This window comes from Salinibacter ruber DSM 13855, assembly GCF_000013045.1.
Taxonomy (GTDB): Bacteria; Bacteroidota; Rhodothermia; order Rhodothermales; family Salinibacteraceae; genus Salinibacter; species Salinibacter ruber.
In genome coordinates this window covers 2468053-2583395 of the sequence record NC_007677.1, presented here as the reverse complement: position 1 = coordinate 2583395, position 115343 = coordinate 2468053, and the positions used below count along the sequence as shown (strand labels likewise).

Annotated in this window: 95 protein-coding genes and 2 tRNA genes (2 of these 97 only partly in view); 61 read left to right on the top strand and 36 right to left on the bottom strand. The window is 66.7% G+C overall.

Annotation, left to right across the window (positions count from 1 at the left end):
* Positions 1-1350, bottom strand: the 5' portion of a protein-coding gene (locus SRU_RS11000; protein ID WP_011404815.1) for an LptF/LptG family permease. 72 nt of this gene lie to the left of the window's left edge; 1350 of the gene's 1422 nt are visible here — the first part of the coding sequence; it begins with the start codon at positions 1348-1350; the stop codon falls past the left edge of the window.
* A gap of 173 nt (positions 1351-1523) precedes the next feature.
* Between SRU_RS11000 and SRU_RS10995 the strand changes: the two genes are divergently transcribed.
* The gene (locus SRU_RS10995; RefSeq protein WP_011404814.1) at positions 1524-2174 is read left to right on the top strand and encodes an MBL fold metallo-hydrolase; all 651 of its coding nucleotides are present in this window, start codon (positions 1524-1526) and stop codon (positions 2172-2174) included.
* A gap of 10 nt (positions 2175-2184) precedes the next feature.
* Here SRU_RS10995 and bshA read toward each other — a convergent pair whose 3' ends face one another.
* Positions 2185-3333, bottom strand: coding sequence for an N-acetyl-alpha-D-glucosaminyl L-malate synthase BshA (gene bshA / locus SRU_RS10990; protein ID WP_011404813.1), 1149 nt, complete (start codon positions 3331-3333; stop codon positions 2185-2187).
* 369 nt (positions 3334-3702) lie between these two features.
* Here bshA and SRU_RS10985 point away from each other — a divergent pair, with 369 nt between their 5' ends.
* Complete coding sequence (locus tag SRU_RS10985; RefSeq protein WP_011404812.1) at positions 3703-4344, top strand: outer membrane beta-barrel protein; 642 nt, start codon at positions 3703-3705, stop codon at positions 4342-4344.
* A 92-nt stretch (positions 4345-4436) separates the two neighbouring features.
* Here the strand turns inward: SRU_RS10985 and SRU_RS10980 are convergent, their stop codons facing one another.
* Positions 4437-5168 carry a cell wall hydrolase gene (locus tag SRU_RS10980; RefSeq protein WP_011404811.1) on the bottom strand — a complete coding sequence of 244 codons (732 nt, stop codon included), beginning with the start codon at positions 5166-5168 and terminating at the stop codon, positions 4437-4439.
* Between the two features lie 346 nt (positions 5169-5514).
* On the opposite strand from SRU_RS10980, the gene SRU_RS10975 reads away from it, so the two are divergent.
* Positions 5515-6693, top strand: a complete 1179-nt coding sequence (locus SRU_RS10975) for a 4-phosphoerythronate dehydrogenase (protein WP_011404810.1) — start codon at positions 5515-5517, stop codon at positions 6691-6693.
* Between the two features lie 12 nt (positions 6694-6705).
* Here SRU_RS10975 and era read toward each other — a convergent pair whose 3' ends face one another.
* Both era and SRU_RS10965 read right to left on the bottom strand, forming a co-directional pair.
* Positions 6706-7620, bottom strand: a complete 915-nt coding sequence (gene era / locus SRU_RS10970; RefSeq protein WP_011404809.1) for a GTPase Era — start codon at positions 7618-7620, stop codon at positions 6706-6708.
* Between the two features lie 37 nt (positions 7621-7657).
* Complete coding sequence (locus tag SRU_RS10965) at positions 7658-8389, bottom strand: pyridoxine 5'-phosphate synthase (protein ID WP_011404808.1); 732 nt, start codon at positions 8387-8389, stop codon at positions 7658-7660.
* A 219-nt stretch (positions 8390-8608) separates the two neighbouring features.
* On the opposite strand from SRU_RS10965, the gene SRU_RS10960 reads away from it, so the two are divergent.
* The 14 genes from SRU_RS10960 to prmC all read left to right on the top strand — a co-directional run bounded on the left by SRU_RS10960 (position 8609) and on the right by prmC (position 20477).
* Positions 8609-9070, top strand: a complete 462-nt coding sequence (locus SRU_RS10960) for a hypothetical protein (protein WP_043552491.1) — start codon at positions 8609-8611, stop codon at positions 9068-9070.
* A gap of 72 nt (positions 9071-9142) precedes the next feature.
* Positions 9143-10081: a hypothetical protein gene (locus tag SRU_RS10955; RefSeq protein WP_013062429.1), complete on the top strand. Its 939-nt coding sequence runs from the start codon at positions 9143-9145 to the stop codon at positions 10079-10081.
* A gap of 148 nt (positions 10082-10229) precedes the next feature.
* Positions 10230-10844, top strand: coding sequence for an RsmD family RNA methyltransferase (locus tag SRU_RS10950; RefSeq protein WP_011404806.1), 615 nt, complete (start codon positions 10230-10232; stop codon positions 10842-10844).
* A 34-nt stretch (positions 10845-10878) separates the two neighbouring features.
* A complete protein-coding gene (gene coaD, locus SRU_RS10945) occupies positions 10879-11373 on the top strand; it encodes a pantetheine-phosphate adenylyltransferase (protein WP_011404805.1) in 495 nt (164 codons plus the stop codon).
* A 160-nt stretch (positions 11374-11533) separates the two neighbouring features.
* Positions 11534-11908, top strand: coding sequence for a glycine cleavage system protein GcvH (gene gcvH, locus SRU_RS10940; RefSeq protein WP_011404804.1), 375 nt, complete (start codon positions 11534-11536; stop codon positions 11906-11908).
* A 117-nt stretch (positions 11909-12025) separates the two neighbouring features.
* Positions 12026-13606 carry a glutamine-hydrolyzing GMP synthase gene (gene guaA / locus SRU_RS10935; protein WP_011404803.1) on the top strand — a complete coding sequence of 527 codons (1581 nt, stop codon included), beginning with the start codon at positions 12026-12028 and terminating at the stop codon, positions 13604-13606.
* A gap of 80 nt (positions 13607-13686) precedes the next feature.
* Positions 13687-15381 (top strand): ABC transporter substrate-binding protein, encoded by a 1695-nt coding sequence (locus SRU_RS10930; protein ID WP_011404802.1) that lies wholly within the window; start codon positions 13687-13689, stop codon positions 15379-15381.
* 167 nt (positions 15382-15548) lie between these two features.
* Entirely contained in the window at positions 15549-16403 is an 855-nt protein-coding gene (locus SRU_RS10925) for an outer membrane protein assembly factor BamD (protein WP_011404801.1), read from the top strand.
* Positions 16404-16432: 29 nt separating this feature from the next.
* Positions 16433-17020 (top strand): nicotinate (nicotinamide) nucleotide adenylyltransferase, encoded by a 588-nt coding sequence (nadD, locus tag SRU_RS10920; protein ID WP_011404800.1) that lies wholly within the window; start codon positions 16433-16435, stop codon positions 17018-17020.
* Positions 17021-17163: 143 nt separating this feature from the next.
* Complete coding sequence (locus tag SRU_RS10915) at positions 17164-17763, top strand: thioredoxin family protein (RefSeq protein ID WP_011404799.1); 600 nt, start codon at positions 17164-17166, stop codon at positions 17761-17763.
* Positions 17764-17842: 79 nt separating this feature from the next.
* Positions 17843-18055, top strand: coding sequence for an ABC transporter permease (locus SRU_RS10910; RefSeq protein ID WP_011404798.1), 213 nt, complete (start codon positions 17843-17845; stop codon positions 18053-18055).
* Between the two features lie 183 nt (positions 18056-18238).
* Positions 18239-19075, top strand: a complete 837-nt coding sequence (locus SRU_RS10905; RefSeq protein WP_011404797.1) for a phenylalanine 4-monooxygenase — start codon at positions 18239-18241, stop codon at positions 19073-19075.
* Positions 19076-19239: 164 nt separating this feature from the next.
* A complete protein-coding gene (locus tag SRU_RS10900) occupies positions 19240-19527 on the top strand; it encodes an acylphosphatase (protein ID WP_011404796.1) in 288 nt (95 codons plus the stop codon).
* A gap of 38 nt (positions 19528-19565) precedes the next feature.
* On the top strand, positions 19566-20477 hold the full coding sequence (gene prmC, locus SRU_RS10895; RefSeq protein ID WP_011404795.1) for a peptide chain release factor N(5)-glutamine methyltransferase: 912 nt from the start codon (positions 19566-19568) through the stop codon (positions 20475-20477).
* Here the strand turns inward: prmC and SRU_RS10890 are convergent.
* A complete protein-coding gene (locus SRU_RS10890; RefSeq protein WP_011404794.1) occupies positions 20470-21393 on the bottom strand; it encodes a histone deacetylase family protein in 924 nt (307 codons plus the stop codon). The two genes, prmC and SRU_RS10890, sit on opposite strands and share 8 nt — an antisense overlap.
* A 356-nt stretch (positions 21394-21749) precedes the next feature.
* Positions 21750-21974 (bottom strand): hypothetical protein, encoded by a 225-nt coding sequence (locus tag SRU_RS10885; protein WP_119842240.1) that lies wholly within the window; start codon positions 21972-21974, stop codon positions 21750-21752.
* 1948 nt (positions 21975-23922) lie between these two features.
* On the opposite strand from SRU_RS10885, the gene SRU_RS15525 reads away from it, so the two are divergent.
* From SRU_RS15525 to SRU_RS10820, 13 genes are all read left to right on the top strand, one after another.
* The gene (locus tag SRU_RS15525; protein ID WP_231847119.1) at positions 23923-25308 is read left to right on the top strand and encodes an ATP-binding protein; all 1386 of its coding nucleotides are present in this window, start codon (positions 23923-23925) and stop codon (positions 25306-25308) included.
* 212 nt (positions 25309-25520) lie between these two features.
* On the top strand, positions 25521-27065 hold the full coding sequence (locus SRU_RS10875; protein ID WP_011404792.1) for a trypsin-like peptidase domain-containing protein: 1545 nt from the start codon (positions 25521-25523) through the stop codon (positions 27063-27065).
* Positions 27066-27145: 80 nt separating this feature from the next.
* Positions 27146-28360, top strand: coding sequence for a chorismate synthase (gene aroC / locus SRU_RS10870; RefSeq protein ID WP_011404791.1), 1215 nt, complete (start codon positions 27146-27148; stop codon positions 28358-28360).
* A gap of 108 nt (positions 28361-28468) precedes the next feature.
* Positions 28469-31294: a hybrid sensor histidine kinase/response regulator gene (locus tag SRU_RS10865; RefSeq protein WP_013062423.1), complete on the top strand. Its 2826-nt coding sequence runs from the start codon at positions 28469-28471 to the stop codon at positions 31292-31294.
* Positions 31295-31523: 229 nt separating this feature from the next.
* Positions 31524-32327, top strand: a complete 804-nt coding sequence (locus SRU_RS10860; protein WP_011404789.1) for a T9SS type A sorting domain-containing protein — start codon at positions 31524-31526, stop codon at positions 32325-32327.
* 138 nt (positions 32328-32465) lie between these two features.
* A complete protein-coding gene (locus tag SRU_RS10855; protein ID WP_011404788.1) occupies positions 32466-34076 on the top strand; it encodes a phytoene desaturase in 1611 nt (536 codons plus the stop codon).
* Positions 34077-34085: 9 nt separating this feature from the next.
* Positions 34086-34856: a J domain-containing protein gene (locus tag SRU_RS10850; RefSeq protein ID WP_011404787.1), complete on the top strand. Its 771-nt coding sequence runs from the start codon at positions 34086-34088 to the stop codon at positions 34854-34856.
* Between the two features lie 110 nt (positions 34857-34966).
* Complete coding sequence (locus tag SRU_RS10845; protein WP_043552488.1) at positions 34967-35359, top strand: DUF2294 domain-containing protein; 393 nt, start codon at positions 34967-34969, stop codon at positions 35357-35359.
* Positions 35360-35659: 300 nt separating this feature from the next.
* Positions 35660-37099 (top strand): NADH dehydrogenase, encoded by a 1440-nt coding sequence (locus SRU_RS10840; RefSeq protein WP_011404786.1) that lies wholly within the window; start codon positions 35660-35662, stop codon positions 37097-37099.
* A complete protein-coding gene (locus SRU_RS10835) occupies positions 37089-39542 on the top strand; it encodes a DUF2309 domain-containing protein (RefSeq protein ID WP_011404785.1) in 2454 nt (817 codons plus the stop codon). The genes SRU_RS10840 and SRU_RS10835 overlap by 11 nt, the downstream gene beginning before the upstream one ends.
* A gap of 51 nt (positions 39543-39593) precedes the next feature.
* Positions 39594-39950: a P-II family nitrogen regulator gene (locus tag SRU_RS10830; protein WP_011404784.1), complete on the top strand. Its 357-nt coding sequence runs from the start codon at positions 39594-39596 to the stop codon at positions 39948-39950.
* A gap of 183 nt (positions 39951-40133) precedes the next feature.
* Entirely contained in the window at positions 40134-40691 is a 558-nt protein-coding gene (locus tag SRU_RS10825) for an iron transporter (protein ID WP_231847118.1), read from the top strand.
* A gap of 86 nt (positions 40692-40777) precedes the next feature.
* The gene (locus SRU_RS10820; RefSeq protein ID WP_011404782.1) at positions 40778-41587 is read left to right on the top strand and encodes a VOC family protein; all 810 of its coding nucleotides are present in this window, start codon (positions 40778-40780) and stop codon (positions 41585-41587) included.
* A 92-nt stretch (positions 41588-41679) separates the two neighbouring features.
* Here SRU_RS10820 and SRU_RS10815 read toward each other — a convergent pair whose 3' ends face one another.
* Complete coding sequence (locus tag SRU_RS10815; RefSeq protein WP_011404781.1) at positions 41680-42300, bottom strand: YceI family protein; 621 nt, start codon at positions 42298-42300, stop codon at positions 41680-41682.
* Between the two features lie 492 nt (positions 42301-42792).
* Here SRU_RS10815 and SRU_RS10810 point away from each other — a divergent pair, with 492 nt between their 5' ends.
* The 7 genes from SRU_RS10810 to SRU_RS10780 all read left to right on the top strand — a co-directional run bounded on the left by SRU_RS10810 (position 42793) and on the right by SRU_RS10780 (position 50005).
* Positions 42793-43017: a hypothetical protein gene (locus tag SRU_RS10810; protein ID WP_043552485.1), complete on the top strand. Its 225-nt coding sequence runs from the start codon at positions 42793-42795 to the stop codon at positions 43015-43017.
* Between the two features lie 81 nt (positions 43018-43098).
* Positions 43099-44382: an AAA family ATPase gene (locus SRU_RS10805; RefSeq protein ID WP_011404780.1), complete on the top strand. Its 1284-nt coding sequence runs from the start codon at positions 43099-43101 to the stop codon at positions 44380-44382.
* 55 nt (positions 44383-44437) lie between these two features.
* Entirely contained in the window at positions 44438-44890 is a 453-nt protein-coding gene (locus tag SRU_RS10800; RefSeq protein WP_231847117.1) for a hypothetical protein, read from the top strand.
* Between the two features lie 149 nt (positions 44891-45039).
* Positions 45040-45243 (top strand): hypothetical protein, encoded by a 204-nt coding sequence (locus tag SRU_RS10795; RefSeq protein WP_011404778.1) that lies wholly within the window; start codon positions 45040-45042, stop codon positions 45241-45243.
* A gap of 190 nt (positions 45244-45433) precedes the next feature.
* Complete coding sequence (locus tag SRU_RS10790; protein ID WP_013062419.1) at positions 45434-46267, top strand: hypothetical protein; 834 nt, start codon at positions 45434-45436, stop codon at positions 46265-46267.
* A 453-nt stretch (positions 46268-46720) separates the two neighbouring features.
* Positions 46721-49549 carry a PAS domain S-box protein gene (locus tag SRU_RS10785; protein WP_011404776.1) on the top strand — a complete coding sequence of 943 codons (2829 nt, stop codon included), beginning with the start codon at positions 46721-46723 and terminating at the stop codon, positions 49547-49549.
* A gap of 138 nt (positions 49550-49687) precedes the next feature.
* Complete coding sequence (locus tag SRU_RS10780) at positions 49688-50005, top strand: DUF971 domain-containing protein (RefSeq protein WP_112904395.1); 318 nt, start codon at positions 49688-49690, stop codon at positions 50003-50005.
* Positions 50006-50017: 12 nt separating this feature from the next.
* On the opposite strand, the gene SRU_RS10775 is transcribed toward SRU_RS10780, so the two are convergent.
* On the bottom strand, positions 50018-51385 hold the full coding sequence (locus tag SRU_RS10775; protein ID WP_043552481.1) for a putative manganese transporter: 1368 nt from the start codon (positions 51383-51385) through the stop codon (positions 50018-50020).
* Positions 51386-51556: 171 nt separating this feature from the next.
* Complete coding sequence (locus SRU_RS10770) at positions 51557-52210, bottom strand: metal-dependent transcriptional regulator (RefSeq protein ID WP_011404773.1); 654 nt, start codon at positions 52208-52210, stop codon at positions 51557-51559.
* A 281-nt stretch (positions 52211-52491) separates the two neighbouring features.
* On the opposite strand from SRU_RS10770, the gene SRU_RS10765 reads away from it, so the two are divergent.
* Both SRU_RS10765 and SRU_RS10760 read left to right on the top strand, forming a co-directional pair.
* Positions 52492-55185 (top strand): valine--tRNA ligase, encoded by a 2694-nt coding sequence (locus tag SRU_RS10765; protein ID WP_231847116.1) that lies wholly within the window; start codon positions 52492-52494, stop codon positions 55183-55185.
* Between the two features lie 559 nt (positions 55186-55744).
* Positions 55745-56116: an FxLYD domain-containing protein gene (locus SRU_RS10760; RefSeq protein WP_231847115.1), complete on the top strand. Its 372-nt coding sequence runs from the start codon at positions 55745-55747 to the stop codon at positions 56114-56116.
* A 125-nt stretch (positions 56117-56241) separates the two neighbouring features.
* On the opposite strand, the gene moeB is transcribed toward SRU_RS10760, so the two are convergent.
* From moeB to SRU_RS10715, 9 genes are all read right to left on the bottom strand, one after another.
* Positions 56242-57459 carry a molybdopterin-synthase adenylyltransferase MoeB gene (gene moeB, locus SRU_RS10755; protein WP_011404770.1) on the bottom strand — a complete coding sequence of 406 codons (1218 nt, stop codon included), beginning with the start codon at positions 57457-57459 and terminating at the stop codon, positions 56242-56244.
* A 180-nt stretch (positions 57460-57639) separates the two neighbouring features.
* Positions 57640-57933, bottom strand: coding sequence for a ubiquitin-like small modifier protein 1 (locus SRU_RS10750; protein WP_011404769.1), 294 nt, complete (start codon positions 57931-57933; stop codon positions 57640-57642).
* 59 nt (positions 57934-57992) lie between these two features.
* Entirely contained in the window at positions 57993-58430 is a 438-nt protein-coding gene (locus SRU_RS10745; protein ID WP_011404768.1) for a Mov34/MPN/PAD-1 family protein, read from the bottom strand.
* Positions 58431-58575: 145 nt separating this feature from the next.
* Positions 58576-59529, bottom strand: a complete 954-nt coding sequence (locus SRU_RS10740; RefSeq protein WP_011404767.1) for a PLP-dependent cysteine synthase family protein — start codon at positions 59527-59529, stop codon at positions 58576-58578.
* A gap of 379 nt (positions 59530-59908) precedes the next feature.
* On the bottom strand, positions 59909-61453 hold the full coding sequence (locus SRU_RS10735; RefSeq protein WP_011404766.1) for a cryptochrome/photolyase family protein: 1545 nt from the start codon (positions 61451-61453) through the stop codon (positions 59909-59911).
* Between the two features lie 110 nt (positions 61454-61563).
* Positions 61564-62322, bottom strand: coding sequence for an SDR family NAD(P)-dependent oxidoreductase (locus tag SRU_RS10730; protein ID WP_011404765.1), 759 nt, complete (start codon positions 62320-62322; stop codon positions 61564-61566).
* Between the two features lie 117 nt (positions 62323-62439).
* A complete protein-coding gene (locus tag SRU_RS10725) occupies positions 62440-63027 on the bottom strand; it encodes a fasciclin domain-containing protein (protein WP_011404764.1) in 588 nt (195 codons plus the stop codon).
* A 269-nt stretch (positions 63028-63296) separates the two neighbouring features.
* A tRNA-Asn gene (locus SRU_RS10720) sits at positions 63297-63368 on the bottom strand.
* Between the two features lie 204 nt (positions 63369-63572).
* Positions 63573-65645, bottom strand: coding sequence for an alpha/beta hydrolase family protein (locus SRU_RS10715; RefSeq protein WP_011404763.1), 2073 nt, complete (start codon positions 65643-65645; stop codon positions 63573-63575).
* Positions 65646-65803: 158 nt separating this feature from the next.
* On the opposite strand from SRU_RS10715, the gene SRU_RS10710 reads away from it, so the two are divergent.
* Positions 65804-65888, top strand: a tRNA-Leu gene (locus SRU_RS10710).
* 374 nt (positions 65889-66262) lie between these two features.
* On the opposite strand, the gene SRU_RS10705 is transcribed toward SRU_RS10710, so the two are convergent.
* The 4 genes from SRU_RS10705 to SRU_RS10690 all read right to left on the bottom strand — a co-directional run bounded on the left by SRU_RS10705 (position 66263) and on the right by SRU_RS10690 (position 69396).
* Positions 66263-66724: a hypothetical protein gene (locus SRU_RS10705; protein WP_013062415.1), complete on the bottom strand. Its 462-nt coding sequence runs from the start codon at positions 66722-66724 to the stop codon at positions 66263-66265.
* 498 nt (positions 66725-67222) lie between these two features.
* A complete protein-coding gene (locus SRU_RS10700) occupies positions 67223-68038 on the bottom strand; it encodes a hypothetical protein (protein WP_013062414.1) in 816 nt (271 codons plus the stop codon).
* Positions 68039-68146: 108 nt separating this feature from the next.
* Positions 68147-68572, bottom strand: a complete 426-nt coding sequence (locus SRU_RS10695; RefSeq protein ID WP_011404760.1) for a DoxX family protein — start codon at positions 68570-68572, stop codon at positions 68147-68149.
* Positions 68573-68730: 158 nt separating this feature from the next.
* Positions 68731-69396: a hypothetical protein gene (locus SRU_RS10690; RefSeq protein WP_158442702.1), complete on the bottom strand. Its 666-nt coding sequence runs from the start codon at positions 69394-69396 to the stop codon at positions 68731-68733.
* Positions 69397-69820: 424 nt separating this feature from the next.
* Between SRU_RS10690 and SRU_RS10685 the strand changes: the two genes are divergently transcribed.
* Together SRU_RS10685 and SRU_RS10680 are read left to right on the top strand one after the other, a co-directional pair.
* Positions 69821-70153 (top strand): hypothetical protein, encoded by a 333-nt coding sequence (locus SRU_RS10685; RefSeq protein WP_043552475.1) that lies wholly within the window; start codon positions 69821-69823, stop codon positions 70151-70153.
* 294 nt (positions 70154-70447) lie between these two features.
* Positions 70448-71482: a sodium:calcium antiporter gene (locus SRU_RS10680; protein ID WP_011404758.1), complete on the top strand. Its 1035-nt coding sequence runs from the start codon at positions 70448-70450 to the stop codon at positions 71480-71482.
* Positions 71483-71662: 180 nt separating this feature from the next.
* On the opposite strand, the gene SRU_RS10675 is transcribed toward SRU_RS10680, so the two are convergent.
* The 4 genes from SRU_RS10675 to SRU_RS10660 all read right to left on the bottom strand — a co-directional run bounded on the left by SRU_RS10675 (position 71663) and on the right by SRU_RS10660 (position 79279).
* Positions 71663-73435, bottom strand: a complete 1773-nt coding sequence (locus SRU_RS10675; protein ID WP_011404757.1) for a sialidase family protein — start codon at positions 73433-73435, stop codon at positions 71663-71665.
* 141 nt (positions 73436-73576) lie between these two features.
* Positions 73577-75355, bottom strand: a complete 1779-nt coding sequence (locus SRU_RS10670) for a fibronectin type III domain-containing protein (protein WP_011404756.1) — start codon at positions 75353-75355, stop codon at positions 73577-73579.
* A gap of 109 nt (positions 75356-75464) precedes the next feature.
* Positions 75465-78449, bottom strand: a complete 2985-nt coding sequence (locus SRU_RS10665) for a TonB-dependent receptor (protein WP_011404755.1) — start codon at positions 78447-78449, stop codon at positions 75465-75467.
* 111 nt (positions 78450-78560) lie between these two features.
* Positions 78561-79279, bottom strand: a protein-coding gene (locus tag SRU_RS10660) for an IS1-like element ISSru3 family transposase (RefSeq protein WP_076611408.1) whose coding sequence is annotated in 2 segments (ribosomal slippage) — positions 78561-79028 and positions 79031-79279 — 717 coding nt in all. Because the reading frame shifts where the segments join, the coding sequence is not laid out codon by codon here.
* Positions 79280-80162: 883 nt separating this feature from the next.
* On the opposite strand from SRU_RS10660, the gene SRU_RS10655 reads away from it, so the two are divergent.
* From SRU_RS10655 to SRU_RS10630, 7 genes are all read left to right on the top strand, one after another.
* A complete protein-coding gene (locus tag SRU_RS10655) occupies positions 80163-80903 on the top strand; it encodes an inorganic diphosphatase (RefSeq protein ID WP_013062410.1) in 741 nt (246 codons plus the stop codon).
* Positions 80904-81132: 229 nt separating this feature from the next.
* A complete protein-coding gene (locus SRU_RS15200; protein ID WP_011404753.1) occupies positions 81133-81303 on the top strand; it encodes a hypothetical protein in 171 nt (56 codons plus the stop codon).
* Between the two features lie 517 nt (positions 81304-81820).
* Positions 81821-82267: a PH domain-containing protein gene (locus SRU_RS10650; protein WP_013062409.1), complete on the top strand. Its 447-nt coding sequence runs from the start codon at positions 81821-81823 to the stop codon at positions 82265-82267.
* A 623-nt stretch (positions 82268-82890) separates the two neighbouring features.
* Positions 82891-83949, top strand: coding sequence for a tagatose 1,6-diphosphate aldolase (locus tag SRU_RS10645; protein WP_011404751.1), 1059 nt, complete (start codon positions 82891-82893; stop codon positions 83947-83949).
* A gap of 136 nt (positions 83950-84085) precedes the next feature.
* Positions 84086-84949, top strand: a complete 864-nt coding sequence (locus tag SRU_RS10640) for an SIS domain-containing protein (protein ID WP_011404750.1) — start codon at positions 84086-84088, stop codon at positions 84947-84949.
* 39 nt (positions 84950-84988) lie between these two features.
* Complete coding sequence (locus tag SRU_RS10635; protein WP_013062407.1) at positions 84989-86290, top strand: class II D-tagatose-bisphosphate aldolase non-catalytic subunit; 1302 nt, start codon at positions 84989-84991, stop codon at positions 86288-86290.
* A 3-nt stretch (positions 86291-86293) separates the two neighbouring features.
* Positions 86294-86662 carry a sodium:solute symporter family transporter gene (locus SRU_RS10630; RefSeq protein ID WP_011404748.1) on the top strand — a complete coding sequence of 123 codons (369 nt, stop codon included), beginning with the start codon at positions 86294-86296 and terminating at the stop codon, positions 86660-86662.
* 159 nt (positions 86663-86821) lie between these two features.
* On the opposite strand, the gene SRU_RS10625 is transcribed toward SRU_RS10630, so the two are convergent.
* The 3 genes from SRU_RS10625 to SRU_RS10615 all read right to left on the bottom strand — a co-directional run bounded on the left by SRU_RS10625 (position 86822) and on the right by SRU_RS10615 (position 91560).
* Positions 86822-87304, bottom strand: coding sequence for a hypothetical protein (locus SRU_RS10625; RefSeq protein ID WP_013062406.1), 483 nt, complete (start codon positions 87302-87304; stop codon positions 86822-86824).
* Between the two features lie 36 nt (positions 87305-87340).
* A complete protein-coding gene (locus SRU_RS10620) occupies positions 87341-90379 on the bottom strand; it encodes a hypothetical protein (RefSeq protein WP_112904383.1) in 3039 nt (1012 codons plus the stop codon).
* A gap of 462 nt (positions 90380-90841) precedes the next feature.
* Positions 90842-91560, bottom strand: a protein-coding gene (locus SRU_RS10615; protein ID WP_118841017.1) for an IS1-like element ISSru2 family transposase whose coding sequence is annotated in 2 segments (ribosomal slippage) — positions 90842-91311 and positions 91311-91560 — 720 coding nt in all. Because the reading frame shifts where the segments join, the coding sequence is not laid out codon by codon here.
* A gap of 384 nt (positions 91561-91944) precedes the next feature.
* On the opposite strand from SRU_RS10615, the gene SRU_RS10610 reads away from it, so the two are divergent.
* The 4 genes from SRU_RS10610 to SRU_RS10595 are packed head-to-tail and all read left to right on the top strand — an operon-like array spanning position 91945 to position 94612.
* Positions 91945-93081 carry a PKD domain-containing protein gene (locus tag SRU_RS10610; protein ID WP_011404746.1) on the top strand — a complete coding sequence of 379 codons (1137 nt, stop codon included), beginning with the start codon at positions 91945-91947 and terminating at the stop codon, positions 93079-93081.
* Positions 93082-93128: 47 nt separating this feature from the next.
* Positions 93129-93599: a helix-turn-helix domain-containing protein gene (locus tag SRU_RS10605; RefSeq protein ID WP_011404745.1), complete on the top strand. Its 471-nt coding sequence runs from the start codon at positions 93129-93131 to the stop codon at positions 93597-93599.
* The gene (locus SRU_RS10600; protein ID WP_112902779.1) at positions 93596-94180 is read left to right on the top strand and encodes an IS630 family transposase; all 585 of its coding nucleotides are present in this window, start codon (positions 93596-93598) and stop codon (positions 94178-94180) included. Before SRU_RS10605 ends, SRU_RS10600 begins: the two co-directional genes overlap by 4 nt.
* 30 nt (positions 94181-94210) lie before the next feature.
* Complete coding sequence (locus tag SRU_RS10595) at positions 94211-94612, top strand: hypothetical protein (RefSeq protein ID WP_013062402.1); 402 nt, start codon at positions 94211-94213, stop codon at positions 94610-94612.
* A 228-nt stretch (positions 94613-94840) separates the two neighbouring features.
* Here the strand turns inward: SRU_RS10595 and SRU_RS10590 are convergent, their stop codons facing one another.
* The gene (locus SRU_RS10590; protein WP_112904381.1) at positions 94841-98605 is read right to left on the bottom strand and encodes a PAS domain S-box protein; all 3765 of its coding nucleotides are present in this window, start codon (positions 98603-98605) and stop codon (positions 94841-94843) included.
* Positions 98606-99314: 709 nt separating this feature from the next.
* Here SRU_RS10590 and SRU_RS10585 point away from each other — a divergent pair.
* The 8 genes from SRU_RS10585 to SRU_RS10550 all read left to right on the top strand — a co-directional run bounded on the left by SRU_RS10585 (position 99315) and on the right by SRU_RS10550 (position 110113).
* The gene (locus SRU_RS10585; protein WP_011404741.1) at positions 99315-100622 is read left to right on the top strand and encodes a metallophosphoesterase family protein; all 1308 of its coding nucleotides are present in this window, start codon (positions 99315-99317) and stop codon (positions 100620-100622) included.
* Complete coding sequence (locus SRU_RS15640) at positions 100619-104191, top strand: ATP-binding protein (RefSeq protein WP_011404740.1); 3573 nt, start codon at positions 100619-100621, stop codon at positions 104189-104191. The genes SRU_RS10585 and SRU_RS15640 overlap by 4 nt, the downstream gene beginning before the upstream one ends.
* Positions 104192-104236: 45 nt before the next feature.
* Positions 104237-105349: an alpha/beta hydrolase gene (locus SRU_RS10575; protein WP_011404739.1), complete on the top strand. Its 1113-nt coding sequence runs from the start codon at positions 104237-104239 to the stop codon at positions 105347-105349.
* Positions 105350-105565: 216 nt separating this feature from the next.
* On the top strand, positions 105566-106366 hold the full coding sequence (locus SRU_RS10570) for a type I restriction enzyme HsdR N-terminal domain-containing protein (RefSeq protein ID WP_011404738.1): 801 nt from the start codon (positions 105566-105568) through the stop codon (positions 106364-106366).
* A 135-nt stretch (positions 106367-106501) separates the two neighbouring features.
* Complete coding sequence (locus tag SRU_RS10565) at positions 106502-107353, top strand: SDR family oxidoreductase (RefSeq protein ID WP_011404737.1); 852 nt, start codon at positions 106502-106504, stop codon at positions 107351-107353.
* Positions 107354-107525: 172 nt separating this feature from the next.
* The gene (egtD, locus tag SRU_RS10560; RefSeq protein ID WP_011404736.1) at positions 107526-108512 is read left to right on the top strand and encodes an L-histidine N(alpha)-methyltransferase; all 987 of its coding nucleotides are present in this window, start codon (positions 107526-107528) and stop codon (positions 108510-108512) included.
* Positions 108513-108626: 114 nt separating this feature from the next.
* The gene (locus tag SRU_RS10555) at positions 108627-109295 is read left to right on the top strand and encodes a hypothetical protein (RefSeq protein WP_011404735.1); all 669 of its coding nucleotides are present in this window, start codon (positions 108627-108629) and stop codon (positions 109293-109295) included.
* Positions 109296-109567: 272 nt separating this feature from the next.
* Complete coding sequence (locus SRU_RS10550; RefSeq protein WP_011404734.1) at positions 109568-110113, top strand: inorganic diphosphatase; 546 nt, start codon at positions 109568-109570, stop codon at positions 110111-110113.
* 122 nt (positions 110114-110235) lie between these two features.
* Here SRU_RS10550 and SRU_RS10545 read toward each other — a convergent pair whose 3' ends face one another.
* The 5 genes from SRU_RS10545 to SRU_RS10525 form a co-directional block, all read right to left on the bottom strand.
* The gene (locus SRU_RS10545; RefSeq protein ID WP_164923614.1) at positions 110236-111240 is read right to left on the bottom strand and encodes a DUF6588 family protein; all 1005 of its coding nucleotides are present in this window, start codon (positions 111238-111240) and stop codon (positions 110236-110238) included.
* Positions 111241-111316: 76 nt separating this feature from the next.
* The gene (locus SRU_RS10540) at positions 111317-112819 is read right to left on the bottom strand and encodes a sodium:solute symporter family protein (protein ID WP_011404732.1); all 1503 of its coding nucleotides are present in this window, start codon (positions 112817-112819) and stop codon (positions 111317-111319) included.
* 43 nt (positions 112820-112862) lie between these two features.
* Entirely contained in the window at positions 112863-113138 is a 276-nt protein-coding gene (locus tag SRU_RS10535; protein ID WP_112904379.1) for a hypothetical protein, read from the bottom strand.
* Positions 113139-113211: 73 nt separating this feature from the next.
* The gene (locus SRU_RS10530) at positions 113212-113403 is read right to left on the bottom strand and encodes a hypothetical protein (protein WP_011404731.1); all 192 of its coding nucleotides are present in this window, start codon (positions 113401-113403) and stop codon (positions 113212-113214) included.
* Between the two features lie 206 nt (positions 113404-113609).
* On the bottom strand, positions 113610-115343 hold the 3' portion of the coding sequence (locus SRU_RS10525) for a DUF4139 domain-containing protein (RefSeq protein WP_011404730.1). Its footprint extends 297 nt past the window's final position; the window shows 1734 of its 2031 coding nt (coding positions 298-2031); its start codon lies off the right edge, out of view — the gene reads right to left on this strand; its stop codon occupies positions 113610-113612.

Sequence of the window (115343 nt, the reverse complement as noted above, 5' to 3'; positions counted from 1 at the left end):
GACGTACAGGATCAGCCAGAGGCCCGCGCCGGACATGAGGAGGTTGGCGATCCACATGCCCAGCCACGGCGGGAAGAAGCCCCGTTCCGACAGCTTCTCCCCCTGCACGAGCGTAATCCAGTACAACATGAAGATGCCAAGCGCGACGGCCCCGATCGTGGCGAGCCCGCCCCGGCGCAGTGCAAGGCCCAGCGGCGCCCCCACAACCATAAAGATGAGACAGGCGAGCGCGATCGAGAACTTTTTGTAGAACTCGACCTGGTAGCTCCGAATGCGCCGGGTCTGCCACTCCGTGTCCCGCCGGATGTTTTGAATGGCGGACTGTGCCGACCGTGCGCGTTGAACCGCCGGCGACACCACCGACCGGCGCGCGTCGGCGTCAAGATCAGCGAGGGCCAGGTAGGACGACGGGTGCGCCGGGGCGACGGGGGCCGGGGCCGACGTGTCCGCGGCGACCGACGGAGACAGTTCGTCCTGCGTCCGCTCGTAGAGGGTCTGGTACCGCGCGTCTCGCTCCGTCTTCAGGGAATCGAGCGTGTCGAGCAGCCGCGGGGTGCGCATGGTGCGGGTGGAACGGGCAGTCTCTTCCGACTCCGAGCGCCGGAAGACGACGTTCGAGAGGGTAAACCGAATGCGGTGGCGGTCGAACGTAAGCCGCTCGTACCGCTCCGACTGGTTGTTCGCATCCGGGGGCAGGGGCCGATGCATCTCTCCGTTCCGGAGGGTGAGGGTGAGGCGGGCCCCCCCTGCACTCGACTCAATGACGCCGCGCTCGGCCTTGATGACGGCCTGCCGGTCCCGCCCCTGGGTATAGTCGTAGATGGTCACGTCGATCAGTTTGTTGGTTCCCGGCGGACGGTCCTGCACCAGAATGCTGTAGTCCTCCATGTCCTCGTAGAAGATGCCCGGCCGGAGCTCAAAGCCGGGCCGCTTGCCCCGAATGTCGCTCCAGAGCTGGCGGGCCCGGTGGTTCGCCTCCGGAAGCATGACGTTGTTGAAGTAGAGCATGCCCCCCATGAGGAGGGCGGCCACCACGAGCGCCGGCCACACGATCTGGCCGAAGGAGATGCCGGTGCTCTTGATAACGGTATAGTACTGCGACTCGGCCAGCTCCCCGAACGCCATCAGGGCGGCCAGCAGCACCGACATCGGCACCGCCAGCACCACCATATACGCCAGGTTGTAGGCGATTAGCTCGACGATTACGGAAACGGGAATCCCTTTTCCCGCAATCTCGGGCAGCCACCGAATCAAAAACTGCATCAGCAGCAGAAACATGAGTGTGCCCAGCCACCCGAAAAAGGGCCCCGGGAGCCGACGCAGTACGATCCAGTGGAGGCGGCGCAGCATGCAGGCGTGTCGTCGTGGAGGTCCCCGCTTGAAGGAGCGTACAAACGCCCGGTGCAAATCGCATGTTCGGGGCGGGCCTCGGCGGAGCCCGGCCGGCAGCCGTTGGATCTTCGAAGGGCGTGAGGAATTGAGGATATTCGTCTAGTTCCTTCCCAACATCCCCCACGATCCGGATGCAGGTTGAGCCGTTTACGTTCAGCTCCTTCATGACGAACGCCTATCTCTGCCACGATCAGGGCGAGGCGGTGCTCGTCGACGCGAGTTGCGAGACCGAGGCCGAATGCGAGCAGGTGATGACCGTCATCGAGGAGCAGGGCCTTGACGTGCAGCACCTGCTCCTCACCCACGCCCACGTGGATCACATCTTCGGGTGCACGTTCTTCGAGGAGGCGTTTGGACAACGGTTCAAGGCGCACGAGGCCGCCGTGCCCTTCATCGAGCGGGCGGAGGAGCAGGCCACGGCGTTCGGGGTGGAGGTCGACCCGCCGTCGGTGCCCACGGCCCATCTCGCGGAGGGAGACACCGTCTCGTTCGGCGACGTCACCCTTGAGGTGTTGCACACGCCGGGCCATTCCCCCGACTCCATCTCCTTCGTCGACCGCCCGGGCCGACAGGCACTCACGGGAGACGTCCTGTTCCAGAACTCGATCGGCCGGACGCAGGGCCTTCCGGAAACGTCCCGTGCACAGCTCCTAAATTCGGTGACCGAGACGCTGCTCCCCCTCGGCGACGACGTCACGATTTATCCCGGCCACGGCCCCGCAACGACCATCGGCCGGGAGCGCGCGCAGAATCCCTTCGTGCAGGAGGCCCTCCGGGCGTAGTCGGCGCGGTCTAGGCGCCGGTGTGAACGGTGCCCGACCGGACGCGCTCGTAGTAGTCTTCGTACAGCGGCACCACGCGGTCGATGTCAAAGGTCTCGACCGCCCGCTTCCGTGCCGCCGCGGCCATCTCGGCGTGCTGGTCCTCGTCGTGGAGGAGCGTCCGGGTGTGTTCGGTGAACGCGTCGACGTCATCGAGCTGGCAGAGGAACCCGGTCTCCCCGTGCACGACCAGCTCCGGCAGCCCGCCGACGTCGCTGGCCACGACGGGCACCTCGCAGGCCATCGCCTCCAGGGCGGCCAGGCCGAAGGTCTCCGAGCCGCTCGGCATCAGGAAAACATCGGCGATCGACAGAATCTCTTCGATCGGGTCCTGTTTTCCGAGGAAGCGGATGTCGTCGTACACCCCAAGCTCCCGTGCCTTCCGTTCCGTGGGCACGCGGTCCGGTCCGTCGCCCACCAGCAGCAGCTTCACGTTTGACGTCCCGTTCTGCAGTCGGTGGAAGACCTCCACCACCTGGTCGGTGTTCTTGACGGGGCGAAAATTGGAAACGTGCACGATGACCTTCTCCCCGTTCGGGCAGAGCGCCTGCTTGAAGTGCTCCTTGTCCTGGCGCACGAAGCGATCGGTGTCGATGAAGTTGGGAATCACCTCGACGTCCTCCGAGACCTCAAAGTGGTCGTAGGTCTCCTGGCGGAGGTAGTCGGAGACGGCGGTCACCCCGTCGGACTCGTTGATTGACCACGTCACGACGGGGGCGAACGACGGGTCCCGCCCAATGAGTGTGATGTCGGTGCCGTGGAGGGTGGTCACGATGGGAAGGTCCAGGTCCTCCGAGCTCAGAATCTGCTGGGCCATCACGGCGCTCGACGCGTGGGGCAGCGCGTAGTGCACGTGTAGCAGGTCGAGCCCCACGTGCTTGGCAATGTCCACCATCTTGCTGGTGAGCGAGAGGGTGTACGGCGGGTAGTCGAAGAGCGGGTAGCTCTGAACGTTGACCTCGTGGAAGAAGATGTTGCCGGCCACATGGGAGAGCCGGAAGGGAAGATCCGAGGCGATGAAGTGGATTTCGTGGTCGCGCTCGGCGAGGGCCTTGCCGAGTTCGGTGGCCACGACCCCACTACCGCCGTAGGTGGGGTAGCAAGTGATTCCAACTTTCATGGGAGGCTACAGCGGGGACTTTCTCGACAAAACGGTGGGAGGAAACGTCGGGGCTTCGGGACGACCCGTGGTCCCTACTCGTGCTCCGGAGGGAGGTTGCAGGTCCAGTTTCCCGTGGCTGTTTCTGCGGCAAATCGTAACAGCACGGCGTCGCCCCGGCCTGGCCCCGTACGGTCCCGTCGGAGAGAGAAGAGGCCGGCCGCCCCCTGGACGGGGATGCACGGAGGGCCCGAGGCGCGTGGGAATTTTGCGTCGGAGTCGTTACTTTTCGGAGGCAGGACGCGCCCTTCCTGATAGAGAATCCCTAGGGCCCGACACTGACGGCCTGCAACACGCACGCACATTCTTGTCAGTCAAACCAATTCCCCTATGCACGCTTCTACGAAACAGACCGCGTATTCCGCTCTCCTCGTCCTTCTTGTGCTCGGGCTCAGTGCGGCTCCGGCGCAGGCCCAGTTAGGAGTAGGAGGCGGGCTCAACTTTGAGTCGGCGGGCGACATCGAGACGAGTACGACCGACAATGCCACTCTTGACAACTCGACCGGATACCACGTCGGCCTGGTCTACGAGTTGGGACTCGGGCCCGCGACGATCCGACCCGGCTTCTTCTACCGACGGGTGGGCACCTTCGAGTTTTCCCGCAACGCTCTCCCGCAGGGAGAAACTCAATTTGACGTGTCCGCCTGGCAGGTGCCCGTGGACCTTCGATTTACGGTGCTACCCACGCCGCTCGTCAGCCCGTATGTTCTTGCGGGACCGATGGCCACGTTTCCACGGGGGGAAGGTGATTTCGGCGATGCGACGGAGGACATTTCGTACTCCCTCAACGTAGGGGTTGGTGCAAACATCTCCCTACCTGCCGTGTCCCTGAAAATTCAGCCTGAGCTCCGCTACGAGTTTGGGGCGAGTAAATTCATCAAAGACGACTTCGAAATCGGGGACACCTCGTTCCAGCCTCAAGACAGCCCGAGTTTCAGTGCGTTCGGGTTGCGTGTGAACGTGATCTTCTAGGCTGAAATCGAATATCGATGGCATGGATGCCTCTGGCCCGCTGTCCGACGCACGGACAGCGGGCCAAGCTATGCGAGGGCCGTCTGCGCGTCCTACGAGATCTGCTTAAAGAACCGGAAGCGCCGCTCGTCGACCGCGTACCGGCCGGGGTCCGGCGCCACAAAGCCCCCCCGCTCCGCCCAGTAGGGCACCGCCCGCCCCCGCATCGACCGCTCGCTGTAGAAATGCCGCGTCTCGACCGGAAACGGACGGTAGGCCCGCCCCTCGGCGTGCCGCACGTAGCGGGCCACCCAGAGGGCCTGCCGCCACCGCGGGAGCGAGGCCTCCGGCTGGAGCCGCAGGTAGCGGGCCCGCTTCGCGGCGCCGGGGTTGAAGGCGCTAAACTGGTAGGGATCCAGCACGACCGCCCGGTAGGTGCGGCGGCCCCGGTAGGCGGTCTCCACGCGGTTGCGCACCACCCAGGCGACCAGCTCCTGCTCGTGGGGCAGCTTCGTCTCCGAGTAGATGGCCCGGGCCAGCCACAGGGTCGGCTCTTCGAGGTTGGCCGGGGCAGGGAGCAATGCGGACGATTCTTCCCGGGGGGCATCGAGCTCGGACCCTGCGCCTGGCCCCGCGGCGCGGGGCGTGGCGGGGGCGTATGCGGCGGACAGCTGCTGCAGGGCGGGGGCCGTGCCGCCGCCTGCACCGGCGGGGCTCGCCTCGGCAACCGATGCGTGCCGGGGAGCGTCGATGCCGGGTTCGGAGTCGGAGTTCGGAGACACCGACCCCGCCGAAAAGACAAGCGTGCCGACGGATGCGCAGAGAAGAATCGTACGTTTGCTCATATACCGGTGTGTGCTATTCGAAGGCCATCGAGGCGGCGCCCGGGGCACAAAGCCCCGAGGGGCACCAAAAGGCGTGCGCGGCCAAAATATGTTTCCGTGCAATCATTTTGTGACTGCATCATGAGAAACCATGGGGGGTCGACCTAAGTTTCCTGTAGGTGTTCGCCGTAACCTTTTGGAAAAGCAGGTACTTGTGGGGGTAAGTCTCTTCTTCATGCCCGGTTGTCCGGCCGTTGACAATCCGTTCCTTTATGCTTGATCCATCCTCAGTACGTTCTTAACAAAAGCGCTTTTTGCGGGCGCGACCCCTACGATGTACTCGTAAACTCACCTTGTTCTCAAACCTGTGACCAGCCTGCAAATTCTTGCGGACGCCAACATTCCTCGTGTCGAGGACGCCTTCGGGCAATTTGGGACGGTGCGCCGGATGCCGGGGCGCGAGATGACGACGTCGGACGTCGCGGCGGCGGACGTGCTCCTCGTGCGGAGCGTAACGCCCGTCGGGCCGGCGCTACTGGACGGAACGCCCCTCCGGTTCGTCGGGTCGGCGACCATCGGGACGGACCACGTTGACCGGGACTACCTGCGAGCACAGGGCATTCCGTTCGCACACGCCCCGGGCTCAAACGCCGACTCGGTTGCCGATTACGTGGTGGCGGCGCTGCTCGGACTGGCCCGTCGCCGTGGGGGGGCGTTGGAAGAGCGAACGGTCGGCATTGTGGGATGCGGCAACATCGGAGGGCGTCTCGCCCGTCGGCTTTCGGCGCTGGGGATGGAGGTCCTTCGAAATGATCCCCCCCGAGCGCGGGCCGCCGACGCAGACGGAACGGGCCACGGATTTGTGCCCCTCGATACGGTGCTCGGGGCGGCCGATGTCGTGACGCTTCACGTTCCGCTGAAGGCGTCCGGGCCCGATCCGACCCATCATCTGGTGGACGCCGCGTTCCTGGATCGGCTCGGCGACGGGGCGTGGCTCCTGAACACCTCGCGCGGTGCGGTCGTGGACGGGGATGCGCTCCTCGCGGCCCGGCGGCGGGGAGACGTGGCGGCGGCGGTGCTGGACGTGTGGGAGAATGAGCCGTCGCCCGACCCGGCGCTCATCGAGGCCGTGGACCTGGCGACGCCCCACATCGCCGGGTACGCCTACGACGGAAAGGTGCGGGGAACGGAAATGCTGTACGAGGCGCTCTGCGACGCGCTGGGGGGGGAGGCGCGGTGGGCGGGAACGGACGCCATCCGTCCCGCCTCGGCGGACGCGCTGCGGGGCCGGGCCCCGGACCCGCGGCTGTCCGCAACAGAGTGGCGCTTCGAGCTCGCGCGACAGGCCTATGACCCCGCGGTCGACGACGCGTCCCTCCGAGACCTGGTGAAATTGGGGCCGGATGCACGGGGCGAAGCATTCGCGCACCTCCGAGCCGGCTACCGCCGCCGACGCGAGATGCAGCAGCACACGGTCCCGGGAACGGCCGTTCCCGCCGAGCACGAGCAGGCCGTCACGGAGGGGCTGAAGATGAAGCTCGACTGAGGTCCTGCGAGGCTACGCCAGGTAACCGTAAGAGCGGAGGACGGTCTTCCGGTCGCGCCAGTTCTCCTGTACCTTCACGTGCAGGTTCAGGTACACGGGGCTTTGAACGAACGCCTCGATGTCCTCGCGGGCCGTCGTGCCCACCTTCTTGAGCGCTTTGCCTCCCTCGCCGATGAGGATGCCCTTGTGCGACTCCTCCATGACGACGATCTCGGCGTCGATATAGTCCTTCGTCCCCTCGGGCCGTTCCTCGTAGGCCACGACGTTGACCTGCACGGAGTAGGGGATTTCCTGGTGGTAGTGCTTGTACACCTTCTCCCGGATCATCTCGGCCACGAAGAAGCGTTCCGGGTGCTCGCTGATCCGATCCTTCGGGTAGAAGGGCGGGCCCTCCGGCAGGGTGTCCAGCACGAGGTGGAGGAGGGTCTGGAGGTTGAAGCCCTCCTTGGCCGAGGTCGGCACTACCTCGTCGAAGGCGCGGCGGTCCTCGTAGGACTCCACGAGGGGGAGGGTCTCCTCCTTCGGAATCAGGTCCATCTTGGTGAGGACCAGAAACGCCGGCGTGTCGCCAATTTTCTTCAGGCTTTGCGTGTCCGGCTCGTCCTGGGTGGCCTCGTGCAGAAAGAGCAGTAGGTCGGCGTCCCGAATGGCCCCTTGCACCTGCCCCATCATGGTTTCGTGGAGCGCGTAGCGCGGCTCGATGATGCCCGGCGTGTCTAGAAAGATGGCCTGGTGCTCCGGCCCCGAGTGGATGCCGAGGACGCGGTGCCGGGTGGTCTGCGGCTTTTTGGTGACGATCGACAGCTTTTCGCCGAGCAGGGCGTTCATCAACGTGCTCTTGCCCACGTTGGGCTTGCCCACGATGGCGACGTAGCCGCTGGTGTGGTCGTCGGAGATGTCGTCGAAGAGGGGCTCGGAGTGCTCCATGGAAAGAAGGGAAAGAGGTGATCAAGAAACAGGGCGCCTACGGCTGAGCATTCGCGACGGTTGCACGCATGTCGCGAACCGCCTGGTCCATGCCCACGAGAATGGCGCGGGCCATCACGGCAAAGCCGATGGACACCTCGGCGACGTGAGGGACCGTCTCCCGGAAGAGAGAAAAGTTGTTGTAGTCCAGCCCGTGCCCGGCGTGCACCCGAAGGCCCGCCTCGTGGGCGGCGTCGGCGGCCGCGGCCAACCGCTCGGCCTCCTCGCGCCGGGCGGCTTCGGTGGAGGCCTCGGCAAAGTCGCCGGTGTGAAGCTCCACGCAGTTGGCGCCCACCGCGGCGGTGGCCTCGATTTGGGCCGGGACCGGGTCAACGAAGAGGCTGACCTGGTCCACGCCGGCGTCGTAGAGGCGATCCGTAACGGCGTTGAGGCGGGGGCGGCTCGCCGTGACGTCGAGCCCGCCTTCCGTGGTGACCTCCTCGCGCCGCTCGGGCACCAGCGTGGCCAGATCCGGCACCACGTCGCAGCAGATGGAGACCACCTCCTCCTCGGTGGACAGCTCAAAGTCGAGCTTGCCGTTTACGGTCTCGGCCAGGAGACGCACGTCCCGCTCCGTAATGTGCCGGCGGTCCTCACGGAGGTGAAAAACAATCCCGTCCGCCCCGGCCTGCTCGCAGCGCGCAGCGGCGTGTACAGGGTCGGGGAAGGTCTCCTCGCGGGCATTGCGGAGGGTGCCCACATGGTCAACGTTGATGAGCAGGTTCGTCACGAGGGAAACACGGCTGATTGCGAGGGTGCAAATACGACGGCTTCAACTCCGAAGACGGCCCTCTTGTTTTTTGAAGGGCGTGCAGGGAATTGCATTTCGCGGAAGAGCCCCCTATTTTCGGATCCGTCACCACATTTTCCGCCTTTCCGCGTTCCCCATTTCGCGCAGAGCGGAAAGTTCACCCGGTCATCTTTTTGCCAACACGAACGAACGGCTTTCATGGCTACGAGCAGCGGAACGATCCAGACTGCCATTCAGGCCCTCCTGGTGGTCGTAATTGTCGGCCTTACCTACTTCTTGTACCAGTCGATCACCGAGCCCTACGAGCGCATCGAGCGGGAGCAGCGACTGACGGAGCAGACCCGCCAGCGCATGACGAACGTTCGCACGGCGCTCGTCGACTACGAGCGGGACAGCGCATCGTATCCGGACTCACTGAATATTTTGCTCCAGCACATTCGCAGCGATTCGGTGCTCGCGGCCCGACAGGACAGTGTGTTCGGACGATCAATCAACCTCGACTCCCTGCTGTTTTCGCCCCGGACCGGCAACCGCTTCCAGTACGCTGTGAGCGACACGGGACGGGTTGAAACCTACCTGCTCGAAGACCCGGACACCGACGATCAGATTGGCACCCTGACCGGCGATCCCACGCAGGCCAATGCGGCCAGCTGGGAGTAGACCCGCAGACTGGGGCGGACTAAGGTCCTGAGGACGCAGGACGTGCACGCACGCAGGCAGGAACGAACAGCTATGCAGTCGATCTCGGCCGCGGTTCACATTCAGGGCCCGACGGTGCGGTACGCCGAAGTGACGCGGGACGGGTCGGACGTAGACCTCCGGCGGTTTGGGGCAGAGACCTTCGAGGTGGACGTCGCGCGTGCCCTGTGGGGCGACACCAGCCCTGAGCCCCTCGATGCGATCACGGCCACCCTGTCCCGCATTTTTGACGACACCGACGCATCCAAGGCGGGCCTGGTGCTCCATCCGGTGGATGCGTACAGCTTTCTCATGCCGCTTCCCGAAGGGCTCTCGGCGGAGGAGCGCGATCGACGTGTGGCGTACCAGGCGGCCCTGGTCACGAACACCCGGTCGCCCGGCGCCCTCCATACCGTGTCGAGACCGGTGCGTACGGCCGTGGAGGACGGCGAGACGATCGAATGGGTGCATGTGCTGGCCGTGCCGCAGCAGGTGGAGGCGCGCATGGAGACCCTGTTCGCCGAGGTCCCTGGGATGGACACCACCGGGCGCATCCTCAGCGCGGAGGCGGCGGCCCATCTGTTGGAGATATCGGAGGAGGATGGAACGCCGACGATGTCGGCGGACGATGCAGACGAGTATCAACTCGCGATTGGGCAGTACGCGGGGCATACCGAATACGCCCTGACGCGGAACGGCAGCTGGCACCACGCCCACGCGGCCCAAAACGCCCCGACGGCCGAAGATCAGGCCTATTACGCCGTGGGGATGCTCAACCGAATTGGGGTGGCGCCGGATGCGCTTGAGACCCTCGTTGCGTACGGGGCGGAGGTCGACGCCGTGGCCGACGGCCCTTTCGAGTCGGTGTTCGGAGACGTCCCCACTCTGCTTGACCCGTTCGGCCGGCTGCATCGCATCTGGGAGCCGGACGCGGAGCAGCCCGGGGAGTACGTGCCGTGCATCGGCGGGGCCCTGGCTCTGTCTGCGGAGTGAACGGGGGACGCGAGGAAAGAAAGGGGCGGGGCCCCGGACGCCACCGCCGTTGGGGATCTCTTCCCCCCACAGCCGTTTACCATTTTCGAGGCTTGTCGGCTGCAGGGCCTCCTCACCGCATCCGCTCACCTGTCACGTCCAATCCATCATGAAACTCATTGCCGGCCGGTTTGGGGGCCACGGTCTCAAGACCCCCTCCGGCCACGAGACGCGCCCCTCGACGGCCCGGACGCGCGAGGCCCTGTTTGGGCTCATCGACGCCCGCATCTACCTCGAAGGCGCAGAGGTGCTCGACCTCTTCTGCGGCACGGGGGCACTCGGCCTGGAGGCCATCAGCCGGGGGGCGGAGCTCGTGACGTTCGTGGAGCGGAAGCGCGAGGTCATCAACTACGCCCGCGAAAACGCCGAGAAGATTGGGGTGGCGGACAAATGCATCTTCATACAGGGGGATGCCGTGGAGTACCTGCGGACCTACCAGGGGCCGGCCCTCGACCTCATCATGGCGGATCCGCCCTACAAGCTGGACGCCATGAAGGAGATGCCCGACCTGGCGGTGCCCCACCTCGATACCGATGGGGTCTTCACGCTCGAACACAGCTCGCACGACTGGTTCGACGAGCATCCCCGGCTGATGACGAGTCGGTCCTACGGGCGCACCATCGTGAGTCTGTTTCGCCCCCCGCTCCCCCCCGAGGACGAGGCCGCGGGGGACGCGACGGACGACGTAGAGTCGGCCCCGGAGTCCTCCCCGACGACGTCTTAGCCTGCCGCACGCGCTGCCCCCACCCTGCCCCTGCATGGACCCGAACTTTGCCCTGTACCCCGGCACGTTTGATCCCTTCACGTTCGGCCACCGGGACGTTCTAGAGCGGGCCCTCCGCGTCTTCGACCGTGTGGAGGTGACCGTGGGCGTGAATCTCGAAAAAGAAACCCTCTTTTCGACCCAGGAGCGCACGGCGCTCGTGCGGCGGTGCACCGAAGACCTGGACGGGGTGGAGGTGCAGGCCCACCAGGGGCTCATCGTGGATCGGGCGCAGAAGGTCGGGGCGGTGGCCCTGGTGCGGGGGCTCCGCCAGGTGAGCGACTTCGACGCGGAGTTCCGCATGGCCTTCGCCAATCGGAAGCTGGCCCCGGAGCTGGAGACCGTGTTCTTCATGACCTCCGAGGAGTACGCCCTCATTAGCTCCTCGATGGTGCGGGACGCCCATCGGTGGGACGGAGACGTCTCGAAATTCGTGCCGCCCCCGGTCGTGGAGGCGCTGGAGCAGAAGGGCGTGCCGGCCCGGTCGTAACGGCGCCGGGCCCCCGTCCCGCGGCCGACGGTGTTCGTCACGCCTCCCGCATGCATCCGGTGGACGTGCCGTGCACGGCCGGACGCGCGGTCTTTTGATTTGCCGCTGCGTCCCGTACCTTCACCCAAGCACACACCTCTCACTTACCCCTACGTGACGAATGGACACGCCGGACGACCTTTACTACACAGACGATCACGAATGGCTGCGCGTCGAGAACGGCACGGCCACCGTGGGCATCACGGACTTCGCACAGAGCGAGCTCGGCGACATCGTGTTCGTCGAGCTGGAGCCGGAGGGGACAAAGCTCGGGCAGGACGACATCTTCGGGACCGTCGAGGCGGTTAAGACGGTGTCGGAGCTGTACATGCCCGTTGGGGGGACCATTACGGCGATTAACACGGAGCTTGAGCTCTCGCCGGAGGTCGTAAACGAGGATCCGTACGGGGACGGATGGATGATTGAGATCGAGCTCGCAGCGCCCGACGAGGCGGAGGAGCTGATGGGGGCCGATGCCTACGCGGAGGTCACGTGAGTCCCCGCCGCACACGCCGCGTGTGGCGCCCCGCCCCGCTTCGTTGGGGACGGGGCGCGCACGGCCCGATTGATTGCAACTGCACGCTGACACTCGCCGCTCCCCACCCCCGTGTCGATGCACGATAAGATCGTTGTTCTGGACTTCGGCTCGCAATACACGCAACTCATCGCGCGTCGGGTGCGGGAGACCGGAGTGTATTCGGAGATTCGCCCCTGTACCGTCGAGGCGGACGCGATCGACGCCCTGAACCCGAGTGGCGTTATTCTGTCGGGGGGGCCCTGTTCGGTCTACGACGAGGCGGGGCCGGCCCTTGACCCGGCCCTGCTTGAGCTGGAGCGCCCCGACGGCACCCCGGTGCCGCTGCTGGGCATCTGCTACGGCCTGCAGGCCATGGCCCACCAGTTTGGGGGCGAGGTGGCCCGGGCCGACCGGCGCGAGTTTGGGCGGGCGCAGCTGCAGGTGCCGCCGGACGGGCAGGAGAAGTCGCTTCTCTTCGAAGGCGTGCCGAGCGGCTCGACCGTCTGGATGAGCCACAGCGACCACCTGACCGACCTCCCCGACGGCTACGAGGTGATTGCCCGGACCGACAACGCCCCGGTGGCCGCCGTGCGCGACACGGACGGGCCCTACTACGGCGTGCAGTTTCACCCGGAGGTGGTGCACACGGACTACGGCCGCCAGATTCTGGAGAACTTTGCGCACGCGATCTGCGGGTGCAGCGGCGACTGGACCCCCGCCTCGTTCGTGGAAGAGCAGACCGAGACGATTCGGGACCGAGTGGGGGATCGCCACGTCATCCTGGGGCTCTCCGGGGGCGTGGACTCGTCGGTCGCCGCCGCCCTTCTGCAGCGGGCCCTGGGCGATCAGCTCCACTGCATCTTCGTGAACAACGGCCTCCTGCGGAAGGGGGAGTGGAACCAGGTGCAGGATACGTTCCGCGGCCACTTCGAGATGGACCTGCGCACCACCGACGCCACGGACCGCTTTCTGGAGCGGCTCGACGGGGTGACGGACCCGGAGGAGAAGCGAACCATCGTCGGCAACACGTTCATCGAGGTGTTCGAGGAGCAGACCGAGGCCATCGCCGCCGACCTGGGACACCGGCCCACCTACCTCGCCCAGGGCACGCTCTACCCCGATCTCATCGAGAGCGTCTCGTTTAAGGGCCCGTCCGTCACCATCAAAACCCACCACAACGTCGGCGGGCTGCCCGAAGAGCTCGACTTCGACCTCATCGAGCCCTTCCGGGAGCTGTTCAAGGACGAGGTGCGCGAGATCGGGCGCCTGCTGGACGTGCCGGACCCAATCGTGGGGCGGCATCCCTTCCCGGGGCCGGGCCTCGCCATCCGCATCCTCGGACAAATCACGCGGGAGCGGCTGGCCCTGCTGCGAGAGGCGGACGCCATTTTCATCGAGGAGCTGCGCGCCAACGACCTCTACGACGAGGTCTGGCAGGCCTTCGCCGTCCTCCTGCCGGTGCAGGCGGTGGGCGTGATGGGGGATGAGCGCACCTACGAAAACGTGTGCGCCCTGCGCGCCGTAACCAGCGTGGACGGCATGACGGCCGACTGGGCCCACCTCCCCCACGACTTTCTGGGGCACGTCTCGAATCGCATCGTCAACGAGGTGCCCGGCATCAACCGGATCGTCTACGACGTGAGCTCCAAGCCGCCGGCCACCATCGAGTGGGAATAATGCTGCGAGGGGGCGGCGCGTTGGGAAGGAGGAGGGGCACGCGTCCTGGCGTCAATTCTTCAACATCGTCTCTCGTCTCTATGGCAACTCGCCGCTCCGGACCGGTCTGTGTATTTGGGTTCCTTCTGCTTCTAAGCATCGGCATGCCGGGGACATCGGCGCACGCCCAGCAGGCGGAGGCCATCTCCGAAATCGAAAATGCGGAGCTGCTGTTCGAGGAAGGGGTCGCAGCGTTCGAGCGGGGCGAGTACGCGACGGCGCACGAGCGCTTCCGGTTGGTGAGCGAGTACGCGCTCAACCGCAAGACCACGGCCGCCCTGCTCATGGATGGGAAGGCCCTCGTGCAGCTGGGGCGCTACCGGGACGCGATCGGCCGGCTCGAGGCCCTCCTCAACCAGTATGCGGAGACGACATACCGGGACGAGGCGGAGCGGCTCCTGGAGCGGGCCCGGCGTCGCCTTCAGGAAGAGACGCAGGCCCAAGATACCCTCCGCGTTGGCGTGACGCTTCCGATGGGGGCCGCGGAGGTGTCCCTGTCCCAGGCCCTGTTCAACGGCATTCGGCTCGCGGTCGACGAGCACAACGGCCTCCGACGGCGGTACATCCGGCCGCCCGGCCTGCGGACGGAGGCCGACACCTTCGAGGTCTACGACACGGCCCGCCTTGCGGGGGACAGCCTCGCGGCGGCGGACGGGGAAACCACCGTGGCGGCGCCGGCCGATACGGTCCGGGTCGACTCGTTGCGGGTCGTCGCGGAGCAGGTCGAGCGCCCGGACTGGGTCGCCAAGATGTACTTCCGCCGGACGGGCCCGCGGCCCAAGACCGCACGGGCGGCGGTCGACTCCCTCGTGCGGCTCGACGACGTGGACGTGATTCTGGGGCCCATCCGGAGCCGCGTGGCGCGGCCGGCGGGGGAGCGGGCCGAGGCCGCCCGCGTGCCCCTGGTGGCGCCGATGGCCACCGACGAGAGTGTCTCCGAGGGGAAAAACTACGTCTTCCAGGCCAACCCCACGATCCCGGACCGCGGGCGGATCATGGCGCGGACCGCAAAGAATGGGCTTCTCATCGACCGCGTCGGGATCGTCTACGAGGCGGGCAACGGCCTGAGTGCGCGCATGGCCGAAGGGTTCCGGGAAGAAGCCCGTCGGCAGGACCTGACGGTGCCCCTGAGCATCCCGCTACAAGGGGCGCGGGACTGGTCGCGGCTGCCCACCCTCATCGAAGACTCGACCCTCATCGAAACCAACGCCCGCCGGGCCCGGCGGGACTCCGCCACCATCGACTCCCTGCTGGCCGAGACGGAGGCGCTCTATCTCCCCGTGTCGGGCCGGGGCACGGCGGGGAAGATTCAGGGCGCCCTCACGGGCCTTCGCCAAATTCTCCCCGGGAAACGGGTGCTCGGCAACGCCGAGTGGCACGACCTTCCCTTCAAGGAGGCGGCCAGTGCGGCCATCGCCACGTACACGAACGGCTTCTACGTGCAGACGGATCGGCCGGCCGTGCAGCGGTTCGTCCGCCGGTACCGCCTGCTCACGGGCAGCCCCCCGGACGAACTCGCCACCAGTGGCCGTCGCCTGGCCTACGTGGGCTACGACGTCGCCCGCTTTTTGCTAACCACCCTCTCGCCGTCGGGCACCGGGCCCACCCCCCGGGCGCTGCGGACCGCCCCGACGTACGAAGGGATTGGCATGCGCATTGGCTTCCAGGGAGAAAATGCAAACCAGGCGCTGTTCATCCACCGGTACCGCGACCAACGGACGGAGCTCCTCCGCTAGGCACGAAGGCCGCGGGAGGGGCGCGATCCATCCGGGCTTAAAGCCGCGGAGAGGAACAGACCCTCCCCCCTGTCGTTTCGGCTCCGCGTTGTCACCTCGCCCCCAAATGCCAAATCGAAAGTAGGGGCGGTCCTCTCGTCGACTGCCTTCATCGTAGCGGTCCCTTCATGCGTACGTCGGCTTTCGTTCCCGTTTTGCTGTTTGCGCTTCTCGGGGCCCTCGTCGGATGCTCGGGGGGCACCGAGCTTACCTACAGTGGGCCGGAGGAGGCGTACAAGAAGGGGGTCGCCGAGATGGAGGAGGGCGATCACCAGCAGGCCATTCGCTTCTTCCGGGCCGTGTTCGAGTACGGGCGGGGCAACGAGTGGGCCCCCGACGCGCGCTTCAAGCTCGCCATGGCGCAGCGTGGGCTGAACAAGCATCTGGTGGCCGCGAACGAGTTTCAGCGCTTCACCCAGCTCTACCGCAACGACGAGCTTCTCCCTCGGGCCGAGTTCGAACGGGCCAACTCGTACTACCTCCGGTCCCCCTCGTACCGGCTCGACCAGTCGGACTCGGAGCAGGCCATCTCCCTCTTTCGTCTCTTCATTGACCGGCATCCGAACCACGAACTCGTGCCGGAGGCCGAAGAGAAAATCAACGAGCTTCGGGCAAAGCTCGCCCGCAAGAAGTACGAGGCGGGCCGGCTCTACGAGCAGCGGGACATGTGGCAGGCCGCCACGACGGTCTACGAACGGGCCTTCGATCAGTACCCGGATACCCCCTGGGCCGACGACGCGTTGCTTGGCGCGGTCCGGACGTACATTCGGTACGCGGACCGAAGCGTGGAGAGCAAGCAGGCCGAGCGCTACCAGAAAGCGATTGAGAACTACAACCGGCTCACGCAGCTCTTCCCCGAGAGCACCCTCCTCGGACGGGCGGAAGACCTCTACAGCGAGGCCCGTGAGAAGCTCGACCGCGCCCAGGCGCAGCAGGGGGAGCAGTCGCTGGCGCAGGAAGATGCGTCGAGCGGCTCCAATTGACGGAGGGATTTTGTAGGCCCATCGTGCCCATGACTGTTGGTCTTTTTGGGGGGTCCTTCAACCCGCCCCACGTCGCCCACCTCGTCGTCGCGGAGGTCGTCCGCGATCAGTTCGGGCTCGACGAGGTGTGGTGGATTCCCAACGCGACCCCGCCCCACAAGCCAAACGACGAGCTGGCGGCCGTACAGCATCGACTGGCGATGACCGAGCGCACGGTGGAGGGCAACCCGGCGTTCCGCGTGTGTGGCGTGGAGGTGGAACGGGACGGCGTGTCGTACACGGTCGAGACACTCCGTGTCCTGCAGGACCAGCATCCCGACACGGACTTTGCTCTCATCCTCGGCAGTGACAGTCTCGACCACTTTGCCGATTGGCACCGGCCCGACGAGATTGCCGAGCGCGTGCCGTTCATCGTGTACAAGCGCCCAGGGGCCATCGAGTCGGTTGCCGACCCCCGTTTTGTGAACGACGTCCGGTACGCGGCTGCGCCCGTCATGGAGATCTCGGGGACCGAGGTCCGCGCCCGCCGCCGGGCCGGCCGGTCCATCCGGTATCTGGTGCCGGAGGCGGTACGCGCCTACATCGACACGCATGATCTCTACCGCCCGACGGACTGACGGGCGGGGGCACACGTCTACGGCCGTCGCGTCGGCGCCTGAACTTTGCGTGGTCCGGCATCGTTATCCCGTCCCAATTCGGCATGGCCCTGCGTGCCCGGGCGGGATGCCGTCACGTTCTCCGACACGATTCCCCGACGCCCATGGCGCTTACCGAATCGACAATGATGGACCTGGGCCAATCGGCCCCCGACTTCTCGTTGCCCGTGGCCAATCCCGAGGTTGACGATCGGGGCGACGCACAGCGCTCGCTCGCAGACTACGACGAGGCCGACGCCCTCGTCGTCGTGTTCATGTGCAACCACTGCCCGTACGTGCAGCACATCGAGGGGGCCCTGATTGACGTGGCGCAGGAGTATCAGGACCGAGGCGTGCAGTTTGTTGGCATTTGCTCGAACGACCCGGAGCGTTACCCGGACGACTCGTTCGACAACATGGCCGAGCGGGCCCGCGAAAAGGGCTACCCGTTTCCGTACCTCCAGGATGAGACGCAGGAGGTCGCCACGGCCTACAAGGCGGCCTGCACGCCGGACATTTACGTCTTCGACGACGATCGTGCGCTCGCCTACCGGGGGCGCTTCGACGATACGCGCCCCGACGGGGACGAGGCACACGGGGACGACCTCCGCCAGGCCCTCGACGAGCTTCTCGCCGACGGCGCGGTGACGATGGAGCAGGCCCCCTCCATGGGGTGCAACATCAAGTGGAAGCCCAACTCGACCCCGGCCCACGCGGCGCAATGAGGCGTGTGCCGAAGCGTGAGGCCCCGCCACTACGGGCGCGAGGGGCCTTCCACATCCCCCGTGCGATTGCCCAACGGCCATGTTCCGCGGACGCGCATTCCGGACCTGGACACACGTCGTCGCTGGGGCCTGTGGCATCGCCCTTCTCTTCCTCGTCGTGATGGTGATGGCCGAAGCGGTGATTGGGGAGGGGGCGCGAGTCACGCGGGCGGGCCTCACGGTAAGTGCGGCGGCGTTCCTCGGGTACATCGGGATCGCCTGGCTGATCCGCCGCGACGACGCCCGCCCGTAGGGTCGCTTGCGCGGCGGCTGCCCCTGGGAAGACGAGAATCACGAGTGGGAGATGTTTCGTTAGGTCCGCGTCGGACGTGATCCAAATCAGTTCTACTTTCTCCAGACTTGGGAGCGGTTCCGGGCTTCACGGGGCACGTCCCCAAGCCGTCATCCCCACGCATTCAACCCCTGAGGTGGTACCATGAGTAGCGACACCGTCGAGAGCACCCCGGACGAAGAGCGATCGGCCTTCGAAACGGCCCAGGAGGAGCAGGAGGACGTCGATCCGCGCACCATTCCGCAGACGTTGGAGGAGCCACCCCCGGTGGGGGACGAGATCGAGTATCCGGACTACCCGGACGAGGACCACGAGACGTGGCAGATTCTCGTGGAGCGCCAGATGGAGCAGCTTCCGGGCCGGGCCTGCGAGGCGTACATGCGAGGGCAGGACGTGCTGGGGCTGGAGGGGGATCGAATTCCGGACCTGGCCGACCTGAGCCGGCGCCTCAACGAGGAGACCGGATGGGAGGTGGCCAACGTGCCGGGTCTCATCCACGAAAAGAATTTCTTCTCGCTGCTGTCGCAGCGCAAGTTTCCCTCCACCAACTACGTCCGTGGGCGGGAGGAGCTCGACTACACCCCGGCTCCGGACTGCTTCCACGACATCTTCGGGCACATGCCGATGCTCACGCAGCCGGAGTTTGCGGACTTCTACCAGCTCTACGGCCAGGCGGCCCAGAACGCGGAGGGGGCCGACCGTCCCCGCCTGGAGCGGTTTCACTGGTTCACGGTGGAGTTTGGGCTGATTCAGGAACAGGGGGAGAAGCGCATCTTCGGGGCGGGCATCGTGTCGTCCAACGAGGAGGTGACGCACGCCCTCTCCGAAGAGGTGACGCTCCACCCCTTCGATCCCGAGCACATCGTCGAGAAAGACGACTACGAGGTCTACAACCTGCAGGAGGAGCTCTTCGTCCTCGACTCCTTCGAGCAGCTCGTGGACGGCTTCCGCGACTGGACCTCGAAGAACGGGTTGCTGTAGCCGTCTCGTCTGCGGCCGGTTGAGACGCTAGCGCTGCGCCCCGCCCTGCCGGACGACCGGCGGCGGGGCGTTTCCGTGTTGGGACCGGCCCCGACGGAAACCATTGGGGGGGCGCCGGTTGAAGGCATGAGTCACGATCTCGGATCAGCCTCTCACGAGTTTTCATGGAGACAGGGACGGAAAAGCGGGTGTCCGCACGAATTACAGGGCGCGTGCAGGGCGTTGGGTTTCGCAACTTTACACGGCGGCGGGCCCGGCGGCTGGACGTCACCGGCTGGGTGCGCAACGAATCCGACGGGTCGGTGCGGTTGGAGGCCGAGGGGCCCACAGATGCGCTCGAATCGCTCATTGAGGCCGTGCACGAGGGCCCGCGGACGGCGCGTGTAGAGACGGTCGACGTGGACTGGTCCGACGCCGCCGACGCGTTTGAGGGGTTTCGGGTGCGTCGCTGAGCCAATGGACGGCCACGAATCCATCAGGAGGGACCGCTATGGAGCATCCACCAGGGTCGGACGCGGAGACCGCCGAGGCGTCCCCGACGCGACTTGAACTGATCGACCGCGCGGCCCGGCGGCTGGGGGCGGCGGACCGATCGGCCCCGCGTCGAACGGCGGAGTGGCTGCTGGCAGAGCTGCTGGACTGCGACCGGGCGCACCTGTACGCCCACCCCGACCGGACGGTCGCCGCGGCGGCGGCAGAGCAGTTCCACAGGATGGTGGGGCGCCGCGTGCAGGGGGAGCCGCTGCAGCACATCCTCGGGTACGCCTCTTTTTACGGGCTGCGACTGCGGGTGTCCCCGGACGTGATGGTGCCGCGCCCCGAGACGGAGACGGTCGTCGACCGGGCGCTCACTTGCATCGAGGAGGTGTCGAGGCCCCGGGTGCTCGACGCCGGCACGGGAAGCGGGTGCATTGCCCTCGCCCTCAAGCATGAACGGCCCGACGCGGAGGTGCATGCCTGCGACGTCAGTACGGACGCCCTTGCGGTGGCCCGGGCCAATGCCCAAGACTTGGGCCTCGACGTTCGGTTTTTCGAGGGCGACCTGTGTGCCGAGGTGCCGGCCGCGACGCCGCGAGACGTGGATCTTTTGGTCTCCAACCCGCCCTACATTCCCGACGCGGAGGCCGAGTCGTTGCCGCCCGTCGTGCGGGAGTACGACCCCGATCGTTCGCTTTTCGCCGGCCGCGATCCGCTTCGTTTCTACCGCGCCCTCGTCCGTTGGGTGTCGGCGTGTTGTGTGCCCGGGGGCTCGTTCGTTTTGGAAGTGCACGCCGAGCACGCCGCCGAGGTGGAGCGGCTGTTCCGCGGAGAAGAGGGCGTGGGGGCGGTGCACACCGAGGAGGACCTGAGCGGGCGGCCGCGCATCGTGTGGGGGCGGACCGAGCGGGCAACGGCTAGTTGACCGTGGAGGAGCGGGGCGTCTCGAAAACGCGGGCGGCCTCCCGGTACATGATGGCGTGGAGGTCGGCGGTGGTCTCGGGGGTGTCGGCGTATCCCCCCGAGAGAAGGAGTGCCACCGGATGGTTGTGGGCCTGAATCTGCTCCAGCACGTACCGGTCGCGGGCGTGAAGGCCTTCGCGGGTCAGGGAGAGGCGCCCAAACCGGTCGTCCGTCGCGACGTCGATGCCCCCGAGGTAGAACACCAGGTCCGGCTGGACGGCGTCCAGGGTCTGAGGGAGATACGACCGCAGCGTGTCGAGATACGACTGGTCGCCGGTTGCATCGTCGAGGGGCACGTCGAGGGAAGACGGGGGCTTTTCGAACGGGTAGTTCTTCGCCCCGTGCATCGAGAAGGTAAAGACCGAGGCGTCGTCCGCAAAGACGGCCGCGTTGGCGTTGCCCTGGTGCACGTCCAGGTCCACGATGAGGACGCGCTGGGCCCAGCATGCGGCCTGCAGCACGCGAATGGCGACGGCCACGTCGTTGAGTACGCAGAAGCCCTCGCCGTGACCGGGAAAGGCGTGGTGGGTGCCGCCCGCCAGGTTGGCCGCGACGCCGTCCGTGAGCGCCATGAGGGCCGCGTTAATGGTGCCCTGTACGGCCAGCCGGGACCGGTACACGAGGCGCTCCGACCACGGGAGGCCCATGCGTCGCTCGGCGTGATCGGACAGGCTGCCCTCGGCAAGGTGCGTCAGGTAGTCGGCGGTATGGACGCGTCGCAGGTCCGTCCAGTCGGCCTGTCGGGGCGCCACCACGTCCGTCGGACGAATGAGGTCCTCGTCCAGAAGCCGCTGGTGGAGGGCGGGGAACTTGGCCATCGGAAACGGATGCCCCTCCGGCAGGGGGACATAGTAGCCGTCGCAGTAACTGACGCGCATTGAGTCTAGAAGCCTACGGCCCAAGAGAAGAATGGCACACGAAACGAACGATGCGCCGTACGCAAAGGGGCGAAATCAGGGTCCGACCCTTTCTCGGAGAAAAATGAAAAGCAGGGCACATATAGAAACGCCAGGAGGGCCGTCCGGCCGTCCTGGCGTTTCATTTACAACCAGCCTCTCCTGGGAGGCTCTTTCAAAATACAGCTACCTACAAGTAAATAGCAGGGTACCTCTGAGACTAGGTCTCCCTACATAGACCAGTGCTCATAAACGGAGCAAGGGTGAAAGAGGGGGACCGGTCTGTGGCCATCGACAGCATCACCAAATATTCGCCAGGATGCATCCTGAGACTGCCCCTACTCGTCCGGTGCGGTGTTGTGCGGCTCCTTCGGATTGGTCGTCCCGCCACCACCGTCGGGATTCATCGTATTATGATTTTGTCCCTGCCGAACTTCAACAGGCTTCTCCTCGGATACCTGAGGCCCGCTTACGGTATTGGTGCACCCGCCGAGAAGGAAGACCCCGACAAAAGCAAAGAGGGCAAGATACGACGTGACGGTCGTGTAGAGGGAACGCTTCATGGTTACAGGGTATGTTGGCATGATTCTAGCTAAGAAGCTGCGTCGTTTACATTATACACCTGTTGGGTAAATTGCAAACACAATTCTGCCGGTTTCGGTTATTATGAATCACCAAGCCATAAAATTTTCCGGACTGGTTGGTCTCCTCGTAGGCCTCTTGGCTTTTCCCTGTGCCGCGGGCGCCCAGCCGACTTCTCCGTCGGGAGTCTCTTCGGCACAGGATCCCCCGTCCGTTCCGGATTCCGTACCGCGGACCGTTTCTTCTGAGCGTGGCTTCCCGTTCCCGAGCCAACTCCATTCGCCGCTCGACCGCTCGACCCAGACCTGGAGCATCGCCCAGGACAGGCGGGGCCTCCTCTACGTCGCGAGCAACCACGGCATCCTTCAGTACGACGGGGAGCAGTGGAACCGGATACTCACGGCCTCCGATACCCCTACCCGTTCGGTGGCTGCCGATAGCCTGGTCTACGTCGGTGCTCGGAGTGATTTTGGGTACCTCCGGCCCGATTCGGTTGGGACCTTGAGGTATCACTCCCTTCTAGATCGTATCCCTAAAGAGAAGCGTGGCTTCGGAGACGTTTGGAGTACTCACACCGTTGGGGGAAATGTGTATTTCCAGTCCAGAAAATACCTTTTCCGATGGGACGGAAAGAAAATCACTACATGGACGTCAGAAGGTGAATTCCACACATCGTTTGTCGCAGGTCATAATCTCTACATTCGCGATACTGACCAGGGTCTGCTCCGTCTGGAAGGAGGTAGACTTCGGAAGATTATAGGCGGAGAAAAATTTTCTGATACCCCGATTTACATGATGAGTGTCAGGCCGGATGGACGTCTTGTCATTGCGACTCAAGATCGTGGCCTCCTCGTACAAAAAGGAGAATCATTCCGGTCTCTGACACCCGATCTAGTTCCCTTTCTCAGCCAGAATAACCTTTACCACGGGACCTCTCTTTCGGGAGGTCGCTACGCGCTGGCGACGATTCGGGCGGGGGTGGTCGTGGTCAACTCAAACGGGGAGGTGGTTCGTGTCTTGGACGACTCGTCTGGGCTCCCTGTCGATGTTGTAAATCACGTGTTCTCGGGCCGCGAAGGGCAGCTGTGGATGGCCCTCAACAATGGTCAGGTGTTCCAGGCTGGCTTGAGTATCCCGCTCACGGTCCACGACGAGCGAACGTCCCTCAGAGGGACTATCCGAGAGATCCACAAGCACCGGGGCACTACCTACGTGGCTACCGAAACGGGCCTCCATGTCCTCACGCCAACCACAGACCAGTCGCCCGGAGAGCAAAGTGCTCAGTTTGAATCGTGGGGAGGCAACCTTCCAGTTGTCCTGGATATGAAGACTGCTGAGGGGGACCTCCTTGTGGCCACTCAGCAGAACGGCCTGTACCATCTGGAGGGCCGTACGAAGCGACAAATTGGGGGGTGGGAGCGCACCTGGAGCCTTACTAGAGCTTCAGACGGTGACCTGTTGTACGCGGCCACGACCGATGGGGTCAAGAGAGTTGCCCGTCGGAATGGGCAGTGGACGGCCTCACCAATCTCTGGCCTCGATGCCGAAATACGAAGCGTTGCTTCGAGGGAGGATGGTACACTCTGGGCGTCGACATTCGGCGATCGGGTCATTCGGGCCTCCCTGTCCCCCGACCGCCGAAGAATAACCGACACAACCAGCTATGGCATCGGGGACGGATTGCCGACAGGATACAAGGGCCTGCGTCTTATAGAGGGACGCCTGACGATTTATTCGCCCGAGGGGCTGTATCAGATTGCAAATCCTTCCGGGCTGCCTGGGGAATACACCTTCGGGCGTCAGAGGTCTCTTCTTCCTGAGACCAGTGGCGAGACAACTCCTATACTCAAGGCCTTCTACAACGTAGGAGACCGGCTCTGGCTCGTGCTCGGAGATCGGGTTCTCACTGGAACGGTTCAAAGCAACGCCGTGGACGACTGGAGTGAGATCTCACCGCTTCACTTTCCAAAGTCAGAAGCGATCTCTGTTTTCGTTGACGACGTCGGCACGCTCTGGCTCGGGGACCAACTGCGCCTCTTCCGCTACGCGGCCCGGGCAGGGGCCGATGTCCCGGATCCCGCGCCCCCCGGCTTTGCGCCGCTGATCCGCCGGCTCATTGCCCCGAAGGACAACCGCCTCCTGTACGGGGGCACCCCCCATCGCGAGGACCCCGGGTCCCCGCTCCCCGTCCGGTACGGCGAGGACCTCAGGGTGCGGGTCGCCTCCCCGCAGTACGGCACCACCACCCCCCCCGAATACCGCTACAGGCTCCTGGGCCGAGACGACGAGTGGAGTGACTGGTCCTCCGCTCCGACCCGACGCTTCAACGACTTCTGGGAGGGAACGTATCGGCTCCAGGTGCAGGCCCGCAACGAACGCGGGCAGCTGAGTCGCATCACGTCCTTCCCCCTTGAAATCATTCCGCCCTGGTACCGGTCGATCTGGGCCTACCTGGTGTACGGCCTCGGATTCCTGGGGCTGGCCTACGGCGCGCGGCGCTTCTACATCGTCAAGGAAGAGAAGCGCCAGGCCCGCCGTCGGGTCCAGAAGTTGGAGCGGGAGCGGGTCGTCGCGGAGCGGCTCAAGAAGGCCAACGACCGGCTGCGGGAGGCCAATCGCCTCAAGGAGGATTTCCTCGCCACCACCTCGCACGAGCTGCGCACGCCGCTCACCAACATCCTCGGCTCCCTGGAGGTCCTCCGGGGCATGATGGAGGGGGAGGAGACCGAGTTTCTGGACATGATCGAGGAGAATGGCAAGCGCCTCAAGCGGACCCTGAACGCCCTTCTCGACCTGTCGATGTTGCGCTCTGGGGAGGAGGACGTGGAGCTGACGCCGACGTCCCTGGATGAGTGCGTGGAACGTGTGGCGTCGGACCTTCGGGCGGACGCGGAAGAGAAGGGCCTCTCGTTCCGCGTGGACCTCTCGGGGGCCCCCATGTGGGCCGATCTCGACGAGCAGTACCTGGAACAGATCCTCCGGAATCTGATCGAGAACGCCATCAAGTACACCGACGAGGGCGTCGTGGCCGTGTCGACGGGCACCGCCGAGGGGCGCGTCTACGCGGAGGTGGAGGACACGGGCATCGGCATTGACGAGGCGTTCCTGCCGGACCTCTTCGAGGAGTTCAAGCAGGAGTCGCGAGGGCGGTCGCGCACCTACGAGGGAAACGGCCTCGGCCTCGCCATCTCGGCGCGCTTGGCGGACCAGATGGACGGGGCCATCCGGGTCGAGACGGAGAAGCACAAGGGCAGCCGGTTTCGGGTGGAGTTCCCGCGGTCGTCGGAGCCGGCGGAGGCCGGCGCGGAAGGGTAGGGGGCAGCGGGATCCGGGCGCAGTGGGATCCGCACCCGTCGGGACGAGGAGGGCCGTCGATGGGAGCGATGCGGAAATCGTCGCAGTCGCTTTACACGCGAAGTGGCATTGAGACGGCGTGTAGGGGGCATTCCGGCGAGTGAGGGGAAACAATTTTGCCCACGCAAGGTGGGCTTTTCATCCCGATCTTCTTCACTCTGTGTGCCTCCCCCATGGCCTCGTCTTCGGGACGCCCCGCACGACTGCTTGCCGGAATCGGGCTCGTACTGGTGGGCCTGCTGGCCGGGGTCCTCGTGATGTTGCTGGCCGAGGAGGAATCGGACACGGCCCAGGTGGCCCGCATCGTGGAGCGTGCGGGGACGGTGGAGGAGGCCGGCACCACCCGGACGGCCTCGGTCCCGCGCGACTGGCAGACGGACGGGCCGCCGCCCGCGGCCCTCAACCGGCTCTTTCGGGACGTTGCTGAGGATGTGACCGAGGGAGTGGTCTCCATCCGGGTCGCGTCCAGCGCGGAGGGGGACGGGGAGAATCCCCTCGGGCAGCCGGCACAGAATCTCGGAAGCGGGGTGGTGATCAGTCCGGAGGGCTACATCGTGACGAACAGCCACGTGGTGGAGGGGGCAGAGCGCATCCAGGTGCGACTGACCGACAAGCGCCAGTTCAAGGCCCGAGTGGTGGGCACGGACGCGTCCACCGACCTTGCGGTGATCAAGGTGGACGGGGAGGACTTTTCGGTGGTGCCGTTCGGCAACTCGGACCAGGTGCAGGTGGGCGACTGGGTGGTGGCGGTCGGCAACCCCCTCCAACTCACCTCGACCGTCACGGCCGGAATTGTAAGCGCGCTGGGCCGCCAGTTGCGGATCATCGAGGACCAGTTCCGGATCGAGAATTTCATTCAGACCGACGCGGCCATCAACCCGGGCAATTCGGGCGGGGCCCTCGTCAACCTGAAGGGGGAGCTCGTGGGCATCAACACCGCCATCGCCAGCCGGAGCCGGCGGACGGAAGGCTACGGCTTCGCGATTCCCTCGGCCCTCGTGGAGCGGGTGGTTACCGACCTCATCGCGTACGGCGAGGTGCGACGCGGGTACCTGGGCGTCAGCATTCTGCCGGTGGACGCGGATCGGGCCGAAGAGATCGGCCTGCGCGACATCCGCGGGGTGTACCTGGAGGAGGTGCAGTCGGGAAGTGCGGCGGACCGGGCCGGCCTAGAAGGGGGCGACGTGGTGATCTCCATCATGGGGGAGCCGGTGAACGCGCCCAACGACCTTCAGAGCCTGATCGCCCGCCAGCGCCCCGGTGACACGGTCGCGGTGGAGGTGTGGCGGGACGGCACAGCACGCACGTTCGGTGTGGAGCTGATGGGCGAGGACACGCCGGTGTATCAGGAGTGGCTGAGCGACCTTCAGTCGGGGGGTGCCCCCAATTCGGATCCGCCGGAATACCAGCCGCCCGACGACGGAGGGGCGGACGCGGCCGTAACCGAGGTGGACGGATGGGACGTCGGACTGCGTCCACTGACGGACACGGAGGCCTCTGTCTTCGACGCGGATGCTGGGGCGTACGTCGCGTACGTGGAAAGCGGTGGACGGGCGGCGGCCGCCGGCCTGCCCCGCAACGTCGTGATGACCCGCCTCGACGACACCCGCATTGAGTCCCCTGCCGATGTCGTCCAGCATCTGTCGGCGGCCAGCGGGCCGGTGCTCGTGGAGGTGCAGCGCCGCGACGGCACGCCGGCCTTCTACGAGATTGAATAGCACTTTTGAAGCGCCCTCCCTCAGACGGGCGTGTTTTCGTTCTGTCCCCTATTCTCATTCCGATGTTTAACGACCACAGTATGCTCCGATACCTGACCGCCGGCGAGTCGCACGGCGAGGCCATCATCGGCGTTCTCGAGGGCGCCCCGGCCCAACTGCCGCTTACGCCCGACGACATCAACGAGCACCTGGCCCGGCGCTGGCTCGGCTACGGGCGCGGGGGGCGGTCGAAAATTGAAAACGACACGGTGCACATCTACTCGGGCGTGCGCTTCGGCAAGACGCTCGGGAGTCCCATCTCCTTCCGCATCGACAACGGGGCCTACGAGAAGGACAAGGCCGGCTGGCCCGAGAAGATGGCCATCGAGGGCGAGCCGCCGGAGGACATGGAGAAGGTGACGATGCCGCGGCCCGGCCACGCTGACCTGGCGGGCAAGCAGAAGTACGAGCACGACGACATGCGGCCCGTCATCGACCGGTCGAGCGCCCGCGAGACGGCCATGCGGGTGGCCTGCTGCTCGGTGGCGCGGCGCCTGCTGAACGAGTTCGGCATCGAGGTGGGCAGCCACGTGGTGCGCATCGGAGACGTGGGGTTCGACGAGCCCGAGGAGTGGGCCGATCGCCGCAACGCGCTCATCGAAGAGGGCGGCGGGGCGAGTGCCCTCTACGAGACGGCCGACGAGAGCGCCACGCGCATGATCGACGACGGCATGACGGAGCGCTGCGTGGAGCACATCGATCAGACGAAGAAGGATCGCGACTCGCTCGGGGGGGTCTACGAGGTGGTCGTGACCGGCGTGCCGCCCGGCCTCGGGTCGTACGTCCACTGGGACCGGCGCCTCGACGGCCAGCTCGTGCAGGCGATCTGCTCGATTCAGGCCCAGAAGGCCGCCGAGGTCGGCGACGGCTTCTTCAACGCCCACCGTCCCGGCTCGCAGGTGCACGATCCCATCGAGCCCCGCGAGGACGGCGCGCAGGCCTACCCGCGCCGCACCAATCACGCGGGCGGCACGGAAGGGGGCACAACCACCGGCATGCCGCTCGTCGTGCGGGGCTACATGAAACCGATCCCCACCCTCATCAAGCCGCTCGACTCGGTCGACACGGCGACGGGCGAGCCCGAGCCGACCCGCTACGAGCGGAGCGACATCACGAGCGTGCCGGCCGCGTCCACCGTGGCCGAGGCCACCGTCGCCTACACCGTGGCCAACGCGTTCCTGCGGAAGTACGGGGGCGACTCCGTGCCCGCGATCCGGCGCCACGTCGAGGCCGACCGCGCCGCCCCGAACGAGTAGAACCGGGCCGTGGACGGCCCGCCTGCGGCGATGCGGCCGAACACCGAATCACGTGAGTGAGTAGAGAACCGCCCACCAAGACGCAGACATTGCGAGATACGGTCGCCCATGCCCCCTGATTCCCCGTCCGACGTGGAGCAGTGCTCCACAGGTCCCCTTGTTGAGCGGCCCGGTGCGCTGAAGGAATTCGTGGAGGCGACGCCGGCCCCGGTCGCCATGCTCGACGACGACTGGCGCATCGTCACGCACAGCCGGGCGTGGCTGGAGGTCTTCCAGAACGAGGGCGACGAAACCCGCAACCCCATCGCCCTCGACCGCATCGAGTCCACCGGCCAGGCGCTGTCCGCCCGCGAGGCCCTTCCCGCCCCGACGGACCAGCGGACGTTCTTCGAGGTGTTTGCCGACCCGGACGACGAGTGGCGGACCGCGTTTCTGCGCAGCCTTGAGGAGAAGGGCAGCCGGCGCGGCTACGGGCAGCGGCTCTCCCAGCCGGACGGGCCCACGTATCAGGTGGACTGGGAGGTGCGGCCGTGGCAGACCAAAAACGGGTCAGAGCGGGGCGTGCTCCTCTCCGTCATCGACCGCACCGAGGAGCGGCACGCCAAGGGCCTGCGGCGCCAGGTGGACCACCGCTTCGACAAGCTCGTCGGCACGATCAGTGAGGGGGTGCTCCTCATGGACGATACCGGGGTGTTCCGGGACGGGAACGAGGCCGCCCAGAACATCCTGGGCCGCTCCCTCGACGAGATCATCGGCAGTCGGTTCGACGACGACATCTGGAACGGCCTGCGGGAGGACGGCAGCCCGCTCCCCAACGTCGAGTTTCCGTTCTGGCGCGCCTACGTCGAGCGGGAGCCGGTCCAGGAGGAGGTGATGGGCGTGTACCCCCCCGATGCGCCGCCGCGATGGATTCGGGTCAACGCCCAGCCGCTGTTCCGGAGCGGTCAGGAGGCCCCGTACGCCGTTCTCGTTTCGTTCGACGACATCACCGACGAGCGGCTGAAGGAGGAGGCCCTCCAAACCTCGCGCGACCTTCTGTCGAGCGTCCTCAGCAGCTCGCTCGACGGGATCATCGTCTTCTCGGCCATCCGGAGCGCGGGCGACACCATCGCCGACTTCGAGTGCGTACTGGTCAACCCGCAGGCGGAGAAGCTCTTCGAGAGCACGGCCGAGGACATTGTCGGCATGCGATTGCGGGAGGACATGCCCCGGCAGGAGGAAAAGGGCCTGTTCGAGGCGTACCGCGAGGTCGTCGAGACCGGCGAGCCGGCCGAGATGGAAGTCCACTACGACACCGACGGGCAGGACGTCTGGTTTCAGGTGATGGCCGTCAAGGTGGAAAACGGCGTGGCCGTCACCTACCGCGACATCACCGACCGGAAGGAGGCCGAACGGCAAATCCGCGAACAGGCCCAGCTCCTCGACAAGGCCCGCGACGCGATTCTGGCCCACGACCTGGACGGACGGATCGTCTACTGGAACAAGAGCGCCGAGCGCCTCACCGGCTGGTCGAAGGAGGAGGTCCTGGGCGCGCAGGCGCACGACTGCCTCTACGCCCCCAACGAGGAGGGCACGCTCCAGCAGTGCCACGAGACGATGATGGCGGAGGGCGAGTGGACGGGCGAGCTTCACATGCGCACGAAGGACGACGAGGAGCGCATCGTCGAGAGCCGGTGGTCCCTCGTGCGCGACAGCACGGGGGAGCCGAAGCACGTGCTCGTCATCAATACCGACATCACCGAGCGGAAGCGCCTGGAGTCGCAGTTCCTCCGGTCCCAGCGCATGGAAAGCCTCGGGCGGCTCGTGGGCGGAATCGCGCACGACCTGGGCAACCTGCTGGTGCCCATCACCCTCGGCGTGAAGGTGCTCAAGCGCCGCGTGGACGACACCGACGATAAGGTGGACCAGACGCTCTCAATGATTCAGAAGAGTGCCGAGCGCGGCTCCGACATGGTGGAGCAGGTGCTGGCCTTTGCCCGCGGGGTGGAGGGCGAGCGGGTGGCCCTCCAGCCGGAATTGATCGTCGAGGAGGTGGAGGAAATGACGACGGAGACCTTCCCGGAGGACGTGGAGGTGCACATCCGGACCGACGCGGACCTGCGCCCGGTCGTGGGGGACGCGACGCAGATCCAGCAGGTGCTCATGAACCTGTGCGTCAACGCGCGGGACGCGATGCCCGACGGCGGCACGCTCACCGTCGAGGCCCGCAACGTCGACTTCACCGAACGAGAGGCCCGCCGCAACATCGAGGCGGAGCCGGGCGGCTACGTCTGCATTGAGGTGCGCGACACCGGCACCGGCATGCCCGACGACGTGGCCGACAAGATCTTCGAACCCTTCTTTACGACGAAGGAGGAGGGGGAGGGCACCGGGCTGGGCCTGTCCACCGCCTACAGCATCATCCAGAGCCACGACGGGTTCATGGACGTGGAGAGCGAAGAGGGGGTGGGCACGACCTTCTGGATCTATCTGCCCGCCGCCGACGAGGAGGCGACCGTGGAGGCCCAGTCCCCGACCAACGGGGAGGCGGAGCACGAGCGCCCGTCGTTCGACGGGGAGGGAACGCAGGTGCTGGTGGTGGACGACGAGGAGTTCGTGCTGGAGTCGGCCCAGCAGACGCTGGAGGCGGCCGGGTACGAGGTCCGGACCGCCCTCGACGCGGCGGCGGCCCTGCGGGTGATGGAGAAGGAGGCGATTGACCTCGTCATCACGGACCTCCGCATGCCGGAGATGAGCGGGCTGGACCTGATCCGGCGCCTCCAGGAGCGACATCCGGACCTGCCCATCGTGGCCGCGAGCGGGGTGGCCGACGGGCGGACCGAAGAAGCCCTCGACGCCGGGGCACAGACCTTTCTCGCCAAGCCTTTCACCGCGGAGAAGCTCGAAGCCGCCCTGCAGGAGGCCCTCCACACCACCGAGGAAGCCGCGGCGTGACACGAATAATGCGTGCCGACTCGACGAGGAGGAGCCGACCGGATTTTACCATCTCCGACCCACCAAGGCGGGGGGACTGCCAACGCACAAGCCCCAAGGATCCGCAGGCCGACTCCTCAAGCGTCCGTTTAACGGGCGCACTGCGCCTACCAACACCGACCGCCCCCCAACCCCTCCGCGTATTTTCGCCGAGGGGGATGTCTCCAGACCCCCCGATCAGGGCATTTAGATGACCCCGAGCCCCCCGTCTGCTAGTCTGCCCTCGGCGCGTCGGCGTGCCTCAAACACGGGCATCGTTCTCATTGTCCTCGCGGTGGGCCTGCTTCTGCCCGCGTGCGGGCGGGGCCGGGCGCAACCCGTCTCCTGCGTCACGGCGATCGACAATGCGACCGTTCTCATTCCCGATACCGTGTCCGTTGAGGGGGACGCCTCGCCCTTCTTTAGTCCCGACTCCCTCGCCGCTCTCTCGCCGGACGATACGTGCGTCGGGGCCGAGTCGTGGCGACAGGCCCAGCAGACGGCGATGGCGGTGGCGGGACGGGGGCCCTTCGAGGGGGAGGGGTTGAGCGACGAGAGTTCGTTTCGCTTCCGGCTGTACGGCGCTCGTGGGGAGCAGCACCGGGACGGAACCGCAACGTTCGTGGCGTGCACGCGGGTCGGAAAGGCGCTCCGGGCCTTTTGCCGCGACGACGGGCGCTACGAGGACGACGCGATCTATGTCCTGCGCACGCTGCGCCTCGGCCCCCCGTCGCCGAACGAGGCGCCTCGCGTGCAGGCCCTTCGCCTCGCGGCGCCATCCCCCAATCCGGTGCGGGACGCGGTGCGCATCCGCTTCGCGACGCCCGAGCGCCAAACAGTCAAATTGAAGCTGTACGACATGTTGGGGCGGGTCGTCTGGACCTTCGGGGGCGGAAGGGTCAAAGGCCGCCACGAAGTCCAGGCCGATCTGTCGGGGCTGGCCAGCGGGGCCTATTTCCTGCGGCTGCGGTCGGAGGGCGACACCCGGACGCGTCGCATTACCGTCGTGCGGTAGTCGCGGCCCCGCCCCCGTTGTGCCGGCGTCGCCATGGCGACGCACACGTAACCAAACCGTGGTGATGGCCGGCGAACTCCCGCTGCCATGGCGCCGTTCTGTCCATCCGTACTTTCATCACCCCGCCAATCCAGACGCATGAGTTGGCTCACCCGCCTCGCCCACCGCGACGACGCCACCCTCAACACGCGCACCGAACCGGCACCGGCCGGGCCCGACGCGCCCCACGCCGTCGTCGTTGGGGCCGGAATGGGCGGGCTCGCGTCCGCCGTCCGATTGCGGGCGCGTGGCTTTCGGGTGACGCTTCTCGACCGCCTCGACCAGCCCGGCGGCCGGGCGCGCGTCTTCGAGCAGGACGGCTTTACGTTCGACGCCGGGCCCACCGTCATCACCGCGCCGTTTCTGTTCGAGGAGCTCTGGTCCCTCTGCGGGCGCGACCTTGAGGACGACGTGGAGCTCGTGCCCGTCGACCCCTTCTACCGCATCCGCTTCGACGACGGGACCGCCTTCAACTACACGGGCGACACCGACGAAATGGTGGAGGAAATCCGCCGCTTCGCGCCGGAGGACGTGGACGGGTACCGGCGCTTCCTGGAAAAGAGCGAAGAGATCTTCGAGGTCGGCTTCGAGGAGCTCGGCCACGTGCCGTTCGACAACGTGACGGACATGCTCCGCATCGTGCCGGCGATGATGAAGCTGGAGAGCCACCGCACGGTGCACAGCCTCGTCTCCAAGTACATCTCCCACCCCAAGATCCGGAAGGTGCTGTCCTTCCACCCGCTGTTGGTGGGGGGGAACCCGTTCAGCACGACCTCCATCTACACGCTCATCGCACATCTGGAGCGCAAGTGGGGCGTGTGGTACGCCATGGGCGGCACCGGCTCGCTCGTGCAGGGCCTGTCGGACCTCCTTGCGGACCTCGACGTCACGCAGCGCTACGGTGCGGAGGTCGATCAGATTCTCGTGGAGGACGAGACGGCCAGCGGGGTGCGCCTCTCCTCGGGCGAGGGAATCCCCGCCGACCTCGTGGTCTCCAACGCCGACGTGGGCTGGACCTACCGGCACCTCGTGGCGCCCGAGCACCGCGACACGTGGACGGACCGCAAGGTGGAGGACATGGACTACTCGATGAGCCTGTTCGTCTGGTACTTCGGGACGGACCGCACCTACGAGGACGTGGAGCACCACTCCATCCTGCTGGGGCCGCGGTACAAAGGGCTGCTCGACGACATTTTCGACCACAAGGAGCTGGCCGACGACTTCAGTCTCTACCTGCATCGCCCCACGAAGACGGACCCGTCGATGGCGCCCGACGGCCACGACGCGTTCTACGTCCTTTCGCCGGTGCCGCACCTGGAAAGCGGGGTGGACTGGCGCCAGCAGGCCGAGCCGTACCGGCAGGCCGTGGAGGAGTACCTCGCCGACACGGTGCTGCCGGACCTCGGGGAGCACCTCGTCACGAGTCGCATGCTCACGCCCCGCGAATTTAAGACGGACTACAAGTCGCTCAAGGGGGCGGCGTTTAGCGTGGAGCCGAAGCTCACCCAGAGTGCCTGGTTCCGGCCCCACAACCAGAGCGAGGACGTGGACCACCTCTACTTCGCCGGCGCCGGCACCCATCCGGGGGCCGGCCTGCCGGGCGTGCTCTCGTCGGCCCGCGTGCTGGACACGATCGTGCCGGCCCCGGACGCGTTCGACGTGTCCGTTCCGCAGAACGGCGCCGGAGCACACCCGGAGCCGGTCGCGTAACGTGGTCCCATGCCCCGCTCCGACGACGCATCGCCGCCCGACCACTACGCGCGGCTTGGGGTGCGGCCCTCGGCCTCGGCCGACGAGATTCGTGCGGCGTACCGGAAAAAGGCGCAGGAGACGCATCCGGACCAGAACCCGGACGACCCGAAGGCCGCCGAGCGGTTCCGCACGATCAAGGAGGCGTATCAGGTGCTGGGCGACCCGGAGCGTCGCAAGTCCTACGACCGCGCCCGGAAATCGCCACAGGTGCCGGAGGTGCTCCGGATCACGCAGCAGGCCCCGGCGGGCTGTGGGGGGTACCTCTGGCGGGTCTTCGCCGGCCTCGCCGCGGTCGGGGTGTTCTTCGTGCTCGAGGCCCTGGGCGTGTGGGCCGCTGACGTGTGGACCCTCTCGTTGGCCGTGGGCGGCGGGGCGCTCGTGGCGGGCCTCGTCACGGCCCTCGTGGCCCGCCACTTCCCGGACGAGGCCACGGACATCTCCTTTCGCCTCGACGCCCAGCGCTTCCGGATGCGGGCCGACGGCCGGACTGTCCTCCGCGTGGGGTGGGGCCGCGTGGACCGGGTGGAGGTCCGGAACGGGGGGCAGATGGTGATGTGGGTGGATCCGGCCGCCGCCCAGGGGCTGCACCCGGTGCCGCCCGTGCTCACGGCCGTCGACGACCGCCGCGACAGCGCGCTGCTTCGATTCGACCTATCGGAAACCGACGTGCCGCAGCCTGTTCTCATCTCGTTTTTGCGGGCCACCGAGCCGATTCCGGCGTCCCCGCCGGACGAATAGACCGCCCCGAGGGCATCCGGAACGCGCCCAGGCTGGACAAACTCACGGGCAGCCCGTATCCTTTCGGTAGAATGCCGTTGTGCTCCGTTTCATCGCTGGCGCCCGGTCCGATGGCGCACTCGTCCGTTCCGTCCGACAAAACGAAAGGCCAGATCGAGGCCGCGGTCACCGAGGCCATTACGCAGTTCGAGCGGGATTATCTGGGCCGAGGGCCGAAGCAGGCGAAGTCCTTTGTCGTCGAGAACCTGGTCGTCGTCAAGCTGCAGGGCATTCTGAGTCCCGCGGAGCGCCAGTTGAGCCACGAGAACGGAGGGGTCGAGCTCATCAAGAAGATGCGCACCCGCCTGATTGAGAGCTCCAGCGAGGACCTGTCCGGCCTCGTGACGGACGAGACCGGAATCGACGTCGTGAGCATGCACACCGACATCAGCGCCCGGACCGGCGAGCGCGTTTTTGTGTTCAGCCTCGACGCGGACCTGGAGGCGGCCCTGCAAAACCGATAAGAACCCCCCGTAAAGTTTCGGTGAGAGTGGGGGGGCCTCCTTGCTCCGTTCACAGACGGGTCCTATGTTTGCGTTCGGCTGACGAGACGGAACGCCCGCGGGGCGGGCCGGCTCCTCAGCCCCGTGACTCTGCTCCGGCATGCAAGCCGCGCACACGCTCGTCCCGGGCGGGTGCAACGACTGTAGGCCGACATTCAGCGCCCTGATGGCGCTGCGTGTCGGTCTTTTTTCTTTGTGGGGCGCCCCGGGCGCACGGAGCAGTCCCCGAACGACATTGTGTGCATTGACCGTCGACCCTGGATGTCCCGATCTACCCCCTCGCGCCTGCCGCTCGTGTACACGCGCCTCACGTGGGGCCTCTTTGCCCTGAGCCTGGGCCTGCTCGTCTGGGCCCCGGATCCGGAATGGGCCGGCGATGGGCTCCTGCGGGCCGATGGGCTCACGCGTGCGATGGCGCTCGTGACGACGTTCGTGAGCGGCATCGTGCACAGCTTCTCGCGCCGCTACATGGCGGGGGCGAAGCGCCTGAACGCGTTCTACGGCCGCCTCTTCGGGCTGACGCTGATCGTGCTGGTGCTGACGGCGGCCAACCATCTCGTTCTGTTTGCGGGGGCGTGGGCGGCGATGGGCTGGGTGCTGGCCGACCTGATCGGGCACGTCCGGGGCTGGCCGCAGGCCCGGGCGGCCGCCCGGTACGCCCGACAGCATTTCCTGGGGGGCAGTGCCCTGTTGGCGGGCGCGCTTGGGCTGCTGGGGGGCAGCGCGGGGGCGTGGACCATCAGCGGCGTGCTGGCGGCCGCGGAGGCCCTCCCGACGCTCGTCGTGGCGGGGGCCGCCGGCCTGCTGCTCCTCGCCGCGATGGTGCAGTCGGCCCTGGTGCCGTTCCACCGGTGGCTGCTCTCCTCGATGACGGCCCCGACCCCGGTCTCCGGGTTCATGCACGCGGGCCTCGTAAACGCGGGCGGCGTGCTCCTCGCGCGGTTTGCGCCCGTCGTGTTCGAGGCCCCCGCCGTGATGTGGGCCATCGTCCTCGCCGGGGGCGTCAGTGCGCTGCTGGGGCAGGCCTGGATGCTCGTGCAGACCGACGTGAAGCGGCAACTGGGGGCCTCCACGGTGGCCCAGATGGGGTTTATGGTGCTGCAGTGCGGGCTGGGCTTCGTGCCCGCCGCCATCGCCCACCTGATCCTGCACGGGTTCTACAAGGCCTACCTCTTCCTTGCGGCCGGGTCGGCGGTGGAGCACACGACGCCGGGGCGGCCCGAGGCCTCGGGAACGGGGGCGCTCGGGGGACTCGTCACGGCGGCCGCGGCGGTTGGCGGGGGCGCCCTGTTCGCCGTCCTTACGGGCAAGTCGCTGACCGCTCTCAACAGCGGGACCGTCCTCACGCTCTTCGTGGTGCTGTCGGTCCTGCACGCCACCCGCACGCTCGTGCGGCGCACGTCGCTCTCCCCAGCCGTGCGCACCGCGCTCGTCCCGGCCGTCCTGCTGCCCACCCTCGTGCTGTATGCCGGCGTCTACAAGGGCGTGGGGGCGCTCTTCGCGGACATGCCCTCCGCCGTGGCCCCGACGGCGCTCACGCCGCTGCACGGCGCGCTTCTGGCCGTCTTTGTCGGGGCCTATATCGCCGTGGACCGCGGGTGGCACCGGGCCAGCACGCGCCTCTACGTGACGCTCCGCAACACCGCCCAGCCCCTGTCGACCACGCTTCTCAACAACCGCGACCAGTACAATGCCCATTGACCGATCGGTCGTGCGGGCCCGCATCGAGAACGCCGCCGAATACGTGGGTCCGCTCTGGCCCCTACGGACCTTCAACGCGGCCAATCCGCTCCTGGGCTTCGAGGACCAGCCCTTCGACCGGGCGGTCCAGAAGGCCGGCCAGCTCTTCGGGGGGCGTGGGTATCCGGGCCCGACGGTGTTCCGGCAGGCGTGGGAGAACGGCGAGATCGACGCCGACGTGCTGACCCGCCACCTCGCCGAGCACGGCATCACGGAGCGCCCCGAGGTCCTGCTGGACCGGATGGACGCCGACGCTGCGGGCCGCGACGCGGCGCCCGCCGACCAGCCCCTCGACCGCGTGCTGACGAAGTGGCTCGCGGCCTTCCTGGATCAGGGGCAGGCCGCCTGGCCCATGCCGAACCGGGAGGACGGCTTCTACGCGGCCTGGCGGACGGTGGCCCCGTATGACGGCGACATCCCCGGCGTCGGCCGCCCGTCGGACCTGCCCGGCACTGTGGTCGAGGCGTTCGAGGCGGTCCTGGAAAGCTACCCGGAGGCACGCTGGGAGCCGATCTTCGTGCACCACCTGACGGCGCTGCCGGGGTGGACGGGCTTCATCAAGTGGCGGTCGCGCCGCGCCGACACGGCGTGGCAGGCGGCCCACCCCATCTCCCTGACCGAGTACCTGGCGGTGCGCCTCACCCTCGCCGATCGGATGGGGGCGGCCATCGCGCCGGATCGGACCGACGAGCTGCCGGCGAACGGCACCGACCAGCCCGTCCTGCCCCGCATCTGGCTGCGGGCCTGGGAGGAGAGCTACCGCACGCGCCTGCTGGACGACCTGCGGCAGACGCAGCAGACGACCCCGTCGGGGTCGGACGCGGGCCGCCCGGACGCCCAGCTGGTGTTCTGCATCGACACGCGGTCGGAGGTTATTCGGCGCCACATCGAGCAGCAGGGCCCCTACGAGACGCACGGCTACGCGGGGTTCTTTGGGGTGCCCATGCAGCATCAGCCCTACGGCACGGAGGAGCGGGTGAAGTCCTGCCCGCCGATCGTGGACCCGAAGCACCGAATTATGGAGCGGCCCGCCGAGCCGCATCGAGCCCAGGCCGAACGCTACGACTGGTGGGCCCGGCTGCAGAAGGCGGGGGCCGCGCTCCTGAAGACGCTCAAGAAGAACGTCGCGGCGGTGTTCGGCTTCGTGGAGGGGAGTGGCGGCTTCTTCGGGGCGGCCATGGCGGCGCGGACGCTCGCCCCGTCCGGGCTGTCTCGCCTCGATGAGGCCCTGGACGATTGGCTGCCGGGCCCGGCGTCCTTCTGCGAGCCGACCGTGGACCGGGCGCCCCCCGCCGACGCGGACGCGGAGGACGGCCTGCCTGTGGGCCTCGCCGACGAGGCAAAGGTGCTCTACGCCGAGGCCGCCTTCCGCCTGATGGGCTGGACGGACACTTTCGCGCCGGTCGTCGTATTCACCGGGCACGGCAGCCAAACCCCCAACAACCCGTACAAGGCCAGTCTCGATTGCGGGGCGTGCGCGGGCAATCCGGGCGGGCCCAACGCCCGCGTGCTCGCCGCGATCTGCAACGAGGACGCCGTGCAGGAGGCCCTGCGGGAGCGCGGGATCGCGATTCCGGACGACACCGTTTTTCTCGCCGGACAGCACAACACGACGACCGACGAGATTGCCCTTTTCGTGGACGAGGACGATCCCCCCGTCGCCCCCGACGCGCTCGATCGCCTGCGGCGCGACCTGCACGCGGCCCAGGCCGACGCGGCCACCGAGCGGGTCCGCACCCTGAACACGTCCGTCGACGAGGGCCGCCCGGCGGCGGCCGTGCGGGAGACGGAGCGCCGGGCGGCCGACTGGGCGGAGACCCGGCCGGAGTGGGGCCTGGCCGGCAACGCCGCCTTCATCGTAGGCCCCCGCGCGCTGACGCGCGGGCTCGACCTCGACGGGCGGTGCTTCCTACACTCCTACGACTGGGCGACGGACGACGACGGCACGGCGTTGGAAAACATCATGACCGGCCCGCTGGTGGTGGGAGAGTGGATCAATACGCAGTACTACTTCTCCACGGTCGACAACGCCGCCTACGGCAGCGGGTCGAAGGTAACCCAGAACGTAGTGGGCAAGCTGGGGGTGGTGCAGGGCAACGGGGGCGACCTCATGAGCGGCCTGCCCCTGCAGTCGTTGAAGGCCGACGACGAGCACGTCCACCACCGGCCGCTCCGCCTCATGGCCCTCATCCAGGCGCCCACGGACCGGGTGGAGGCCATCCTCGACCGCCACGCCGCCGTGGCCCACCTCTTCGATCACGAGTGGATGCACCTCACGGTGATGGACCCGGAGCAGGACGACGCGTTTGTGCGCTACAAGCCCGGCGGGGGCTGGCACGCACGGCCCGCCCCCGACGCGTCAACGGCAACGAAGGCGCCGGCGTCCGCCGGGGTGCCGTCCTGAGCCCAGGAGACGCACATCGCACCCAGAGTCGAATTGAGACCGCACAGTCCCATGAGCGACGACACGAACCACGCGGACACGCAGCATACGCTGCACCCCCTCAAAAAAATCGAAATCATCGTGCGGGGGGAGAAAGAGCCCTTCGTGAAAGACCTCCTCGACGAGTCGACGGTGAGCGGGTACACGATCCACCACAACGTGACCGGCCGCGGCGAGCACGGCTTCCACGAAGGCCGCCTGCTCTTCAACGACCGGGACGGGCTGGTCATGTTCTTTGCCGTCGGCCAGGAGGAGGCGATTCAAACCATCGTGGACGGCCTCACGCCCCTCTTCGAGAAGAGCTCGGGCGTGATGTTTGTCTCCGACACCCAGGTCGTCCGGCTCGACAAATTCCAGCAGGAGGACTGAGCGCGTCCGGTCCGGATGTCGGAGGGACCACTTTTGACCGATCTTCGCCCGCCGGCCCTTGATACAGGGCGGACTGTGAGGTACCCTGCCTCTACTATTTAGAACCGTTCTAAATTGGAGGCCGCCTCCACCGACGGTTCGCCGACTGCATCGAGCCCACGCCACCAACCCATTTGTTCTGCCATGACGTCCCTTCGTGTCCTGCTGTCGCTCGTTGTCGCGGGCCTGCTGCTGCAGGCCTCCCCCGCCCAGGCCCAGGAACAGGTCTTTGGCGAAGAGGTGCTCGGTCCCGGGGTGAAGATGACCTTCCTGGTCGCGCCGGCCGGGGACGTGGAGCCGGCGGCCCAGAACCTCTCGGAGTCGCGCTCGGACCTGCACCTGGAGGTGCTGTCGGGCTGGACCGAGGCGGCGAGCGACGAGGTGGGGGCGCCCGCGGGCGGCTTCGTGCCGTACCTCCGCCTCTTCGCGACCGTCACGAACGAGGAGACGGGCCAGGTGAAGAAGGCGACGCTGGTGCCCCACGTGAACCAGACGGACAACTTCCACTACGCCCGCAACATCGCCCTTCCCGGCGCGCCCGACGACCCCTACAGGGTGGCCTTCGAGGTACACCCCCCGCAGACGCTCGAGCTGGCCACCCATAGCGACTGGCGCACGGCCTACGGCACCCAGCTCTTTGCCCCCGCAACGGTAACGTACAACAATCTCCAACTCGAAGAGATTGTGCGGGCAACGCGCTAGGCCGGCGGGCGTTTGGGAGGTCGGCGCTCGAAAATGCGGGCGCCGCGCCTCCGTGCCCATCCCCAGCCCCACGCCGTCGATACGCGATGCCGACCCCGCCCCGCCTCGCCCTCGAAACGAGCCTCTACGCCGACGACCTGGCGGCCGCCGAGCAGTTTTACGGCGACGTGCTGGGGCTGGACGTGATGCTTCGCACGGAGGGCAACCACATCACCTTTCGGTGCGGCCCGGGCGTGGTCCACGTCTTTGATCCGGCCGCCAGCCGGGACCGGACGTCGCTGCCGGCCCACGGCGCGGAGGGGCCGGTGCACGTCGCGTTCGGGGTGCCGACCGACCAGCTGGCCGCGTGGCGCCGCCACTTCAACCGGCACGACGTGGCAGTGGAGGACACGACGCAGTGGGGCGACGGGCAGCGGTCCCTCTACGTCCGCGACCCGGCCGGCAACAGCGTGGAGCTGGTGAGCAGCACGCTCTGGAGCACCACCGCCCGGGCCGAGCGGCTGCGGCGGGTGCGGCCCGTGCTGGACCTCGACACCGCCGAGTCGCGGCCCGTCGAGCAGTTCCAGAACGAGACGCTGCGCCCCATCCTGAAGCTGTTGAACCCGACGATCCTACGCCTCGTGGCCGAGCGGCTGGCGCGCTACGGGGTTGGCTTCGCGGCGATGGACCGGGTCGACCAGCGCGATCGCCTCCGCAATCTCATGAAGGAGGACGGCCGCCTCAAGCGGACGCTCCTGGGGATGGTGGTAGGGCATCTTACCCAGGACGAGCTGGACGCCTACCTTGCCCACAAGGATGAGGTGCGCCGCCGCACCGTGCCGATGCTTCTGGCCCGCGCACAGGATCAGATCGACGACATTGTGGAGCGGGTGCGCACGCAGGCCGAGGGCGCGTAGTGGCGTTGGGTAAGAGCCGGGCCCAGCCCGAATCGCTGATGCGGGCCTGGTTCAGGGGTGGGCCTGCGGCGCATCGCGCTCGCCGATCCGTATTACCGTGAGGCGAGCGTGTCCGGCGCGATGGGCCCGGCGAGTTGGGCGTCGATGCGAATCGTGTCGCCGACGGTAAAGCCCATGAAGCCGGGGCGCTCGACGTCGAACCGGGTCAGGGACACGTCAAACTCGGCCCGCGCCCGCACCGTGTCCCCGGCCACCTCCACCGATACCGTATCGCGCAGCGGGTGGGTGCGGCCGTGGAAGGTCAGCTCCCCCGAGACGGCCCATCCCCCCCGATAGCCCGAGGCGCCGCGGCCCCACGTCAAGGGCGAGAAGTCCGTCCCCCGAAAGGTGACGAACGGGTACGCGTCCGCCTCGGTTACGTCGCGCATGCCGCTGTCCCGCGTGCTGTTGCCGCTGTCGAAGCTGGCCACCGGAATGCGGATGACGGCGCGGCTGCTGTCGGGCCGACGGGGCCGCAGGACGAATTTCCCCTGGACGCTCCGGCTCGTGCCCCGCCAGCTGTGGAGGGGGGCCGTGCCGGTGTAGTGGACGAGGCTCGCGGTCGAGTCAATTGTCGCGGCGACCTGTTGGGCCTGGGCCGGGGCGCCGGCCAGCCCGACGAGACCAGCGATCAGCAACGGGAGGAGAGCAGCGGCACGGAGAGCAACGCGCATGAGAGGGACAAAGACTTGTATCAGATCGGAAGTCTATCCACGGCAGGGGGGCGACAGACGATCCAGGAAAGTGGGGAGGGATCACCGGCTTGTTACCTCCAGGCTAGGGCACACGCCCTGTCTCCGAGCCCCGTGCTGGCCGGACTGCGTGCGGGGAACTCGATGCAGTATTGATTCAGAGCCCATCCAGTTGCCAGAATCGGCTCGGGCCGTTGGACGGATCGGCTCCAGATCACGTCTGAAGCGACAGGATGAGGGCCTCGTCCGGCAGAAGCCGTCTCCTGCCCTGCAGCACAGCGTTGCTCCAAAGCGTCGTCCGTCGCGGGAATGGCGGCTTCGGGGGCACACCGGTGCAACACGCGAGACGAAGCGACGGTGGGGGGACGACTCCGTCTCCTGAATGGAGCGCATTGATCCTCGGGGCCTGTGAGCATAGGTTATGGCCGCCGCTTTCGTCGATGTCCCCTGTGTTCTGTGCAACGCACTTCCTCTATGCTCGTCGACGCCCTCATCGAGCGCTGGCAGTTCTCCGGCGCCTCCGAGCAGGGCAACGCCGCTCACGGTCGAGCCGGTCGCCCAGCACGTCCACCGCGCCCTGAGCGAAGTGAAGACGTGCTTTCGGAGTGTGCCCGCCGGGCCGACGTGCGCGAACCGCTGGAGACGCTCGCGGCGCTGGGGCACGTGGAGGCGACCGACGACAGGGCGCACGCAACATAGGAGAGAGGGTCTTCAACAAGGCGAGACGAATACCGTAGGTGGATCACACACTGCCCCCCACTGCATTGGGACTGAAGGCCTATGTTTAGCGAATTTCGGTACGAGGACTTCAAGAGCTACCGAGAAGCCAGATTCCCCCTCGCTCCACTCACGCTTCTTATTGGAACAAATGCTTCCGGTAAGAGCAACGCGCTGGAAGGCATCCGATTTCTCTCGTGGCTTTCCAAAGGACAGCGGCTTGATGATGCGCTTCGTGCTGTGCAAGAAGATGACATTACTATTCGAGGATCCCTCGAAACTCTGGGGTACCACGGTGCTGAGTCATTTTCGCTGGGATGCTCCCTGACAAGTACCAAGCCCTGGGAGCACTTTGAGGTGACACTCAAGATTGAAGACGATGATCTATACATCGTGGAAGAGAGCATCTATGGGGATCATTCAAAGGTACCGCTCTACCAAATTGTCCACTCTCCAGATGAGTACGGGTACGAGGTGAAAGTTGCCTACAATAATTTTGCGCGGGGGGGACGGAAGCCCCAGATTGCATGTTCTAACCAAAGGGCGATACTCACGCAGCTCGATACGCCTTCTCGATTCGGGAAGGAGGAGGCGCAGAAAAAGATTCCCGATATTACGGACCGGTTTCGGAGTGCGCTTGGCGAAATTCTTTTTCTTGATCCCGATCCTCGTCGCATGCGAGAGTATAGTTTTGCGAATGAGACGGAGCTGAGGGGAGATGGGCGCAATCTATCAGGTGTCCTTTACAATTTGTGTCAACACCAGGATCGCAAAGACGAAATTCTCGACTTCATTGAAGCCCTTCCCGAGCAAGACTTTCAGAACATCAGCTTCATTGAGACGCCTCGAAATGAGGTGATGGTGGAGCTTACCGAATCGTTTGGAGGGCGAAAAAAAGCGTGGGATGCTCCCATACTCTCCGACGGTACACTTCGTGTGTTAGCCGTTGGGGTAGCGGTGCTTTCTGCGCCACAGGGGTCTCTTATAGCCATCGAAGAGATCGATAACGGCGTCCATCCGAGTCGGGCAGGGATGCTCCTCGAAAGCATCCAGCGTATCGCTCAAGAGCGGAATCTTCGCGTTGTGCTTACGAGTCACAACCCTGCTCTTCTCGACTCGCTTCCTGACAATTCGGTGCCGCACGTCGTTTGCTGCTACAGGGATCCGGATGAAGGGGACAGTCGCCTCATCCGACTTGAAGACCTGCGCAAGTATCCGGACCTCGTGGCGCGAGGGCCCCTTGGCCGCCTCATGACACGGGGCATCATCGAACAGTACCTGCATGAACAATCGGATCCGGAAGAACAGCGAAAGAAGGATAAGGCCTGGCTCGAATCGGTGAAGTAGTTGCTACGTGGGCTGTGCTCATACGTGGTGTACTCGGACTGCTTTACCTGTGCTGATGAGCATTTGCATCGTTGATACCTCTGTCTTCTGCAATATCTTGGAAGTCCCCAATCTTTGTCAAGAACGGGAGCAGGTCCTTCAACGTCTCGAAGAGCTGATTGACGAAGGGGCAACTCTGTTACTCCCGCTTGCGACGATCTACGAAACAGGTAATCATATCGCACAGAATGGGGATGGCCGTCAGCGACGAAGTGCCGCTGAACGGTTTGGAGAACAGGTCGATTTGGCGCTTCAGGGCGAAAATCCGTTCACGCCTACGGACATCAATGAGGAAGACGAGCTCCGACAGTGGCTGGCACAGTTTCCCGATTATGCCCAGCAAGAAGTGGGCTTTGATGACATGTCCATCGTCGAAGCATTCCACGATGAATGTGAGCGCCATCCGTCCCGCCGGGTGTTCATCTGGGCACTGGACGACGACCTCTCCAGCTACGACCGCGAACCATAAATCTGATCGGTCTCCTTGGTGACCCGCTTGGATTTCCCCATGATCTCAACGCCGAGCGGCGGGGGAGAGAAGAAGGCAACGTCCGGTACCTCCGTCCGGCGTACCAGGCCCCCGAGACCGTTGAGGCGCAAGCGGAGCTGGACATTGAGGTGGGAGGCGATGGCGTCCTCCGCGAGCCGCACGACTGGCCGTCCGGCCTCACGCCGCGGGTCCAGGCCGTCCGCGCTGTCATGACCCACGCGAACGCGCCGCTCACGGTCGAGCCGGTCGCCCAGCACGTCCACCGCGCCCTGAGCGAAGTGAAGACGTGCTTTCGGAGTGTGCCCGCCGGGCCGATGTGCGCGCACTGCTGAAGACGCTCGCGGCGCTGGGGCACGTGGCGGCGACCGACGACGGGGCGCACGCCCCGGATGCCTCCAGACACGACGAGGGCCGCTGCGTCCCACGGGGCGAACGTGTCTTGGTCGTCTTCCATAAAACGCGAATGGCACCCCCGAGTGCCGGTGCCGTGCCTGCATTTCTCGGACGAGCGGTCTCAACTCCATGGGCGATGACATTCAGCGCGACGCCGACGATCACGAGACGGTCTTCCGCACCGTCAGCGGGCTCGATGGCAAGAGCATGATCCACGAGCACGACATTCAGAAGGTGACCCCGACGAAGGTGTACGTGCACCAGAAGCCCCGAAGTGGGGATGTCATGGGCTTCTACAAGACCCGACAGGGAGGCACCTACGTACTGGATCGCCGGAAATTGGAGGAGAGCGGCCGGTACCGCACGGAATACGGGGCCACCCAGACCTCCTTCTACCTGGAGCGATCGGACGTGGAGGAGGAAGTCGAGACGCCCGGCTCGGAGGCGGACGACGAGGCAGCGGACGACGAGGGGGCGGACGAAGCGGGGGCGGACGAAGACGAGCGCCGCCCGTCGGAGCCGGAACTGCGCCCGGTGCCCGTAGAGGCGCTGGAGGGCACGGTCGTGGACTACTTTGAGCAGATTGCCTCGGACCTCAATAAAAACTACGACGGGGCGCTGACCAACAGGCTGCTGCTCGAAACGTCGCTGCGACAGTCGCTGCTGGACTTTCACATGCACAGCAAGGACAGCCCCCTGATGCAACAACTCGATTCCATTTCGATGGCGAGGGACGCGGCGCCGGCGGATCCGGATCTGCAGGCCATCCCGGTCGATCAGATGCACGCCGATCTGGTGACGTACCTAAACAAGGCCGCCGCCGCCCTGGACGCCCGCTACGAGAAGGGCTTTCCCAAGCGGCGGTTGATTGAGGTCTCGCTTCGGCAGGTGTTTGCCGACCTGCGGATGTATCAGCAGGAGGCCGTGATGATCCGGTGGCTCGACGCGCTTCTGCTGGAGTAAGGGGCGTTCCCGCCTGGCTGGATCGCCCCTGCATGATCGAAGTGACGGCCGACGGCCGTGCCCGCACGGCGGCACTGTAGGACATCCCGTCCAGGACGAGCGTCGAATTCATTTCTGACGTGTCGAGGGGGAATACCCCGTGTCGACGTCCAGCACGACGCGTTCCCGGTGGGCACCACGCCGAGTAGGGGCGGACGGCCGGGCCGCCCCGGCGACGGATCGGGCATCCGTGCTGAGGGCACTGCGTTCCGGTTTGGAGAAGCCCCAACGCATTGGCGATTGGCAGGGAGGCGCAGGCAAGGGACGGAGAGAAAAAAGCGTACGAATGGTTTTTGCAAGTGCTGTTATGCCCGACCCGGTAGACCGACCACGCCTCAGCGTCCCGCTGCGTGTGTTGCCGGGGACGATCCTTGATCGACGTCCCGACCCGATCGTGCAGAATCGTTATCCCCCATGACGACCTCCGTACGTGCCCTCCTCTCGCGTCTTCGGCCCCGAGACGACCACCTCCCTGAAGAAATGCGGTCGCAGGTGCAGGTGCACCGCCTGTTGAGCCTGCTCGGCGCGGGCCTCGTGGTGGGCTTCGCGCCGCTCTACGCCGTCGCCGCGCCCGATGCCATCGATCCGCTGTGGGTGCGCGTGGGAATTGCCGGGCTCTTCTTAACACTCCTCGCGGCCTCGTACCGGTCAGCCCGCGTCCGGGCTGCCTACGTGTCCTGTGTGTGGGGGGTGCTATACCTCATTGTGGGATGGTTCGTCGTTCTCGCTGCGCTGAACCAATTTTCGGGAGAGTATGCCGTGGGGCTGCTGCTCGTGTACGCGGTGCTGGCCGGAATCGTCGCGTTTGGGGCGGAGTCGGTCTGGGCCCCCCTCGCATTTCTGGGCTACGGCGGGGGAGGGACTGTGCTGGCGACGCTCACGGGACCGCGTCCGGAGACCAGCCCGCTCATCCTGCTTGCGAGCATGGGCACCATCGCCGTGGTGGAGACCGTTCTCACACAGGGCTGGTTGTGGATCCGAAAGACTGTTCGCGAGCAGGAGGCCCGGCTCCAGGGCCTCACCAACAGCCTCCCCGGCGTGGTCTTCGAGTTTTTCGTGCGTGAGGACGGCACCGTCGGCCATCACTTCGTCAGCGAACACGCCGAGGACGTGCTCGGGCTCGAGGCCGAGCCGGCGACGTTCCACGAGCGGTGTCTGGAGCGCATTCCCGACCCGTACCAGCGCGAGATCGAGCGGTCGATTGAAACTGCCATCGACGAACAGTCGGACTGGGAGTTCGAGACGCCGTTCGACCCTCCGGATGGGGAGCGCATCTGGGCACTCGGCGCGTCGACCCCGGAGCAGCGGGAGGGAGAAACCGTGTTCAACGGGGTGATTCTCGACATCACGGAGCGGAAAGAAGCCGAGCGGCGCCGACGGACCTACGAGGAGCTGAAGGACAGCGCCGAGGATGCGATCGTCATCGCCGACGCGGACGGCGACATCATCGACTGGAATCCCGGGGCCGAGGCGATGTTTGGGTACGAGAAGGAGGCCATTGTCGGGCGCCCCATCGAGACGATCATGCCGGACCGCCACCGGGCGCCACACCGCCGCGGCATGGAGCGGGTCCGGGAAACGGGCCGTGGACGCTTCCTGGGCGAAACGGTAGAGCTGGAAGGGCTCCACCAGGACGGCCACGAGGTGCCGGTGGAGCTGGCCCTCTCGAGCTGGGAGGCCGACCGGGAGCGGTTCTTCGGGGCCATTATCCGGGACATCACCGAGCGCAAGAACGCCGAGCAGGCCCTGCGCGAGGAGCGCGACCGCTTCGAAACGCTGTTCGAGTCGCTGCCCACGCCGGTGGTACGCTGCGTGGCCCAGGACGACGGGGTCTTCGTCACGGATGCCAACCCCGCGTTCGAGGACACGTTCGGCCTGGCGGCCACGGAGGCGGTGGGGGCGGAGATCAACCACATACTCGTCCCGGAGAAGGGCCACGACCGGGCGCGAGACTTTGATCGTCGGGTCCTGGAGAGTGGAGAAGTCCGGGCCGAGGTGCAGCGTACGACCGCCGAAGGGATGCGCGAGTTTCAGGTCCAGGCGATCTCCCGCCGTCCCGACGAGGGGCCGCCGGAGATCTACGCCATCTACACCGACATTACGGAGCGCAAGCAGCGGGAGCGTCGCCTCGACGCCATCTTCAACCACACCTACCAGTTTACCGGCCTTATGGAGCCGGACGGGACGATGATCGAGGCCAACGACACGGCCCTTCGGTTCGGGGGGCTCGACCGGGAGGACATCGTCGGCACGCCGATCTGGAAGACCCACTGGGCCCAAACCGGTGAGGACTCGAAGCAGCGGCTCCGGGAGGCCGTCGAGCGGGCAGCCGAGGGGGAGTTCGTACGCTACGAGCGGCCGATCCAGGGGGGCGATGAGGACCGCATCATTGACTTTTCCATCCGCCCGGTGACCGACGCGGACGGGCAGGTGGAGCTGCTGATTCCGGAGGCCCGCGACATCACGGAGCTCAAGTGGCGCGAAGAGACCCTCCGGGCGGCCAAGGAAGAGGCCGAAGAGGCGAGCCGGCTCAAGTCGGCGGTCCTGGCAAACATGAGCCACGAGCTACGAACCCCGCTCACCTCCATCCTCGGGTTTGCCGAGGCCATCGACGACGAGGCCTCCGACGGCGCGGGCCCCGTGTCCCGCTTCGCATCGCTGATCGCGAAGAGCGGCGAGCGGCTGCTCCGCACGTTCGACAATATACTCAACCTGTCCCGGCTGGAGGCGGAGCAGCAGAACGAACCGGCCGAGCCGGTCGACGTGGCGGCCGCGGCCCGCTCCGTCGCCGACGAGATTCAAGATCGGGCCGAAGCGGACGACATTGCGCTCCGGACGGAGGTGGGGAGCGCGACGATGCGGACCCGGGCCCCCGCGGATCAGGTCCCGATTGTGTTGCGTCACCTCCTCTCCAATGCAATTACGTACACCGAGGCGGGCGGCACCGTGTGGCTGCGCGTCGGTCGGGCCGGCGGCGACGTGGTCGTGGAGGTCGAGGACACGGGCATCGGCATGGACCCGGACGAGGTGCCGGCGCTGTTCGAGCCGTTTCGGCAGGCGTCGGAGGGCTTTGGGCGCGAGTACGAGGGCACCGGGCTGGGGCTGGCCGTCGTGCAGCGGGCGGTCGACCGAATGGGCGGAACCGTCGACGTGGCGACGGAGGAGGGAGAGGGGACGTGTGTGACGGTGGGCCTACCGGGAATGGAGCCCACGAATGACGCGCCTTCGCTGGGGGAGGGGTAGTGCGGGCCCGGGGATCATCCCCGGCAGGCGTCTGTGGGGTTTTGTCCGGAATTGGGGGCGTCCGCGACGGGCGCGTTGCCGACGCGGCGCCCGACTCCGGCGTGTCGCGCGTTTCTGCTTCTCGCCCGTGGTCTCGCCGTGGACATCCCGCCGCCCGAACGCGTCTCGCTCGACGTCAAGATGCAGCGGCTCAACATTGAGTGGGCCGACGGGCACGCGTCCGTCTTTCCGCTCGACGGGCTGCGGGAGGCGTGTCCGTGTGCGGAATGTGAGGGGAAGAAGGTCGAGCGCATCCCCAAGCCGGGCGTTCTCCACATCTTCCGCCAGAAGAACCGCTGGAAAAACGTCCGGATCGAGAAGGCGGGCAGCGTGGGGCTGCGCATCACCTGGGACGACGGCCACCGCGGCGGCATCTACCGGTGGGACCGGCTCCGTGAACTGCAGCCAGCGGAGTGATGCGGAGGCGCGCTACCCGAGCACGCCGAAGCCGAAGCGGGCGAACGGCCAGAGGTAGTACACGAGGGCCCCGACGACCAGCGCCGGGATGGTCGTGTAGATCGTCGCAATGAGCGCCGCCTTCATGTCGATGGCCATGAGCGGAAACAGGGCGTCGCCGTCCTGGCTGATGGCGTTGGCCGCCAGGGCGGAAAACGGGATCACCTCCTCGACGGCGTAGAGCTGCGCAAAGATGATCTGGGGGGTGCAGCCGGGCACGATCCCGAGGGCCGCCCCCGCCGCCGGCGCAAACACGCCGGCCATCGTGGACAGGGCCCTGAGGTCGAGGGCAAAAAGGCCCATGGTGTATTCGTAGAGGAGATAGCCCGCGAGCACCCACACCGTCACCATGGACGTCTCCATCGCGGCGTGCTGAAATGTCTCGTATGCGCTCCCGAAGCGGTCGCGGAGGCGGCCGGCCCCCGCTTCGTCCATGTAGTGGCGGCCGACGACGTAGAGGTAGAACGAGAGCACCGTGCCCGTCACCCCGGCGACGGTGAAGAGCCCGAAGAAGGTCGGGGCGACCTCGACGGCCACCTCCGGGGCCCCTCGGGCCAGGTACATCACGCCCGCCACGAGCCCTGCGGCCGCCACGCCCCACCAGAGGAGGTGCACGACGTGGCTAATGGTGGTCAGTACGCCGGACGCCCCATTCGTCGCGCCGGAGGCGTCGGCCGATTCGTGGGGGCCGGAGGCGTCGGACGGGGGCGGGCAGGACGAGGCCGTACCGGCGGGGGCGGCGTCTGGGGCCGAGAGCGCACCGTCGAGGCGGGCCGGACTGGACCGCGCGACGGCCGCCGAGCCGGCATCCCCGGGGCGGGGCGCCTCCGGGGACCCCGTCGCCGTGCCGTGCCCCCCGGCGACCACGCTGGAGGCCGCGACGTTCCCCGGACGCATCACGGCCGCAACGCGCTCGACGGCCGCGTCGATGCGGCGGACGCCCAACCCCCAGTGGTCGATGGCGTAGCCAAACGCCACGCTCGCGGCGAAGGCCAGTCCGTAGGCGTACACCCCGGCCCCGGGCGCAATGGCGAGAATCACGAAGGCCGAGTCCCCGGCCGTAGCCCCGAGGGTGGCCACGACGGACCCGAAGCTGATGGTGCCGCGGATGTAGAGGGGCATCGCCACGATGGCCCCGCCGCAGCCCGGGGTCAGCCCGAGCAGGGCCCCGGCGATGGGCTGCATGCGCCGGTGGTTCCGGAGAAAGGTGACGATGCGGCCGCTGGTTCGGTACTGAAGGTAACTAAACAACAGAACGGTCACCGCGACGAAGGCGCTCACCTGCACAAACCCGTCCCGTATCGAGACGATCAGAATGTCGAGGGCGTCTTGAGGAAGCATGAGGCGGGAAAGGGGCGGACGCGAACGGGTCGGCGGTGCGCACCGTCTTGTGCGCGTGGGGACGGCCCCGAGTTTTCGAGGGCAATACAATAATTTAGCCGTGGCTAAATCGTTCCGCGTGCCCCTCGGGAGGGGGCGACAGACCCGTCGCATCGGCCGGTTCCTGTTCAGCTACGCCTCCACGACGACCTTCTTTGCGACCGGGCGGCCGATGAGCTGCTCGGTCCCGTCGACCGCCACGACGAGCAGGCCGTCGAGCGGGCGCGTGTCGGCGACCTCGACGGTGGCGCCGGGGAGGAGGCCGCGCTGTTCGAGCAGGTCCAGCAGCTCGCCGTCCTCGTCGGCGACGTGGTCGATGGAGGCGGCGTCCCCCTCGGGGAGGTCGGCGAGCGATCGGGTGGGGAGGGCGTCCACGGAGCCGTCCCGGGCCGGAATGGGGTGGCCGTGGGGGTCGCGCTCCGGGTGGCCCAGCATTTCCTCGATGCGGTCCTCGAACCGTTCGGAGATGTGGTGCTCCAGAATTTCGGCCTCCTCGTGAATCTCGTCCCACGAAAAGCCCATCACCTCCTTCAGGTAGAGCTCCAGCAGGCGGTGGTGGCGGAGCACCTCCAGCGCCACGGTGCGTCCCGGATCGGTGAGCGTGGCCCCCTCGTAGGCCTCGTACGTTAAGAACTCGAGCTCGTCGAGGCGTTTGATCATGTTCGACGCCGAGGCCGACGAGACGTCCATCGCCTCCGCGAGGGCACCGGTCGATACGGGAGCTCCCTTGTCGTCTTCGAGTTTGTAGAGGGCTTTGAGATAGTCCTCGATGGAAGGGCTCCGCATGGGAGGAGGGCGGGTGTCGAGACAGACGAGAGCGACAGGAACAGATACGCCCAGAGGGAAGAGATGTTACCGAGCGGACGGGGCGACTGGGAAGATCGAGCGAAACGGATCCGACGGGCCTCTCCCAAATTCAATGAAATACCCGACATGCGTCCGGCATCCCTCGCTCCGGCCCCCTACGTTACCTTCGTGACCGCAGACGGCCGACCGCAGACGGCGGCCTCGCGCTGGCTCCGCACGGTCACGGTCGAATTCGCTGATTCAAGTACTTGCACGACACCATGCCCGACGACGCCCCGTCCTTGGCTTCGATGAGCAAAGCCTACGATCCGTCCGACATCGAAGACAAGTGGTACACCTACTGGGAAGAGCACGGCTTCTTCGAGGCCGACGCCGACGGCGACGCCGACTCCCACGTCATCATGATGCCGCCGCCCAACGTCACCGGGCGGCTCCACATCGGTCACGCGCTGCAGGACTCCATCCAGGACGCCCTCACGCGCATCCACCGCATGAAGGGGGACGAGACCCTCTGGATGCCGGGCCTCGATCACGCGGGCATCGCCACGCAGAACGCCGTGGAGGACGATCTCCGCGAGGCGGAGGGGAAGACGCGCCACGACCTCGGCCGCGAGGCGTTCGTGGAGCGGGTGCGGGCCTGGAAGGAGGAGTACGGCGACCTCATCCTGGACCAGAAGCGCACGCTCGGCGACTCGTGCGACTGGGGCCGCCAGCGCTTTACCATGGACGAGGGCTTTACGCGGGCCGTGCAGGAGGTCTTCGTGCAGCTCCACGAGGAGGGGCTCATCTACCGCGGCGACTACCTGGTGAACTGGGACCCCGAGAACGAAACGGCCCTCTCCGACGAGGAGGTCGAGAACGAGGAGCGCGAGGGGCACCTGTGGCACGTCCAGTACCCGCTCGTGGGCGCCGAGGACGAGTCCCTGACGATCGCCACGACCCGCCCCGAGACGATGCTCGGCGACACGGCCATTGCCGTGGATCCCGACGACGAGCGGTACGAGCACCTCGTGGGCGAAACCGCGATCCTGCCGCTCCTGGGGCGCGAGATCCCCATCATCGCCGACGAGCGGATCGACAGCGACTTCGGCACGGGAGCGCTCAAGGTCACCCCGGCCCATGACGAGACCGACTTCGAAATTGGGGAGGACCACGGCCTTGAGAAAATCACGATCATGAGCCCGACGGGCGACATCAACGAGAACGGCGGGCCCTACGAGGGCATGGACCGGTTCGACGCCCGCGACCAGATCGTGGAGGACCTGGAGGAGGAGGGGCTGCTGGTGGCGGTGGAGGACTACATGATGAGCGTCCCCCTCTCCGAGCGCTCGGAGGCGGTGATCGAGCCGCTCATCTCGCGGCAGTGGTTCGTGGAGATGGAGCCCCTGGCCGAGCCGGCGATCGAGGCGGTGCGCGAGGGCGAGATCGAGTTCTTCCCCGACCGCTGGGCCAACGAGTACTTCCGCTGGATGGAAAACATCCGCGACTGGTGCATCAGCCGCCAGCTCTGGTGGGGCCACCGCATTCCGGTCTGGTACTACACCGACGAGCACGGGGAGGCCGATCCCGAGCAGGGCTACGTCGTGAGCATCGACCAGCCGGAGGACGGGATGGTGCAGGAGACCGACGTGCTCGACACGTGGTTCTCGTCCTGGCTCTGGCCGTTCGCCACGCTCGGCTGGCCGGAGGAGACCGACGACCTGGAGAAATTCTACCCGACCGACGTGCTCGTCAGCGGGTACGACATCCTCTTCTTCTGGATTGCCCGCATGATCATGGCGGGGTACGAGTTTACCGGCCGGCCGCCGTTCAAGAACGTCTTTATCACCGGCATGGTGAAGGACGCGCAGGGCCGCTGGATGTCGAAGAGCCTGGGCAACGGCATCGACCCGCTGGAGATGGTGGACCAGTACGGCGCCGACGCCACCCGCTTCACCCTGACGCTCCTCTGCGCGCAGGGGCAGGACATCAAGCTCGCCCCCTCGAAGTTTGAGATGGGCCGCAACTTCGCCAACAAGATCTGGAACGCGTTCAACGTCTTCGGCCAGTTCATGGACCGGGACGACGCCGGCGTGCCCGTCCGCGACTACCAGCGGGAGCGCTCCTTCGAAGAGCTGGAGCTGGTGGAGCAGTGGATGCTGCACCGCCTCCACACCGCCATCCAGGACGTCGAAGACTCGCTCGACCGCTACCGCCTCAACGAGATCGCCGAGCGCGTCTACGACGTGTTCTGGCGCGACTACTGCGACTGGTACCTGGAGCTGATCAAGCCGCCGTACGGTGAGGAGATGGAGGCGGACAAGATCGCCCTGGCGGCCGAGATCTACGAGACGCTCCTGAAGCTCCTGCACCCGCTGATGCCGTTTATCACCGAGGAGCTGTGGTGGAAGGTGCGGCCGCGCGGGGCGGGGGAGGCCTGCATCGCCGCCGACTGGCCGTCGGCCGACGACGAGCAGATGGACGCGGCCGCCGCCGAGACGTTCGAACTCATCCAGGAGATGATCTCCGGCGTGCGCGGCATCAAGAGCGACTACGGCGTGGGCCTGGGGCAGGAGATCGAGGCGACGGTCAGCGTGCCCGTCGACGACGAAGCCCTCGCGGACACCGTGCGGCGGTACGCCGACTACTTCGACAAGCTGGCGAGCGTGACGGACCTGACGGTGGAGGCCGGGGCCGAGAAGCCGACGGCCAGCGCCTCGGTCGTCGTGGGGCGGTGCGAGGTGTTCGTGCCGCTGGTCGGCATGATCGACCTGGAGCAGGAGCGCGAGCGGCTCCGGGGCGAGATTGAGGAGAAGGAGACCTTCCTGGAAGGCGTGGAGCAGAAGCTCAACAACCCCCAGTTCGTCAACAAGGCGCCGGACGAGGTCGTGGAGCGCGAGCGCCAGAAGAAGAAGGACGCGACCGCCGAGCTAGAGCGGCTGCAGGACAACCTCGCCGACCTGGAGGCCGTGTAGCGGCCGCATGATTGTTTCGTAAACCCCACGCCCGACGGACCGGCGCGGGGATCCGTGGGGGTCTGTGTGGTTTCCCACCGTGGTTAGTGCCCAACAGTGTGACGTTATTCGTGCGAAGGGGCCTCGCCCGGTTTGAAATCGAAAATTACACGGTGACCGATCCTCCGGCCTTCAGAAAATGGCCGCCCGGAGGCCTGAGCTCGCGGAGTGCCCGAAATTTATCATGCCCGCACCCCGAGCGAAGCGAGGAAGTAGTCCTGGGCTGAGCCCGACGAAGGGAGGGCGAGTTTGATAAATTTCAATGGAGCGAGCGTGGCCTTAGGCCATTTTCTGACAGCCCGGCCCTTTTCGTCCATTTTGGGGCCGACAAAATGGACACCCGAAGAGAAAGAAAGCACCTGATTTACCATGATTTGCTTGCCTACAGCGACGAAGCCGGACAAACCCACTGCCGTAGGGGGCGGCTGGACTCTTCTGCGAAAACAACTTCACACCATTGGTTAGCGCCAGAACTCCACCATTTCCGCCCCGCTGTTCTCCGACCGGCCCCGCTGCTCCTATGCCTCTCGCTTCCGGCTCGTCCGTGCGTTCGCTGATGCTGCTCGTTGCCGCCGTCGCGGGGATGGCCGTCCTCGGGGCGTGCGGGGGGGGCGAGGGCGAGACCACCGACGCGACCGTGGTCGAGCCCCGTCTCCTGCAGACGGAGACCGGCGAGCGGATCTTTGCGGGCACGCTCGTCAACCAGGGCCGCTCTACCATCGGCATCGCGGAGGTGGAGGTGGCCCTCTACGATGGCCAGGGCTCCCGCATCGAGACGATGCGGATCCAGGTGCAGGACGTGCCCCCCGGTGACTCGGCCGCGTTCAACCAGACCGTCGACTCGGACCGGCCGATCCAGCAGGCGCAGGTGCAGCAGATTCTCGCTCCGTAGTGCTGAGGGACGCGCTGCCTGGACCGAAGGCTGCACATTGGAGACACATACAACGGGACCCCTGGCGCTGAGCCACGGGTCCCGCTTGTGGTTTTGTGGTGGAGACGCTGTGTGCTGCGCGAAGATCAGTACTGCGGCACGCTGTCGTCAATCTCCTCGCTCCAGGCAAGCACGCCGCCCTCCAGGTTCGAGGCGTCGTAGCCCTGCTCGCGCAGGAACGCGGTGGCCTTCGCCGAGCGCGCGCCCGAGCGGCAGTGCACCACAATCTCCTCCTCCGGGCCGGCGTCCAGTTCGTCGAGGCGGGCCTCAAGGTCGTCCACCGGGATGAGCTGGTCGGCGTCGAGGCTCGCGATCTCGGCCTCGTAGGGCTCGCGCACGTCGAGCACGAAGGGCGCGTCGCCCGCGTCGCGGCGCTGCTTGAGGTCGTGGACGGACGTTTCGGGGACGGCGTCGTCGGTGTCAGACACGTCAGAATCGGCGGTTCCGTTGGGGGAGGACTCGTCGCTTTGCGGAAGTCCGCAAAAGGCCTCGTAGTCGATCAGTTCCGTCACCGTCGGGTCGTCGCCGCAGACCGGGCACTCGGGGTTCGTGGGCACGTTGACGGTGCGGAAGTCCATGTTGAGGGCATCGGACATCAGCAGGCGCCCCACCAGCGGCTCGCCGACGCCGGTGAGCACCTTGATGACCTCGGTGGCCTGCAGCGTGCCGATGAAGCCGGGCAGGATGCCGAGCACGCCGCCCTCGGCGCAGGAGGGGACGAGGCCGGGCGGGGGCGGCTCCTCATAGAGGCACCGGTAGCAGGGGCCGTCCTCGGTGGCAAAGACCGACACCTGCCCCTCGAAGCGGAAGATGGACGCGTACACGTTGGGCGTGCCCGTCATCACGCAGGCGTCGTTGACGAGGTAGCGGGTGGGAAAGTTGTCGGTCCCGTCGGCCACCACGTCGTACTGGTCGATGATGTCGAGCGCGTTGTCGCTCGTGAGGCGCACCTCGTGCGTCTCCACGTCGACGTGCGGGTTGAGGTCCTCCAGGCGCTCGGACGCGGCATCGAGCTTGGGCCGGCCCACGTCGCTGGTGCCGTAGAGGATCTGGCGCTGAAGGTTCGAGGCCTCCACGCTGTCGAAGTCGACGAGGCCGATGCGGCCGACGCCCGCCGCGGCGAGGTAGGTCGCGGCCGGCGAGCCGAGGCCGCCCGCCCCGACGAGCAGGACGGACGCGTTCTTGAGCGCCTCCTGTCCCTCGCGCCCAAACTCGGGAAGCGTGAGGTGGCGGCTGTAGCGCTGGAGCTCATCGGGGGACAATTCCGCCTGTTTCTGGTTGGGGTCAGTCGTGGTTGTAGGCATCGGGAAGAATGAAATTCGTCGGGATATTGCGTATTTCGTACTGCGTACTGCGTACCCCCGTAAAACGACGCGACCGCTTCCACGGAATACGCAACACGCAATACGTCTGCGGTTTCGGCATGCGCAAACGGCTTAAAAGCCCACAGGACGAAGGGGGCGGGCATCCCGAATAGAATCGCCTCAGCCGCCCGCAATCGAGGGCACGATGGATACCTCGTCGCCCGGCTCCAGCGGGGTGTCCACGCCCTCGCCAAACCGCACGTCGTCGTCGCCGACGTAGATGTTCACGAACTGGCGCAGCTCGTCGTCCTCGTCGTAGAGGTTGTCGGCGAGGTCGGGGTGCTGGTCTACGAGGGTGCGAAGGGCCGCGTCGACCGTCTCCGCCTCCACCTCGACGGTCGCCTGCCCGTCGGTGGCGGAGCGAAGGGGGGTCGGAATGCGGAGCGTGACGGTCGTGGTGTCGGTGGTGGGCATGGTAGGGCGTTGAAGGTTGGAAGGGGGAACGTTGGACGGTTGGGACTAGCCTGCCGAGACTACGGCGCCTCGGGGTCGGGCCGGACGATGTCCTCGCGGTGAAATTCGGAGCGGTCCGGGGCGAGGGCCCAGGCGGTTAGGGCCTCCGGGGCGCCGTCGCGGACGGAGACGATGACGTAGGTGAAGCCGGGAAAGGTGGCCTCCTCCAGGTCCGTCGCCGAGGGCCGCGCCGGATGGTCGGGGTGGGAGTGATACACGCCCACCACGTCGAGCCCCTGCTCCTGCGCCGCCGCGTCGGCCGCCCGGTAGTCGTCGGCCGTGAGCTCGTAGCGCCGGGTCCGCTGCTCGGAGCGGCGGTTGGTGGCGCGGTGGAGGGCAGCCACGCGGTTGTCGCCGTCGTCCGTGACGGTGCCGAGCAGAAAGCCGCATCCTTCTTCGGGATAGGCGTCGGCGCCGTGGACACGAATCTGGTCGAGAATGTCAGGGGTGGTTTTCATCGTCGGGCGTCAGTGGCGAGGTTGCGAGTCAGTGCGTCACGAGTGATGAGTCATGAGGTCACGAGTCATGAGGTCACGAGTCATGAGGTCACGAGTCATCAGTTCGATTTCAATACCCGTAGCTCATGACTCGTGACTCGCAAACTCATGATTCCTCCTCCCAAAAGTCGTCGCTCAGGTACCGCGTGCCGGTGTCGCAGAGGATCGTGACGACGGTGCCGGCGTCGAGCGACCGGGCCACGTCGAGCGCGGCGGCCACGTTCGCTCCCGCCGACGGGCCGACCAGCAGCCCCTCCTCCCGGGCCAGCCGACGCGTCATGTCGACGGCCGCCTCGGTGGAGCACGTGCGGTGGGCGTCGGCGAGGTCCGGGGCGTAGATGCCGGGCACAATCGCCGTCTCCATGTGCTTCAGGCCCTCCAGGCCGTGCAGGGCCGTTTCCGGCTCCACGGCGACGCATCGAATCGATGCGTCGTGTGCCTTCAGGCGGCGCGTGACGCCGGTGAAGGTGCCGGTGGTGCCGAGGCCCGTCACGAAGTGGGACACCGCGCCGTCCGTCTGATCCAAGATTTCCGTGCCGGTGCCGTCGTAGTGCGCCCGCCAGTTGGCGTCGTTGTTGTACTGGTCGGGGTAAAAGTAGCGGTCCGGGTGGGCGTCCACGATCTCCTTCACGCGCCGCTGGGCGCCGTCCGTGCCCGCCATCGGGTCCGTCAGGATGAGTTCGGCCCCGTAGGCGCGCAGCACCTTCTTGCGCTCCGCGGAGGCGTTCTCGGGCAGGGCGAGGGCCACGTCCAGCCCCTTCGCCGCGCCAATCATCGCGTAGGCGATGCCCGTGTTGCCGCTCGTCGCGTCGATGAGCGTCTGCTCGGGGCGGAACGCACCGGCGTCGAGCCCCGCCTCGATCATCCGGAGGGCGGGGCGATCCTTCACCGAGCCGCCAGGGTTGAGGTGCTCCGCCTTGCCGTAGACGGCCACGGAGTCCGGCAGGTCATCGGCCACGCGGTCGAGCCGCAGGAGGGGCGTCCGGCCGATGTCGTCAACCAGGGACGACGCGGCCGGGGCGGCCGTCGACGCGGATGGGGAGGCAGGGGCCGTGCTCATTGGTGTGGGGAACGGGGCAAATAGAAAACGCCTCTCGCGGCGGGGCCGGAGAGGCGACGGGCGCTGGCAACAATGTCGGGCGCGGGCTTACCGTCCGGACTCAGGGACGGGGCGCGGGGCGCCGACAGAAGGCGGCCTCTCCGGGGGAGAACAACATCGACACCAACAACGACACCGCACGGCCTCGGGGGCCATTACGGTACACGTCGCAATGGAACGACCGCGTCGGTACATGATCGATGCTTCCCTGAAAAGGACCGTGTTGAAAATCTGTGGTCTGGTACTTGACAAAACGCACGGGCGTTCCGGATTGGGAGCCGCCCGGCCCGCATCGTCACATTCTCGGACGGGTCCGTGGCCCCGCCCGAGGGCCCTGGGGTTAAATTTCGCCCGCCTCGGTGAGGGCCCGCACCTCCTCCACCCGCTCGGCAATGTCCTGCAGCTCCGCGTCGGACTTTCGCCGGACGTTGGCGAGTTGAAAGTTCATGCGCCGGTTGCCCGAGAAGGTCTCCTGATGCCGGTCTAGGAAGTTCCAGTAGAGCGAGGTGAAGGGACAGGCCTCGTCCCCGACGGCCTCGTCCGGGTCGTAGCGGCAGTGCGAGCAGTAGTTGCTCATCCGGTTGATGTACTTCCCGGAGGCCGTGTACGGCTTGGTGCCCACGGTGCCCCCGTCGGCGTACAGGGCCATCCCGACCATGTTGGGGGTGGAGACCCACTCCCAGGCGTCGATGTACATCGACTCGTGCCACTCGTTCATCTGCTGCGGGTCGACGCCGTAGAGCAGCCCGAAGAGCCCCATCACCATGAGGCGTGGGATGTGGTGGGCGTACGCGTGCTCCCGGACCTGTCCCGTGCACTCGCTCAGGCACCGCATGTCCGTGTCGCCGGTCCAGTAGAACTCCGGAAGGTCTTCGGTTGCCTCCAGCGCGTTGCGGTCCACGTACTCGGGGGCGTGCAGCCAGTACACGCCCCGCACGAACTCGCGCCAGCCGAGAATCTGGCGCACGAACCCCTCCACGGCGTTGAGGGGGGCATGGTCGTCGTGGTACGCCTCCTCGGCGGCCCGCACCGCGGTCATGGGGTCGAGCAGCTTCAGGTTCAGCGCACACGAGAGGCGCGAGTGGTAGAGAAAGGCCCGGCCCGTCCACATCGCGTCCTGGTACGTGCCGAAGTTCGGCAGCCGGTGCTCCACGAAGTCCGCGAGGGCGGCCCGGGCCTGGGCGGGCGTCACCGGCCATCGAAACGCGTCGAGCGCCCCCGGCGCGTCGGCAAACTGGGTGCGCACCAGGTCGAGCACATCTTCGGTCATGGCGTCGCGCTCGAACGCGGGGCCCTCCGGCACCATGCCCGGCCCGTCCGCCCCAAAGCTCTCCTGGTTGTCGTCGTCGAAATTCCAGTCGCCCCCCACAGGGTCGCCGTCGTCGGTGACGAGGACGTCGTACTCGCGGCGCCGCTCGCGGTAGAAGTACTCCAGTGTTAGCTCCTTGCGCCCATCGGCCCACTGCTCGAAGGTGTCGTGGGTGGCCAGAAAGTGGTCGTCGGCGTGGACGCGGAGCGGGACGCCCATCTCCTCGCACACCCCTTCGATCGTCTCCAGAAGCGCATGACGTCCCGGCTCGGTCATGGCGACGCGCTCGGGCTGATGCTCGGCGAGCTGTTGCCGCAGGAAGGCGGGGGCGTCCTCGGCCCCGGCCGGGGCGTCGGCCGGCTGGTAGTGGACGGTCCAGCCGTCGTCGCGCAGGTCCGCCCGGTAGTGGCGCATCGCCGCGAAGCCGAGGGCGAGGCGCTGCTTGTGCTCCGCGTATCGGTCCCGGTGCACGTCCGCCTCCGTCATCGCCACGGCGTCGCGGCCGGGGTCGGCCTCGTGCAGGACGGTGGCGTCGCGGTCAAGTTGGTCCCGGAGGACGAGAATCAGGGTACGCATGGGAACGCTGGGGAACTGGGGAGAAGCACAGGAGGCCGGCCGGTGAAGTCTGCAGGGCAGCGCCCGCCCGTGGGACGGGCCTGCACGCCGCCGGAGGGTGCGTCTTCATTCTATCCGGGCCGCACGGTGCCGAGTCCACCGTCCACGCCGATGACCTGCCCGGTGACCCAGTCGGTTTCGGGATCGAGGAGCCACGTGACCGCCGGGGCCACGTCCTCGGGCGTGCCCACGCGGCCGAGGGCGTGCATCTTCTCGGACTGCTTCCGGCCCGCCTCGGAGCTGAGGATCTGCTCCGACATCTGGCTCGCGAAATTCTCACCGCCGCCGATGAGGCCGGGGGCCACGGCGTTCACGCGGATGCCGCGGCCGGAGTAGGTGGCGGCAGCGGCCCGCATGAGGCCCGTGACGCCGCCCTTCGCCGCGGCGATCGCCTCGTGGTTCTTGAGCCCGGTGCGCGAAACGGCCGACGCCATGAGCACGATGGACCCGCCGCTGCGCATCATGGGACGGCCGGCCGCCTTCACGGTGTTGAAGGCCGTGTCGAGGTTCTTCTCAATCTGCGTCCGGTACTCGTCGATGCTGGTAAGGTGGGCGGGCTTGAGGAGGACCGAGCCGACGAAGTTGACCACCCCGTCGAGGCCCCCGTACGTGTCGGTGGCGTGCGACACGGCGGCCTGCACCTGCTCAAACTCGGTGGCGTCGAGGGGCATCGCGTCGCCGCCGGTGGCGGCCGCCAGGTCGTCCAGGTCGTCTTCCGAGCGGGCCCCGAGGACGAGCTGTGCGCCGTCGTCGGCGAGCCGATGGGCCACCTCGGACCCGATGCCGCCGGTGGCGCCGAGAAGGAGATAGACGGGAGAATCAGAAGCCATGGGCTAGAGAGGGAGCTATGAAGAGACGAACACTTCTCCAAACCCAATTTCCCGCCCAGGTTCGACGGGACGAATACATATTCGTGGATCGTTACGGCCCCGGGTAGGGGCGCCTCGTCACGGCGCGTCGGATCCGGGAGCCCGGAGCACCGCGTCGACGACGTGAATGCGCCCATTCCCCGCCTGGATGTTGGCGTCGAGAATTGGGGTCCCGTCGATCCGGACGCCGTCGGGGGCCGGGTGCAGCGAGAGCGTGTCGCCGCTCATCGGGACCACCGAGCGGGGCCCCGGCCGTCCGCCCACCGCAACGCGGCCCCCCACGACGTGGCGGGCAAGGAGGGCGCGAAGGCGGTCCCGATCCCCTGTCAGCACATCCTCGACGGAGCCGGCGGAGGCCGACGCAAACGCGCCGTTCGGGGGAGCGAAAAGAGTAAAGGGGCCCCCGGTGGCCAGGAGGGAATCGAGGCCCGTAGAATCGAGGGCGGCGCGCAGGGTCGAAAACCGATCGTCGGTCGTCAGCATGCGGGGGATGGTCGTGCTGTCGGCCACCGGGGAACGGGAGGAAGCGGAGGGCGACGGCGTCGAGTCATCGGTCGCGTCCAGGCCACACGCCGTGAGGCCCAGCGCAAGCGCGACGGCCAGGACGGCCGCCGTTGGCCGTCGAAGGACGCATCGGATCAGTGTCTCCGTTCGTACAGGGGGCATCGGGACTCTAGGCAAACATCTGAGACGCATGACCACCCCGATCTGGATCGGGCTCCATGCTGGCGGATGGGAACGAGGCCCCTACACGCTGAGGGCCGGGCAAGAGGATTGGAAGGGGCGGCCGGCATCGGGACGGTCGCGGCCGGCGGGGCGGCACTGACTGCGGTCGTGGGGGGCCGGGAATACAGACGAGGAGGCCCCCAGTCCGGCGGGGCGAACCGGCGTGGCAAAAGAAAAAGCCCGATTGGACCGTCCAATCGGGCTTTCGGCTCCCCGGGCTGGATTCGAACCAGCAGCCCTGCGGTTAACAGCCGCATGCTCTACCGTTGAGCTACCGAGGAATTGAATCAAAAGTGGAGCGGGCAGCCGCCTCCCAAAATATCCGATTCGCGTAACGGCATGGTGCCGGGCCGGGTTCCAACCCTCCCGGGTGGGTGCTGGGCTTTTGTCCCCGACTCGGCCCCTCTATGGTAGGGGATTGATTTTCTTTTCACGGGGGTGGTCGCTGGGGGCTGGCGAGTGGGCGCCGCGGGCCTCGCGCCGCCTTACTGTTCAGGCGTGGGGCCCCCGTGGCGACGAAACCACTCCAGCACGTGGGCGGCCTTCGCGGCCAGGTGGCTCGGGCGGGCGGCGATGCTGTGGGAGGCCCCCGGGACGCGGACGAGCGCCGTTTCCACCTCGCGGAGCTTCAGGGCCTGGTAGAACTGCTCCGACTCCGACATCGGCGTGCGGTAGTCGTTGGCGCCGGTCAGTAGCATGGTGGGCGTCGTCACGTTGTCGACGTACGAGAGGGGCGAGCGGTCCATGTAGTGCTCCTCGTGGTTCCACGGCAGGCCGGGGAACCAGTACTTGACGCCGTAGGGGTACATGTCCGCCGTCAGCGCCCAGCTGTACCAGTTGATCACCGGCTTGGCGGCGACGGCGGCCCGGAAGCGATCGGTGTGGCCCACGATCCAGGACGTCAGAACCCCGCCCCCGCTTCCGCCCGTCACGTAGAGCCGGTCCGCGTCGACGTAGCCGCGCTCCAGGACGGCATCCACGCCGGACATCAGGTCGTCGTAGTCGTGCCCGGGATAGTCGTGGTGGATGGCGTTGCCGAAGTCCTGGCCGTAGCTGGTCGAGCCGCGGGGATTGGTGTAGAGCACCACGTAGCCGGCGGCGGCGTAGAGCTGCACCTCCGCGGAGAAGTACGGGCCGTACGAGGCGAAGGGGCCGCCGTGAATTTCGAGGACGAGCGGGTACTCCTGTGACGCGTCGAAGCCCGGCGGGGTGACGATCCAGCCCTCGATCGTGCGGCCGTCGTGGGAGGATTCGTACGTGATTTGCTCGACGGAGCCAAGGTCGACCTGCCCAAACAGATCGTCATTCAGGGCGGTGAGGACCTGTGCTTCGCGCCCGGCCTGGGCCACCGCCACGTCGGCGGGGCGCTGGGGCGTGGCGTGCGTGAAGGCCACCCGGCCGTTCGACGCGAGGCTAAAAGAGCCGCTCGTGTAGGGGCGGCCGATGGACGTGCCGCCCACGTGTTCCGCCACGACGCGCCGCCCCCCGTCGAGCGCCACGCGGCCGATCTTGGTCGACCCCTCGTCCACGTACCGGAAGACGATGTGCTCCCCATCGGCGGTGAACGTCGGGTTCTGGACGTCCCGGTCGAAGCCCTCGGTGAGGAGGCGGGCGTTGGTGCCGTCGCGGTCCATGACGTACAGCTTGGTCACCTGGTAGCCCTGCTCGCGGTCGTCGAAGCCGGTGTAGGCGATCGTAGAGCCGTCCGGGGAGAGGGCCACGTCGCCGTCCGGGCCCTGCCGGGTGGTGAGGGCGGTGACCGCACCGCTTGCCACGTCCACGGCGTACACCTCCGTGTTGAGCGGGTCGAGGCGCCGGTCCGCGTGGCGGTTGGCGCTGATCAAGAGCGTCTCGCCGTCGGGCGTCCAGGTGGGGGCGCCGCCGTGGTCGTAGGGCCCGGTTGTGATCTGACGCGGGGTGCCGCCCGACGCCGATACGACAAAGAGCTGCGTATGGCCCCGTTCGGTGTACCCGCCGCCGTCGGAGCGGTAGTAGGTCTGGTCGATGACGTCGGGCCGCTCGGCCCAGTCGGCCCCCTCCGGCGGGCTGGGCATGCGGGCAAAGGGCTCCGGCTCCGCCGGGACGAACATGGAGAAGGCCAGCCGGTCCCCCTCCGGCCCCCACGAGAGCCCACTCGGCGACTCCTCAAGCTGCGTGATCCGGGCGGTCTGGCCGGTGTCCATCCACCGCACGAAGACCTCGGCCCCGTCGCCCTCCGTCGACGCCACGTAGGCGACCCGATCGCCGCTGGGGGACCACCGCGGCTGCGACGCGTTTGTCTCGGGGGCGGTAATTGGACGGTGGCCCGAGCCGTCCGCGTTGACGGCCCAGAGCCGAGAGGCACGGCGGTCGTCCATCTTGTCCATGACGGTGCGCGCATACACCACCCGGTCGCCGCTCGGCGAAATCTGCGGGTCCGCCGCGTACTCTAGGTCAAAGACATGCTCCAGGTCGAAGGCGAGGGAGTCCTGGGCGTACTGGGCCTGTGCGGGACGGCCGGACAGCACGAGGCCGCCGAGCACGAGGCCGATGACTGCGAGAAGGCGCACACCACGCATGGGCGGGCAGGGGCGGTTGTGAAGCAGAAGCGAGCGCCTCTAATGTATGAACTGGGGGCGGCGAGTGCGAGCCGCTGTTTCGAGGGGCGGTCGGGTGCGCGGTAATTTCAAGGAACATTTCAGGCGGTCGTAGGCGTTGGGTGGATCCACACTTTGATGCCCGAGTGGCGGAATTGGTAGACGCGCGTGATTCAGGGTCACGTGGCCCTTGCGGCCGTGGAGGTTCGAGTCCTCTCTCGGGCACATAGCGACAGCATCAAAAACGCCCCTCAGCGCCTGTAACCGGCGATCTAAGGGGCGTTTTCTGTTTGGAACAGTCGCCTCGGTCCTGCCAGCCCCTAAGGGACAGTACGCGGATTCGAGAACACTTCGAAGCGGTTCCGAAACGGCTCCACGCTTCCGTAGGCTGCTTTCGTCACCCACTTTTGCCACACCCAGGCCGGGGTGATTCCCCACTTCGAGACCCTGGGCGGTGGGAAGAGACAGACGCCCTCCGGAGGGGCCGGGGGCAGATCAGGAGTCGTCCTGTCCCAAGGCCAGTGGTTCCCATCAGAGAGGCAGAAGGCCCTGGGCCGCCGTCGCGGGGCGCACATCCACGGATGCTGTCGCCTGGCTTCTCACGAGGAGGCAACGCTGGCCTGCGCCTCTCCGTCGGCCGCGGGGGCGTCCGCGCCGGCGTACCAGCCGACCGTCGTGCCCCACACCAGGCAGTTGAATACGAACGGCAGGCTCAGCTTCGGCAGGGCAAACCCGAAGAACACGGGCTTTCCGAGCATCACCGGGGCGACAACGACCCACAGCCAGAGTGCCGGCACGAGCCCGAACGCAATTCCGTTCCCGATCGTCGGCGTTCGAACCAGTGCCGCGAACGGCACGCCCCAGAGAGCCCCGCTCAGGACAAACAGCGCCCCGCCGGCGAGCCCGGCGACAATCGGGCTGGCCGGGCCGAGTGTGGCGTTGAAGGTGGCCATGAACATCGGGGGGGTGCCCGCCACGACGAACATGGCGAGCATGATTGCGGCGATGAAGACGGAGCCGAGTGCTCCGCCTACGAATCCAGACTGAAGACGAGAGTACATGGGCACGAACGAGTGGTGTGTGCGAAGCGAACACGAGAGCGCAGGGGCGATCGACGCGCATGCGGACTGTGTCGGACGTCGGCGAGCATCGAGGAGCCTCGGTCCTCCTCCACGTCCGGAGGTGAAAATGCCGCCCCCGACGCGAAGCTGCTGCGTTGCAGTCTACCGCTCCGTTGTCCCTGGGCCCGAATCGTTACTTCTCCTCTCTCGTCCAGGGCCGTTTGAGGCCGCACGCTTCTGCGATGAGCCCATCGGACCCGCAGGCAGAGCAGGTAGAGACGCGTCCCCTCGAAGGGGTCGATCGGGAGATCGAGGGCCCACCGCCGGAACAAGTGGACGCCGTCACGACGAGCGTGGGATGCCGAAAGGCCACGATGAACCGCCTGGGGGGGGCGTCGGTCGAGGGCGGCACGCGTCGCGTCCTCGAAAAGAACTTCTGCGGCGGAACGGTCGGCTGGTTCGTCCAGGAGGCGATTGCGCCGCGCGGGGGGAGGGGGGCTACGCGAGAGAGCAGACCGTCGTCTCCTCCGCCATGGCAATGGTCCGACGCGGAGCCTCCGGAAGCGGTGGGGTCCAGTCGGCCTGGGAGACAAACAGCGCAACCGTTGCCGCAATGCGGGCCTCCCTCGCGTAATCGGTCGTTTTCCCGAGCCTGGGCACGGCTTCTTTCTCGAGCTCCTCCTCGTCCACCTCGACCGCTTCTTCCGTGTCGACCTGCCGCGTTTCGGAAATCTCCTTCATCGCGGTCTCGATGCCCCGCATCAGACCCCCCTGTCCCAAAGCCACCGCGACGGTTCTGCATGCGAGGTCCGCCCGCGCGACGACGCCGATGAGCATCGGGGGGCCGTTTGTGGCGTTGTCCGTCCCCGGGTCATCCAGGTACACGAAAAGTCCGCGGTTCTGGCCGTCGGCCCCTCGTCCCAGAAAGACAAAGGGGCACCAGGCCCCAAAATGAAACGTATCGGGGCGAAGGCAGCGCGGGGGCGACACCTGGGCGGGAATCGTCTCGATTGCGGTCGACGGGCGGTCGGAGAGGTCCAGCACGTACCGGTCGGGGCGCCACGCCGCGATGGCGGCAATGCGGTGGATGTCTTCGAACGCCTGGCCCGCGCCGACCGTCTCCGGGGCCGCGGCGTGACGGTTGCTTGCGATCGTGGCCGCAATCCCGCCGGCCGCAAAGCACCACGCGCTCCAGTCGGCGTGGCCCTCGGCCCCCTTGGTTCCGATCTTTCGGTCGTAGGTGTCCACGAGACGGGGGTATCGGGCGGTGAGCGCATCGTGGAGTCGCATTGGGATCTCGGAGGCAGGGGCCATCGGGGTCTGTTGGGCTGAGACCAAACGCAGGGCGCGGGGGCTGTGAAGGCTGTCGTGGCGCGGCCGGTCGCCGCACGGAAGGAGCTGCTGCCACGCGGCGAATTGCCATCACGTAGCGGGGGCTGTGGGTGTCTCCTCTGCGCCGGCCTCCGTCCGGTAGTACTGATGGTACGTCGTGTAGGAGGTGGCCACCAGCACAAACGCCACCCCAGGGAGGAGGAGTGCCGTCGCCGGATCGCCCGATGCCGTGTGCGCGATCATCGCCGAGACGATGCTGATCGTGAAGCCGGCGTAGGTCCACTCCTTGACCGTGCGGGCGAGTACCGCGCGGGAGAGTCCCAACCGGGGGAGGGGCGTGAGGAGAGCCACGGCCCCCAGAAGCTTCGCAATGCCGAGCTCGATTCGGAAGTAGTCCGGAAAGCCAAGCTGGGCGAACTTGGCGGCCATGTTCTCGGACACGAAGTACATTGTGCCAGAGCCGGCCATCATGAGAGCGAAAAGGACGGTCGATCCCCAGTAGACGTATTTCTTCATCGAGAAGGTGGAACGACGAGCGTGAGAGTGGACGAATGTTTGGCCGATTGCTGAGCTTCCTGTTCGCGGGGCCCTGTGCCCGCCGCTGTCGGACGCCGCCGGTTGTGGCCACGTTCTAGCGACGCGGAATGCATCTGTGCTGGATGTAGTTGAGATCGTTACTGTCCATCGGCCCGGAGAATTTGTTCAATCTCGTCGGTGATGGCCTTCACCTCGGCCTGCGCTTCCTTGTCGCCGGTCTCGTGGACGCTGGCCCCCTCGCCGAGGGCCCTGGCATAGGCGACGCGCTGGCTCGTTCCGGCATCCAGCCGGCCGAAGGGCGCCTCGCTGACGATCTGCTGGATCTGCTCGCCCATCCTCGAGGAGCCGGTCGCCCTGGAGATGACAAAGCGAGCGGCGGGGCGTCTCTCGTTGGAGGGGGCTTCCGTCAGGGCCTGGTGGGTCTCAATACAATCAATGACCTGCCCCACTTTCTTCGGATCCGCCGTCGAAGGCTGAACGGGTACCAGCGTGAGGTCGCTGGCCTTGATGGCCGAGATGGTCATTTCCTCCAGCTTGCCGGTCGCATCGATGATCGCAACATCGAAGCCCTCGATGGAGGGAAGTTTTTCGTGGACCACAGGTCGGTCCACGCCGATCGTTTCGGGCGTCTGGGAGTCGCCTGTGGCAGACCAGTCCCGTACAGTGCCCTTCTGGGGCCCCTGTGGGCCCGCGTCAACCAGGAGCACGCTGTCTCCCCTGTTCCGAAGCGTGACGGCAAGATTGGTGGCGATTGTGGTCGTTCCGACGTCGTCCTTCCGCTGGACGAGACCGATTGTGGTCATACCCATGTGAGGGGCAAGACGTATGATTGCGTATGTATGATTGCGTGCCAACTGGGGGCCAACGGCCATGCCCTCGCGGGCGACGTGCTGGAACGCATCCAGTACCTTCCCAAGTGCGTTTTTTTCCCGACAACATCTGCACGTGACGTACGCTCGTTCGATTCCGCCTGTTCGTCGCCGGCATGCAGCGCGACCGGCCCCTTGTCTCGACGCTGCCGATGGGCCCGTGTCGGCTGGCCCCACGCCACCGTGGTCTTCGTCTCCCTTCCCCGACACCGCCTCTCCCCGATGGCCATCTGGCCCGTCGAACACGACGCAGGACAAGAGGTCCAATACCTTGGCGTCCTACTGTCCGGCCCCCAAGCACTTGGCAGCTGAATACCCAGTCCCCAATCCCCCTAGCACGAGCAACGGACTCGGGCTCATGACTCAGGCACAGCAGTGGCTTGTCGGCCAACTTGGCGTTCTCGTCGCGTTCATCGGTTTCGTGGCGCAGGCCCTGGTCCAGAAGGGGATGGCCGCCTTCCACCTGCCGTGGAGGCAAGCCGGGGCCGAAGGGTGGGCGGTCTGGGGCCTCACGGGCGCCGCCATCGGGACGGCGGTCACGCTGGGGCAGTTCTTTCGGGGAGCGGTGGACCTGTCCTGTCACCGCATGCCGGAGGGCGTGGGGCGCTGGGTGTACCCCGCATTCGCGGTGGTCGGCCCGTTGGCGGGCCTTGCAAATCTGATGCTTCTGGCCCTGGAGATGGGCCTATGAGATGATCCGGTGGGCCGAGAGGACACGGGGCCGGATCAGACGGACGGGATGGCAACCAGCCGACGTAGAACAGGCCGGAGGAGGGGGGCTGTCTCCCAACATTCAGTGCGGGGGCCGGACGACCAGGCCGCTTCCGTGTCAGAAATCGTCCTGCTGTGCCCCGAAATCGACTGCCCTGCCGCCCGCAATGGTGCTGGTCTCAACAATCAGACCGAGGCCATGTGTGGGGGGACCGTGTGTAGGGTGTGCACGCGTAGTTTTCGACGCTGTTTTTCCGCTCGCGCCTGACGCTTGATGGACCTTGTTGCCTGGGAAACCCTCTCCTTTCCGGTCGTCTCTGCGGCATTCGGAGCCTCGGCCTTCCTCATCGCCGTCGTCGGAACGCGGATGACCCGGGCCGCCGACCGCCTCGCCGACGAAACCGGTCTCGGAGAGGCGATTTTCGGGGCCGTCTTGCTGGGCAGTACCACCTCCATTGCCGGCATCACGACGTCCGTGACGGCCGCGGTGGACGGGCTTCCGTCCCTGGCCATCAGCAACGCCATTGGCGGGATCGCCGCCCAGACCGTCTTCCTTGCGGTGGCGGACATGGCCTACCGGCCCGCGAATCTCGAACACGCCGCCGCCTCTGTCGAGAACCTCCTGCAGGGCGCCCTGCTGTCGACCCTCCTGGCGATTCCCCTGCTCGGAATGGCCGGGCCGCGCCTCGACCTGTTCGGGATCCACCCTGCCTCCGTGCTGCTGGTTGCGGGCTACCTCTATGGCATTCACCTCGTGGCCGAGGCCCGGTCGACCCCGTACTGGGTGGCGCGCCAAACCGACAAGACCCGCCAGGACACCGGAGCGGAGGGCCGCGAGTCGGCCGCCCTCTCGACGCTCTGGTTAGAGTTCGTGGCTCTGTCCCTCGTGGTCGGCGCCGCGGGATACGTGATCGCCAAGACGGGCGGGCAGGTGGCCGCCCGGACGGGCCTCTCCGAAGGGCTCGTCGGCGGGCTCTTTACGGCCGTGTCCACCTCGCTCCCGGAGCTGGTCACGTCGGTGGCGGCGGTGCGGCGTGGGGCGCTGACCCTCGCCGTCGGGGGCATCATTGGCGGCAACAGCTTCGATGTCCTGTTCGTGGCCTTTTCGGATGTTGGCTACCAGGAGGGCTCGATCTACCACGCCATGACCGAGCAGCAGGTGTTCATCATTGCCCTCACGCTGCTTTTGACCGGCATCTTGTTGATGGGCCTCCTGCGCCGCGAGCGACGGGGGGCATTCGGAATCGGGTTCGAGAGCTTCCTGGCGCTGGTGCTCTACTTCGGCGCGTTCGGGCTTTTGTTCGTGTGAGAATTGTTTGTGTGAGAATGGCGTGCGTCGGGGGCGAAGCACCCTCCGTGGGCGCATCCGAGAGCAGGACCTACATCCCTGCCTTCTCGGCCGGCCCGCCCTTCAGCCGCCGAGTGACGCGGCCGGATCCTTGTGCCTTGCGCCCGGCAGTGCTCTGTAGCCCCCCCTGGCGGCGCCGTCTTACCGCCGGCGCACGGGCACCTCGTCGTACCAGTTCATCCCCGACCCGCCGTTTGACCCTGCGTCGTAGACGTACCCGTACGCCGTCGGGGACGACGTCCCGTTCGAGACCGGCTGCCCCCGAACCCACTGCGCATCGACGCTGTCGACCTGTACCGTGGCGGGCGCCCAGGAGCCGCGCTCGTCGCTGCGGGTGTGGTAGAGGTAGCCGGTTTGCGCTTCGATGAACAGGACGTGGACCGACGATCCGAGGGCAACGGCGTCGGCCCCGACCTGATCGGAGTCGGCGGCGCTCTGGGCGACCGCTCGTTCGGTGACCTGCACCGGCGGGCTGAGTCGCCCCTCCGCGTCTGCTCGTCGCGCCCACAGGGTGCCGCCGGCCCGGCGGTAGAGAAGGACCGTCGTATTCGTCTCCGGAAGGTGCACGAGCGGGAGGACGGAGCCGACGTCCGTTACGGCCGTCCCCAGGTTGGAAGAGACCCGCTGGGGGGACGTGAGGCTGCCGTCGGGCCGAATGCGGCGGTACCACGCCGTCCCGTCGCGGCGCGTGTACGCGAGGTGCACCGTGTCGTCCGCGCCGCGGACCAGCTGCGGCCCCGAACGGGCATCGCCCGCCCCGCCAGAGATCGGTTTCCGATCGCCCCACGTTCCCTCAGGACTGCGGATGCTGTAGTGAAGGTGCTCCGGCCCCCCGTACACCCCGACGAGGCTGCCGTCCGACCGGGCGGCGACCGAGGCGACCTGCACGGGGGGCGCGCCGGGCGTGGCCACCGTGTCGTCCCGCACGGCCCACGCGTCCGGAGTGCGCGGGTGGTCCGTGGTTCGGAAGGAGTGGTGCAGCACGCCCGCGTCGATTTGGTGGAGCATGTGAATCGTTCCGTCGTGGACGGCCGAGGCAAATCCTTCCAGGTCGCCCGCCACGGGACGATGGGCGCCGTCCACCTCTCGCCATGTCCGCCCGCCGTCGGTCGACTTCACGGTCATCAACTTGTTGTAGGACTCCGCCGGCTCCATGAGGAAGTACAGGCTGCCGTCGGAGGCCTCCCAGGGCCCGAGGCGGCCCGGGGTCTCGGGGTACGTGCCGCCCAGGAGCCGTGGGGGAACGAAGGCCGTCACCTCGGGCGTTGCGGGGGCGGGCAGCGGACGCCCCTTCACGTCCACCAGCCGGAACTCAAACCGATCGCCCGGCTCGTTGGTCACGGCCCCGTCCGCGTAGCGTCGGATCACCAGCGGCCACTCCCACTCGCTCTGCACCCCGTGATCCGGGAGGGCGGGGCCCGTGCCGGAGAGGGCAATGCCTTTTCCGCCCGCGTACGACGCCGTCGAGCCGTCGAGCAGGTCGGCGGCGTCTGCGCGATCGGCGTAGGCAGAGGGGGAGACGACGCTCACCCGAGGGGTGACCTCCGACGGGGCGTAGGGAAAGTCGGCGGCCAGCACCGGGCGCCACGCCCCGCCGTTGCGGCGGTACTGCAGGCGAAAGCGCTCCACGAACGGCACGTCCCGGGGCGTCTCCACCTCAAATCGAAGACGGAACGGGGTCTCGACCGGCAGGGCGACCGGCTGGTTGATCGGCCCCGCCCATCCCCGATCGGCGTTGAGGCCGGCGCCGACGTCCGAGCGCACCCGGAAGGCGGTCTGGCGGGCGGGCGAGGTGTCCTCCGTCTCGCCGGGGGCATCGGCGCTGGTCGCGCAGCCAGACGCCACCACGAGGAGGAGGCCCAGCAGGGCGGGGCATAGAAGCGTCGCAATGGGGCGGGCGGAAGCGGGCGTCATCAAAAGGAGGGAGGTGGGGACAGAGCGCTTCAGAAGGGGGCGCCACGGCCTGGCCGGGACGCAGGGGAGCCGCTGGGGCGAGGAAGGGCGTTTTCCGGAAAAGCGATCGGGAAGGGGGGAAGGGCGGACGGGCTGTTGGGGCTACGGCCGCGTGTAGTCGAGGGTGTTCTCGTGGGTGCGCTCCGGCCGGTGGGCCGGCGGCCGCTCGATCATGCGGCTGGGCCCGCCGTCGCCGGGCCGCACGAGGTCAAAGGCGTCGTAGGGCGCGCCGGTGGCCGTGTAGGCACGGAACTGGATCGTGTCCGCCCCAACGCGCACCACCTGATAGAGCTGCGTGTTTTCCCCGCCGCGCTCCATCTCGACGCCGTCGAAATCCTCCCACCGGTTGGGCTTGATCTCGTACATCTTCGCGCCGCTGACGGAGTTGACGTACACGGTGCCGCCCTCCGGGGACCGGGCGCTCACGCCCTGCTTCAGGTTCTTCGTCTGGCCGCGGGCGTAGGTGTGGTCGTGGCCCTGCAGGACGAGATCCACGTTGTACTCGTCGAGAATCGGTCGCCACGCCGCGCGGAGGTCCGCGTTGCTGCGGCCCTCGCCGGAGGAGAACATCGGGTGGTGGAAGGTGACGACCGTCCAACGGATGCCCGGATCCTGCTCCGCCTCTCGGAGCGTCGACCGCAGCCACTCGGTCTGGGTGCGCAGCACCTCCTCATCCATCTTGGCCGCCTCCGAGTTGAGGCCGACGACGCGCATGCCCTGGTAGTCGAGGTGGTATACCGTCTCCTCCATGCCCTCCGGCCCGTTTTCGGGGAAGGCGAACTGGGGATGCCAGTGGACCGAGAGCTGCTCCGGGCTTTCCTTCTCGACCTCCATCAGGAAGTGGCCGGTCAACGTGTTTCCGTCGACGGATACGTCCTGAAGGGGACGCGCCCGGCCATCCTCGCTGACGAGCGTGGCCCCATAGCCGGACCCGTCGCTCTCGATCTGGAGCGTGCCCACGTACTCCCCGTTGTCGACGTTGTAGTCCCAGTCGCCGGTCGGAGAGCGGCTGCTCGACGGCACGGCCCCACTGTTGGTGGCCTCCAAGGGCTCCGGGTTGCCGTCCGGCTCCAAGATGGTGCCGGTCATCTCCTGGCCGTTGGCCTCCACCTCAACCTGAAAGGTATCGCGCGCCCGCCAGCTGCGGTAGCCCGCGTACTCGTGGTTGCCGGGCACCGCGATGTTCGGGACCATGCTCTGGATAAATCCCCCCGCCGCGTTCCAGTGGCCCCACTCGACGTTCCGGTGAGCATTGTCGACCAGGTCGCCGGCGTGGAGCAGAAAGTCGATCTCGGGCGCGTCGGTGTAGGCCTGCCGGATGAGCCGAGACCAGTGGGAGCGCACGTTGTTTTGTGCATCTCCGACGTAGACGAAGGAAAAGGGCTCCGGCTGCTGGCTGGCGGTGCGGGCGTGAAACCACTCGCTCCATCGCTCGCCATCGCCGACGCGGTAGGCGTAGAGGGTGTCGGCCATGAGGCCCTCGAAGGTGACGGAGTGGTAGTTGGCGCTTACGTGTTCGCCGGTCACCTTGTGGGCGTGGAGGTCCTGCGTTTCCGCCTCGACGGTACGGGCTTGGGTGTAGAAGGAGGGCCCGCCCGTGGCCAGGGCGACCTGGGCCTTCGCGCCCGTGACGGTGCTGTCGGTGCGCCAGGTGACGCTCAGCGACGAGGACGGATCCGCCGCGTGGCTCAGCACGACGCGGTCGGGGTAGGGCCCGGGCGGGGTCGAGGGCAGCTGGGGCGGCTCTGCCGACGTAGGCTGGGTCGTGTCCGCGCCCTCCGCCGCCGAGCCCGACGAGGGCGTCGAGCAGGCGGTCGCCAGCAGGCCCAGCGGCAACAGGAGTAGTACGCAGACGAGAAGGGACGCGTCGAATCGTTGCATAAATGAATTCCGCTTCGGAAAAGGGACAAGAAAAAACAACACGCCTCCCCTCCTCCAGGCGGGGAGGAAGGGGGACGTGCCGAGGCCGACTCAACCTCAGGGATGACGTCTAGAGCTCCATTGAAAGCCCCACCGACACGGTGCGGCCGCTGAGATAATGGAAGGACAAGTGATCCTCATTTCCTCCGGCGTACTCGACCTCCGGCTCGTTGGTCAGATTCTCGACCTGCACCATCAGGGTCGGCTGGGCGAGGAGGCTCTCGAACTGGTAGCTGGCGTTGATGTCCACCGTCGTGCGGTCTTTCACCCACGTGTCGTTGACCTGCCTGTCCGCCAGCCCCAAGAGGTAGTCGCCGCGGTGGTTGATGGCCACGCGTGCCTGAAACCCGCTCCTCTGAAAGTACGGAATGATGTTGTACACCAGATCGGCCTGCTGGAAGAACGGCAGGTCCCCCCGATCGGGCACGTCGACTTCGGAGTCGGTCACCGTCACGTTCGAGTTCACCCCGAGACCACTGAGGGGCGATGGAAGGAACGTGAACGGCTGCTGATACGCGGCTTCTAGGCCAAGCACCGTACCGAGGTCCGCGTTTTCGGGCTGCGTGACCTCGACTTCGTCGATTGGCCCGTCTACGCCAGGGACATCAAATGGGCCGTCCGTGTCCCTGCGAACGTCCTCGTAGATCGCATTGTCGATCCGCTTGTAGAACCCGGCCAGCGACACCAGTCCGCCGTTCTCGAAGTAATACTCGGCACTGAGGTCGAAATTCATGGACCGGTAGGGGTCCAGGTCCGGGTTGCCCTGGTTGATGCTAACCTCACCATTTTCCTCCTCCACCTCTCGGAAGGACGCAAGTTCATCGTAGTCCGGACGCCCGATGGTGTTGGTCCAGGCGCCGCGGAATTGAAGGTGATCCCCCACCGCGTAGGTGAGGTGAACCGACGGAAGAATGTTGGTGTACGTGCTCTCGAAGGTGCTCGACCCCGTTTCACCGCCCGGCAGCAATTCAAAGCGGGTCGAGGACGTGGACGTGTGTTCCACGCGCGCCCCCGCTAGGGCCGTCAGCGCTCCAAATTCGACCGAGGCCATCGCGTAGCCGGCATAAATGCCCTCTTCGTTTTCGGAGTCCTCCTCGAAGATCTCTCGGCCGTCGAACGTGAACTCACTGCCGGACGCCCGGCACTCTTCTCCCCCGTTGCGCTCCGTGAAATCCGCCGGCGGGTTGCAAAGCCCGCCGAAGAATCCGTCCGCGAACGCCTGGGTGTTGGCAAACGGCATGAGGCGGTTGTCCAGCTGTTGCGTCTGCACCCGGGGCGCAGCGTATCCGTCCCCCAGCGTCAGCCGATCCTCCCCGAACCCTGTGAAGTCGTACTCGGCCTTGTTCACGTCCACATCCTTGCTGCGGTACTGGAACCGCCCTCCCGTCTTCAGATACCCCGGTGCGTCGCCAAGCTCGAAGGGGATCCGGACGTCGGTCTGCGCCGCGTAGGTGTTTTCGGTGTTCCGCTGGTCGTCGACCTCGAACTTGTTCATGAGGTAGTTCTGCGGGCTCCCCAGAAAGTTGGGATCCGACGGGAAGAAGTCGAAGAGGAAGTTGCTCATGTCGGCCACGCCGCCCGCCCGCGGCTCGGGGGCGGACACGTCGGGGTCGCTGCTCGCCATGTCCGGATCCCCCGGCGTCTGGAACTCGCCGTCCGGCTTTCGGAAGTCAAACACGCCGCGGGAGAAGCTCCCACTCGCTGACAGGCTGACGTTGTTCGCAAAGTCGTGCTCGACGCCGGCACTGGTGCCCCAGAGCCGCTCCTCCTCCTCGCTCAGGCTGGCGTCCAGAGAGCCATATCCGTGGGGAAATTCGAACCGATTGTCCCCCGAGGCCACGACGTTGTCGCGGGCCGATTCGCTCGGGCTGAGGTCGCCAAGAACGTACTCCAGTTCGTTGTCGATCTTGTCCTCGTCGGTGTACGTGAAGTACGGGCGGACGTAGACGGCGGTCTCCTCGCTGGGCCGCCAGTCGAAGCTGGTGTTGACGGCGACACGCCTCCGTCGGTTCGACTCAACAATCTGCTCCGACGCCTCCGGTACGGCGAGCGTCTTGCTCCCCTGCGTGGTCTGGATGTTGGCCTCGTTCGCCCAGTTCCAGTTCTCGGCCTTGTAGCCCGAGGTGGTGAAGTCCCGGCGCGAGCCGCTCACGGTGACGAGCGCCCCGAACTGATCGTCGGCGCCGAATTTCGCCCCGCCCGTCAGGCTGCCCTTGAATGGAAACCGGGAGTCCCGAAGGGTGCGGAGGCCGGGCACCTGCTGGTCGTGACTCATGCCCCGGAGTGTGCCGAAGACGAAGTCCCCTGCCCGGTCGAAGGCCGTCAGGGTTTCGATGTTGACCGATCCCCCAATCGCGTTGGCGGACATGTCCGGCGTCACGGCCTTCGTGACCGTAATGTTCGACACCATGTTGGCCGGCAGCAGGTCGAGGCCCGTGGCACGGGAGTCGGTCGTAGACGCCATCGTGGTTCCGTTGAGCGTCACGTTGTTCAGGTCCGCCGACCCGCCGCGGATGGACACGAATCGGCCTTCGGTGCGGTCGTTCGTCATCACGATCCCCGGAAGGCGCTGCACCGCCTCCGCCACATTCTTCTCGGGAAGGTCCCCGATGTCGTCCGCCGAGAGCGCATCGACCACGTTGACGGCCTGCTTCTTCTGTCTGACCGATTGCATCTGACTCTGACGAATTCCGGTCACGACCACCTCGCCGGCCCGGGTCACCTCACTGCTCAGTTCGACGTCGACGGTGACCGTCTCCCCGGCGTCGATTTCGACCGTGGTGCTGGTGTCCTGGTAGCTCACGAAGGAGACGCTCAATCGCTGCGCCCCGGGCGGCACGTCGCGGAGCTCGTAGCGCCCGTTGGCGTCGGTGGCGGCCCCGATGGACGTGCCCTCCACGACCACGTTGGCGCCGGGCAGCGGGGCCCCGCTACTGGCGTCGACGACCCGGCCCTCGACAATGCCGCCTGACTGCGCCAATGCACTGGCAGGGGCTACGCCCATCAGAAAGAGCATTAGGAGGGACGAAAGAAGAGATTGATATCGAAGAAGCATACGAGTGCAACTGTGTTGGGGGAGGAATTCGATTCTGCTCTCGCCGCTCCGGTGCGTTTGTTTTTCCGGACAGCACGGCATGGTAAAAAGCTGAGTGGTAGCGGATAGATGTTAAGTGATGGCTTCGTTGTACCACTCCACGAACAGTTTCGTCGTCAGATGGAGCATCCGTTCTGACTCGGAGGCCGCTCGCGTCCGGCGGACATACCGGGCCAGCTTCTGGCGCAGTCGCCCGAAGAATCTTTCCACGTGGGCCATCTCACCACTGGACTTTCCGACCTGCCGGTGGCTGGGGTCGCCCGCAAACACTGGGCGATAGGACTTCCAGAAGTCGCTGAAGCTTCTGCCCTGACGGTATTCCTCCGGAATCCGGCTCCAGAGCCGAGCACAGGTTCTGGCCGAACGGTCTCCGATCACAAATGCCACGACCTGCCGGGTTCTCCGGCACAGAGCAACCCACAGCCACCGTTTATTCGCCCGCTCTCGGACATACGTCCAGCATTCATCGAGTTCAAGGACATCGCCTTCCTCAGCAGGCCGGAGCCCTTCGGCTACTGAATCGGATTCTCGTCCCTTTTTTTGAGCCACCGGGTCAATGTATTGCGGCTGATGCCGAATATCCGGCTGATTGCCCGCTTTGACCCGCGCTCGCGGTAAGCACGGAGGATTTTCTCTTTCTCCTCCTCGGAGTAGCCTCGCGGCTCTGGATCGAGAACCTTGTGCGCTCCACAGTCCTTGCAGTGATACTGCTGAGAGCCGCTAGCGCTGTGTCCGTTTTTGACGATGTTCGAGGAGCCACACTCTCTACACTCGTAAGTCTCTTTGATCATCGGATAGACCAGGCTGGTGGGCCAGACGCGACGCAGTTCAAACAGAAAGACTCACTACTTGTTGAGCCGCTACCAGCTGAGTTTATCTGGCTGGAAACTCGGTATTTCCATACCTTTACGAACGGGCCCCAAACCCTCAAAAGCCGCTGACGAGTGCGCAGCCGAGACGCAGCAAGCGACGTCCCCCCTCTGGTGCGCTGCCGGGCAGATGCAGCTCCGGACTGCGCCGGAACGCCGCCACTGAGCGCGCTCCGGGCTCGCAAGATCTGTGAACCGCAGCCTGCAGACAGTGGGGCCGCAACCCGTCCGCCGAACAGGGGCCTGGGCCGCGGCGCCTGCGTCTCCGGCGTTAAGCCCGGACCGAACCGGGCCGCCGCCCTGGGCACGTGGGAGCTACGGACGGATTTCCGCAGGCGCCCTCCTGTGACGGGGCGGCCCGACCGAGGGATGTACGGGCCTGAGGCTGGACGCTTGGGCCGTTTCGCGTGTCCCGACGCCGGACGAGGTCCGTCGAAATTACCTCGCCATTATCTCCCGTCCCCGCGCGGAAAGATTGTCGCACACTGGAATATTTTCTCTGAGAACGAGTTGTGCTATATGTGGATAGAATGTGTGCCCTGCTCCAAACGCCAGAAATAAGCATCGTCGTCGCTCCAAGCTTGACTTGGAGCCTATCCATCCACACAGGGAGGCCTCAACGGTCGTCAGATAGGCTCCAGATCAAGTCTGGAGCGACGGAGGTGGTGTTTTCCAGTGAAAGATGCTTATCCCGGGGGTGTGCACATACATTACACAACAGCACAGGCCGTTCTGAGAGGAAGGGGCGAACGTCCGTCGTCGGCCTTTCCTGTAGCGTGTCGTCTCATTTCTCCCGCTTCCGCTGATGCGCTCTGTCTTCTGGATGCTCGTGCTCGTGTGGGCGCCATGTGCCTCCGCGTCGCCCCCGCCTGCTGTGGCCCCAAGTTCGTGGACGCGAGGCCTGCCCCAGACCGACACGGTGCGGGTCGATCCCCTCTGCCCAGCGGTCGCCGACGGCCTTCAGCCCCAGGCCCCCGACACGCTTGCGGCGGGGACGAATCTCTTGGAAGCGGCCCCCGCAACAGCCGGAAGCACTGCCGTGAACGCGGTCGTGGAAATTCCGGCGGGAACCGCCGACAAGTGGGAGGTCGCCGAAACCGGGCGCGCCCTCGCCATCGAGCGGGAGGCCGGTCGGCGGCGCCGCATCAACTACCTCCCGTACCCGGCCAACTACGGCTTCATCCCCCAAACGCGCCTGGAAACGGAGGACGGGGGGGACGGCGACCCCGTGGACCTCGTTCTGCTTGGCCCGGCCACTCCTTGTGGGGCGGTCGTGCGGGCCCGAATTGTAGGAGTCCTTCGCCTGATCGACGACGAGGAGCGGGACGACAAAATTCTCGCGGTGCGCCCGGGCGCTCCGCTCGGGGACGTCCGCAGCATCGATGGGCTGCAGGACCGGTACCCTGGGGTGCTTGAGATCCTAGAGACCTGGTTTGTGCACTACGAAGGGCCGGGGAACCGGTCGCGCGGATTCGGGGACGTGACGGCCGCTCGGACGCTCGTGCGCGAGGCGGCCCGCCGGTACGCTGGGCCGGCCGGTCGCTAGGCGACCTCCTCGCAGGGGGGGCACCGGCTGGAGACGACATCCCGGGAGACTGTAGGCCCGATAGATCGATTCGGGAACCCACCGCGCCACGAACGATGCAGGAGAAAGAGGACGAGTGGCGCCCTCCGACTGGGATCGGTGACGCGGACGGGGGGCGATCGGGCCGTTCCGTTCCAGATCCTGAGCCGAGTTCCCCCTTATCGCACTCGAAGCCAAAAAGCGCAGTAGCGTGCCCGTTGCCGAAGTAACCACCACGGATCTGCGAAAGACCAGATATCAGGTCGAGTCGAAAGACGACATTCGAAAAACCCGGGAGGGATACAAGATCGAAACGGCCGACGGAGACGTCCTGCGGTTTTCGGAGGAAGACGTCGAGTCGATCAGTGTCGTGGAGGAGTAGGGAAGGGCGTGCCCATCGGTGAACCGGCCCAACTCGGCCGTGCCGTGGGAACTGGGTCCAAGCAGGCGGTCGCCTCGACGCATCCCAGTACCCACACCGAGGGCGCACAGCGCCCCCAATCGAACGCCTCCGCCCGGAGCACAGGCAATTCTGTTCGGGCCCGTGGGGCGTCGAGCCCGCGCCCAAATGGGTCTGGAGCGTCCTCCCCGCGGGGCGGATGGCCCCCCTGTCCTGGGGCACGCCGCAGGCCGAGACCCGCGCGTGACGTGAGGCTACTACGTCCGCGCCCGTCCTGCCGACAACCAAGGGAGTGCCGCTGGCCCCGTACACGTCCCCTGCTTTGAGGCCTGAGGCCCTCGTGCCCCCTCAGAACCGGCCATTCGTGATCTCTTTTCCTCTTCAAGAGGCCGTTCCGCGCCGGGGCCCAATTGCAGGTCATGCATCCTATTGCGTTGAGCAGCCGTATTGCCCCCGCCGGTCTATCTGAACTGCATGGTGATTATCTGGATCTGGGACTATGACCGAAGATGTCATTTTCCGGGCGCAGCCACGATTGTGGAAGGCACATCCGTTTAGCGTGACGCTTTTCGGCCTGCTGTCGGCCACCGTCGCGCCGTTCGTGCTAGGGGGAGCGCTCGTCGACACCGGATGGACGGCGGCCCTGATGGCCGGGCTTTGTGGGCCGCTCCCGCTGCTTTGGATGTGGCTTCAGGCGCGGAGCAGGGAGCTGGTGGTCACCCGATCTCGGGTTCGAAAGCGGTCCGGAATCCTCAGCAACCGCACGACCGAACTCGCCCATCGCAACATCCGAAACGTTCAGATCGATCAGGGCCCAATCCATCGGCTCATGCAATGCGGCACGCTCCGGCTCTCAAGTGCCGGCCAGTCCGGCATCGAGCTCACGATGCGCGACCTGGACGATCCTGAGGCGGTCCGGGACCTCATCTACCAGCAACACGGATAGGCCGTCTCCGGGAAAGAACCGGCGACGTGTTAGATTACCCTCCCGGCCGATGGACGATGCACCGGGGGCCGAAGACTGCGTGCCCCCCGATGGGGCAGCCATCGTGTACGGGCCGGAAGAGAAGATCGTATCGTTCTGCGACCAACTGCAGTGCAACTTCGATCCGGAGACGAGAAGAGGGGCGACGTGAGGCGGTGGGGCCGGGTGGAGGGGGCCGGTCGCATCGACCGAGGGAGGGGCCCCATCAAGAGCCGACCGAATGGGGCCTGCAAGTAGCGTCGGCTCCACCGCGGAGGCAGGGAGAAAACGTGATGGCAGATCGCACGCACGTCTCCATCTTCGAGCGTGCCGAAGCGCCATCGAGGACCGAGGGCGGATTTGCTGGGTCTGAACGTCGAGTACCCCGCTCAAGAGCACGTCCCGGGCGTCAGGCGTGTGGCACGACCCTCTCGACTGTGCCTTTCTCCTGCCGCCCATTGAGCGGGGCCGGAACGGGCGATGGGCCCAAGACTGGTCCTCCTGATCGTGGGTGCCCCCGCACCGGACCGGGAACCGGGAGCCCATGCCTTGGCATTCCAGGGCTGAGTTTCCATCGCGCTTGTATTTGAACTGAGCCCCTTAACATGCAGATTCCGGACGCCCTCTCGCCGGGAAAGTACCGCCGCCTCAAGCGACTCAGTGATGCTGCGGACCGCTTTTCGATGCTTGCCGTCGACCAGCGGGGCTCGTTGCGTCGCATGTTTGCTCGCGAACACGGCACCGAGCCGACCGAGGTGGCCCCGGATCGACTGCAACAGGTGAAACGCGTGGTAACCCAGGCGGTCGCGCCACTGGTGAGTGGCCTGTTGACCGATCCGCTGTACGGGTATCCTGCGTCGATCGATGTTCTGCCGGCGTCCACGGGCGTGCTTCTTTCGGGGGAGCAAACGGGCTACGTCGCTGCTGGGGAGGACGAACGGCGCACCCGGCTGTTGGAGGCGTGGTCCCCTCGGCGAGCCTTGCGGAGCGGGGGCGATGCAATAAAGCTCCTGGTCTATCATCATCCGGACGCGTCCGAGGAGACGCATCGACACGAGCAAGAGATTGTGGCGTCGATGGGGGAGGCCTGCGAGGAAGCCGGGATGCCCTTCATTCTCGAGGTCGTCACGTATCCAATGGGCGAGGCGGCACGGACGCCCGCCGTGCAGGCGCGCCGAAAGCCTGAAGTCGTCGTGGATGCCGCCAAGACGTTTTCCGATCCAGCGTACAAGGTGGACGTTCTCAAGCTGGAGTTTCCCGCCAATCTAAGGTTTGTGGGCGCCTACCAGGACGCGCCGTTTGGGGCGGGGGAGGCGGTGTACGACCGCAAGACGGTCGAGCAGGCGTGCGAGCGCCTCGACCGTGCGGCGGGCGTTCCCTGGGTCATCCTCAGTTCAGGGGTGGGGATCGACGAGTTTATCGAGACCCTCAAGTTTGCGAATGACGCCGGGGCCAGCGGATTTCTCTGCGGGCGAGCCGCGTGGAAGGACATTGTGCGCTACGCCCCGAATGAACGTGAAATGCGCCACTTCATGGCGGAGGTGGGGATCGGCAGGGTAGAGCGCCTGCTCGACGCGAACGAGTCCGCACGGGCGTGGACGGACCATCCGAAGTATCAGTCCAGGGCGGCCCCGGCCGGGACGGACCCGTTCACCACTGGATGATCGTCCCGGCCGCAGGGGAGGGCCACACACCGACTCCTTGCATCAACCCAACACGCAAACGTACGTGAGTCAACGTCACCCATCGGTCGCCCCACAACCAGAACGAGGAGATTCGAACGGCGATGTGCTTCAGCACATGGTCGATCATCCCGATCCGGATCGGGGAACAGTTCACACCCCCGGCGAAATTACGCAGCAGCCCGAGATGTGGCGGCAGACGGCCCGTTTGGTTCGGGACCGTGCGCCGGCCCTCAAGCGGTTCCTGGAGGCGGCCGGCCTCTACTCCGACGAGATCCCTTCCCGCATTCTCCTGACGGGGGCGGGAACGTCTCACTACGTGGGCCTCTCGGTCGTGGACCTGCTCCGCCGGCGTTTTGACACGCCCTGCGAAAGCCGACCCACCACCCGCATTACGCCCAACCCGGATCTGTTCTTCCGGGAGGGGGAGCCGACCCTCATGGTCCACTTCGCTCGATCCGGCAACAGCCCGGAGAGCAGGGCCGTGCTTGAGGGGGGGCTGGAATGCATGGGTGAGGCGGGACGGCACCTGGTGATCACGTGCAACAGCGACGGGACCCTTGCGGAACTGGCTCGGGCCCACCCCGATCGCGTGCACCTGCTGGTGCTGCCCGACGACACGAACGACCAGGGGCTGGCAATGACCAGCTCCTACACGAGCATGGTGGTGGCGAGTCAGGCCCTCGCCCACCTTGACCGCATGGATGCCTTCGTGCACCAGACCGACCGCACGGCGGAGATCGAGGAGACGGACCACCTCTCGGTGTTTGCCTACGACGCGGAGGGGGAGGTGCCCGCGTTGCAACAGACCAATGTCGCCGTGCTGATCGGCCAAATGGCCGGCCTGTTTGCGGCCTACCGGCGCGGGGTGAACGTGGACGAGCCGTCCGTCGAGAAGGCACTGTACAACCGGACCGTGCAGGGCGTTCAGATCTACGATCCGTCGGGGGCTTGTGCGGAGAATTCAGGGGAACATCGCTAGTCGTACAAAACGAGTATTTGCAACGTAGAGGACCTGCTCATGATGGTAGCAACAGATGAGTCGACATCGCGGAACGCCCACCCGCTCGTTCAGGCGCTACAGGACGAGAAGACCCCGGTGGTGAAGGCACTGGTTCAGACGCTGACGGACCATTTCGAAGAGCAAACCTGCCTTCTTGCGATCTGCCCCAACTCGCGGGCCGTGACGAAGGCCGCGCTGTTGGCCGCTCAAGAAGCCAATGCCCCGCTTCTCTTCACCTCGACGCTGAACCAGGTAGACCGCGACCGCGGGTACACCGGCTGGACGCACGATGACCTCATCGGTTTCATCGACCGGAAGGCTGATCAGCTTGATCTCGACGTCCCGATTCTCCCGTGTCTCGATCACGGCGGCCCCTGGCTGAAGGACCGCCACGTCATCGAGGACTACACGTACGAGGAAGCGATGAGCGCGGTCAAACGGTCGCTCGAATCGTGCATTGACGCCGGCTACGAACTCCTGCACATCGATCCGACCGTGGATCAACGCCAGCCGGATCGGGAGCCGACCTCCATCGACTGGGTCGTGGAGCACACGCTTGAGCTCATCGAGCACGCCGAAGCGTACCGGCGCGGACAGGGACACCCGCCAATCAGCTACGAAGTGGGCACCGAAGAGGTGCACGGGGGGCTGGCGGACCGCGACAAGTTTGAGCGCTTTCTGGAAGGGCTCGATGCGGGGCTCCGCGAGCGCGGGCTCGACGACGCCTGGCCCTGCTTCGTCGTGGGCAAGGTGGGGACCGACCTCGACACGTCGTACTTCGAGCCCGACACGGCGCGGGACCTGACCACGCGAACGAAGCCGTACGGGGCCTTGGTGAAGGGACACTACACCGACTACGTCGACAACCCGGACGACTACCCGCTGGCGGGCATGGGCGGGGCAAACGTGGGGCCCGAGTTCACCGAGGAGGAGTACAAGGCCCTGATGGACCTGGTGGACCTGGAGCACAAGATTGGAAAGACGTCCGGTCTGAAGAAGGCGCTCCGGGAGGCCGTCGTCGAAAGCGGGCGGTGGAAAAAATGGCTTCACGCCGACGAAGAAGGCCGCGCGTTCAACGAGTTAGACGAGGAACGGCAGAACTGGCTGATTCGCACCGGGAGCCGGTACGTGTGGAGCGACCGTGAGGTCAGCACGGCGCGAGCGCGCCTCTACGAGAATCTCGATGGATATCGGGATGCTGAGGGGTATGTGCTGTGGAGGATTAAACAAGCCATGATGAAGTACTATCATGCGTTCAATCTGATCGACTTCAACAGTCGTCTCGAACGCGTTCTGCTCCCCACACAAGAACCCGCGTGATCCATGGAGCTCGCGTTCGTAGACTGGGCCATCATGGCCGCTTACTTCGCCGTCTCCCTCGGGATTGGGGTGGCGGTGTACCGGCGGGCCGGCGAGGATTTCGGCAGCTTCTTCCTCGGAAACCAGCAGATGCCGTGGTGGCTGTTGGGCATCTCGATGGTCGCGACGACCTTCTCGACGGACACGCCGAACCTGGTTGCCGACATCGTCCGCTCGACGGGGACGGTGGGCAACTGGACGTGGTGGGCGTTTCTGCTGACGGGTGTGTTCACCGTTTTCCTCTACGCGAAGCTCTGGCGCCGCTCGGGCGTGTTCACCGACGTGGAGTTCTACGAGCTGCGCTACTCCGGGCACTCGACGAGCCGTCGCTGACGAAGAGGCCGAGCCCCAACCTGTACTGTTATCCCACAACGGATGCAGAGAACAGGCACTCCTCCGTAGGCGCCGCCCGCGGGTTGCCCTGGGTCGATGCCTCCGCTGCCCCTCCGACCGCCAGGGCTCCCATGCCCCCCTACGAGGGAGTGTCGGGGACTACACGTCGAAGTGCGTGCTCAGCGCGCCGTAGACCGCGCCGCCGACAAACCCCCCGAGTCCATCTTTCCAGGGCAGCCCCAGCAGAAGCAGCCCGCCGCCGGCCCCGGCGCCCTGCTTCAACGTGGCCACAAGCAGCGTAGCGGCCCCGAGAAGCGTTCCTGCTACAAGACCGGACACCAGAATAGCTCCTCGGCGGGACAGCGAACCCCGGCCGGTCGCCCACCGCGTGGCCTCCCTCCACAGGGCCACCCCCAGGCCGCCGAGCAGCGCGTAGAGAACGACCCAGCGAGCAAGGCCGGGCTCCGAAAGGAAACTGGGACCGAGGTGCTGGGTGAGAGCGAAGACCCCGCCGCCGAGGGCCCCGGCCACGCCGGATCCAACAACGCGACGAATAGGAGAGGCCGAGGGCACATGGGGGCCGAGGGGCGTCTCTGAGTTCTCGCCTGTGCTTCGGTCGTCCGTTGCGGATGAATCTGTCATGGTGTGCAAGTGGGGGGGCACCGAAGAGAAGGGTCCTCATCGGAGGTGAGGCGCCCACCGGTTCTCGCCGCGGGCGTCGATGCGGTAGGAGACGCCGATCTCCAGGTTCAGGCTCATGCCGCCGAACGGGCGGAGCCGAAGCCCCAGCCCGCCTCCGACCGAGGCGCGCCGTTCGCCCAGCGTCGGTCCCGCGCCGCTGCCCACGCGGTACTGCGCTTGCCCGAGGCCGTAGCCGTAGAGGGCGTCTACGGCCACCGGCAGCATCACCGACCCGGTGTCTATGTACCAGAGCGGCTGGGTGATTTTCGTGCCGAGCCGGAGGTAGTTGCCGGCCCCGGGAAGGGCGCCAGATAGGTCTCGGTAGCCGCGGGGCACGAACGACTGCACATCGAAAAATGACCGGCGGCTCTGCGTGAGAAACGAGGCGCTCGTGCGCAGCCCTGTGTTGTGCCCGGAGAGCAGGGGCCAGAACACGTCGACCCGCTGCTTCAGGTACTGGCTGGGCGTGGCACCCGTGGGGGTGAGCACATCGACCTCGGCACTCGCGTTTAGCCGGACGCCAGTATTCGGCACCAGATCTCGGATGTTCTTCTGAACGCGGTACTTGAACGTCAGGTCGGAGCGGAGCGTCGCCCGGCCCGTGAAGCCCGCCTCCGCCTTGCCGCTTGTTGTGATGGGGCGGGACTGGCGGTACTCCCCCGCAAGGCCTGCCGTCAGGCTGGTGCCGTAGACGTTCTTCTGAAACAGGAACCGCTGGTCGACCCCGAGGCCGATGCCCCGCAGCTCGAAGGCTTCCAGGCGCGAGGGGCCCGCGCCCGTTTCCCGCACCGCTTCCACCGGGCCGTTGAAGACGGTCAGCGACGGGGTGCCGGGCACGAGGCCGGTCTCCACGGAGACATCGCCCCACAGACGGTCCGCTTGGTAAAAGCCCCGGGCGTTGTAGGCCCATCGCCCAAGCGGGTCAGCCCCGCTGACCTTCAGGCCTGGCCCAAGCCCCAGGTTCTCGCCGTCGACGGAGGTGCCGAGCAGATCCCAGGCGCCTCGCAGCACAGGGGTGGCCGACCGAGGGAAAAGGTGGCGCCAGGCCTCGTACGGGCGCGACTGGGCGCGCAGGGACGCCGCGTCACGACCCGAAGGAAGGCCATTCTGCGAGGCACCGTCCGTCCCCGACACGCGTCGCTCGGCGCCTGCCCGCCCCCCCGCCGCCGAGTCGGCAGAGGCCGTGAGCACACCCCCTCGTGGGGCCCAGTCCCGCTCGGTGTCGGCGACGGGCCGCGGCGAGTCCGGCCGGAAGGGAACTGTGGCGAGCTCGAAGCGCTCGTGCCGGTAGCGCGCGAAGGCCACGCGCTCCCGACCTGGGGAGAGGGTCGGCTCCAGCGCGCCGTAGCGCACGGTTGTGAGGCGCCGGACGTCTCCGTCGCGGCGGTCCAGGGCGTAGACGTTCGCGATGCCCGACGGGTCGGCCGCGAAGAGCACGTAGCGCCCCTCCGGCCCCCAGGTCACGTCGTAGATGGAGCCGCCTTCGAACCGGAGCCACGGCTCCAGTGTCGAGGTGGACGGGTCGAAGCGGTAGAGGCCCTGTGTCCCGCCCGCGTTGGCGAGAACGGCAATCGTGTCGCCGCTCGGGGAGGGGACGACCTGTTTGTAGCGGAGGCCCGGGCGGTGGGCCCGCAAGGTTGCCCTCTCCTCGCCCAGGGTCACCAGCTCGCTAAACGAGCCGTCTCGCCGCGCCGCCCACACCGGTCCGCCGGGCGCCCTGGCCGGCGTGAATGCGCCGCTGGTCTCCGACACGAGGCGAGTCTCGCCGGTGCGAAGATTCAGGCGATGCGTCTTCAGTGTCGTGGCGTCCGGGACGAGCAGGTCCGGATGTTGGCGCGCGAAATAGAGGGCCGTCGTGTCGGGTCCGAGCGCGTACGTTCGCCCCTGCGTGGTCGCCTGGTGACTGATCACTTCCCGCTCGCCGGTGTGGACATCGATCCGGTAGAACCCCGGCCGCGTGGCGTAGCCGGAGGCGTAGGCCACGAGGGTGGAGTCGCTCAGCCAGTAGGGGCGGCGGACGTGGAGTCCCTCGGTGCCGGCAACGACCGTGGGGTCGGTGATTCCCTGCTCGGCCGCCTGCCGCAGCGAATCGAGGCGCCGCCGCTCCTCCTGCTTCTCCTCGTCGAGAAACGAATCGCTAAGCTGAGCGGGCGTCTGGCCGGTGCCCATCCAGAGCGCCATCCCGAAGCCCAAAAACGGGAGGCGGTGGTGCCAGCGAGTCGCCCGCCGGAAAAAGTCGGTGCTCCCCCGCTCTTGGGCCATGTGTTCGATCAGCTGCCCGCCCCCGAGGTAGTGGCGGCGCGAGGGGCGTTCGAAGACGCTGCCATGCATCACCTCCCCGACGCTCCAGGGGTCGCCGGACCCCAGCGCGGCGCGGTACTTCATCACCTGGAGCGGCGCGTCGAGCCGCCCGGCCTCCGGCTCCAGATGGCTCTCGCGGTAGACGGCGATGCCCTCGAACCAGCCACGTGGCGCGAGGCCGTGGACGAAACGGGAGGCATCCCCGGAAAAGAGCCCGAGGAGCCCGCCGAGACCCACACCGGAGTCGATCTCGAAGTGCATTGCGTGGGTCAGTTCGTGGGGCGCGACCGTCTGGGCCCAGGAGTCGAACTTGGCCCCAAACGAGAAGGTGGGATGGGCCGGGAAGAGGTGCGACCGGAAGTTGACCGGCGTCACGAAGCCGTTGGCCCGGCCGCTAATCGGATCGACAACGACGGGAAGCTCGAAGTCCGCTCCGTCCGTGCCCACGACGGAGCGGGTGCTTTGGAAGCTGCGCCGGAGCGCATTTTCGAAGAGGGCCGTCGTCGTGTCGGCCCCAGCGGGGTAGATCCACTCGAAGCGGTCGGTGTCCACAAGGCGGTAGTCGGCCTGCGGGCGGTACCGGGCGTCGTAGCTGATCTGTGCCTGCGCGGCCGGCGCCGCGAGCGCAAGGGCTCCGGCCAGGAGCGTCGCCAGGAACAGCGTCCAGACGAACGCGCGACTGGACCGTGTGGGGCATGCGGGGGATTGAGAGCACAACCCGGCAAACGAGGACATGAGAAAGCGCTTGCGTTCTCTTCAGATGAAAAAATGGACGAGGTGCATCGCAACGGGCATCATCGGGCCACCAGCACTGGTCGGCGTCGGCCGGCCGAGCGGTCATGCCTAACGTCGCCTGCCGAACGCTCGTTCGCGGGCGGCGACCGGCCGACTCGCGCCGCTTGAGCTGGCCGTTGCCGCTCTGGTCGCTGAGCGCTCCCTCGGTGAGGTCCCCCGCCTCCTGGCCCAGCAGATACTGCACCCCGAGGGGCAGGGCCATGCTGCGCACTTCCGTCGTTTTTTTCAGAATCGCCTCCGGAACGGGCGGACGCACGTGACCGACAGAACCTCCAGGAGAAAAAGAAGGCCGGGAAAGTCGTGCCTGCAAACTGTCAGGGCGAAGATCGAAAACATACAGCCTCCCCTGAGCGATTTCCCTTGAATTCGATCTTAAAAGATAAAATAGGTAGCGGGTCGATGTTAAGTGATGGCTTCGTTGTACCACTCCACGAACAGTTTTGTCGTCAGATGGAGCATTCGTTCTGACTGGGAGGCCGCTCGCGTCCGACGGACGTACCGTGCCAGCTTTTGCCGCAGTCGCCCAAAAAACCGTTCCACATGTGCCAACTCGCCACTGGACTTTCCGACCTGCCGATGGCTGGAATCGTCTTCAAAAACTGGGCGATAGGACTTCCAGAAGTCGCTGAAACTTCGGCCTTTCCGGTAGCCCTCCGGAATCCGGCTCCAGAGCCGTGCGCAGGTTTTTGCCGAGCGGTCTCCGATCACAAATGCTACGACCTGTCGAGTTCGACGGCATAGAGCGACCCAGAGCCACCGTTTGTTCGACCGTTTTCGGACGTATGTCCAGCATTCGTCGAGTTCAAGGGTGTCGTTGTCCCTGGCTGGCCGGAGGCCCTCAGCTACTGAGTCGGCTTCGTGTCCCTTTTTTCAAGCCACCGGTTCAGAGTATTGCGACTGATCCCAAAAATGCGACTGATTGCTCGTTTTGACCCGCGTTCACGGTAAGCCCGGAGAATCTTCTCTTTCTCCTCCTCGGAATAGCCCCGCGGCTCCGGATCGAGCACCTTATGGGCCCCACAATCCTTGCAGTGGTATTGCTGAGAGCCGCTCGCGCTGTGGCCGTTTTTGATAATGTTCGAGGAGCCGCACTCCCTACACTCATGGGTCTCTTTGATCATCGGACTGGATGGACTGGTGAGCCAAGAGCGACATCATTAAAACAGAGAGCTCCACTACGTGTTGAGCCGCTACCATAAAATAAAAGGGGTAGTGTCTCCCCGTCCGAAGCAGGAAGCGACATTTGTTGATGCAGGGAAATGAATTTAAACATAAAACAGGTTGACCACGGTGGAGTAGACAGAGAGGAGACGAAAAGATGTTATAAAAATAATACATTATGGACACGAGCGTGAGGGTGATATGGGAATGTTGGGCGGAAAATGTTAATTTCAAAATGCGCAAAACACGAAAGTAGAGTCTCGTCCGTTCGTTTGGTCAGGTGTTGAACCTGGACTACCCTCCAGTTTGGCACCTGGAGCCCGATAATCGCTGTCCCACATGCTATGAGAAGCTACAGGCCAGGTCTCTACAGGATGCGTGTGTTCGTTTTTCTCATCGTCGGGATGGTTCTCCTTGCCGGTTGCGACGGAGGACCCAACGATCCGCCTCCGGACCGCCCTGATCCGCCCGAGACCGACAACGCAGCCCCCACCGCCGACTTGACCTTGGACACAAGCGAGGTCGAGATCGGGACCGAGGTGGCCTTAGACGGCTCCGGCTCCTCCGACCCGGACGGGGACGACCTGACGTACTCCTGGCGCCTGGCCGCGGCCCCGAGCGGCAGCGACGCGTCTCTTGCTGATGAGGCCGGCATCACGGCCGACTTCACGCCGGACGCGACCGGGGACTACGTCGTCGGGCTGGAGGTGTCCGACGGCGAGGAAAACGACACCGACGACGGATCGCTGGAGGCGGTGCAGGCGGTCGTCGAGATCACCGGAGACATCTCGAGTGACCGGACCCTCACGTCGGATGAGACCTACCGGTTTCCTAACACAGATCCGGTCGATATCAAGGAAGGAGTGACGGTCACAATCGAGCCGGATACTGACCTCCGCTTTGCCGAAGAGGCCGGTCTGGACGTATTCGGCACCCTCCGGGCGGAGGGTACGGCCGAGGATTCGATCACTGTGACCGCTACCCGGGGAAACCGGCAGCCTGGATGGTGGAGAGGGGTCGAGTTCAGCGCCGGAACCAGCGTACTGGACCACGTCCAGATCCGTTACGCCGGCGCTGACCGCGTTCCAGGAGACCGGGCCGCAAGTATCTATCAGTCAGGTAGCTCCGAGGCCGATCTTCAGCTTACAAACTCAACAATCGAAAGCGGCAGGGGCTGTGGGTTAGCCGTTGTCCCCAATATCGAGTCAACGCTCCAAACCTTTTCAGGGAATGAGTTTCGGGAACTGGAGAAACCGCCCGTCTGCATTCCATTTGCGAAGGTCGGTATCTTCGATGGAAGCAATTCTTTCCCGCCACAGTCAGCAGTTGAGGTGTTTGAGGCACCCATCGAAAGCGGAATCGAGGAGAAAACGCGAATGCGCTCGCTCGACGAAGACATTCCGTACCGAGTCACTGAAGATGTGACTGTATCATCGGATACCCTCGTAATACCAAATGCTGAGGATCACTATACAGGTTGAGCGGTTACTGGCGGTCGAATCGTACCGTCCAAGGAATGCCGCCCCTCATGTACAACCTTCCCGAAATTACCGAGTCGACCGAGCGGCTTGAGCAGCTCGTTCGCAAGGAGAAAGACGCCCAAATTCAGCGCCGCTTCCACATGCTCCTTCTGTTGAAGACCGGAGAGGCCGAAAGCCGGAGTGGGGCGGCTCGCCACCTGGGCGTCCATCGCCATACCGTTTCCGATTGGCTCGGGCTCTACGAAGAAGGAGGCATCGAGAAGATTCAAGAGGTCGAAGATCCGGGACCGGAGCCCGGCCAAACGTCGATTTCCTCCGAGGTGATGGAGGCCCTGAAGGAACGACTCTCCGACCCGGAGGGCTTCGGCAGCTACAAGGACATCCAGCGCTGGCTCGCTGAGGAGCAGGGCGCAGAGCTTCCTTATTCGACGGTCCATGGCATTGTGCGCTACGAACTCGGAGCCAAGCCGAAGGCCCCTCGGCCCAGCCATCCAAAAAAAACGAGCAGGAGCAAATAGACTTCCAGGAGGGCCTTCCCGACCGTCTTGCGAGCGTCAAGACGGGGGCGAACCAACCCGTGCGGCTGTTTTGCCAGGATGAGTGTCGGATTGGGCTGATGCCCATTACGAGGCACCGAGTCACTCTTCCCGGCGTGAAACCGATTCAGGAAGCCAAGCCCGGCTACGAGTACTTTTATCTCTACGGAGCAGTTGAACCGGAAACTGGGCAACGGTTTTTCACCGAACACGAGCGTCTGAACAGCGACTGCTTTCAGCGCTTTCTGGATCGATTCGCGGAGGCGTTTCCTCGGAGCCACAACATTCTCGTTCTGGACAACGGCCAGTTCCACAAGGCGAAGAAACTCTCGATCCCGAAGAATATCGACCTGACGTTTCTGCCTCCATACAGCCCGGAGCTCAATCCAGTCGAGCGGCTCTGGCAGGACCTAAAAGACCAGCTCTCCTTCGATTTCTACGAGCACCTATCGAGCCTGCGACAGGAGACCCGGATGGCTCTTCGTAGGTACACCGATCGAGCGATCAGGTCCCTGACCGGATACAGCTACCTGTTGGAGGCTAGACATGTACTGTCATCCTAGGCAACTGGTATAATCAAAGCCGGCGTCCATATGACCTTCGCCGAAAACGTGCAGCTTGAGGTGTTTGCAATTCTGCCGGCGGCCATCGAGGCTCAAGGCACTGCTGGCAATCCAATCCGGATGACCGCCACCGAGGGCAACGAGATGCCGGGGTGGTGGCAAGGCATCTACCTGCGCGACGACTTCGGGGGCACCCTCAGCAATGTCATCATCCGTCATGGAGGCGGCGCCTCGTCCCCGGCCAACATCACAGCAGAGCAAGTCCTCCCGGGACTAGACGCGCAGGGCTCGCTGACAGTCGAGAACAGCAGAATCGAGGACAGCGGGAAGCACGGCATCGCCTGCAACGACGCGGGCATCGACCTTACGGCGCAGGGCAATGCCTTCGCCGGCATCCCCGGGAAACCCATCACGGGCTGCGGCACGGAGTAGCTCAAACAATGCCGTCCGGCACCGGCTCGAAATGGCCGCCTCTGAGGCCGAATTGGGACGACCCCGGAGGCCTGCTTGCTTCGCGTAGGCAGGGAAGATCCAATGGAGGGGAGGGAGATCTTCCACGAAGGCGGTAGGCACCACGCGAACTGCCATGCGGGGGACCGATCTTTCGGCTCAGAGGGACGGCCTTCAGAAACGTGCGAAGGAAGGAGCCGGGCCGTCCGTTCACGAGCCCGAGGTGCCCCTTTCCGGCTCCTCCCCCTCTTCCGCGGCCCGGGGAAGCCACACCGTAAACCGGCTCCCCTCGCCCTGCTCGGTCTCCACCGCAACGGCGCCGTCCATCTGGTCCAGCACCTCCTTGGTGACGGTCAGGCCCAGTCCCGTGCCCTCATACTCGCGCCCGATTCCTTCGGACGCCTGCTTGAACGCCTCAAAGAGCACATCGGCCGTATTCGGGTCCATCCCGATTCCGGTATCTTCCACCTCCAAAACCGCGTGCTCCCCGTCCGTCCGAGCCCGAATCCACACCGTGCCCCCTTCCTCGGTATATTTGATCGCGTTGGAGAGGAGGTTGCGAAGGACAATTTGCACCCCGCTTCTGTCGGCCCGGGCCCAAACCGCCGTGTCTTCTTCCGTCAGTTCGAGGGCAACGCCGGCGCCGTCCGCCTGTGGGGCAAACTCGTGGGCCGCGGCCGCGGCCTCGGCGGCCAGGTCGATCGGCTCAAGGTCGAGGGTCATCTCCCCGGCCTGCAGCTTCGAGAGGTTTAGCACGCCGGTGAGCGTGTCCATCAGGCGCTGCCCGCTCTGTTCGATCAGCGACGAGAACCGTGCGAGCGATGCATGGTCGACCTCCTCAACCCGCCGGGCGCCCTCCACCTCCCCGCCGATCGCCTCCGCGAAGCCGAGGATGGAGGTGAGCGGCGTGCGGATCTCGTGGCTGATGTTGGCGAGAAAGGCCGACTTGAGGCGGCTCATCTTCTCGGCCGTTTCCTTGGCGTCCACCAGCTCCTGCTCGTGGTCGATGCGGCGGAGCACGCTCTCGGCGTTCTGGGCCAGGACGTCGAGCAGGCGCACGTCGAAGGGCGGGATCGAGCCGGACTCGGTCATGCCGACGGAGAGGCTTCCGTACGGCCCCAGCGGCACGTGCGCGACGCTCTGCAGCGGGCTGGGGGCGTCGATGCCATCTGCCTCCGCGACGTCATTGTAGTGCAACGTGGTGCCGGTCCGGAAGGCCTCGGCCGCGGCGTGCGGGCCGTCGACGGCACAGTCCGCGTGCGGCCCCAGAATCTCCCGTCCGGGGGGCGAGGCAACGGTGGGGACGAGGCGGTCGTCCTCCACGTACCGCACCGCGCAGACGGGGTAGTCCAGCGTGTCGGTGATGAGATCGAGGAGCACCTCGGCCAGCTCTTGCGGCGTCTCGGACTGGGTGAGGATGCTTATGGCGTCGTAGAGCGCCTCCACGCGTTGCTCCCGGTCGCGCAGCGTCTCGGCGGTGCGGTGGCGCTCGATGGCGACGCCGGCCAGCGAGCGGGCCTGATCGATGAGCGTCCGTTCCTTTTCGGTGGGGGCGGTGGGCTGCTCGTGGTAGAGCGCAAAGGTCCCCAGGACCTCGTCGTTGGAGTCAAAAATGGGCACCGACCAGCAGGCACGGAGGCCGTGCGAGCGGGCGAGGTCGCGGTAGTCGGCCCAGCGCGGGTCGCTCTCGATGTCCTCGGCGATCACGGGGGCGCGCTCGTGCATCGCCGTCCCGCAGGACCCGGCCGCCGGGCCAATCTCGACCCCATCGATGGCCGCATTGTAGGCGTCGGGCAGGTGGGGGGCGACGCCGTGCTGAATGCGCCCCTGTGCGCGGTCGCAGAACAGGACCGATCCGATCATGCCGGGGCACTGTGCCTCGATGGCCGCGATGAGGTCCCGAAGGGTGGTTCGGAGGGGGGTGCCCGTGGCCACCTGACGGAGGGTGTCCAACTGGAGGCGGAGCCGCTGCTCGGACTCCTTCCGCTCGGTGATGTCCGTCGCCACGCCGGCGATCCGAGGCGGGCCCCCGTCGTCCGCGACAACGTCGAGTCGCGATTCGACCCAGCGGCGCCCCCGGTCTGGATGCTGGATGCGGAATTCCTGTTGGACGGGCCAATCCACTGCGCCGTCCCGTTGGCGCTCCATGCCGGCGAGCAGCTCTTCTCTGTCGTCGGGGTGGACGTGCGTAAGCCAGGCCGCCGGGTCCTCACGAATGTCTTCGGCCGGGACGCCGTAGACCCGTTCGACGGCCGGGTTCACGTACTCGGCTTCCGAGTAGTCCGTCGGCAACAGGAAAAACGCGTCCTGCACGTTTTCGGCGAACCGCTCGAACCGGCGGCGGACCGTCCGGAGCTCTCGCTCCCGCTCCTTGCGCTCGGTGATGTCCACGTGCGTGCCCACCATGCGGAGCGGCGTCCCGTCCGCGGCCCGCTCGACGATCCGGCCCCGGTCGAGCACCCAGCGCCACGAGCCGTCCTTGTGGCGCATCCGAATCTCCTGGTCGAGGTAGGGGATTTCGCCGTGGGCGTGGCGGTCGATGTCGTCGTACACCCGTTCAAGATCATCGGGGTGGGTATGGCGCTCGAAGAACGAGTTGTCAGACTCGACCTCGTCGAGCGAGTAGCCGAGGATATCCGCCCAGCGCTCGTCGTAGACCGCGTCGCCCGTCTGCATGTCCCAGTCCCACATGCCGGCGCCCCCGCCGATTAGGGCCATCTCCAGGCGCTCGCGCTGCTCTTTGATCGCCTCCCGCCGCTCGTACTCGTCGGTCACGTCGCGGAACACCATGACTACCCCCAGCAGGTCGTCTTCGTCGGTGCGGATGGGGGCCGCGCTGTCCGCAATCTGGTACTCGGTGCCGTCGCGGGCCGTGAGGACCGTGTGGTTGGCGAGCCCGACCGTCTTGCCTTCACTCAGGACTTTCTGGACCGGGCTCTCCACCGGGGCGCCCGTTTTGGCGTTGTGGATCTGGAAGATGTCCTCCAGGGGGCGCCCTTCGACGTCGGCGTGGGACCACCCGGTGAGGCGCTCGGCGACGGCGTTCATCTCGGTAACGCGGCCGCCGCGGTCGGTGGCGATGACGGCGTCGCCGATGGACGAGAGCGTGACCGACAGGTACTCTTCGCGCTCCTTGAGGGTGTGCTCCCGCTCCTTGCGCGCCGTCACGTCGTTGAAGTAGACCGACAGGCCGCCGTCGAACGGGTAGGCGTTGACGCTGAACCACGCCTCAAACGCTGGGGAATACGCCTCGAAGTGGGCGGGCTCGCCGGTTTCCACGGCGCGGTGGTACTCCTCGTAGTTCGGGAGTTCCTTCGTTTCGGGAAATACCTCCCAGATGACCTCGCCCAGCATCTCCTCCCGAGAACACTCGAGGAGCGCTTCGGCCTGCTGGTTGATGTAGGTGAACCGCCATTCGTCGTCCAACGCGTAGAACGCGTCGGTGATGCTCTCGAGGATCTCTTCCCGGTGGCGGGGCTGGGCGCGATGCGCCAATTCGTCCATGACGACACCGGCGAGCTCGCGGAGCGTCTGACGATCGTGCTCGGGGAGGCCCTCGGGGCGCGGCGTCGGGTCGAGCACACAAAGCCGCCCGAGCGCATGGCCCGCGGGCGTCGTGATGGCGGCGCCGGCGTAGAAGCGAACGGCCGGCCCGCCGGCCACGAGTGGGTTGTCCTGAAAACGCGGGTCGTCGGCCGCGTCCTCGACGACGAAGAGCTCCTTGGTGCCGAGCTCACGGGCGGAGAGCGACACGTCGACGGCCACCTGCTGGGCATCGTGGCCCACCTGCGCCCCGGCCCATCGGGAGTGGTCGTTGACGAAGTGGACCCCGGCCATGGGGGCGTCAAGGAGGCGCGCCGCGAGGTTGGCAACGCGCCCGAACGCCTCTTCGGGGAGGCTTCCAAGAACGCCGTAGCGGCCCAGGGCGGCGAGCCGATCGGGATCTGAGAGCGAGGCAGGGTCGACGTCGTCCATCGTGTGCGGAATGGTGCTGTGGGGCAACGAGGCGTCCAGTCCGCGACGCCCGTGGCGATGGGCGGAGGGAGTGGAAAGCGCGGGCGCAAGCGCACTGCCCAGGCGGCACCAGTAAGCATAAGAGTTACGGATGTCTTCAAAAAGCCCTGCCGTCAGATGTTAAAGCGAGGCCGATTCAGCGCGCCGAGTGTATGCGAATGATTACAAAAGCGGTGCCCGATTCGTGGAATCGAGGCGTCGGGGCTTGGGGCCATCCGGATGGATGAGGTGGCGTCCCGTTCTGCCCTGGCGCAACGGGACACACGCGAGACTCGGGGACGAGAACGACATGCGGGGCACACGTGAGGGCGGCCCGCAGGGCCCCTACATCGGCCCAGTCGCCCAGCACACGGTCGACATACACCAGCACACGGTCGACATAAAAAAGCCCCACGCCGGATTGGTCTCTGGAAGGGACTACCGACGTGGGGCGCCCACAGCTACGTGGGCAAGACCCGAAAATTGTTTTGGGGCGTCTCTGCCACGGGTACACTCAGGTCGCCACCAATGCACAGTCTCGTTGTTCTGGGGACGACGACCGTTACGATGTGTATAGGCGGGTTGGGGAAGGGCGCAGGTTTTCTTACGTTAGCGGTGCCCGAATCATTGCCCCGCGCAGTTTTGCGAGACCCGCATACCGCTCTCGTTTTTCGCCACTTCGTACGTCCGCGTGGCCGACGCATCGTGTCGGATTCTGTGTACCGGCGACCTTCACCTCGGGCGCTACCCGTCCCGCACCCAGTCGCGCGACCGGGCGTGGGCGGTCGATTCCGTGTGGGCGGACACGGTGTCGTACGCCGTGGAGCAGGCGGTGGACGTGGTGGCGTTGACCGGGGACGTCGTTGACGATCAGAACAAGCGGTACGAGGCCCTGGGCCCGCTTCAACGGGGCCTCCGCCGGCTCGAAGAGGCCGGCATTCCCGTGGTGGCGGTGGCTGGGAATCACGACTTCGATGCGCTCCCCCGCCTGGCCGAAATGGTCGAGGCGGAGCACTTTCACCTTCTGGGGCGGGGGGGGGAGTGGAGCACCGTGACCGTGGCGCCGGAGGGACGGTCGCCCGTTCAATTCGTGGGGTGGTCGTTTCGGGAGGCGCACGAGCAGGCCTCTCCGGTCGAGTCGTTTCCGGACGGGCGCCTCCGCGACGACGCCCCGACGGTGGGGCTGTTGCACGCCGACCTGAACGCCCCGGGGAGCGTCTACGCCCCGGTGTCGCTCGGCGCCCTGCGCCAGTGCCCCGTTTCGGCGTGGCTCCTGGGCCACATCCATGCGCCCTCGCTGCGAGACGACCGGTCGCCCCTCGTGCTGTACCCCGGCTCGCTCCAGCCGCTGGACCCCTCGGAACCGGGGCCCCACGGTCCCTGGCGCGTGGAGGTGGCCCCGGACGGGACCAGCACAGCGGCCCAGCTGCCCCGCGCCCCCCTCCGCTACGAGCATCTCGAGGTGGACGTGGACGCAATCGACGACGAGGGGGCCGTCGAGGCCGCGGTGACGGACGCGATGCGCGACCGGCTCCGTACGGCCCGCGAGGAGGGCCCCACGCCGCAGCGGCTCGTCTGTCGCCTCACGCTCACGGGCCGCACGCCCGTCCATCGTGCGGTGTGCGACCTGGTGGAGACGTGGCCGGGCGCGCTGGAGGTGCCGGTTGCGGAGTCGACCGCCGTCGTGGAGGCGGCCGCCGCCCGGACGCGCCCGGCCCTCGACCTGGAGCGCATCGCGGAGGGCACCGACCCGCCCGCCGTGCTCGCCCAGCTTCTGCTCGCGATGCGGGACGGGGCGGAAGACGAGCATGCCCAGGAGGCGTGGACTGCGATCAAAGCGGCGTGCTCTGCGGTGCAGGACTCCCCCGCCTACGACCCGCTCCCCGCCGCGGACGACCTGTCGCCGGACCGGGAGACGCTCGCCGACATGGCCTGGCGTCAGGGCCTCCTGCTTCTCGACGAACTGCGCTCCCAGACCGACGCTGCGCCTCAGGAATGACGAATGCCTCTTCCCCCGACATGCCGACTGCGACGGCCGACGCCGCCCTCCACGTCCGCCGCCTCGCCGTGCAACGGATGTACGGCCGGTCGTTTGGGCTCGACGTCGAGGGGCTCGACCCGGGCGTCAACGTCATCGCGGGGCCGAACGGCTCCGGCAAAACAACGCTCGCCCGGGCCGTGACGGTGCTCCTGTGGCCGGAGGCCCACGGATGGGGGCGGCCCCTCGTTGAGGGCACGTTTCGCCTGGGCGGCGAGCCGTGGCGGGTCGACGTGGAGGGCAGCCGTGTGCAGTACCAGAAGGACGGCGTCCCGGCCTCCCCGCCGTCCATGCCGCCGCCCGGCCACCGGGGGCGCTACCACATGTCCCTGCGCGACCTGCTCGCCGCGACCGAGGACTCGGAGCGGGCCCTGGCCGACGCCATTCTGCAGGAGGCCCAGGGCGGGTACGACGTGCCGGGGGCCGCCGGGGCGCTCGGCTTTGGCGAATACGCGAAGGGCAAGCTGAAGGAGACGCGCGAGGTTGAAGAGGCACGGGGCCGTGTGGAGGCGGCCCGGTCGCTGCACCGGGATCTGGAGCGCAAAGAGCGGTCGCTGCGGCGCCTCCGCCGCGAACGGGACGAGGCGCGGGCGGCGGCCCGGCGCCGAGACGCCCTCGAGCAGGCCCTGGCAGTGGTGCGGGCGGAGCAGGAGCGTCAGGAGGCCGAACGGACGTTCAACGCGTTTCCCGAGGGCATGCAAGCCCTTCAGGGCGACGAGGCCGACCGCCTCGACCGCCTCCGGGCCGATCGGGAGGCGGCGGTCGAGAAACGAGAGGAGGCCACCGCGCAGCGGACAGAGGCGGAGGCGCGCATCGCCGAAAGCCGGCTGCCGGCGGACGGGCTCCCGGACGGCACCCTCGACACGCTCCGGACGGCCCTACAGGAATGGGACGAGGCGCGAACAGCCCTCGAACAGGCGGAGCGCGAACGAGCCCGGGCGGCCAAGACGGAGGCGGCGGAGTGGGAGCGCCTGTCGGGGGACGACAAGGAGGCGGCCGCCCAGATCGACGGGCCGGCGGTCGACGCGGTCCAGTCGCTGGCCGAGTCACGCCTGGAGGTGCAGGGGCGAAAGGCGGCGCTCCGCGCCCTGGAGCGGCGGTTCGGGGAGGCCGACCCCGAGACCAGCCCGGAGCAACTTCGCCGTGGCGTCGAGCAGCTTGCGGAGTGGCTGCGGGAGCCGGCGTCGGCTTCCGACGGGAAAGGACGGGGGCGGGTCCTTCGCTATGTGGTCCTCGCGGGGGCTGGCACTGTGGTCGTGGGGGGTGCCGTGCTGGGACTTGGCGGGGCGCCCCTGGGCTGGGTCGTGGCCGGGGCGGGCGCCGTCGTGGCCGTCGCTGCGTATTTCGCTACCCGCTCGACCGGCGTCGCGACGGAAACGCGTCGGCCCGATCTGGAGCACCGCTTCGAACGGCTCGACCTCCCCACGCCCTCAACCTGGTCGGTGGATGCAGTCCACGCCCACCTCGACTCCCTCCTCCAGGACTGGACGGACGCGCGGCTGGAGGCGGCGAAGGCACAGGAGTGGGCCCGCCACGCCGACGAGGCAGACGCCATCGAGGACAAACAGGCCGAGTTGGATGAGCGCGAGGGCGAGCTCGCCGACCGGCTTCACGTAGATCCGGGGCTCAGTGCCCACTCACTGCTCTGGTTCGTGCAGCGGCTGGGGGCCTGGCAGGAGGCGTGGACGGAGGGCATGGGGGCCGAAGAGAAAATGCGAGAGGCCGAGCGACAGGCGGAGACGTGGCGGGAGAAGGTGGAGGCGCTCGTCGAGCCGTACGGGGACGACCACGTGGAGGACATCAGCGACGGCCAGGCGGCCCTGGAGCAACTCCGAGAGGACCAACGGGCCCTTGAGGCGGCCCATGCCGACCGGGAAAACGCGCAGCAGCGTCTCGACCAGGCGACGGAGCAGGTGGAACGGATCGACGACGAGATCGCGCAGCTGTTTGACCGGCTTGGGCTGGACGACGAGAGCGACGAGACGGTCGCGGAGTGGTGCGCGCAGTTCGACGAGTACGAGGCCGCCGAGGAGGCCCTGAATCGGGCCGAGCGGTCCGTCGAGCTGGAACGCGAGCGCCTCAAGGAACGGGAGGGCTTCGAGGAATCGATGCTCGGGGCGACGGCCGAAGAGCTGGAGCGGCGGAAAGAGGAGGCGGCCCGGCAGGCCGAACGGGTCGACGCCCTTTCCGACCGGATTAGCCGCATTCAGCAGCAGGTCGAGGACGCCAAGACGGACCACGACCTCGAGGAAGCGCTCGCGGAGCACCAGTCGGCCCGCCAGGCGCTGCGGCGTCGAGGCCGCCGGGACCTGCGGCGGGTCGTCGGGCAGGCCCTCGCGGATGTCGTTCACGAGCGGACCCGAAATCAGGATCTGCCGGCCGTCTTTGCCCGTGCCGACGAGCTCTTCCGGCACATCACGAGCGACCGCTACCGCCTGGACCTCGACCGGGCGGAGAGCACGTTCCGCGTGGTGACGGACGCCGGGCGTGGGCTCGCGCTCCAGGAACTGTCCGGGGGCACCAAGGTCCAGCTTCTACTTGCCGTCCGCATGGCCTTCGTCGAGACCCAGGAGCAGGGCATCCGGCCGCCCCTCGTTTTGGACGAGGCCCTGGCCAACAGCGACGACGGGAAGGCCGCGGCCATGATCGAGGCGGTTCGTACGATCGCCGCCGAGGGGCGTCAGGTGGTCTACCTGACGGCACAGTCCGACGAAGTCGCGAAGTGGCGGCGGCAGCTCGACGAGACCGACACGGCACTCGCGGTCCACACGCTGTCCGGGGCCGATGGGGAAAGCGTTGCGGCCGGCGGCACGCGTGAAACCGGTGGCCTCCGACCGGGCCGGCCTGCGTCGCCGGCGCTCCCGCCCCCTGAGGAGCGCAGCCACGAGGCCCTTGCGCGCCACCTCGACGTCCCGGTCTGGACGCCCCGGAATGAGGTTGCGGCGTTGCACCTGTGGTACCTGACCGACGATGCGGACCGGCTGTGCCGTGCCGTGGAGGCCGCCTATCGGCGGTGGGGGCAGCTTGCCGGCCTGGCCGAGCGGGACGCCCTTTCGCTCATTGACCTGGATCCGTCGACCTACCGGCGTTTGGAGGCACTGGCCCGTGCGGTGGAGCACTGGGCCGCCGCGTGGCGCGTGGGACGCGGCACCCCTGTGGGGCGGGCGGCCCTGGAGGCCACGGACGCCGTGTCCGACACCTTTATCGACGACGTGACCGCCCTGGCGGAGCGCGTCGGCGGGGAGGCCGCACGCATCCTCGACGGGCTGAGAAACGGGGCCGTCAAGCGCTTCCGCTCCGACAAGGTGGACGAGCTGGAGGCCTACTTCCGGGCGGAGGGCCATCTGACGTCGGAGGCGGAGCGTCCCCCGGAGGCGTGGTGGCGCCGGGCCCTGGAGGCGGTAAGCGAGGACCTCGAGGCCGGACGCGTCCGCCGGGACGAGGTCGAGGCCGTGCTCCGTCGAATCTGCGACCGTGCCCCCACCCTCAAGGACGGGTCCCCCACGGAAACGAAAGACGGGTCCACCTGACGACATCCCCCTGCATTCTCTCACGTCAAACGTGCATCTGTCTCGATGAACGACTCCGTTTCTTGGGCCGTCCTGCTCCGCGGAACGGCGGCGTTTCGCCGAGGCCTGCTCGCGCTGGGCCTTTGGGCCGCGGCCCTTCTGCCTGCGGCGGGGCTCGCGCAGGACGCCCCGCGGCCGGTGACCCCACTGGACGGCGCCCTCGAACGCGTGACGGTGCACGGGACGAGCCTCGAAGGCAATCTGGTGGGGGACGACCCCGATCGCCCGGTGTCGGTGTACCTGCCGCCGAGCTACGACGCGTCGCCGGAGCGCCGCTACCCGGTGGTGTACGTGCTACACGGCTTCACCGATTCCGACCGGGGCTGGTTTGGGTGGGAGGAGCACTTCGTAAATGTGCCCGCCGCGCTGGAGCGGGGCATGGAGGCCGGCACGGTCCGCGAGATGATTCTGGTCGTCCCCAACGCCTTCACGGCCTACGAGGGCAGCATGTACTCCAGCTCCGTCACCACGGGGGACTGGGAAACGTTCGTCGCGGAGGAGCTCGTCGGCTACGTCGACCGGAACTACCGGACCCTCCCGGACCGGGACAGCCGGGGGCTGGCCGGCCACTCGATGGGCGGGTACGGAACCCTTCGGATCGGGATGAAGCGGCCGGACGTGTTTTCGAGCCTCTACGCCATGAGCCCGTGTTGCCTGGAGGCGCGCCTGGAGCCGGACAGCGCCGCCGTGGCCGAGGCTCGGGCCATCACGCACCCCGATCAGGTGCCGGAGGCCGACTTCCTGACGAAGATTGTGCTGGCCTGGGCGGCGGCCTGGTCGCCGGACCCGAACGACCCGCCCCTCTACCTCGACCTGCCGTGGGCGAACGGCGCCCGTCAACCGGGCGTGGTGGCCGAGTGGGCCGCCAACGCGCCCCTCGCGCTGATGCACCAGCACGTTCCGGAGCTGCGGCGGCTCGCGGCGATCGGCCTGGACGCGGGTGCTCAAGACCAGCCCATCGCCTCGAACACTCGGGCGTTTGCGGAGGGGCTCGCGGCGTATGGCATCGACCACACCGTCGAGATTTACGACCCGGGGACGCACGTCAGCCGGATCGACGCGCGGGTGGAGAACCACGTTCTTCCGTTTTTCTCGGGTCGGCTTGCCTTTTCGGAGTAACCCGTCCGGCCAATCGCCGAGATTTTTGGACGGCTCTGTCTGCGAAGGAGGCCACCGGAAGAGGCCGCGAGCGTGCGCCAGGGCGGCATCTGCACCGCGAACCGTCCTGGCGGTCGGGAAGACGTTCGGGGCGCACACCAGGAGGAACGGCATTGGCATCGTATTTGAGGATTGAAAAGGGCCCTCGCTGTTCTTCCTCCTGGTGCCCCCGCTCCCATGGACCTCGCCGATCGACTCTCGATGCTTCGGGCCCGGGCCGACGGGCAGCGGGCCGCCCTCGATTGCCAGAAAACGACCGAAACTGCACTCGTCCTTCCGTTCTTCGACGCACTCGGATACGACCCCTTCGACGTGCGGGCCGTGGAGCCGGAGGCAAGCGTGGAGGGGGAGGACGAGACGGTGGATTATGCCCTCAAGCGAGACGGGCGACCGGTGATGCTGGTCGAGTGCACGGCGGCGACGAAGCCGCTGGAGGCGCCGGGCTCCCCCGCTCTGCTCCGGCACGCCGAGGCGATGGACGTCCCGCTCGTCCTGTTCACAAATGGCATTCGGTTTCAGTTTTGCGCAGTCGACGAGGGGGAGGCGGAGCCCCCCGACGGGCCGGCCTTGGACTTTGACCTTCTCGACCACTCGTCCAACGAGGTCGACGTGTTGCGACGGCTCGCCCGGCCGGTATTCGAAGCGGACGCCGTCGGTGCGGCCATGCGTGCGTGGACCCGCAGCCGTCAGGTTCGATCGTACCTCACACAACAGCGGGACGCCCCCGACGCGCCGCTGGTCCAGTTTGTCGCGACGCAGATTTGCGACGAGACCGTCTCGGGGGACGAGCTCGACCGGCTGCGGTCGGTGGTGCAGAACGTCCTGGACGAGTTGCTAGGGGCGACCGAAGACGACAACGAGCGCCCCGCGCCCCGAGCGGAGTCGCCGGTGCCGCCGGGCGGAACGGACGCGGATACACAAAGAAGGACCGGGGTCTTCGAGAAGGATATTGTGAAACGCGCCCTCAACGACCTGTAGGGGCCCGAGCACGGTCCGAAACGGGGCGAGGCGGGGCCAATGAGGAAACAGCCCTCGCTGTGCGGCGTCCGAAGCCTTCCGTCGTTGCACACACCGGAGGGAGGCGCTGCTCGGACGAATTAGACCCCGCCCTGAATGATCGACTCGGATGTCAGTATTCTCGGCTGCGGCTGGCTCGGCCGGCCGTTGGCCCAGCACCTCGTGGCCCAGGATGTTCGCGTGCGTGGCTCGACCACCACGCCTGAGAAGGTCGACGCCCTGCGTGAAGACGGCGTCGAGCCGTACCTCCTCACCCTCACCCCGGAGCTCACCGGGGAGGACGAATCGGCGTTTTTTGCGTCGCCGATCCTCGTCCTGAATGTCCCCCCCTCCCGGACGGCCGACGACGCGAAAGCGCACTACCGTCGCCAGATCGATGCGGTGCGCGAGGCGGCCGCCCACGGGGCGGTCGAGTGGGTCCTGTTTGCGAGCTCGACCGGGGTGTACCCGACCGTGGAGCGGACGGTCACGGAGGCCGACCAACCGCCGGGCCGGCCGGACGCCCTGCCGGGGACGCGCCGCTCGACCGGACGCGCCGTGCTGGCCGCCGAGGAGAGGCTGATGCGCGATTCGTCATTCGCCACCACGATCGTGCGGTTCGGGGGGCTTTACGGGGGCGACCGACACCCTGGGCGCTTTCTTGCGGGACGGTCCGACATTGGGCGGCCGGAGGCGCCGGTCAACCTAATCCATCAGGACGACTGTGTGGCGCTGCTCGCGACCCTTCTCGACCAGAATGCTCAGGGGGAGGTCTTCAACGCCTGCGCGGACGCTCATCCGACCCGCCAGGCCCTCTACACCCGTGCGGCAGAAGTGCTCGGGCTCGAGCCGCCGACCTTCGACGAGTCGGACCCCACCACCGGAAAGCGCGTCGACAATCAGAAGGTCAAAGACCGGTGCGACTATCAATTCCGCCACCCGGATCCCCTGGCCGACCTGGACGCGTAGATCGGGGCCCAGCGCACAGCCTGTAACGATTCCACGACGCCTCCGGGCACGTCCGTACGAAGTTGATTTCGCGGCGGGGGCCCCGTTGTTTAAGGCTGATCTCAAAGTCCCGGCAAAGCACCCGTTCGAGCCGGGCCGTCACCCTCTCCTTTTCCACTGACACCCTAGGTGTATGCCTACCTCAACCAGCATTCACCCCATCCTCGACCAGGCGCCCACCACCGAGTCCTTCCGGAAGGCGACGCTGCGTGGATTTCGCAAGGACCAGAAGCAAATTCCGTCCAAGTTTCTCTACGACGATCGAGGGTCGAAGCTCTTTGACAAGATCTGCGAGCTCGAGGAGTACTATCCCACCCGCACAGAGATTGGAATCATGCGGGAGAACGTGTCCGCCATGGCCGAGGCCATCGGGCCGGCGGCGCGCCTCGTGGAGTACGGCAGTGGCAGCAGCCTGAAGACCCGCATCCTGCTGGAGCAGATGGGGGAGGACCTGGCGGCGTACGTGCCGGTCGACATCTCGAAGAGCCACCTCCTCGAAAGCGCCGAGGCGCTCGCGGAGGACTACCCGGCGGTCCCCATCCAGCCGGTGTGCGCGGACTACACAACGTCCTTCGAGTTGCCCGAGCCGCCGCGGTCGGCACACCGGACCGTGGGCTACTACCCGGGCTCCACGATTGGAAACTTTCCCCGGGACCAGGCCCGCGCGTTTCTCGAACAGATTGCCCACACGGTGGGGCCGGAGGGCGGGCTGCTGATTGGCGTGGACTTGAAAAAGGACGTAGACGTGATGACGGCCGCCTACGACGACGCCGAGGGGGTGACGGCGGCCTTCAGCAAAAACCTGCTCCGTCGTATGAATCGAGAGCTGGATGCCACCTTCGACCTGGATGCCTTCGAGCACCAGGTCCTCTGGAACGAAGAGCGCGGCTGCGTGGAGAGCCACCTCCGCAGCACGACGGCGCAGTCGGTAACTGTGGCCGACGAGTCGTTCGCGTTCGACGCGGGCGAGACCATTCATACCGAAGACTCACACAAGTACACGCTCGACGGCTTCGCGAGCCTCGCGGCCGACACGGGGTTCGAGGTCGAGTCGGTGTGGACGGACGATCGCTCATACTTTAGTGTGCAGTACTGCACCACCCGCTCCGATTCGGCGTGAATTTACGGGGCATCGGGCGGCCCCCGTCCCCCGGAGACGGAACGAGTAGACGGTGCGGTCCATCCGTATGGGCCCTGCTCGTCACACTTCAAGTCACTCAGCTCCCCGCCCGATATGGCCCACGCATTCTTTCTGGGCGTCGACGTCTCCCCTGCCGACGGGGACGGCGCCCCGGACGTCACCCACGCGCTGTTCGAGAAGTCGAAAGAGGATTCCGACGAGCCGGCAGCCTACCGGCTCAACCGCATCCGAGACCACGCCGATGTGGCGTCGGCCGACGACCTCGCCGATCACGTCCAGGGCCTCGTGGCCGACCAGCCCTACATCGGCCGCACGAGTCTGATCGTGAACCGAGGGGCCGACTTTGGGGCGGCGCTCGTGGGGGCCCTCGAAGATCGGGGCATGGACCCCGTCGCCGCAACCCTTACGAGTGGAGGGGGGGCGGTGGCCGGCGACCCCGACGAGATTGGGGTCCATCTCGGCGGCGGGGATGTCCTGCGTCGATTCGTCAACCTCCACCGCGACGGGCGGCTCCGCCTTGAAAACCACGCCACCGAGGCGGCCTCCCGGCTGGCCCGAGACGTGCAGGCCCTGTCCGAGCGGCTCGACGAGATCGACGGCGACATGGAGGCGCTGGGCGAGACGCAGACCGACGGCCTGTCGTTCGACCCGTCGGCCACGCACATCACGAGTGCCGCCCTTGCGGTGTGGCTCGGGTCGGAGCGGTCGTTCGATCCGTCCCAGCGCCTGAAAACATCCCCCCAAACGGACGCGGGGGCCTAAGAGCCTGGTATGTTGATTGTGAACCGACCCGCGAGGACGCGCACCGATGGGCCGAGACCCGGGATATGGTCGAGGGCCGTAGCGGATCGACCGCCCGAGCCCGGTCCCGATTTGCAGGCCATCGATGCCGCCCGCAGCCTCGGGGCATGAATTGAAACAGGTTCTAACACGAGCCCTCGTCCGAGCACACAACAGGGAGACGACGCACGCCCTCAATCCCTTCCCGCAGGAATTCTGCACGTTCGTTTTCGTCCACCGCCCGCCGACCGCCCATGAGCCATCCCTGGCACGACATTGCTGTGGGGGGGGAAGCCCCCGACATGTTCAGCTGCATCATCGAAATTCCGCAGGGCTGCAAGGTCAAGTACGAGTTGGACAAAGAGAGCGGGCTGCTTCGGGTGGACCGGATGCTCCACTCCTCGGTCGTCTATCCGGCCAACTACGGCTTTATTCCGCGCACCTACGCGGACGACGGGGACCCGCTCGACATGCTCGTGCTGGCCCAGGAGAGCGTCGACCCGCTGAGCATTCTGCGCGCCCGGCCCATCGGCCTCATGAACATGCTCGACGACGATGAGGAGGACGCGAAAATCATCTGCATCCACCTGGACGACCCGGCCTTCAACGACTACTGGCACATCAAGGAGCTTCCCGACCATCGCCTCCGAGAGCTGCGCCGGTTCTTTCAGGACTATAAGGCCCTGGAGGACAAGACCGTCCAGGTGAAAGACTTCTTCGGGCCGGACCGGGCTAAAGGAATCGTCGACGGGGCCCTCCAACGCTACGAGGAGGAGATTGCCCCGATGCGGGACGGGTAACCCGTAACGTTCCAGACGAGTCTGCAGGAGCAAGGCTGCCCGCGATCGCACTCAAGCCCGGGTGTTTTGGGCCCCTCGCATCCGTTCGGCACGGGCCGTCGGGAGGGGCCCGGCACGGGGACCTACAGCGTGATGCCCACGCCCGCACTCACGGTGTTGTTGCTGGCCAGGGCGTAGTCGACGTTGAGCTGAATGACGGCGAGGGTGACGGACACGCCCGCGAGGGCCCGGACGTTGTTCGAGGCGTCCTGCTCGAACGATACGGTCGACGTGCCGGCACTCGTCTGGAACGTGTAGCCCACGTTGACCCCGAACTGCTCGTACTGCAGGCCGCCGTAGAACGTGATGGGGGCGACGGGGACGCTCTTGCTCACCTGCGCGTTGAGGGCCCAGCCGGAGGCGTCGACGATCTCGCCGGAATTGATGCTGTCGTCACTGCCGGAGAGGGACAGGCTCTGCCACGTGCCCTGCACGGCGAGGTTAACGGGCGAGAGGGGAATGTACTGGCTGAGGCTGTGCCGCACGGAGAGGCCGAAGAGGGAGACGGAGCCGTAGTCGCTGACGCTCGTCTCGGGAAGAAAGCGGACCTGGGCGTCGGTCCCCAGAACCGTGCCGGCGCCGATTTGGGGGACCGCGAGGGGGGCGATCGAGGTGTTGAGCAGGCCAGGGGGAAGGTCGACCGTCTCGTTGGGCGTCAAGGGATCATTGTCGGAGATGATCGCCTGTCCCGGAGACGTCTCTTCCCCAAACACTGTGGGAAGGTCCTCATCGGGGTAGGTGATCGTAAGGGTCCGTCCGTCGTCGGTTGAAATCTGATCCTGATCCAGCCGAAAGGCCGTCTGGGATCCGGACGTTAAGGCACCCATACCAGCCACGCCGACGTAGAGGTCAATCACGGGGACGATGCCTTCGCCCCCGACCTCCGCGGTGCGGAAGAGCCCGGCGTTCAGGTTGGCCCCGAGGGCGTCGGTGATCGGCTGCGTGTAGTTGTCGGCATACTGCTGGCCGATGCTGCTCAGGGCGCCGCCGAGTTCGTCGGTGTCCCGATTTTGGGCCTGGCTCGGCGGGACGACCAGGACGGCGAGGACGATCAGGAACGGAAGGAGGCGGGCTTGGAGGGTGTGCATGGGGGAAGAGGAGGAGTTGAGAGTAGGAAGCGAGCTGTGTAGAAAGGAATAGTGAAGCAAGCGCCGTGCCGTTGGGCTAGGAGGCAACCGTCTCGTCGGCGGCCAGCCGGTCGGAGTGCGTGTACGCCCGGAGGCGGTCCCGGTCGTGGGGCGGGGTGAGGAGGCTCACCGTGAGGAAGACGGCGATGTTCGCGGCGAGCCCGTAGACGCCCTCGTGCAGCGGGAAGGGGCGGAGGTGCGGGGCGACGAGAAAGAGGGTGTTCACCCCGATCCCTGCCAGCAGGCCCGCCAGGGCGCCGGCGCCGGTGGCGCGGGGCCAGTAGAAGGCCGCAAAGACGAGCGGGAAGATCTGCGCGACGCCGCCGTAGGCCCCAAGCAGGAGCGCCACGATGCCGACCTCCGAAAAGACTGCGAAGTAGTAGGCCGTGGCGCTCGTGGCGACGACGAGCCCGCGAATCCACTGGCGCTGCCGGGTGTCGGTCATGGGGGCGGCGAGCAGCGGCTTGATGCCGTCGCGCAGGCCGATGGAGGCGGCGGCGTGCAGGATCGCGTCCCCCGACGACATGGAGGCGGCCAGGGCCCCCGCGCACACGAGCCCCACCAGGACGGGCGACAGCTCGATCTGAGTGAGCAGGTGCGGGACAATCGTATCGGGCGGCGCGACTCCCGGAAACGCCAGCACGCCCGCGAAGCCGATCAGCAGGATGGGCACGAGGAACAGCTGGAAGGTGGGGTATAGCACCACCGTCAGCTTGAGGGTGCGGTCGCTCTTGGCCGTGAAGGCGCGCATGAAGAGGTGCGGCCACATCGAGAAGCCGACGGCCGACACGATGACGGCCGAGCTGTAGCCGGCCCAGCTCCAGGGCGACCCGTCCGCCGCGAGGCCCGGGACGTCGAGCATGGCCGCCTTGTCGCTTGCCGCGATCGCCTCGAACATGGGCTGGATGCCCCCGTGCAGCGTCTCCGGCAGGTAGAGCCCCAGGAACCAGGCGACGGCCATCATGAAGAGGCCCTGCACCGTGTTCGTCCACCCAATCGCCATCATGCCGCTGGCGAAGACGTAGACCAGCACCACGCCGTAGGCCGCGAGCGCCCCGAGCCACTGGGGCACGACGCCGTCGGAGATGGTTGACAGCAGCAGGCCCGCCCCCTTCATCTGGAGGGTCAGGTAGGGCACGAACGCGACGACGCTGAGCGCGGCCAGCACCACCGAGAGCGTGCGGCTGTCGTACCGGTGGGCCAGCATCTCGGCCTGGGTGACGAACCCGAACGCCTCGCCGACCTGCCGGGCGCGCGGGCCGAGGAAGTAGAAGGGCACCATCCCCACCGTGCCGTAGGCGATGATGTAGAAGGCGGCCGCGCCCCGCGAGTAGGCCCAGCCGGGGGCGCCGAGGAACGCAAACGACGAGAAGACCGAGGCCCCGAGCACAAAGTAGAGCACAATCACGCCCAGCGTCCGGTCGCCGGCCACGTACCCGTCCACGCTCGCGGAGACCGTGCGCCCCGACCAGACCCCGAGGCCCAGCACCAGGACGAGGTAGAGGCCGCAGATGGACAGAATGACGGCCCACTCGGGCATGGGGACACGGCGACAACCAGAGAGGCGGGCGAGGGAACGGGGCTCAGTCTGCGGGGGCGGGCGCGTCGGTGCGGTACAGAAGCACCAGGGCGACGAACATAACGACGAGCCAGCCCACCGTCCAGGCGAACGAGAAGGGCAGGCCGAAGACGTAGGGCGTCAGGTCTACCGCCAGCGGGTAGACGGGCCAGACGAGGGCCAGCCCCGAGAGCACGCTCACGACGAGAAACGCCCACAGGGCGGCACGCCGGGACTCATCCCCGAGGCCGGGAACCACGAGTCCCTGAGGAATGTCGTCGGCCTGATCGTCCATGGGCATCGGTGGGGCCGTGAGTGCGGGCGACAGGGGGGCAGCGCCGGCTGGAAGCAACGGCGTCCCCGTTGAGGGAGAGTCAGGCAGAGGCCCGGTGGTCAGGTGGGGCGGAGCGGGCGTCCTCCACGGGGGGCGTGTCGAGGGACGCGTCGGACCGCTCGTGGTGCGGGTCACCCCCGCTCCGGCAGGAATAGACGACGGAGGCGAGGAGCAGAAGGGAGACGGCACCGATGGCGAGGCTAAAGGCCCCGGCGGCGAGTGTGCGCTTCATGGGTGGACCATTCGGTTGTAGGACGAAACGTTCAGTGTCGGGGTCTTCGCGGTATCATCCAGGCAGGAACCAACGTAAACTCCCAATTGCTCTTCAGAGAGGCAAGGGCCGACGGGCAATTTGCAGGGTCGTCGTCTGCGCAGAGGGGGTCTCCTGCAGGGGACGGCTCCCCGGGCGGGGGCACAGTCGCAAACACAAACGGTGCGTCAATCAATCGTGAGGTCCTGCAAATACCGTCCCAGCCGATCGCTGCGTTCGCCCCGTTCCTCTTCGAGCGTGGCAATGCGCTCATTCAAGGACTCGATCCGGTCTTCCGTGGACGAGAGCTTGTCGAGCAGACGCTGGTAGTAGTCGCTCGACTGCTCCACGGCCTTCATGTTCTCGCGGATGCGGGACTGCTCGCTCCGGAGGCGGTCGAGGTCCCGGCGCGCCTGCGACAGTTGGTTCTTCGTCCGGGACACCTTCTGCTGCAGGTCGGCGGCCTCCTTCAAGGCGTCTTGCACGTCGTCGGGGAGCGCACCGGTGCGGGCGTAGGAGAGAAGCTGATCGCGGTCCGTTCCGAGAAGCTGGTGCCTGCGGGTCAGCATCTTCGTCTCCTCGACCGCGAGTTCGCCGGTCTCCCCCGCGCCGACGGTCATGCGCAACCGGTACACCGATGCAGTGCGTTCCTCGACGTCTGAAGGAGCCGCGAGCGTCCACCCGCTGCGCCGCGGGTGCTCGATGATGAGGGAGGCCGCGGTCTCGCCCTCGTTTTCGATCGTGTAGGTCTGGGACGCCACGCGCTTGCGGGTCATGGTCAGGACGCCCTCGACGATCGTGCCGGTCTGGACCGTCTCCTCCGTGCGCCCACCGCCGGCATCCACCTGCACGTTCTGGTTGAGGGCGTAGGTCACGAATCGGGTGTCCCCCGGCGGCGTGTCGCCCATCCGCGCGTCCCCCGCGTAGCTGCCCGCGTCGAAGACGGACATCGGCCCGGCGGCGAGGTGCTGGCCGGTCGTGTTGGTCAGCCGGGCCCCGTGCAACGGGTGCGTTGGGTGCACGTCCGGGTCGTAGAGGCTGATGCGCTCGACCTGGAGGGGCTCGGTGACGATGGGCAGCATCGCCGAGCGGCGCCGGGGCAGGGACACGTCGTCCACGGTGTACTGGAAAAACGCCCCGGCCTCCGCGGTGGTGGCCGTGGCGGTGACGCCCTGCGACGGGTCCATCTGCGGGGCCGATTCGGCCTGCGCCGCCCCGGCCTTCAGGGCCGATTGGCCCGCCTCCACCCGTCGGCTCCTGTCAAGGCTTGCATTGAAGTCCACGTCTCCCTGTGTCGCGGCGGTTGCTGTGTCGCTGGAAATCCCTTCGCGGTACTGCTTCGGGGGGAGGGGCTCGCCAGCGGTGGGGGCCACGACGGGACGGTCGACGTAGGTGGGCGTGTAGAGGTCCTGCACGAACGAGACCGGGCGCCCGCTGACGAGCGTGAGGTCGACACCCTCCCAGTCGGCATCTGTCTGGTTCTCGACGATGGCCCAGCCCTGCATCTGTCCCTGGCCCTCGTTGGCATCGGGCAGCAGGAGGCGGTAGCTGGTCTTCCAGACCGGGGCTTCCACCACGTAGCCGGCCCGCACGCGACGGGTCCCTTGTCCGCTGAACCGCAGCCGGACGGCGTTCTCGTCCTGGTTGCGCGCCCGGGCCACCGCGTCAAGGGCCTTCCGCATCTCCGCCTGCAGCGCCGGGTCCTCGAAGCGCAGGTGCTGCACGTGGTCGAGCGCGACCGACTGGAGGCCCCCGTCCCCGTAGAGCGTAAGGTGCCACTGCGTGGCTCCATTCGGGCCGTCCTGCGGGTCGGCACTTACAATCGTGCCCCCGACTGTCGTGTCCCCCGTCGCGAGCGTCACGGCCGCGCCGCGAAGCTGGTTGCTCAGTCTGCCCAACCCGCCTGGCTCGGAGAGGTCCAC

Excerpts from the sequence above, each read along its gene's own strand:
- gcvH (WP_011404804.1), top strand. The coding sequence starts at position 11,534 with ATGGACACGCCGGACGACCTTTACTACACAGACGATCACGAATGGCTG.
- SRU_RS10700 (WP_013062414.1), bottom strand. The coding sequence starts at position 68,038 with ATGGCCCCTGCCTCCGAGATCCCAATGCGACTCCACGATGCGCTCACC.
- SRU_RS10575 (WP_011404739.1), top strand. The coding sequence starts at position 104,237 with ATGAACGACTCCGTTTCTTGGGCCGTCCTGCTCCGCGGAACGGCGGCG.
- SRU_RS15640 (WP_011404740.1), top strand. The coding sequence starts at position 100,619 with ATGACGAATGCCTCTTCCCCCGACATGCCGACTGCGACGGCCGACGCC.
- SRU_RS10955 (WP_013062429.1), top strand. The coding sequence starts at position 9,143 with ATGCAGTCGATCTCGGCCGCGGTTCACATTCAGGGCCCGACGGTGCGG.
- SRU_RS10685 (WP_043552475.1), top strand. The coding sequence starts at position 69,821 with ATGACTCAGGCACAGCAGTGGCTTGTCGGCCAACTTGGCGTTCTCGTC.
- SRU_RS10790 (WP_013062419.1), top strand. The coding sequence starts at position 45,434 with ATGGGCGATGACATTCAGCGCGACGCCGACGATCACGAGACGGTCTTC.
- SRU_RS10860 (WP_011404789.1), top strand. The coding sequence starts at position 31,524 with ATGACCCCGAGCCCCCCGTCTGCTAGTCTGCCCTCGGCGCGTCGGCGT.
- coaD (WP_011404805.1), top strand. The coding sequence starts at position 10,879 with ATGGACCCGAACTTTGCCCTGTACCCCGGCACGTTTGATCCCTTCACG.
- SRU_RS10635 (WP_013062407.1), top strand. The coding sequence starts at position 84,989 with ATGATGGTAGCAACAGATGAGTCGACATCGCGGAACGCCCACCCGCTC.
- SRU_RS10675 (WP_011404757.1), bottom strand. The coding sequence starts at position 73,435 with ATGACGCCCGCTTCCGCCCGCCCCATTGCGACGCTTCTATGCCCCGCC.
- SRU_RS10655 (WP_013062410.1), top strand. The coding sequence starts at position 80,163 with ATGCGCTCTGTCTTCTGGATGCTCGTGCTCGTGTGGGCGCCATGTGCC.
- SRU_RS10690 (WP_158442702.1), bottom strand. The coding sequence starts at position 69,396 with ATGACCACAATCGGTCTCGTCCAGCGGAAGGACGACGTCGGAACGACC.
- SRU_RS10830 (WP_011404784.1), top strand. The coding sequence starts at position 39,594 with ATGAGCGACGACACGAACCACGCGGACACGCAGCATACGCTGCACCCC.
- nadD (WP_011404800.1), top strand. The coding sequence starts at position 16,433 with ATGACTGTTGGTCTTTTTGGGGGGTCCTTCAACCCGCCCCACGTCGCC.
- SRU_RS10730 (WP_011404765.1), bottom strand. The coding sequence starts at position 62,322 with ATGGCTTCTGATTCTCCCGTCTATCTCCTTCTCGGCGCCACCGGCGGC.
- SRU_RS10800 (WP_231847117.1), top strand. The coding sequence starts at position 44,438 with ATGAGCATTTGCATCGTTGATACCTCTGTCTTCTGCAATATCTTGGAA.
- SRU_RS10930 (WP_011404802.1), top strand. The coding sequence starts at position 13,687 with ATGGCAACTCGCCGCTCCGGACCGGTCTGTGTATTTGGGTTCCTTCTG.
- SRU_RS10980 (WP_011404811.1), bottom strand. The coding sequence starts at position 5,168 with ATGAGCAAACGTACGATTCTTCTCTGCGCATCCGTCGGCACGCTTGTC.
- SRU_RS10925 (WP_011404801.1), top strand. The coding sequence starts at position 15,549 with ATGCGTACGTCGGCTTTCGTTCCCGTTTTGCTGTTTGCGCTTCTCGGG.
- SRU_RS10610 (WP_011404746.1), top strand. The coding sequence starts at position 91,945 with ATGAGAAGCTACAGGCCAGGTCTCTACAGGATGCGTGTGTTCGTTTTT.
- SRU_RS10735 (WP_011404766.1), bottom strand. The coding sequence starts at position 61,453 with ATGCGTACCCTGATTCTCGTCCTCCGGGACCAACTTGACCGCGACGCC.
- SRU_RS10805 (WP_011404780.1), top strand. The coding sequence starts at position 43,099 with ATGTTTAGCGAATTTCGGTACGAGGACTTCAAGAGCTACCGAGAAGCC.
- SRU_RS10900 (WP_011404796.1), top strand. The coding sequence starts at position 19,240 with ATGGAGACAGGGACGGAAAAGCGGGTGTCCGCACGAATTACAGGGCGC.
- SRU_RS10905 (WP_011404797.1), top strand. The coding sequence starts at position 18,239 with ATGAGTAGCGACACCGTCGAGAGCACCCCGGACGAAGAGCGATCGGCC.
- SRU_RS10865 (WP_013062423.1), top strand. The coding sequence starts at position 28,469 with ATGCCCCCTGATTCCCCGTCCGACGTGGAGCAGTGCTCCACAGGTCCC.
- SRU_RS10840 (WP_011404786.1), top strand. The coding sequence starts at position 35,660 with ATGTCCCGATCTACCCCCTCGCGCCTGCCGCTCGTGTACACGCGCCTC.
- SRU_RS10785 (WP_011404776.1), top strand. The coding sequence starts at position 46,721 with ATGACGACCTCCGTACGTGCCCTCCTCTCGCGTCTTCGGCCCCGAGAC.
- SRU_RS10715 (WP_011404763.1), bottom strand. The coding sequence starts at position 65,645 with ATGCGTGGTGTGCGCCTTCTCGCAGTCATCGGCCTCGTGCTCGGCGGC.
- guaA (WP_011404803.1), top strand. The coding sequence starts at position 12,026 with ATGCACGATAAGATCGTTGTTCTGGACTTCGGCTCGCAATACACGCAA.
- SRU_RS10910 (WP_011404798.1), top strand. The coding sequence starts at position 17,843 with ATGTTCCGCGGACGCGCATTCCGGACCTGGACACACGTCGTCGCTGGG.
- SRU_RS10825 (WP_231847118.1), top strand. The coding sequence starts at position 40,134 with ATGACGTCCCTTCGTGTCCTGCTGTCGCTCGTTGTCGCGGGCCTGCTG.
- aroC (WP_011404791.1), top strand. The coding sequence starts at position 27,146 with ATGCTCCGATACCTGACCGCCGGCGAGTCGCACGGCGAGGCCATCATC.
- SRU_RS10770 (WP_011404773.1), bottom strand. The coding sequence starts at position 52,210 with ATGCGGAGCCCTTCCATCGAGGACTATCTCAAAGCCCTCTACAAACTC.
- SRU_RS10590 (WP_112904381.1), bottom strand. The coding sequence starts at position 98,605 with ATGGACGACGTCGACCCTGCCTCGCTCTCAGATCCCGATCGGCTCGCC.
- SRU_RS10650 (WP_013062409.1), top strand. The coding sequence starts at position 81,821 with ATGACCGAAGATGTCATTTTCCGGGCGCAGCCACGATTGTGGAAGGCA.
- SRU_RS10820 (WP_011404782.1), top strand. The coding sequence starts at position 40,778 with ATGCCGACCCCGCCCCGCCTCGCCCTCGAAACGAGCCTCTACGCCGAC.
- moeB (WP_011404770.1), bottom strand. The coding sequence starts at position 57,459 with ATGCCTACAACCACGACTGACCCCAACCAGAAACAGGCGGAATTGTCC.
- SRU_RS10565 (WP_011404737.1), top strand. The coding sequence starts at position 106,502 with ATGATCGACTCGGATGTCAGTATTCTCGGCTGCGGCTGGCTCGGCCGG.
- SRU_RS10885 (WP_119842240.1), bottom strand. The coding sequence starts at position 21,974 with ATGAAGCGTTCCCTCTACACGACCGTCACGTCGTATCTTGCCCTCTTT.
- SRU_RS10745 (WP_011404768.1), bottom strand. The coding sequence starts at position 58,430 with ATGAAAACCACCCCTGACATTCTCGACCAGATTCGTGTCCACGGCGCC.
- SRU_RS10950 (WP_011404806.1), top strand. The coding sequence starts at position 10,230 with ATGAAACTCATTGCCGGCCGGTTTGGGGGCCACGGTCTCAAGACCCCC.
- SRU_RS10815 (WP_011404781.1), bottom strand. The coding sequence starts at position 42,300 with ATGCGCGTTGCTCTCCGTGCCGCTGCTCTCCTCCCGTTGCTGATCGCT.
- egtD (WP_011404736.1), top strand. The coding sequence starts at position 107,526 with ATGCCTACCTCAACCAGCATTCACCCCATCCTCGACCAGGCGCCCACC.
- SRU_RS10625 (WP_013062406.1), bottom strand. The coding sequence starts at position 87,304 with ATGACAGATTCATCCGCAACGGACGACCGAAGCACAGGCGAGAACTCA.
- SRU_RS10960 (WP_043552491.1), top strand. The coding sequence starts at position 8,609 with ATGGCTACGAGCAGCGGAACGATCCAGACTGCCATTCAGGCCCTCCTG.
- prmC (WP_011404795.1), top strand. The coding sequence starts at position 19,566 with ATGGAGCATCCACCAGGGTCGGACGCGGAGACCGCCGAGGCGTCCCCG.
- bshA (WP_011404813.1), bottom strand. The coding sequence starts at position 3,333 with ATGAAAGTTGGAATCACTTGCTACCCCACCTACGGCGGTAGTGGGGTC.
- SRU_RS10640 (WP_011404750.1), top strand. The coding sequence starts at position 84,086 with ATGGTCGATCATCCCGATCCGGATCGGGGAACAGTTCACACCCCCGGC.
- SRU_RS10570 (WP_011404738.1), top strand. The coding sequence starts at position 105,566 with ATGGACCTCGCCGATCGACTCTCGATGCTTCGGGCCCGGGCCGACGGG.
- SRU_RS10645 (WP_011404751.1), top strand. The coding sequence starts at position 82,891 with ATGCAGATTCCGGACGCCCTCTCGCCGGGAAAGTACCGCCGCCTCAAG.
- SRU_RS10725 (WP_011404764.1), bottom strand. The coding sequence starts at position 63,027 with ATGCCCCCTGTACGAACGGAGACACTGATCCGATGCGTCCTTCGACGG.
- SRU_RS10605 (WP_011404745.1), top strand. The coding sequence starts at position 93,129 with ATGTACAACCTTCCCGAAATTACCGAGTCGACCGAGCGGCTTGAGCAG.
- SRU_RS10985 (WP_011404812.1), top strand. The coding sequence starts at position 3,703 with ATGCACGCTTCTACGAAACAGACCGCGTATTCCGCTCTCCTCGTCCTT.
- SRU_RS10810 (WP_043552485.1), top strand. The coding sequence starts at position 42,793 with ATGCTCGTCGACGCCCTCATCGAGCGCTGGCAGTTCTCCGGCGCCTCC.
- SRU_RS10855 (WP_011404788.1), top strand. The coding sequence starts at position 32,466 with ATGAGTTGGCTCACCCGCCTCGCCCACCGCGACGACGCCACCCTCAAC.
- SRU_RS10530 (WP_011404731.1), bottom strand. The coding sequence starts at position 113,403 with ATGAAGCGCACACTCGCCGCCGGGGCCTTTAGCCTCGCCATCGGTGCC.
- SRU_RS10915 (WP_011404799.1), top strand. The coding sequence starts at position 17,164 with ATGGCGCTTACCGAATCGACAATGATGGACCTGGGCCAATCGGCCCCC.
- SRU_RS10850 (WP_011404787.1), top strand. The coding sequence starts at position 34,086 with ATGCCCCGCTCCGACGACGCATCGCCGCCCGACCACTACGCGCGGCTT.
- SRU_RS10555 (WP_011404735.1), top strand. The coding sequence starts at position 108,627 with ATGGCCCACGCATTCTTTCTGGGCGTCGACGTCTCCCCTGCCGACGGG.
- SRU_RS10775 (WP_043552481.1), bottom strand. The coding sequence starts at position 51,385 with ATGCTTCCTCAAGACGCCCTCGACATTCTGATCGTCTCGATACGGGAC.
- SRU_RS10750 (WP_011404769.1), bottom strand. The coding sequence starts at position 57,933 with ATGCCCACCACCGACACCACGACCGTCACGCTCCGCATTCCGACCCCC.
- SRU_RS10550 (WP_011404734.1), top strand. The coding sequence starts at position 109,568 with ATGAGCCATCCCTGGCACGACATTGCTGTGGGGGGGGAAGCCCCCGAC.
- SRU_RS10670 (WP_011404756.1), bottom strand. The coding sequence starts at position 75,355 with ATGCAACGATTCGACGCGTCCCTTCTCGTCTGCGTACTACTCCTGTTG.
- SRU_RS10740 (WP_011404767.1), bottom strand. The coding sequence starts at position 59,529 with ATGAGCACGGCCCCTGCCTCCCCATCCGCGTCGACGGCCGCCCCGGCC.
- SRU_RS10845 (WP_043552488.1), top strand. The coding sequence starts at position 34,967 with ATGGCGCACTCGTCCGTTCCGTCCGACAAAACGAAAGGCCAGATCGAG.
- SRU_RS10680 (WP_011404758.1), top strand. The coding sequence starts at position 70,448 with ATGGACCTTGTTGCCTGGGAAACCCTCTCCTTTCCGGTCGTCTCTGCG.
- SRU_RS10540 (WP_011404732.1), bottom strand. The coding sequence starts at position 112,819 with ATGCCCGAGTGGGCCGTCATTCTGTCCATCTGCGGCCTCTACCTCGTC.
- SRU_RS10665 (WP_011404755.1), bottom strand. The coding sequence starts at position 78,449 with ATGCTTCTTCGATATCAATCTCTTCTTTCGTCCCTCCTAATGCTCTTT.
- SRU_RS10705 (WP_013062415.1), bottom strand. The coding sequence starts at position 66,724 with ATGTACTCTCGTCTTCAGTCTGGATTCGTAGGCGGAGCACTCGGCTCC.
- era (WP_011404809.1), bottom strand. The coding sequence starts at position 7,620 with ATGGAGCACTCCGAGCCCCTCTTCGACGACATCTCCGACGACCACACC.
- SRU_RS10995 (WP_011404814.1), top strand. The coding sequence starts at position 1,524 with ATGCAGGTTGAGCCGTTTACGTTCAGCTCCTTCATGACGAACGCCTAT.
- SRU_RS10835 (WP_011404785.1), top strand. The coding sequence starts at position 37,089 with ATGCCCATTGACCGATCGGTCGTGCGGGCCCGCATCGAGAACGCCGCC.
- SRU_RS10760 (WP_231847115.1), top strand. The coding sequence starts at position 55,745 with ATGCCTCTCGCTTCCGGCTCGTCCGTGCGTTCGCTGATGCTGCTCGTT.
- SRU_RS10545 (WP_164923614.1), bottom strand. The coding sequence starts at position 111,240 with ATGCACACCCTCCAAGCCCGCCTCCTTCCGTTCCTGATCGTCCTCGCC.
- SRU_RS10630 (WP_011404748.1), top strand. The coding sequence starts at position 86,294 with ATGGAGCTCGCGTTCGTAGACTGGGCCATCATGGCCGCTTACTTCGCC.
- SRU_RS10695 (WP_011404760.1), bottom strand. The coding sequence starts at position 68,572 with ATGAAGAAATACGTCTACTGGGGATCGACCGTCCTTTTCGCTCTCATG.
- SRU_RS10535 (WP_112904379.1), bottom strand. The coding sequence starts at position 113,138 with ATGCCCATGGACGATCAGGCCGACGACATTCCTCAGGGACTCGTGGTT.
- SRU_RS10595 (WP_013062402.1), top strand. The coding sequence starts at position 94,211 with ATGACCTTCGCCGAAAACGTGCAGCTTGAGGTGTTTGCAATTCTGCCG.
- SRU_RS10875 (WP_011404792.1), top strand. The coding sequence starts at position 25,521 with ATGGCCTCGTCTTCGGGACGCCCCGCACGACTGCTTGCCGGAATCGGG.
- SRU_RS10765 (WP_231847116.1), top strand. The coding sequence starts at position 52,492 with ATGCCCGACGACGCCCCGTCCTTGGCTTCGATGAGCAAAGCCTACGAT.
- SRU_RS10620 (WP_112904383.1), bottom strand. The coding sequence starts at position 90,379 with ATGTCCTCGTTTGCCGGGTTGTGCTCTCAATCCCCCGCATGCCCCACA.
- SRU_RS10890 (WP_011404794.1), bottom strand. The coding sequence starts at position 21,393 with ATGCGCGTCAGTTACTGCGACGGCTACTATGTCCCCCTGCCGGAGGGG.